Here is a 113281-nt window from a genome sequence, read left to right as displayed (position 1 = left end):
GCACTCACACCGACGGTGTTATCCAGCACCGCGCCAATGGTGTTCAGCTCCTGATCCTGCATACGCTGCTGGCTCATGACGCTGACCGACTGGGGAATATCACGCGGAACCAGCAGTAACTTGGTGCCGGTCGTGGTGGTTTTCACGCTGTAGTCCTTATCCTGCGCGCTATTCTGGTCTTGCGCGTTATCAGCCCCGTCAACGACAACGGTATCTTCTGGATTCGTTTCAGCGAAACTTGCGGTCGGCATCAATGCCATAGCAATACAGGCTGCCAGCAACGAAGGTGTTGCGACAGACTGACGTTGCCCATCCCTGGTGTGATTAATGAAAGACATTATCAAACCCTTTCTGAGTGAATGGTAATTTTTTGCCCCAGTCCCGATAACGGTCGGAGGTCATTTCTATGTTGAAAATGCGCATGAAAATGCAAATGCGAAATATACGCATTTGATTTAACCGTGTAAACAGATGTAACCATTGCCACTGAAATTATGTTTCAGTTCATTCCGGGGGGGGAATGGTCAATCAGCGACCATCCATTGGACGTTAAAGAAAGAAATAACGGGATAAGGTTGAAAGGACAGGAGAAACTCGCTCATACTCTTGTGTTGTGTCACGGGCAATTGCCGTATGTCTGCCTTTGCCGGTCACGCCACGCCAGATTAAACCAAAAAGGAAAACGTCATGGCTGAAGAAACCATTTTCAGTAAAATTATCCGCCGTGAAATCCCGTCGGATATCGTGTATCAGGATGAACTGGTCACTGCTTTCCGCGACATTTCGCCTCAGGCTCCGACACACATCCTTATTATCCCCAATATTCTGATTCCGACCGTTAATGACGTGAAAACTGAGCATGAAGTGGCATTAGGCCGTATGCTGACGGTAGCAGCGAAAATTGCTGAGCAGGAAGGGATTGCCGAAGACGGATACCGTCTGATCATGAACTGCAATCGTCATGGTGGGCAGGAAGTTTATCATATTCACATGCATCTGCTGGGCGGTCGTCCGCTGGGTCCGATGCTGGCGCATAAAGGTCTTTAACATGCAAAGAGGGCGTATCGCTGTTCTGCTCCTGGCGATGGTGATGGCGGGCTGTAGCTCGCGTCCCGCGATCCCGGTCAGCGACGAACAGACGCTGGTGATGGAGTCGTCGGTACTGGCGGCGGGCATCACCGCAGAAGCACCGTCGCTGACGGTCAGTGAAATTCAGCCGTCGGCGTCCTCTACGCTCTATAACGAACGACATGAGCCTGTCACCGTCCACTATCGGTTTTACTGGTATGACGTAAGAGGCCTCGAGATGCATCCACTTGAAGCGCCGCGCAGCGTCGTTATTCCGGCGAATTCGTCGGTCACGCTTTATGGCAGCGCTAATTATCTGGGTGCGCATAAGGTCAGACTTTATCTTTATTTGTAAGGGGTGAACCTTGATTAAAAATTTGGGCCGTTACGCGCTCGTTACCGCTTTTGCGCTCTTCCTGTCGGGATGTATCACCCGTACGGAACAGCAACCCGCGCCCGTTGATGAGGCCAAACCGGGCACTGAACAGCCAGTGACCCCGACGGAGCCGGTTCCAACGGTGCCGTCCGAGCCAACGATTCCTGAACAGCCAGGGCCGATTGAACATCCGGATCAAACCTCGCAGCCTGCGCCACGCGTTCGCCACTATGACTGGAATGGCGCGATGCAGCCGATGGTCGGCAAAATGCTGCAGGCACAGGGTGTTACCGCAGGCAGCGTGCTGCTGGTGGACAGCGTGAACAACCGCACCAACGGTTCGCTTAATGCCGGTGAAGCCACCGAAACCCTGCGCAATGCGCTGGCGAATAACGGCAAGTTTACGCTGGTCTCCGTGCAGCAACTGTCGGTTGCGAAGCAGCAACTGGGCCTTTCACCGCAGGACAGTCTGGGCTCGCGCAGCAAAGCGATTGGTATCGCCCGTAACGTTGGCGCGCAGTATGTGCTCTATTCCAACGCCACCGGCAACGTCAATACGCCAGCCCTGCAAATGCAGCTGATGCTGGTTCAAACGGGTGAGATTATCTGGTCAGGTAAAGGTGCCGTTACACAACAATAACGTCACGCGCGAAACAATCGTTTCGCGCTACTTCCCTCAGTATCGCCTTGTCGCGCCGCAAACCCACGCCGGGTTTAGCGGCGCGAGTTGCATTATTGAGCAGGGCGAGCACCGTCTGGTGTTGCGTCTGCGCCACGATGCGAGCGGGCCTGCTTTCTGTTTTCGCCGTCAGTACCACGCTTTATGCCGTCTGCCTGCCAATCTGGTGCCAAAGCCGCACTGCTTTCATCGCGACTGGATGGCGGTGGAGTATCTTATGGGCGAGATCAAAAGCGAGCTTCCGGATACCCAAACCCTCGCAGGCATGCTGTATTATCTGCATCGGCAATCCCGTCTGGGCTGGCGAATTACCCTGTTACCGCTGCTCGATGCCTACTGGCAAGGGGCCGATCCCGCCAGACGCACGCCGTTCTGGCTGGCTACGCTAAAACGTCTGCGTCAGCGCGGCGAACCGCAGCCCCTGCGGCTGGTGCCGTTGCATATGGACGTTCATGCCGGAAACATTGTGCATACTCCGGCAGGCGAGCGGCTGATCGACTGGGAATATGCCGGTGATGGCGACGTAGGGCTTGAGCTGGCGTCCATATGGATGCCGACGGAAAATGCCCGCCAGAAGTTTATCGATGTCTACGCCAAAACGGCGAACATCGATGCGCATCACCTGAAAAAGCAGGTGCAGCGCTGGCGGCCCTGGGTACTGATGATGATGGCCGGGTGGTTCGAATTACGCTTTCAGCAATCGGCTGACAAACAATTTATCGCGCTGGCAGATGACGTCTGGCGTCAGTTACAAACTAAAGGATAAGAGAGGTTCGTGTGGGTCCAGTAATGTTGGATGTCGAAGGGTATGAACTGGATGCGGAAGAGCGCGATATTCTGGCGCATCCGCTGGTGGGTGGGCTCATTCTGTTTACCCGCAACTATCACGATCCCGCGCAGCTGCGCGAGCTGGTGCGTCAGATCCGTGCGGCGTCCCGTAACCATCTGGTGGTGGCGGTCGATCAGGAAGGCGGACGCGTTCAGCGTTTTCGCGAGGGCTTTACCCGTCTGCCGGCGGCGCAATCTTTTGCTGCACTGCTGGGAACGGAGCAGGGCGGCAAGCTGGCGCAGGATGCAGGCTGGCTGATGGCGAGCGAAATGATCGCCATGGATATTGATATCAGCTTTGCGCCGGTGCTGGATGTCGGGCACATCAGCGCGGCGATTGGCGAGCGTTCTTACCATGAAGATCCGCAGATCGCCCTGGCGATGGCAACACGTTTTATCGACGGAATGCACGACGCCGGTATGAAAACCACCGGGAAACACTTCCCGGGGCATGGCGCTGTGACGGCGGATTCCCACAAAGAGACGCCGCGCGATCCGCGCCCTGAGGCGGAGATCCGCGCCAAAGATATGTCCGTTTTCCGTTCGCTCATTACTGACAACAAACTCGACGCCATCATGCCCGCGCACGTGATTTACAGCGACGTCGATCCGCGTCCGGCCAGCGGCTCTGCGCACTGGCTGAAAACCGTGTTACGTCAGGAGCTGGGCTTTAACGGCGTGATTTTCTCCGACGATCTGTCGATGGAAGGCGCTGCGATTATGGGCAGCTATGCCGAGCGCGGTCAGGCGTCGCTGGATGCGGGTTGCGATATGATCCTGGTCTGCAATAATCGTAAAGGGGCGGTTAGCGTGTTAGATAACCTGTCGCCGATCAATGCTGAACGTGTTACACAATTGTATCATAAAGGTTCATTTAGCCGTCAGGAGCTGATGAGCTCGGCTCGCTGGAAGACGGTGAACGCTGAGCTTGAAGCACTCAATGAGCGCTGGCAGGCACACAAAGCAGGTCAATAACCCCCTCCTGGAAGGCGTCGTGTGGTGAGGAAACAATGATCATTTATTTGCACGGTTTTGATTCGAACAGTCCTGGTAATCATGAGAAAGTGCTGCAACTGCAGTTCATCGACCCGGACGTGCGGCTGATTAGCTACAGCACGCGCCATCCGAAACACGATATGGCGCATCTGCTCAAAGAAGTGGATAAAATGCTGCAGCTCAACGTCGACGACCGCCCGCTGATATGCGGTGTGGGCCTCGGCGGCTACTGGGCAGAGCGGATCGGCTTTCTCTGCGATATTCGCCAGGTGGTGTTCAATCCGAATTTGTTCCCTAATGAGAACATGGAAGGCAAGATCGACCGCCCGGAAGAGTACGTGGATATCGCCACCAAATGCGTCAGTAACTTCCGCGAGAAGAACCGCGATCGCTGCATGGCGATCCTCTCTCGCAACGACGAGGCGCTGGATAATCAGCGCGCGGCGGAGCTGCTGCACCACTATTATGAAATTGTCTGGGACGAAGAGCAGACCCACAAATTCAAAAATATCTCCCCGCACCTTCAGCGCATCAAAGCCTTCAAGACCCTGGGCTAAACCCCTCTGATCGACTCCAGGCCCGGCCGCGCAAGCGAGCCGGGCTTTCTCTTTTGCTACAATTGTACAAATTTAAATCATCAAAACTTGATTCATATCAATTTTGGTATGACCAATGCGCCTGGCGTGTTATTCTCAATGCACCTGAATGGTTTCAGTGCTGTAACCTGTTGTTAATTAAGGGTTATTATCATAACTTTTAATTAACAATTGGTTAATAATTTGAGGGGGTCACATTGACTACGCCATTGAAAAAGATAGTAATTGTAGGCGGCGGCGCAGGTGGGCTGGAGCTGGCTACGCAACTCGGCAAAAAGCTGGGCCGTGGCAAAAAAGCCAAAATTACGCTGGTCGATCGTAACCACAGCCATCTGTGGAAACCGTTGCTGCATGAAGTGGCCACCGGTTCACTGGACGAAGGTGTTGATGCCCTGAGCTATCTGGCGCATGCGCGTAATCACGATTTCCAGTTCCAGCTGGGCTCCGTGATGGATATCAACCGCGAAAGCAAAACCATCACCCTGGCCGAGTTGCGTGACGAGAAAGGCGAGCTGCTGGTGCCTGAGCGCAAGCTGCCGTACGACACGCTGGTGATGGCGCTGGGAAGCACCTCGAACGACTTCAACACGCCAGGCGTGAAAGAAAACTGCATCTTCCTGGATAACCCGCATCAGGCACGTCGTTTCCATCAGGAAATGCTGAACCTGTTCCTGAAATACTCCAACAACCTCGGTGCGAGCGGCAAAGTGAACATCGCGATTGTCGGCGGCGGGGCGACGGGCGTTGAGCTTTCAGCGGAACTGCACAACGCGGTGAAACAGCTGCACAGCTACGGTTACAAAGGGCTGACCAACGACGCGCTGAACGTGACGCTGGTCGAAGCGGGCGAACGCATTCTGCCTGCGCTGCCACCGCGTATTTCTGGCGCGGCGCATAACGAGCTGACCAAAATGGGCGTGCGCGTTCTGACGCAAACCATGGTCACCAGCGCCGATACCGGCGGCCTGCACACCAAAGACGGCGAGTATATTCAGGCCGATCTGATGGTCTGGGCGGCGGGTATTAAAGCACCTGATTTCATGAAAGAGATTGGCGGGCTGGAAACCAACCGTATCAACCAGCTGGTAGTGGAGCCGACGCTTCAGACCACACGCGATCCGGACATCTTCGCCATCGGCGACTGCGCCTCCTGCGCACGTCCTGAGGGTGGATTTGTGCCTCCTCGCGCGCAGGCCGCGCACCAGATGGCAAGCCTGGCCCTGCACAACATTCTGGCGCAGACCAAAGGCAAAGCGATGAAGTCCTACGTCTATAAAGACCATGGCTCGCTGGTCTCCCTGTCGAACTTCTCCACCGTGGGCAGTCTGATGGGTAACCTGATGCGCGGCTCGATGATGGTCGAAGGGCGTATCGCACGCTTCGTTTACATCTCGCTGTACCGTATGCACCAGGTGGCGCTGCACGGTTACTTCAAAACCGGGCTGATGATGCTGGTGGGCAGTATCAACCGCGTGATCCGTCCTCGCCTCAAACTGCACTAATCTTTCAGTCCCTCCGGCTCCCGGAGGGACTTTTTAGCATTTCCTGCTGACAATCCTCGTCAGAGTGCTTAAGAGTTCTCTGAAACGCGTTCCTTTTTATTTGACCTCTCTCTTTTTGAGCGTTATTCCGATTGGCGAACACACTCTTCGATTGCAAAATTGTTACCAATAGCAACAAAGGAGGAAGCCCCGTGAATAAATCTATGTTGGCGGGTATAGGGATTGGCGTGGCTGCAGCGCTGGGCGTGGCAGCAGTGGCCAGTCTGAACGTGTTCGAACGCGGCCCGCAGTATGCTCAGGTTGTTTCTGCCACCCCGATTACCGAGTCGGTGAAAACCCCTCGTCAGGAGTGCCGCAACGTGGCGGTGACTCACCGTCGTCCGGTGCAGGATGAAAACCGTATTGCAGGCTCAGTGCTGGGTGCGGTTGCGGGTGGTGTGATTGGTCATCAGTTCGGTGGGGGACGCGGGAAAGATGTCGCGACCGTCGTCGGCGCACTGGGTGGCGGCTATGCCGGTCACCAGGTTCAGGGCGCGATGCAAGACAACGACACCTACACCACGACGCAGCAGCGTTGTAAAACGGTGTACGACAAATCAGAAAAAATGCTTGGCTACGATGTGACCTACAAGATTGGCGATCAGCAGGGGAAAATCCGCATGGATAAAGATCCTGGCACGCAGATCCCACTCGACAGTAACGGTCAGCTGGTTCTGAATAACAAGGTGTAAAAAAAGCGGTATTATTAATTTGGCTCCTCAAACGCTCAGGCTGAGGAGCCTTTTTTTGCCTGTCAGAAGGTCAGGGTGTAGCTCAGACCGAAGGTGCGTCCACGGCCTTTATACTCGTACAGCGCCGCATTCCCGTAGGTTGGGCTGTAGAGCAGTGGAGCGCGCTGTCCCCAGACGGTGGTGTACTCTTTATCCAGCAGGTTTTCGACGCTAAACGACAGTTTGCCGAGCGGAAGCTGGTAGCTGCCGATGAAATCAACGGTGTTATAACCGTTCAGCTTATTGCCCGCCGCATCGCTCAGATCAAAGGCCTGCTGCGTTTGCAGGCGCAGCGCCCACGGCTCCGGTGCCCAGCCGACGTAGGCCGTCGCTTTAGATGGCGACGCCTGAGTCACATCCCATTTTTCCCAGGAACCGTTGGTTTTAATCTCTGACTTCAGAACGTTAACATTCCCGCCGAGACTCCAGTCGCTCTCAGGAATGAAGTAATCCACTGCGCCTTCCACACCGTAGATGCGGCGCTTCTGTGGATTCACATCGATAGTCATGTCGGCGCGGTTGATATCAATGGATTTATCCGACAAGGAGTAATAGGCCGCAATCTGTGTGCGCAGCTGGTCGCCCGTAAAACGCCAGCCCAGCTCGTAGGAATCGACCTTAATCCCTTCAAGCTTCGCATCGTTCGGGTTGACGCTTTTCAGCAGCGCCAGATGGCCCTGGGCATCAGGTTTGCTATAGCTACCGTTACCGTAATATTTTCCCGGGTCCGGCAGTTCCACGCCCTGAGAGAAGTTAAACCAGACCTGCTGACGCTCGGTCAGGTGCGCCAGGATCCCGGCGTTAAACAGGAAATTATCGTAATCCGTTTTCCCGCCCGGAATAGCATCCGCAGAGAGTGCGCCGCCTTTGGCAATGGTCTGCTGCTGGGTATAGCCGATGAAATCATCGACGCGGTTTTCCGTCCACTGATAGCGCACGCCACCGCTGAGGGTAAACACCTCGTTAATGTCATAGCTGTTTTGCAGGAACGGAGCGAAATTGGTGATGCTGTAGCCTGGATAGCGCCCGGTGCTGTAGGCCGACTGATTATTCATCCCGCCGGAAGGGACGGAATCGGCGAGGTCGAAGAACATCTGGTTGGAATCGAAGGTTTCATGGTCGGCATCAATACCCCAGGTGAGCTGCCAGCCGTCGAGCGGAGTGCTGTTCAAGGTCAGCTTCGCACCGTACTGATCCGTGTTCTGCTCGGAGGCGGAGAAACTGGTGATGTCACCTTTGGCCACCGTCGGGAACGGGTAAAAACGCAGGGATTCGTCGCGATAATAGATCTGCCCGACCAGCTCCTGACCCCAGAAATCCGTATCGGAATATTGCAGGCTGACGAGATGACGCTCGGTGCCAGGAATACGATCTGAGCTAAAGCCTTTGGACGTGCGGGCCGTGCCGTTCCCGGTGACGGCGCTCATGTTCTTGTCCAGGTAAAGCCCGTAATCGTCGTCGCCCTGGCTTTTGTAATACTGGGTCACCAGCTGCAGCTGACGGGTCTCGTCAATTTCAATGGTGCCGGTTCCCATCACATCCAGACGATCGGAGTGCTGCAAACCCGTCTGGGTGTTGTCGAAGGTCAGCGCATCGCCATTGCCATCGTACCAGCCGCCGAAGCGCTGATACGCCACAGACAGACGGCCCGAGGCGTTATCATTGCCGCCGCTGACGGCCGCCGCCACGCGCTCGTCGCGATCGTCACTGTTGTTAAAGCCGCTTTTTCCGCCCAGTTCCAGATCGACCTGGGTTTCCGGCTGGCCTTTTTTGGTGACGATATTGATCAGCCCGCCGGTACTCCCGCCGCCGTAGAGTGACGTCGAGCCGGAAATAACTTCGATATGCTCGATATTGAACGGATCAATGGAATCGAGCTGGCGGCTGTCGGTACGCGAGGAGTTCAGCCGTACGCCGTCAATCAGCACGACGATCGCGCGACCGCGCATGTTCATGCCATAGTTGGTGCGCCCCTGGCTGCTGACGTCCATCCCCGGGATCAGCTGGCCGAGAATATCTTTAAACTCTTTCCCGCCCTGAACCTGCTGTTCAATCTCCTGACCTTCAATGATCCACGTGGTCTGCGCCATTTCGGCGACGGTGCGGTGGCTGCGGTTGGCGCTGACAACCAGATTTTCTTCGCTCTTTTGTTCTGCATACAGCGGCATCGCGATGGCCAGCAGGACAGGGTTGAGCACCCAGAGGTTCTTTTTCATCATCATTCCTTGTTGAGCTTTTGCTCTTTGTTATCGGCAGGTCAAATCACACAATGGAAACATTGTGAAACAAATGTAAACGCGAATTTTGCCGATAAAGAGTCTCATTATCAACCCGCTGAAATAAGAGGGTTTACAGGCGAGAACGTTAAAACGAGAGGGGAAATGGGGAAGGAAAAAGAAAAGGGCGGTTGCCCGCCCTGATAATCAGAGTTTCAGCAGTTCAGGCCACAGGCGCAGCGTGGTGCGAGAAATGCTTTGCAGCTTTTCAAGGCTTGCGCCTTCACGCGCGCTGATCGACATCCCCTGCAGGACGCAGCTTAAAAATTGCGTCAGTTCGACGGTATCGCAGTGCGCCGGAATTTCACCCCGCTTTTGGCGTTGGCTTAAAAACGCGCCCAGAGTCTCTTCCTGCATGGCGTGGCGCGATTTCACGGTATTCGCAATGTCTTTCGACGCGGCGGCAAGCGTGGCGGAGGTGTTAATCATAAAGCAGCCCGCAGGCGTGTCTTTGCTGGTAAAGCAGGCGGAGATAGCCGCGAAATAATCCTGCAAAGCCTGTTCAACGGTTTTCTCTTCGCAGAACAGCTGAGCTTCATGTTTGGCCGCAAAGCGCGCGATATAGCGATCCAGCACTGCGCGGAACAGGCCTTCTTTATTGGTGAATTCTGCATACAGCGTGGGGGCTTTCGCACCTGTCGCTTCGACCAGGTCGGAGAGCGAGGTGGCTTCATACCCATGCTGCCAGAAGAGTGTCATGGCCTTATCGAGCGCCGCATCCCTGTCGAACACTTTCGGTCGGCCACGGCTTTTTTTTGCGCAACTCGTGACGTCGGTTGTCATGTGCCGTTGTACCTTTGTTGGTTTGTTGAATGATCATTATAAAAATAATAGTCTGCGCCGACCAGCACTCATTTCACAAAAATAAATTAATCATATGGGTATGAAAAATAAGAGTTTTAAAATTAATTTAACGGTCGTTATAAAATTATGTTGACGTGTGACCTGGATCACATCTATCATTTACCTATCGATCGTTAATTAAATAACTAACGACCTCCCAAATTCATCTGTTAAAGGCTAATTATCATGAAAACCATCAATACCCTCATCGCTGCTGCTGTACTGAGTTCTCTGTCATTTGCCAGCTTCGCGGCTGTCGAAGTGCAATCCACCCCTGCTGACCAGCAGAAAGTGGGCACCATCTCTGCCAACGCAGGGACCAACCTGAGCTCACTGGAAGATCAGTTAGCGCAGAAAGCCGACGCCATGGGCGCGAAATCTTTCCGCATCACCTCTGTGACCGGTCCGAACACCCTGCACGGTACTGCGGTTATCTACAAATAAGCCTGGCTTAACCCTCATAAAGCCACTGCTAAAAAAAAGGCCCTGCGATTTCGCAGGGCCTTTTTTGTCTCTTGTGCTTTAAAGCGCTTGCTGAGCCACGTCGTGATGCGGCGTCACATCCACCGGCATACCCGAGCGCACGTCCATCGCTTTTTCCATCACCGCGCTGTCCGTGCGCGCTTTGAAGTTTTGCATCGCTGCGTTCAGAACAATCGGCAGCGTTTGCGGATCGTCACCAATGTTTTTTGACAGCGGCTGGTGGACCTCCACCAGACGTTTTCCGCCTGGCTCTTCCGACACTTTTATCGGCGTATTGATGATATTGACCTTCGTGCCTGGGGTAATCACGCGGAACAGCGTCTCGATATCGCCGTCGCGCAGGCGAATGCAGCCTGAGCTGACGCGCATGCCGATGCCAAAGTCCGCGTTGGTTCCATGAAGCAAATAGACGCCGCCGTAGGCCGCAAGGCGAATCGCGTGATGGCCCATTGGGTTATCCGGACCCGCCGGAACCACAGCGGGCAGATCAATGCCCTGGGCTTTATAACGTGCGCGGATATTGGCCGTCGGCGTCCAGGTCGGGTTGGCGCGTTTATCCGAAACGGTGGTCACCATGGTCGGCGTTAAGGTGTCGCCGCCCAACTGACCAATTCCGATAGGGTAGACTGTCACCTCATTTTTACCCGGCGGGTAATAGTAGAGGCGCAGTTCGGCGAGGTTAATCACCAAACCTTCGCGCGGTGCGTCAGGTAACAGGGTTTGCAGCGGGATAGTTAGCACGCTGCCAGGGCGTGGCACGTAGGGATCAACGCCCGGGTTAGCCTGCAGTAACGCCAGAAAACCGACGTTATATTTTTTGGCTATCGCCTCCAGCGAACCGCCGTCATTTTCTACGACGTGAAAACGGTTTTCGCCCACCAGACGACTACCGGCAGGGGGCAGCGGCCAGGTATTCGCACGCGCGGGCAGGGCGAGGGCGACGGTCGCCGCGAGGGCAATCAGGGTTATCCAGCGAGTAAAACGCAGAGTCATCATCACTCAATTCCATGGAAATACTAAGGTTATTGTTATTCAAAAGTTAATTGATGATTATGACCAGGGGGCGTGTCGGGAAATCAGGAGAAGTGCAAAGAGTTTGTAAATTAATGGCCGGGCGGTGATATTGCCGCCCGGCCACGAGGTTATGCCGCCGCGTTCTCTTCGAGCTGGCGCATAAAGTTACGGACCCATTCCATCCGCGTTTTGCGGTCGCTCAGTTCTTGCATGAACTTCAGACGCGTCGGCCCATCAAGGCGGAAGTGCTGCGGTTGCTTCTGCAGCAGGCCGATGAGCCACATTGGGTCGACGTGGTTCTTCTCGGCAAACTCAATCACACCGCCTTTATCATTGCCTTCCAGCTTGCGAATACCCAGTTTCTGAGCCAGCTGGCGCAGACGCGCGATATCCAGCAGATTGCGCGCTGCATCCGGCAGCAGGCCAAAGCGGTCGATCAGCTCGACTTTGATCTCCTCAAGCTCCGCCTCATTTTTAGCACTGGCGATGCGTTTGTAGAATGACAGCCGCGTGTTGACGTCCGGGATAAAATCGTCCGGCAGCAGGGATGGCATCCGCAGTTCCACTTCCGTTTGCTGGCTGGTGAGATCTTCCAGCGACGGTTCGCGTCCCTCTTTTAGCGCATCGACGGCGTTTTCCAGCAGCTCCATGTAGAGCGAGAAGCCGATGGTTTCCATCGATCCGCTCTGGTCTTCGCCGAGCAGCTCGCCTGCGCCGCGAATCTCCAGATCGTGGGTCGCCAGTGCAAAACCTGCACCGAGATCTTCTAGCGAAGCGATGGCTTCCAGACGCTTTTGCGCGTCAGTGGTCATCGCTTTCGGGTGTGGCGTCAGCAGCCAGGCGTAGGCCTGATGGTGAGAACGCCCTACACGACCGCGCAGCTGGTGGAGCTGCGCCAGACCAAAGTGATCGGCCCGTTCGATAATGATGGTATTCGCCGTCGGAATGTCGATCCCGGTTTCGATAATGGTGGTACAGACCAGCACGTTGAAACGCTGGTGATGGAAATCGTTCATCACCCGCTCCAGCTCGCGCTCGCGCATCTGGCCGTGGCCGATGGCAATGCGCGCCTCCGGCACCAGTTCCGCCAGCTTATCCGCCGCTTTCTGGATATTTTCCACGTCGTTATAGAGGTAGTACACCTGGCCGCCGCGCAGGACTTCACGCAGAATCGCCTCGCGCACCACCAGGCTGTCGTACTCGCGGACAAAAGTTTTCACCGCCAGACGACGGGCCGGTGGAGTGGCAATGATCGACAGATCGCGCATCCCGCTCATCGCCATATTCAGCGTACGCGGGATCGGGGTCGCGGTGAGGGTCAGGATATCGACATCCGCGCGCATCGCTTTGATCCGTTCTTTGTGACGCACGCCGAAGCGATGCTCTTCATCGACAATCAGCAGGCCCAAATCTTTCCACTTCACGTCGCTTTGTAGCAGTTTGTGGGTGCCGATCAGAATGTCGATTTTACCTTCGCTGGCCTGCTCCAGAATCTGCGTCTGCTCTTTGGGGCTGCGAAAACGCGACAGCATCTCAATACGCACCGGCCAGTTGGCAAAGCGGTCGCGGAAGTTGTCGTAGTGCTGTTGCGCCAGCAGCGTGGTGGGCACCAGCACAGCAACCTGTTTGTTGTTTTCGACGGCGAGGAAGGTCGCGCGCATCGCCACTTCGGTTTTGCCAAAGCCGACGTCGCCGCACACCAGACGGTCCATCGCCAGCGGCTGACACATATCGCTTAAGACAGCGTTGATGGCCTGAGCCTGATCCGGCGTGGTTTCAAACGGGAAGCTGTCGCAGAACAGCTGATACTGATCTTTATCGTGTTTGAAGGCGTAGCCGGATTTCGCTGCGCGCTGGGCGTAAATATCCAGCAGCTCGGCCGCCACATCACGCACTTTTTCGGCGGCTTTCTGCCGCGCGCGGGTCCAGGCATCGCTGCCCAGTTTATGCAGCGGAGCACTCTCTTCCGCGCCACCGGCGTAGCGGCTGATCAGATGCAGAGAGGAGACCGGAACATAAAGTTTTGCGTCACCGAGATAGGTGATCATCAGATATTCGGCAGTGATCCCGCCCGCTTCGAGGGTGGTCATTCCCGCGTAGCGCCCCACGCCGTGCTCCAGATGCACAATCGGCTGGCCGACGTGCAGCTCGGCCAGGTTGCGAATCAGCGTGTCCGGATTAATGGTGCGACGGTTGTCCTGTCGACGACGCGCCACGCGCTCGCCAAGGAGATCGCTTTCGCAGATCAGCGCCCGATTATTCAGGGTATCGATAAAACCGTGCTCGGCAGAGCCAATCATCAGATAGCGGCCGTTATCGGCGGCTTCGTCGAGACGCAGGATCCGTTTAGGCGACACTTTGATGCGCGCCAGCAGTTCGCCCAGCGCCTCGCGACGGCCTTCACTTTCGACCGAGAAAATCACCGGGCCGGTAAAGGATTCGAGGAACTTGCGCAGATTATCCAGCGGCGATTTTTGCTGCGCCTGAACGGACAGGTCCGGCAGCGTCTTAAACGCCAGGTTAGTGTTCGCAGCTTTATCCGGCAGACTCTCCGTTTTGAGCTGTACGCGCGGCCATTTTTTCAGCTCTGAAAACAGCTCGTCGGTGCGCAACCACAGCTGTTCTGGCGGCAACAGCGGGCGCATCGGGTCGACGCCACGGTTTTCAAAACGGGCGCGGGTTTCGCTCTCAAAGCGGGTGGCGCTGGCGTCGAGATCGCCGGTATTGACGATCAGGGTTTTGGCCGGGAAATAGCTGAACAGGGCCGGAAGCGGCTCGCTGAAGAACAGCGGCTGCCAGTATTCAATGCCTGCGGGCAGGGTGCCTTTGCTCACCTGCTGATAGATATGCTCGGCGTCACGCTTCACATCGAACTTATCGCGCCACTGGCTGCGGAACAGTTCGATGGCGGTTTTGTCCGTCGGGAATTCGTGGGCAGGCAGTAAATTGATCGCCTCAACCTCTTCCAGCGTGCGCTGGGTGTCCGGGTCGAATACCCGCAGACTGTCGATTTCATCATCAAAGAAATCCAGACGGTACGGCTGATCGCTGCCCATCGGGTAGAGATCCAGCAGTGCGCCGCGCGTGGCGTATTCGCCGTGCTCCATCACCTGATCGACGTGGCGATAGCCTGCGCTGTCGAGCTGCGCACGCAGGGCATCGCGCGACAGGCGCTGACCTTTTTTCATCACCAGCGCGTGGCCATGCAGGTAGCTGTGCGGACACACGCGCTGCATCAGGGTATTCACCGGCACGATCAAAACCCCGCGCTGCATCGACGGCAGCTGATAGAGGGTGGAGAGGCGCGAGGAGATAATCTCCTGATGGGGGGAAAAACTGTCGTAGGGCAGGGTTTCCCAGTCGGCCAGGTTAAACACCAGACTGTCGGTAAACTGGCGGATCTCGTCGTGCAGACGGAGCGCGTTTTGCATATCGGGGGCAACCAGCACCACCGGGCCCGCGTGGCGCTCAGCGATCTCTGCGACCAGCGTGGCGCAGGCGGCGCCCGTCAGTTCGCCTAGCTGGCGCTGGTCACCCGCTTTGCCGGGCAGGGAATAACGGTATTGTTCAGGCATGGCTTTGTCAGAATCTCTTATGGATATATACCCTAAACACAGTATTGGGGCATATCACTGATACGCAATGTCTTTATTATCCTTGATCGTTTTACATTAGCAAACCGGAACCGCACACAGGGTGAATTCGCCCTCGAATGAGGGCGAGGGGAAGCATTATCGGGTCGCCTCAACCGGTGCGAGACGGGCGGGAGGGGCAAAGAAAAGGTCGCCAAACAGCGCGCTGGAGACTTTTCGCGCGCCCAGTCCGAACAGCGTACAGACCAGCAGGCTGACGAACGGATAGACCAGAATCAGGGTCAGTTCCGCCCAGACCGGCCAGTTGCCGCCGTTAAGTTCGCCAATCAGGAACAGACTAAAACCTTCGATCAAAATGCGATGCGTGGTGTAGATCGCAATGGTGTTCGAGCCGACGATGTTCAGCAGATTATTCGGGTGGACGGCGTAACGTTGCTCGATGCTGTAAAACAGTTTCATAATCAGCAGAATCGACAGGAGCGACAGCAGCAGGGGAACGTTGGCAAACCATAGCACCACGGAGATCCCACCGAACGCCACTATCGGCAGCCAGTAGCGGCGTATCACCATGCCTTTCATCCACTCCATCAGCTGCGCGCCGTACCAGGCACCGAGACTGTAGTAAATCATGTTACGCACTACGCTGTTCATGCCCCACCAGGGCAGCGGCAGGAAGTTGATCGCCACGCTCGCCAGAGCCAGCACCGCGAGCACCGGCAGTTTCCAGCGGCTGAGCAATTTACAGAGGGTGAAATAGACGATCAGCGCATACAGATACCAGAGGCTGGTGCTGGCGGTGAGCATGCCGCGAATAAATTCGCTTATCGAACCGGCGTAGGCGGCGTTGGAAGAGGTGGCTAATTCACGCTCCGGCGCAAGCCAGGCGTTGATATGGCTCAGCGCCTGCCACTGCAACACGCCCCACAGCGCCAGTACCCAGACGATACTCCAGATCCGCTTATCGAAGCTGACCCGCCAGCCGACGTCATCAATGTAGCGACGAATCAAATAGCCCGAAATGAAGAAAAACACCGGCATGCGAAACGGTGCGAGATAGAGATTAAAATAGACCCAGCATTTGGCGAGCAGACCGGAAAGCGGATGCTGTAGCCCGCTTAGATGAGGATAAAAGGTGATCACCGAGTGGTAAATCACCACCAGGCAGATGCACAGCCCTTTTATCTGATTAATCCATAATGCTTTTTGTTTCATCGGTCTTTGATACCTGTTTTACCATAAAGAAGGCGTTAATCCTGGGCGAACCGGCGTTAGATGTAATCAGTAAGAGTCTGTATCAGGACGATTTTCAGAAAAGGTGGAGAAGGGCGCGGGCATAATGAGAGGCCGTTCGACAAGTAGCCTGATGATTTTTCTTGTTTTTTCGCCAAAATCATTACCAAAGCTTACGGTTTCAGTCATTTACGCTTAACGGATTCGCTTATATACTCGTGGGTCTGCTATCAGCAACCAGACGGATTTCATGTACCAACCTGTCGCACTCTTTATAGGCTTACGTTACATGCGTGGGCGCGCCGCGGACCGCTTCGGTCGCTTTGTCTCCTGGCTTTCCACTATTGGCATTACGCTTGGCGTGATGGCTTTAGTGACGGTTCTGTCCGTGATGAATGGCTTCGAGCGCGAGCTGCAAAACAACATCCTGGGACTGATGCCGCAGGCGGTTCTCTCTTCCTCTCAGGGCTCCATTAATCCGCAACAGCTGCCCGAAAGCGCCGTGAAGTTACAGGGCGTCAGCCGTATTGCGCCGCTGACAACGGGTGACGTGGTGCTACAAAGCGCGCGCAGCGTGTCGGTGGGGGTGATGCTGGGCATCGATCCGGCGCAGAAAGATCCCCTCACTCCGTATCTGGTTAACGTCAAACAGACCGATCTTGAGCCGGGCAAATACAACGTTATTCTCGGCGAGCAGCTCGCCGGACAGCTTGGCGTCAACCGTGGCGATCAGCTGCGCGTGATGGTGCCGTCAGCCAGCCAGTTCACCCCGATGGGGCGCTTGCCGAGCCAGCGCCTGTTCAACGTGATCGGCACCTTCGCCGCTAACAGCGAAGTCGACGGCTATCAAATGCTGGTGAATATTCAGGACGCCTCCCGCCTGATGCGTTACCCGTTGGGTAACATCAGCGGCTGGCGTTTGTGGCTCAACGAACCGCTGAAAGTGGACGTTCTGAGCGAGCAAAAACTTCCGGAAGGCACCAAATGGCAGGACTGGCGCGAGCGTAAAGGCGAGCTGTTCCAGGCCGTGCGCATGGAAAAGAACATGATGGGCCTGCTGCTAAGCCTGATCGTCGCCGTTGCCGCGTTTAACATCATCACGTCGCTTGGCCTGATGGTGATGGAAAAGCAGGGCGAAGTGGCGATCCTGCAAACCCAGGGGCTGACGCCGCGCCAGATTATGGCGGTGTTTATGGTTCAGGGGCGAGCGCCGGGATTATCGGGGCGCTGCTGGGTGCCGTACTGGGTGCGCTGCTCGCCAGCCAGCTCAATAATTTGATGCCGATTATCGGTATTCTGCTCGACGGTGCCGCGCTGCCGGTGGCGATCGAGCCGCTGCAGGTCGTGGGTATTGCGCTGGTCGCGATGGCCATTGCGCTGCTCTCTACGCTTTATCCTTCCTGGCGCGCCGCCGCCACTCAACCCGCTGAGGCTTTACGTTATGAATAAGATCCTGTTGCAATGCGACAACCTGTCCAAACGCTATCAGGAAGGCTCCGTGCAGACCGATGTCCTGCATGAGGTCAGTTTCAGCGTAGGCGAAGGCGAGATGATGGCGATTGTCGGTAGCTCCGGCTCGGGTAAAAGTACCTTGCTGCACCTGCTGGGCGGGCTGGATACGCCGACCTCCGGCGATGTGATCTTCTCCGGCCAGCCGATGAGCAAAATGACGTCGACGGCGAAAGCCGATCTGCGTAATCAGTCTCTTGGCTTTATCTACCAGTTCCACCACCTGCTGCCTGATTTCACCGCGCTGGAAAACGTCGCGATGCCGCTGCTAATTGGTAAAAAGAAACCGGCAGAGATCAACACCCGCGCCAGCGACATGCTGAAAGCTGTTGGCCTCGGCCATCGTGGGAACCATCGTCCGTCTGAACTTTCCGGTGGCGAACGCCAGCGTGTGGCGATTGCCCGTGCGCTGGTGAATAACCCGCGTCTGGTGCTGGCGGACGAACCGACCGGTAACCTTGATGCGCGCAACGCAGACAGCATTTTCCAGCTCCTCGGCGAACTGAACGCCTCCCAGGGAACGGCGTTCCTGGTGGTGACCCACGATCTGCAGCTGGCGCGACGCATGAGCCGTCAGCTGGAGATGCGTGACGGTCGTCTGACGGCGGAACTGACCCTGATGGGAGCCGAGTAATGGCGTCATCGTTATCCTTATTGATCGGTATGCGCTTTAGCCGTGGCCGTCGTCGCGGCGGCATGGTGTCGCTGATTTCCGTGATCTCTACCGTGGGTATCGCGCTCGGCGTGGCGGTGCTGATCGTCGGCTTAAGCGCGATGAACGGCTTTGAACGTGAGCTGAATAACCGCATTCTGGCGGTGGTTCCGCACGGCGAAATTGAACCGGTGAATCAGCCGTGGACCCACTGGAGCGAGGCGCTCACGAAAGTGGAAAAGGTGCCGGGCATTGTGGCCGCAGCACCTTACATCAACTTCACCGGCCTGGTGGAGAGCGGAGCGAATCTACGCGCCATTCAGGTAAAAGGGGTGAACCCGCAGCAGGAAGCGCGTTTGAGTGCGTTGCCACAGTTTGTGCAGAACGGCGCGTGGGCGAACTTTAAAGCGGGTGAGCAGCAGATTATCATCGGCAAAGGTGTCGCGGATGCGCTGAAGGTGAAGCAGGGCGACTGGGTGTCCATCATGATCCCGAACGCCAGTGCCGATCACAAACTCCAGCAGCCGAAGCGCGTGCGTCTGCACGTGACCGGGATTTTAGCCCTGAGCGGTCAGCTCGATCATAGCTTTGCGATGGTCCCGCTCGACGATGCGCGTCAATACCTGGATATGGCGGACAGCGTCACCGGTATCGCCATTAAGGTCAACGACGTCTTTAACGCGAATAAACTGGTGCGCGACGCCGGTGGCGTGACCAACAGCTACGTCTATATCAAAAGCTGGATTGGCACCTACGGCTATATGTATCGCGATATTCAGATGATCCGCGCCATTATGTATCTGGCGATGGTGCTGGTGATTGGCGTGGCCTGTTTTAACATCGTCTCGACGCTGGTGATGGCCGTTAAAGACAAGAGCAGCGACATTGCCGTTCTGCGCACGCTGGGCGCGAAAGACGGTCTTATTCGTGCCATTTTCGTCTGGTATGGTCTGCTGGCGGGTCTGTTTGGCAGCCTCTGCGGCGTGGTGATCGGCGTGGTGGTTTCCCTGCAGCTGACGCCGATTATCAACGGCATTGAAAAGCTGATTGGACATCAATTCCTGTCGGGTGACATCTATTTTATTGACTTCCTGCCGTCTGAATTGCACTGGCTGGACGTTATTTATGTGCTGGTTACAGCACTTTTACTGAGTCTGCTGGCAAGCTGGTATCCAGCGCGTCGCGCAAGCCGAATTGATCCGGCGAGGGTGCTAAGTGGCCAGTAATTACGTCATGATTTAGCGGTTTTCGGGCCGCCAAATCAGAAAGAGGAATGCGTTATGTATTATGGATTTGATATTGGCGGCACTAAAATTGCGCTCGGCGTATTTGATGAACAGCTCAAATTGCAGTGGGAAACCCGTGTTCCCACGCCGCGCGACAGTTACGACGACTTTCTGAACGCGATCGCCGCCCTGGTGACCGACGCAGACACCCGTTTTGGCGTGAAAGGCTCCGTGGGGATTGGTATTCCGGGGATGCCGGAAACCGACGACGGTACGCTCTACGCCGCCAACGTGCCTGCCGCCAGCGGCAAACCGTTGCGCGCCGATCTCTCTGCTCTCCTTGAACGCGATGTGCGTCTCGATAACGATGCCAACTGCTTTGCCCTCTCCGAAGCCTGGGACGATGAGTTCCGTCAGTACCCGTTAGTCATGGGGCTGATTCTGGGGACGGGCGTTGGCGGCGGGATTATCATTAACGGCAAGCCGATTACCGGTCGCAGTTATATTACCGGTGAGTTCGGCCATATCCGCCTGCCGGTGGATGCGCTGGAGGTGGTCGGGCGTGATTTTCCCCTGACCCGCTGTGGCTGTGGGCAGCACGGTTGCATTGAGAATTATCTTTCCGGTCGCGGGTTTGCATGGCTTTACGAACACTTCTATCATCAGAAACGTGAAGCGCCGGAAATCATCACCTTGTGGGAGCAGGGCGATGAACAGGCCCGCGAACACGTTGAGCGCTATCTTGATCTGCTGGCGGTGTGTCTGGGCAATATTCTGACCATTGTCGATCCCGATTTACTGGTGATCGGTGGCGGGTTATCCAACTTTTCGGTGATCACGGAGCATTTGTCCGGGCGACTGCCCCGACATTTGCTGCCGGTCGCCCGCGTACCGCGTATTGAACGTGCGCGTCATGGGGATGCCGGAGGCATGCGCGGTGCGGCATTCCTTCATCTCACCCGCTAGTTATACGAGGTTTTTATGCTGTCGCGTCGGTTAGGTCGACTGAGCCGTTTTCGCAAAAATAAACGCCGCCTGCGTGAGCGCTTACGCCAGCGGATTTTTTTCAGAGACAGGGTGATGCCAGAAGGTATGGAAAAGCCAAGAGTCGTGGTACTGACCGGGGCGGGGATATCCGCCGAGTCCGGGATCCGGACGTTTCGCGCCACGGATGGATTGTGGGAAGAACATCGCGTCGAAGACGTAGCAACGCCGGAAGGCTTTGCCCGTAATCCTGAGCTGGTGCAGACGTTCTATAATGACCGCCGCCGTCAGCTACAGTCGCCGGAGATTGCGCCCAATGCGGCGCATCTGGCGCTGGCGAAGCTGGAAGAGGCGCTGGGCGACCGCTTCCTGCTGGTGACGCAGAATATTGACAACCTGCATGAACGCGCCGGGAATCACAATATCATCCACATGCACGGCGAGCTGCTGAAAGTGCGCTGCGCGTGGAGCGGTCAGGTTCTCGACTGGACCGGTGATATCACGCTCGATGACAAGTGCCATTGTTGCCAGTTCCCGTCACCTCTGCGTCCACACGTGGTGTGGTTCGGCGAAATGCCGCTGGGTATGGACGAGATCTACAGCGCGCTGGCGATGGCAGATGTGTTTATTGCGATTGGCACGTCAGGGCATGTCTATCCGGCGGCGGGTTTTGTGCATGAAGCACGGCTGCACGGTGCGCACACGGTTGAGCTGAATCTGGAACCGAGCCAGGTCGGCAGCGAGTTTGAAGAGAAACAGTATGGTCTGGCGAGCGTTGTGGTGCCAGATTTTGTCGAAAAGCTCTTGAAGGGATTGTAATTTTCCCGGCCCTCTTCGTAGGGAAGAGGGCCGGTTAACGCTATCGGCCTGCTTTTAACTTCTGATAATACTCTTCATAAATGCGGCTCGCGTCGCCCACATCGTTTTGCCATTCGCCTTTCTTCACGGTTTCCGCATCCGGATACAGTGATTTATCGTTCGCCACCTCTGGGCTAAGCAGCTTGCGTGCCGCCAGATTTGGCGTCGGATAGCCAATGGTTTCCGCCACCTGTTTTGCCACTTCAGGGCGCAGCAGGAAGTTAATCAGCTTCATCGCACCGTCGACGTTTTTGGCGTTAGACGGAATCGAGAGGCTGTCCATCCAGAAGATCCCGCCTTCTTTCGGCCAGACGACCTGAAGCGGCGTACCGGCCTGACGCGCAACGTACGCAGAACCGTTCCACACCATCCCCAGATTCACTTCGCCTTCCATATACGGGTTAGCCGGGTTATCGGAGTTAAACGCTGCTACGTTTGGCATCAGCTTTTTCAGCTCGTTATAGGCCGCTTCGATCTCTTTCGGGTCGGTGCTGTTACCGGAATAGCCCAGTTTGCGCAGCGCCATCTGGAACACTTCGCGCGCATCGTCCGTCAGCAGCAGGCTGCCTTTATACTCCGGTTTCCACAGGTCGGCCCAGCTGGTGACGGTTTTCGGGTCGATCTCGTCGCTGTTTACACCGATGGCGGTTGCGCCCCAGATGTAGGGGATAGAGTAATCATTATTCGGGTCGAACGGCTTGTTCAGCATCTCCGGATCGAGGTTGCCGAAGTGGGTTAATTTCGTCTTGTCGATCTTCTGGATCATGCCCTCTTTGCGCATTTTGTCGACGAAATAGGTGGACGGCACTACTACATCATAGGCGCCGTCTTTGTAGGTTTTGAGCTTGGCGTACATGGTTTCATTCGACTCGTAGGTCGAATAGATCACCTTGATCCCCGTCTCTTTGGTGAACTGTTCAAGCAGGCCTGGCGGCACATACTCGGTCCAGTTGTAGAAGTAGAGCGTCTTACTGTCGTCCGCGTGCGCGGCGCTCATGCCGATTGCGAGAGCACCTGCCGCGAGCAGGTGGCGTGACCATTTTTTCATTTTAACGTCCCCTGAGATTTCGTTGTATCACGAGCAATAATCTGGCTGGCAATCACCATCACCAGCGATAACACCAACAGAATCGTCGCCAGCGCGTTCACCTCCGGTGACACACCGACTTTCACCATTGAGTAGATTTTCAATGGCAGAATTTCATAGCTCGGCCCGGTGACAAAGGATGAGACCACCACGTCGTCCATCGACAGCGTGAAGCTCAAAAGCCATCCGGCAGCGACCGCCGGCATTGCCAGCGGCAGAATGATTTTGCGCAGAATGGTCATCTCACTCGCCCCCAGATCCTTCGCCGCTTCGAGCATTCGCACGTCAAAGCCCTTCAGACGCGAGTAAACCGTCACCACCACGAAGGGCAGGCAGAAGGTGATGTGCGAAAAGAGCAGCGACCAGAAGCCAAGCTGCAGGCCGATGAGCATAAACAGCACCAGCAGTGAAATCGCCATCACGATATCCGGCGACATCATCACCACAAACAGCATCCCGCTAACGAAAGGTTTACCGCGAAAACGGTAGCGGTAGAGCGCCACGGCGGTCAGCGAGCCAATCAGCGTGGCGAAGGTCGCCGACGCTATCGCCATCGTCAGTGAGTGCTGTGCCGCTTGCAGCAGGCTGTCGTTGTTCATCAGCAGGCTGTACCAGTTGGTGGTAAAGCCTTGCCAGTTGATCCCGAAACGTGAACTGTTAAACGAGTTCACGATCAAAATGATAATCGGAATATAAAGATAGGCGTAAATGGCGGTCATAAAACCGCCACGCAGCAGACGACCGATCATTCGAGATCTCCCTGTTTATTCAGCCAGCGGGAGGCGCGCCAGTAGACGAGCAGCATCAGGCCCATCACCACCGTCAGCGTAATGCTGGTGGCAGAGCCGAACGGCCAGTCGCGAATGTTCAGGAACTGACTTTTTATCACGTTGCCGATCAGCAGATTTTTCGCACCGCCCATCAGATCGGAGACGTAAAATAGCCCCATCGCCGGGAGCATCACCAGCAGACAGCCGGCAATAATGCCCGGCATGGTCAGCGGAATGATGATCCTGAGGAAGGTTTGTAGTTTGCTGGCACCCAGATCGCGTGCCGCTTCGAGCAGCGGTTTGTCGAGCTTTTCGATACTGGAATAGAGCGGCATCACCATAAACGGCAGCAGAATATAGACCAGACCGATAATCACCGCGCTCGGAGTAAACATGATGCGGATCGGTGTATCAATCACTCCCAGCCACAGCAGAAACTCGTTCAGATAACCTTTGGTACTGAGGAAAATCTTCAGGCCGTAGATGCGAATCAGCGAATTGGTCCAGAAGGGAACTATCAGCAGAAACAGCAGCAGCGGACGGACTTTTTGCGGCAGCCGGGCCAGAAACCAGGCGAAGGGATAGCCCAGCACCAGGCAGGCGAGGGTCGCAATCAGCGCCATGTTGAGTGAATGTAGCAGGACCTCAAAGTAGAGCGGGTCCAGCAGGCGTGCGTAGTTATCCAGCGTAAAGACCAGCTTGACGAAACTGGCGTCGTCGCGGGTCAAAAAACTGGTGCCAATGATCATCAGGTTGGGGAGGAAAACAAACAACACAAGCCAACCCACGATCGTGGCGATCACCACATTCTGGAATTTACTGGTGTTCTTCATCGGCCAGCACAACCTCCCAGCTCTCTACCCAGTTAACGACCATTTTCTGATCGAGCGGATGGTCAAAGTCCGGATCGTCCTCGTTAAAGAACTCGCTGACCATCACCATTTTGCCGTTTTCCAGCTCAACCACCGACTCCAGCGTCATCCCTTTGTAGTTACGCTCGCGGATGTAGCCGATAAGGCCTTCCGCATCAGCGGTGTCGTGGATTTCATCGACGCGCAGATCTTCCGGGCGCAGCATCACGTTGAGTTTCTGGCCCTTTTCGACCGCAAAATTAACGTAAATATTGCACTCGCGGCCTTCGACACTGGCGCGCACGCGCTGTTCGTCAAGACGCTCAATGACCGTTGCGTCAAAGATATTGATCTCGCCAATGAAGCTGGCCACAAACAGGTTTTTCGGCTCCTCGTAGATTTCACGCGGCGTGCCATCCTGCTCAATCTTGCCGTCGCGCATCACCACGATACGGTCCGACATGGTCAGGGCCTCTTCCTGATCGTGGGTGACGAACACAAAGGTAATGCCGAGCTTACGCTGCAACGCTTTCAGCTCGTTCTGCATCTGTTTGCGCAGCTTGTAATCGAGTGCGGAGAGGGACTCATCCAGCAGCAGCAGGCGGGGTTTGTTGACCACAGCGCGCGCAATGGCGACGCGCTGTTGCTGCCCGCCGGAGAGCTGATGCGGTTTGCGCTGGGCGAACTCGTCGAGCTGAACCATCCGCAGGGCGTCGTTCACCCGTGGGGTAATCTGATCGGCAGGGGTTTTCTGCATGCGCAGGCCGAATGCCACGTTTTCAAACACGGTCATGTGCGGGAAAAGGGCGTAGCTCTGGAAGACGGTATTAACGTGACGATGTTCAGCGGGAACATCGGTGATGTTCTGATTTTCGAGATGAATATGGCCGTTGTCGACACTTTCCAGTCCGGCAATCAGGCGCAGAACGGTTGTCTTGCCGCAGCCCGAGGGGCCGAGCAGCGTGAGAAACTCACCGTTATTGATAGTCAGGTTAAGATCGTCAATGACGGTTTTACCATCGAAACTTTTGCTGATCCCCGACAGAAGAACCAGCGGTGACAGTGTTCCCGGTTGTGTATTCAATTTTTGGCGCTGTCCCATATAAACGCGTCGGTGGGTTTACCGACTGCGGGGTTTGTGTGTAACCACCTTGGTGACTCTTAATGAGGGCGGTCATTCTACGGCAAACCACTGAAATCACCAATCCTTGTGACTGATTGATAAGCTACATTTATTAACGAATCACGACAAAATCGAAAATATTCTCGTTTACGGGATAAAAGTGACCTGACGCAATATTTGGGTTTTGATGCTTACTGATAATGTTGTCACAAAAAGTGAGGGTGACTGCATGGAAAAATTACTTGAGCGTTTTTTACAGTACGTTTCGCTGGATACCCAATCTAAAGCGGGTGTCCGACAGGTGCCGAGCACCGAGGGCCAGTGGAAGCTTTTAAACCTGCTGAAGGATCAGCTGGAAGAGCTTGGTCTGGTCAATGTGACCTTAAGCGAAAAGGGCACTGTGATGGGGACGCTGCCGTCGAACGTTAAAGGTTCGGTTCCGGCGATTGGCTTTATTTCTCACGTCGATACGTCACCTGATTTTAGCGGAAAGAACGTTAATCCGCAGATTGTCGAAAACTACCGGGGCGGCGATATCGCACTCGGTATCGGCGATGAGGTGCTCTCGCCGGTGATGTTCCCGGTGCTCCATCAGCTGCTGGGCCAGACGCTGATCACCACCGACGGTAAAACGCTGTTGGGCGCCGACGATAAAGCCGGTGTCGCGGAGATCATGACGGCGCTGGCGGTGCTGAAAGGCAAAAACATTCCCCACGGTGATATCCGTGTGGCCTTCACGCCGGACGAAGAGGTGGGCAAAGGGGCGAAACATTTCGACGTTGAGGCTTTCAATGCGAAGTGGGCCTACACCGTTGATGGCGGCGGCGTCGGAGAGCTGGAGTTTGAAAACTTTAACGCGGCTTCGGTGACCATCAAAATTGTCGGCAACAACGTGCATCCGGGGTCGGCGAAAGGGGTGATGGTCAACGCGCTGTCGCTGGCCTCGCGGATTCATGCGGAAGTCCCCGCTGAGGAAAGCCCGGAGCAGACCGAAGGCTATGAAGGCTTCTATCATCTCACCAGCATCAAAGGCACGGTGGACAGTGCGCAGATGCACTACATCGTTCGCGATTTTGACCGTAAGGCGTTCGAAGCGCGTAAGCGTAAGATGATGGAGATCGCCAAAAAGGTCGGCAAAGGGCTGCACCCGGATTGCTACATTGAGCTGATCATCGAGGACAGCTACTACAATATGCGCGAGAAGGTAATGGAGCATCCGCACATCCTGGATATCGCCCAGCAGGCGATGCGCGATTGCGACATCGAACCGCAGCTCAAACCCATTCGCGGCGGCACCGACGGCTCGCAGCTCTCCTTCATGGGATTGCCGTGCCCGAACCTGTTTACCGGCGGCTATAACTACCACGGCAAGCACGAGTTTGTGACGCTGGAAGGGATGGAGAAAGCGGTAAAAGTGATTGTGCGAATTGCGGAGCTGACAGCGAAGCAGTGAGAAAAACAGTGCCCGGTAAGCAAAGTGCTACCGGGCACTTGTGCACTCAGTCCTCGAAGAACCAGTAGCCGCTGTTCACCAGCGCCGCCAGCATGGCGAGGAATGACGGATCTTCCAGCGCATCGCCGAAGGTCTCAGCATTCAGAACCATATGGCTCGCCAGCGCTTCCAGCGCAGGACGGTGCGGGGAATCGAGCTTCTCGCCATTGACGAAGATATCGTCGCCAATGCGCAGTACGCGCAACCCACCCAAACGGACCAGCGAATCACCCTGTTGCAGGGCATCATAAATCTCATCTGGCTGATAAGGCGGCTCGGCGGGAGCGACATCCAGCTCGTGACGCGACTGGCTGACAAACTCCCCAAACCACTGACGGAAATGCTCCGGCTCGTTAATCAGGCCCAGCATCATCTCGCGCAGTTTATCCAGCTCCTGCGGCAGAATGTCGGCAGGGTGCTCGCGCGCAGGAACATCCGGATCGCTGTAGCGATGGCTGCCCAGCTCGCGCTGCAGAACATAATCAGCAAAGCCGCTGATCATCTCGCGCCCGCTCGGCGCACGGAAACCCACTGAGTAGTTAAGGGAGTTTTCCAGGGAATACCCTTCGTGCGGGAATCCTGGCGGGATATAGAGGATATCGCCCGGCTCCATCTCTTCGTCGATGATACCTTCAAACGGGTCGACCTGGAGCAGGTCCGGGTGCGGGCAGTGCTGTTTCATCGGCACTTTCTCGCCCACGCGCCAGCGACGGCGGCCGGTTCCCTGAATGATAAACACATCGTACTGATCGAGGTGCGGGCCAACGCCACCACCCGGAACAGAGAAGGAGATCATCAGATCGTCCATACGCCAGTCGGGCAGGGCGCGGAACGGATGCATCAGGGCTGCGGTCGGCTCATGCCAGTGGTTCACGGCCTGCACCAGCAGTGACCAGTTGGTCTCGCCGAGGTGATCGAAGCTCTCAAAAGGACCGTGGCTGACCTGCCATTTTCCATCCTGGTGGCTCACCAGGCGGCTGTCGACTTCGTTTTCCATGGCCAGGCCGGCCAGTTCATCCGGGGAGATGGGGTCGACAAAATTGCTGATCCCGCGTTTAAGAACGACAGGGCGTTTTTGCCAGTAGCGTTCGATAAACTCGGGCCAGTTAAGTGTTAAGTGATAATCCATAATTATATTTCCGCAGGCTCTTACTGACTCGGATTATAACGGAAGCGTAAGAGCCTGCGCGCGAGAATCTCGCTTTTTTCACATTCAGTACTAACTATCGTCAGAGGAGGGGTGCTGACGCCCAAAAATCGCCACCATCCGCGCACCGCCCAGCAGGCTATCGCTGGTTTCGATGCGCCCGGCATACTGGTCGACAATCTCCTGCGCGACGGATAGCCCAACGCCCTGACCAGGACGCAGCGTGTCGGCACGTTGGCCACGATCAAAGACCACGTCACGTTTGTTTTGCGGAATGCCGGGGCCGTCATCCTCAACGATAATGTGCAGCTCGTCGTCGGTCTGATGCGCGGAAACCTCGACAAACTCCAGGCAATATTTGCAGGCGTTATCCAGCAGATTGCCCATTACTTCCATAAAGTCATTCTTCTCGCCGACAAAACTGATCTCAGGCGAAATATCGAGGCTAATGTTCACCCCTTTACGTTGATAGACCTTATTCAGCGCTGACGTCAGGCTGTCCAGCAGGGGGGCGACGGGGTGCAGTTCTCGGCTGAGCAACGGGCTGCCCGAGCGCATACTGGCGCGGTGCAGGTAATACCCAATCTGCTGGGAGATGCGGCTGATCTGTTCTAGCATCACCGGCTCGGCGTCGTCCACGCTGAGCTTTGAGCTGCGCATGGATCGCAGCGTGCTTTGCATCACCGCAAGGGGCGTTTTCAGACTGTGGGTGAGATCCGTAAGCGTGGTGCGGTATTTATCGTAACGCTCACGCTCACTTTTCAGCAGGCGGTTAAGGTTTCGCACCAGGCTTGTCAACTCGCGAGTGGTCTGTGGATTGAGCTTATCCCGGTTGTGCTCTTCGAGTTCGCGAACCTCTTTCGCCAGCGATTCAATAGGACGCAGGCTCCACCAGGCGGCGATCCACAGCAGCGGGATCACCAGCAGCAGGTTAGCTGCCAGAACGTACACGAACCAGCTCCAGACCATATAGGAGCGTTTCAGCTCAACGGGAATGGTGTCGATCACCACAATCGTGAGCTGCGGCATATCCATGGTCGCCGGATAGAGATTGATCGCCACCGAGTGCGTCATCTCCGTATCGTCGTCATCCGCGCGGATTTCGTCGAGCTGACGCTGCATGGAGGCATCATTGCCGAGCAGGGAGCTGGTGGAATTCAGGTCGGCCTCTATTTCGTGGAAGCCGTTGGTTTTTAGCCACTCCGGACGAATACTTTTCTCCAGCCACGGGACATGTCGTTGCGCCCACAGCAGTTTGCCTTTCTCGTCGTAGATCAGCGCCATCGTCGGGCTTTGCCGGTCCAGGTTTTCCGGCATCTCCACGCTGATGCGATTATTTTCCCATTTGGCCAGAGTGTAGAAGAGATTGCTCTCGCCGCGCAGCAGGCGGAAGGTGGTTTTATCAAAGCTGACGCTGTAGCCAACCAGCGCCACCATGCCGTAGGCGAGGGAGAGGATCAGCACCACCGCGGCGGTAGCCAGTAAAAAGCGGACCCGCAGCGACAGCGGCAGTAAATGGCGAAGGATTTTCTTCATTTAGCGTAGTTCAAACAGGTATCCCTGACCCCTGACCGTGGTGATGACATCCTGCGGATATTGCGCCTGGATTTTTTTACGTAAACGGCCCATCAGCACATCAATGGTGTGGCTCTCGCGCAGTTCGGCGTCAGGATAGAGCTGGAGCATTAAAGAATCTTTGCTCACTACTTTACCGCTGTTGCGGATCAGCGTTTCCATAATGGTGTATTCAAACGCTGTCAGCTTAATGACTTCGTCATTGATGGAGAATTCGCGACGCGAGAGATCGACCTGGAACGGAGGAAGAGAGATCACCTGCGACGCCAGACCGCTGTTACGGCGCATCAGGGCCTGCATACGGGCAGACACTTCTTCGATATGGAACGGTTTGGTCACGTAATCGTCGGCGCCCGCGCTGAGCACTTCGACTTTATCCTGCCAGCCTTCACGGGCGGTTAAGACCAGCACCGGGAGGGAGACATCATGGCTGCGCCAGCGGCGGATCAGCGACAGACCATCTTCGTCCGGCAGCCCCAGATCGACGATGGCAATATCGGGCAGGTGCTCATTGAGATAATAATCCGCCTCTTTTGCGTCTTCCGCGTCGTCGACCTGATGCCCCATTTCCTGAAGCTGAACTTTCAGGTGATGACGTAGCAATGCATTATCCTCAACAACCAATACGCGCATCATCTCTTCTCCCTAAAATTAATGGTATGAATAGTTTAACGCTGATTATGTTGTTGTGGGGATAAACATTGAGTAAACCGCAGAGGAAGGAACCCTCTTTCCGGGCGGAAAGAGGGTGAGGGGAATTACTTCAGCTCATCAACCATAGCAATGGCACGACCGATGTAGTTCGCCGGCGTCATTGCTTTCAGGCGCGTTTTCTCTTCTTCTGGCACATCCAGACCGTCGATAAACTGCTTCATGCCTTCGGCGTCAACGCGCTTGCCGCGGGTCAGCTCTTTCAGTTTTTCATAAGGTTTTTCAATGCCGTAACGACGCATCACGGTCTGAATCGGCTCTGCCAGCACTTCCCAGTTGTGATCCAGTTCGTCCAGCAGACGGTCACGGTTCACTTCCAGTTTGCTCACACCTTTCAGGGTGGACTGGTAAGCGATCAGCGCATAGCCGATGCCGACGCCGAGGTTACGCAGCACGGTGGAGTCCGTCAGGTCACGCTGCCAGCGGGAGACCGGCAGTTTGCTCGCCATGTGTTGCAGCAGGGCGTTCGCCAGACCCAGGTTGCCTTCGGAGTTTTCGAAGTCAATCGGGTTCACTTTATGCGGCATGGTAGAAGAGCCGATTTCGCCCGCGATGGTTTTCTGTTTGAAGTGGTTCAGCGCCACGTAGCCCCACACATCGCGATCAAAATCGATCAGGATGGTGTTGAAGCGCGCGATGCAGTCAAACAGCTCGGCGATATAGTCGTGCGGCTCGATCTGGGTGGTGTACGGGTTCCACTGAATGCCCAGAGAGGTCACGAACTCTTCGCTGAACTGGTGCCAGTCCACTTCAGGGTACGCGGCGATGTGGGCGTTGTAGTTCCCGACCGCGCCGTTGATTTTGCCGAGGATCTCAACCTGCTCCAGCTGACGATACTGGCGCTCCATGCGGTAGGCCACGTTTGCCATCTCTTTACCCATCGTCGACGGTGTGGCTGGCTGACCGTGGGTACGGGAGAGCAGTGGAATATCACGGTATTGCACGGCCAGGTCTTTCACCGCGTCGATGATTTTGCGCCAGTAAGGCAGCACCACGTCCTGACGCGCGGTAGAGAGCATCAGCGCGTGAGACAGGTTGTTGATATCTTCTGAGGTGCAGGCGAAGTGGATGAACTCAGACACCGCGTGCAGCGCTGGAACGCTTTCTACTTTCTCTTTCAGGAAGTATTCAACCGCTTTTACGTCGTGGTTGGTGGTGCGCTCGATAGTTTTAATACGCGCCGCGTCTTCTTCGCTGAACTCCGCGACGATTTTATCAAGGTAATCGTTTGCCTGGGCGTCAAAAGCAGGAACTTCCTTGATTGCTGCCTGGGTAGCTAACTTTTGCAGCCAGCGCACTTCAACCTGTACACGGAACTTCAGCAGACCATATTCGCTGAAGATCCCGCGCAGCGCGCTGACTTTATCGCCGTAACGTCCATCGACAGGGGAAACGGCGGTCAGTGAGGATAATTCCATAATTCGCAACTCCGGGAGGTTAACAATGAGCAAGAATTTGTTTTGCCTGAGTCGTCAGGCGATTACGAGAGAACATTAACTGCAGTCGGCCACCGCCAACCTGTTGCCACAGCACGGCGGCACGAATTCCTGCCAGCAGCGAGGCGCGAACTTTCGCCTGTACCTGTGGGCTTTGCAGCACGGCAGGGGAGCCGGTGACCTGGATGCGTGGCCCAAGCGGGCTGATGACATCGACATAAATCGCGGCCATCGCACTCAGGAGGGTTTCGGACTGCAAATCAAAATGGTCGAGCTGACGCTGCAGCCCGGCGATGCGGTTGCCGAGCGTATCCATCGCACCTTTCGCGCTGTTGAGCTTACGCTCCAGCACCATCAGGCTCAACGTGTAGCGGGTCAGTTCTGCATTCAGCCCCTGGCGGTTGCTGGCATTGAGCACGCCGAGCAGGGTTTCGAGACCGAGGCGAAGATTCGTTTCACTGCCACCGAACACACCGAGCGTAGAGCCGGGGTTAAGGTCGATAACGCTGTTGAGCGAAACGTGCAGCGCGTCAGCATCGCAATGACCCTGATGCGCCAGCTGTTGCACCAGACGGGCAGACTGGCAAATTCCTGCCAGTGCCAGGGTGATGTCATAATAATTCTTCGCCACACAGGCTCCTTTTGGTGTGCAATCGGTTTAAACAGCGGCCAGCGGTAGACGCTGTTCAATGATCCCGCCGCCGAGGCAGATTTCGCCGCTGTAGAAGACGGCGGACTGGCCAGGCGTAACGGCAGAGACAGGCTCGTCGAAACGCACTTCGATGCGTTCGTTATCAATAGCCGTTACGGTGCAGGGAATATCAGTCTGACGATAGCGGGTTTTCACCGTGCAGCGCAGGGTGCCGGTGAACGGTTCGCGATCGACCCAGTGCAGCTGCTGGGCAATAAGGCCGACGGACATCAGACGCGGATGTTCGTGCCCCTGAGCCACAACCAGAATATTGTTTTCAACGTCTTTATCGACCACGTACCACGGTTCTTCGCTGCCGTCTTTGGTGCCGCCGATGCCCAGCCCTTTACGCTGGCCGAGGGTGTGATACATCAGACCCTGATGCTCGCCGACGTCATCGCCGTCAACGGTGATAATTTTGCCCGGCTGCGCAGGCAGATAGCGGCCTAGGAATTCGCGGAATTTACGTTCGCCGATAAAGCAGATGCCGGTAGAGTCTTTTTTCTTCGCGGTAATAAGATCCAGATCTTCAGCGATTTTACGCACTTCCGGTTTTTCCAGTTCACCGACCGGGAACAGGCTTTGCGCAATCTGCTCGTGGCCCAGGGTGTAGAGGAAGTAGCTCTGATCTTTGTTACCGTCGAGACCGCGCAGCAGCTGGCTTTTGCCATCCACATCGGCGCGACGCACGTAATGGCCGGTCGCGATAAAATCCGCGCCCAGATCTTCGGCAGCGAATTCGAGGAACGCCTTGAATTTGATCTCTTTGTTGCAGAGGATATCCGGGTTCGGGGTGCGGCCCGCTTTGTACTCTTCGAGGAAGAGTTCGAACACGTTGTCCCAGTACTCTGCAGCAAAGTTTACGGTATGCAGCTCAATGCCGAGTTTGTCGCACACGGCCTGCGCATCCGCAAGATCCGCCGCAGCCGTGCAATATTCCTCGCCATCATCTTCCTCCCAGTTCTTCATGAACAGGCCTTCCACCTTATAACCCTGCTGTTGCAACAGGTAGGCGGAAACGGAGGAATCGACACCGCCGGACATGCCGACGATTACTTTTTTCTGGCTGTTATCTGACATGGAATACTCACGACATTGAACTTAAAGGCGGCGTATTCTATCACGCGCCCCCGGTGTTGGCACCCTCTGTAAACGGCCAGTTAAATTCCGCGATCACCTCAAGCGGCAAGCGGCTGCCGGACTGGTAGCAACGAATACTTTCGGCAACCAGCGGTGAGCGGAGGTTTGGGGCATTCAGGATCTCCTCAGCAGTGACCCACAGGCAGCGATCGATGTCGTCATCGTGCGGCTCAGTGGCGCACATTTCGTTAAGTTCGACGACGAACAAAAAGCGCAGGAAGGGGGTGCGATCGGGTGCGATCCACTGATGCAGACGAACAAAATGCTGCGGCTCGGCATGAATGCCGGTCTCTTCCCACAGCTCACGGCGGGCGGCCTGCACCAGGGTTTCGTCGGCTTCGAGATGGCCTGCAGGCTGGTTCCACAGCGCTTTGCCGTTGATGGTCTCTTCTACGACCAGAAATTTTCCTTCGGCGTGAACTACGCAGGCGACGGTAACGTGTGGTTTAAACATCTGTTCTCCTTAGATTGAATCGATCGGGATCTCTCGCCACTCACCGGACGCCAGCGTGTCCAGCGTCAGGGAACCCATCGCATAGCGTATCAGACGCAAGGTTGGGAAACCGACATGCGCCGTCATGCGTCGCACCTGTCGATTCCGTCCTTCGTATAAGGTGATTTTCAACCAGCTGGTGGGGATAGTTTTGCGCTCGCGAACGGGCGGATTGCGCGGCCACAACCACTGCGGTTCCTCGACCCGTTCGACGCCTGCGGGCAGGGTGGGGCCATCATTGAGCGTAACGCCATTACGCAGAGCCTCTATCGCATCCTGCGTCGGCTCGCCTTCTACCTGCACGTAGTAAATTTTGCCGGTACGTTTGCCTGGCTGAGTCAGCTGCGCCTGGAGCTGACCGTCATTGGTGAGCACCAGCAGCCCTTCGCTGTCGCGGTCCAGACGGCCTGCGGCATAAATTCCTTGTAACGGGATGTAATCTTTTAGCGTGCTGCGTCCCGCCTCGTCTGTGAACTGCGGCAGCACATCGTAGGGTTTATTGAAGATAACCAGCCGCTTCGGTCCAGTGTCAGGCTTTTTTTTGGCGTTGCGTCGGGTGCTGAATCGTTCAACTTGGTGATTTCTAAAAGAAGTTTTGTTCATAGTGTTTTCAGAATGAATGTATTCACGCATTATAACGGAAATTCATGAGTGATTGGCGCGAGCCAGATATTCGAGTAGTATGAGGTCGCATATTACAACTCATTAACAAAAAACCAGAAGCGCTCGAAGGAGAGGTTAATGGAAAGCAAAGTAGTCGTTCCGGCGGAAGGTAAGAAGATCACCCTACAAGATGGCAAACTGAACATCCCTCACAACCCAATCATTCCTTTCATTGAAGGTGATGGTATCGGTGTGGATGTGACGCCAGCCATGATTAAAGTGGTGGATGCCGCCGTGCAGAAAGCCTATAAGGGCGAGCGGAAAATTTCCTGGATGGAAATCTATACCGGCGAAAAATCTACCCAACTGTATGGCCAGGATGTCTGGCTGCCAGAAGAAACGCTGGACCTGATTCGTGATTACCGCGTTGCCATCAAAGGCCCGCTGACTACCCCGGTCGGTGGCGGTATTCGTTCCCTGAACGTGGCACTGCGTCAGCAGCTTGACCTGTACGTCTGTCTGCGCCCGGTGCGCTACTACGCAGGCACGCCAAGCCCGGTGAAACACCCTGAACTGACCAACATGGTTATCTTCCGTGAAAACTCCGAAGACATCTATGCGGGTATCGAGTGGAAAGCCGACAGCGCCGAAGCTGAAAAAGTGATCAAATTCCTGCGTGATGAGATGGGCGTGACGAAGATTCGTTTCCCTGAACATTGCGGTATCGGTATCAAGCCGTGCTCCGAAGAAGGCACTAAACGCCTGGTTCGTGCAGCCATCGAATACGCTATCACCAACGATCGTGATTCCGTGACCCTGGTTCACAAAGGCAACATCATGAAGTTCACCGAAGGCGCTTTCAAAGACTGGGGTTACCAGTTAGCGCGTGAAGAGTTCGGCGGTGAGCTGATCGACGGCGGCCCATGGGTGAAAATCAAAAACCCAAATACCGGCAAAGAGATCGTGGTCAAAGACGTGATCGCCGATGCGTTCCTGCAGCAGATCCTGCTGCGTCCAGCTGAATACGACGTGATCGCCTGTATGAACCTGAACGGTGACTACATCTCCGACGCCCTGGCAGCCCAGGTTGGCGGTATCGGTATCGCCCCAGGCGCAAACATCGGTGACGAGTGCGCACTGTTCGAAGCAACCCACGGTACAGCACCTAAGTATGCAGGCCAGGATAAAGTGAACCCAGGTTCCATCATCCTTTCCGCAGAAATGATGCTGCGTCATATGGAATGGTTCGAAGCCGCAGACCTGATCGTTAAAGGTATGGAAGGCGCGATCAACGCGAAAACCGTAACTTACGATTTCGAACGTCTGATGGAAGGCGCTAAGCTGCTGAAATGCTCAGAGTTTGGTGACGCGATTATCGCGAACATGTAATCCAGATTCTGGGTTAAAAGAAAGCGGGAGCCGATGGGCTCCCGTTTTTTTTCGAATTAACACGGTTACCAACATTCATTATCAAAAGAGATCATTTTTTTTCTTATAACGGCCAAGGCAGGGCGGGCAGCACCACTCCATGGTGCTGAGCGCAAAAACGCTTTCACGGGTGGACGAACGATCCGATGAGGGGCTGGTCTGTTATATGGAATCCAGCTTCATCATTCCCTCATGCAATGTAATCTGAGGGTTATAGCCCAGCTCCTTTCGGGCTTTGCTAATGTCGAGGGTCACTTCGACGGCAGAGGTGGCGTAGGTTTGCAGATTTAACGGGCTGGTAACACGGCCCCTGGTGAGGCGGAATAAGCCGTCCCCCAGATAGGCAAGTATCCTGACCAGACTGCGCGGAACGCGCTTATCCGGAGCCGTTATGCCCTGAGTGGCGAGCAGTTGGCTGACGAAATCACGAAAAGTATGAGGTTCACCGTCGGTGAGGAAATACACCTCTCCGCTTTTGCCGTATTCGGCTGTACGGCTGATGCCATCGCAGAGATTATCAATGTGGGTCGTTGAAGTCAGGTAGTTGCCGCCGTCAATCCAGGCAAATTTCCCGGAGGAAACCGCCGCGACAAGCTGTGGCAGGGCGGTAGTGTCGCCTTTTCCCCAGACAAATCGTGGGCGCACCACGCTGACGCAGAAATTTTCATTTGCCTGCGCAAAGGCTGCCTGCTCGGCGGCTGCTTTACTTCGGCTATACGCCCCAGCAAATTTTTGTGGCAGGGGATGTGTCTCAGAGGCCATTTGCAGCGGCGCACCTGTCAATAAAACCGACTCGGTACTGATGTGTACAGCTCGCGTAACGCCCGCCAGGCGTGCTGCCGTAAACAGCTTTTCGGTCCCTTCAACGTTGACCTGCCATTGTTCTGCCGATTCATATCCATGTGACGTATCGGCAGCCGCGTGAATGAGAAGGTCGCAACCCGTGAGGGCATCCACCAGGTCTGTTTCGCACAATGAACCGTAGACTGGCGCTCCATCCACGTGGCGAATGATTTCGGCTGCAGCCTTGCTTCTGGCTAGCGCCCGGACATCTGCCCCCGCTTCGCGATAATGGCGAATGATGTTTCTGCCGACAAAACCACTGCCGCCGGTGACGAATACTCGGCGTTGGGCCATGGCGGCCTTTAAATCGTGCGGATGTTTAGTCATCTGAAGTCTCCGGGTGTGGCGAAGAAGGTACATTTTGCTCCGCGAGCCAGCTGAGTTCCTCGAGGATTTGTGACCGTTCCACGTCGGTCCATTTATGGAAATCGAGAAAATCGAGAAACTTAAAACCTTCAAGCGCCAGATAGGCCAATAGTGCACCGCGAGGCTGGGCAGAGGTCGTAATGATGCGTTGAATAACGTCATCCTGATGCTGTTGCATGGTTTTTCGCAGTTCAGGATTCAGAATCAGCGCAGAACTGAGGTTTAACGCGACCGGGCGGAACTCCTCCGGTGGTGGCGTTTTAGCGACCTCAATACGGCCTTTTAGCGCTAAGCTGTCTACGTCCCCCAACTGCAACTCTGCGTCCTGATGAATGCTGTCATCACGCTTCATTGCGCGCGTCACCAGCGCCTCCAGCAGCGCCTGTTTGGTTTTATGCACGTACAGCACGCTGGCCTTGCTAATCCCTGCCTGATGCGCGACGGCGTCAATCGTCAGGTTAGCCACGCCGATTCGGGCCATTACCGCTTCCGCCGCATCGAGAATGCTGTCGGTGCTGATCTCTTTTCTGCGTCCCATCATTCACCTTATTTATTTAAACATCCGGTCGGATATTAATTGCATTACGTTTGCCGCGCAACAGATATCCTGAAGAGAACAGCAGGTTAGGGATCAGCAAAACATGAGAGTCTCAGGCGGTGAAAGCGATGCGGCGTCGTGCGCATATGTTTGATGCAGGAAGGTGATTAAGAGCATCCAGCCCTCTGTAAAAACGTGTTGCATTTTACTGATCAAAAACCCTGGTGAATCACTCCCGGCTAGCTACGCTTAAACAGGTAACCGATATCGGGAGGGGTTATGCTGACTCATTCTGAAGCCAAACGGTGGGCATCGATAATGCTGAAATCGGCATTATGCGATGGTATGAATACTGACGAGATTTCCCGACAGGTACACCTGGTCTGCGATCATCACGGGCGAGAGTGTCTTGAGGAGTTAATTGAGGAAATCTTAATTGAAGCAGGACGAATAGGGCCTAAGCACAGCAATGGCGAAATTCACCATCACTGAGCTTCAATATTCTGCTTATCGTATCATCCATCATGATGTCTCTTGCTGGATCCGGGAGCTTGCGCTCCCGGACAGCCCGTCTTAGTAAACCTCTTTCACTTTGAAAAGCGACACCGAGTGTGACAGCAAGTTTGCCTGTTCGTTGACCCCGACGCGGTGGTGGCCACTTCTTCCACTAACGCGGCGTTTTGCTGCGTGACGTGATCCATCTGGGTGATTGCGATGCGGATTTGCTCCACCCCACGGCTTTGCTCTTCCGACGCCAGCGCGATGTTTTCCATCATCACATTGACCTTACTGACGGCTCCGCTGATATCCAGCATGGTCTGGCTGGTTTTATTGGCCAGTTCAGCCCCTTCTTCAATATACAGGCGCGATTCGTTGATGAGCGTGGTGATCTCTTTTGCAGAGTCCGTACAGCGGCGGGCAAGGTTTCTGACTTCGCCTGCGACCACGGCAAAACCGCGCCCGGACTGGCCTGCACGCGCCGCTTCTACCGCGGCGTTCAGGGCCAGAATGTTGGTCTGGAAGGCAATGCTGTCGATAACGCTGATGATCTCAACCATCTTTTGAGCGCTCTGACTGATGGCGTCCATTTTTTTCATCATGCCCCGCATCTGCTCTTCGCCTTCGTTGGCAATTCCGGCGGCGTTTTGCACCATCTGTGCCGCCTCAAGGGCATTATCGGTATTCATTTTCACCGTGGAGGTGATCTGTTCCATGCTCGCCGCGGTTTCGACTACGGCTGCGGCCTGCTCTTCGGTACGACGAGAAAGATCGTTGTTGCCGGATGAAATCTCCTGCGTGCCAATATTGATGGACTCAACGCCCTGACGGATAGAGACCACCGTCGAGTTCAGTTCAGCCTGCATGGTTTGTAAGGAGGCGAACAGCAAGCCAATTTCATTATTGTTAGCGACGTGAATATCTCCGGTCAGATCGCCTTTACCGATAAATTCAAAATGCTCAGCCACTTCCTGCAGCGGCAGGATTAACATTTTCCGCATCCAGGCATTGATAACAAAGAACAACACGGCGGCAAGAATCAGCAAGGCGATCATCACGTACAGGGCAAATTGATAAGAACTGTTGCTGTAACTAATGACGCCATCCAGATTACGCTGCGTGGTATCAATATAAGAGTGATATTCATCATCCCAGGCCTGACGCACCTGCAGGGTCGTGTCGAGATATTTCGCGAGCGCCAGTTTCAGTTCCTGCGGATCATTAATATTAATCAGCAGGCCGGAGTTGTGAGCAATGACGGCTATTTGCTGGTCGTAACGGTCTTTCATCCTTGCACCCACTTCCGGATGAATGGTGGAAAGCCCCGGGATTTGCACAAACAGCTGGAATTGCTCAGCAGCGGTCTGCATCTCTTTGCGGATACTGGCCTGAATCGCCGGCTCATCAATATCGTCGCCGTGGGTTTTCGCTTGCGAGGCCGAGTCAATAATCACCCGCGCGCGCAATATGGCATTACGCACGTTGTTGAGCGCTTTTTGTTCTCCGGCGTTATAACTTAATGTCTGAATATCATTATTGCTGCGGTGGAGGAAATAGAGTCCCAACCCGCTGGAAAGAATGAGCATAAGCGTAAAAGTCGTCAGAACGATCAACAGCCCGACTCTGATTTTAATATTTTTCACAGTAAACCCCTTTATAACCTGTAACGAAATACCATCAATGTTGGAAGGGTTATCGGCAGGGGTAAAAGGGGCTTGATTGAGAGAAACATCAAAATCAGTCCAAAACCAAAATATGATGTTTACTGTTTTTTCTGAGGGGAAACGCGATATTTAAACTTGATGATCCGAATGCGTATCCCAGGTGAGCGGGGCAACGGCGCAAAAAAAAGCCCACTAAAAAGTGGGCAAGAAATACTGGAAGCAATGTGAGCAATGTCGTACTGAATACCTGAGTGATTTGCTCAACTATTCAGTGTTGAGAAAGATAATCTTTCTCAACTGAAGTTGCAACCCCATCTTTTGTGTGGTGCGTGATTTTTTTAAGTGCTGATAAAATGTGCAAACAGGCAGCGTGATCCCTATCACAAATATCATTTTGGTGATCCTGTGCTATCCTTTTCTGTGTCGTTGATTTAATGACAAAAAACCATACAGAGAGGAAAGCTATGGGAATTTTATCCTGGATTATCTTTGGGCTTATTGCGGGGATTCTGGCGAAGTGGATCATGCCGGGCAAAGATGGCGGTGGGTTCTTCGTGACAGTAATACTGGGGGTCGTGGGCGCCGTGGTCGGCGGCTGGATCAGCACCCTGTTCGGTTTTGGTAAAGTCGATGGCTTCAATATCGGCAGCTTTGCTGTTGCGGTAGTGGGTGCGCTGGTGGTTCTGTTTATCTACAGAAAAATCAAAAGCTAACAGCGTTCACCATCAAAAAAGGCTGCCAAAGGGCAGCCTTTTTAGTTTTCCGGGTTCACCACCAGCCAAGCTGGGTACCCGCCACCGCCACGACCGCGACGATCAACATAATGATGGTTGTCTTACGCATTTATGCCCCCGGCGCGGCGTAACCGCCGACAAAAAACCACGTTAAAAATACCACTGCCGTTATAAAAATAACGACCGGGAAAACAATTCCGATCCTCATCACATCACCTCTAAGGTTTCCTTGCCCGCAGAGTGTACGGGGTTACTCATCCGGGAGAAAGCGTGTTTTGCTTTTGCCTTTTTTATCCAGGTACATCGCCGTATCCGCCGCGCGCAACGCGCTGTCTGCATCGGTACTGGCAGGATCCACTGCCACCACGCCCAGGCTCGCGCCAGGGTAGACCAGGTGTACGTTTCCAAGCCAGTACTCTCCGGCAATCGACGCGCCAAGCTGCGTGCGCAGAATATTGATTTGCGCGTTATCGACCGCTTTTTCACCCTTACTCAGGCAGGCCACTAAAAACTCATCGCCGCCGAGCCGCCCGACGATGTCGTCTTCGGTTTGGCCGTCGATCAATCGTTTACCGACTTCAACCAAAAACTGATCGCCCGTTTCATGGCCGTAGCGATCGTTGATGAGCTTAAAATCATCAAGATCGATGTAGGCAATGATGGCATTGCGCTTGAGGTGGCGCGCCAGCGAGAACAGGGTATTAAGATTATCAAAAATCGCCCGGCGGTTGGGTAAACCGGTTAACGCATCCGTATAAGAATGCGCGATCAGCGCCGCGTTCGCCTCGCGCAGCTGGATTACCAGCGACTCTTTTTGAATGTACTGCGCAATCAGCCCGGCAAAAAGCTGCAGGACCTGCTCGGCCCGGTCGCTTAAGGTCTGTTTTTGCGTGCTGGCCGCACAAAGGGTGCCGTACAGCGAACCATCTGCCAGATGAATAGGAATACTCACGTAGGTCGTGATGCCCAGCGCTTTGGCGGCGTCGCAGTCGGCCCAGCGTTCCGCGACCTCATTACTGAAAAAAGAGTTGCTATCGATGGCGCGCTTACACAGCGTATCGCCCCAGGGCACGCTCAGCCCTTCTGGGATCTGCATCTGCTTACTGTTGCGGGCGTAAAGAATATGCTGCAAACGCGCATTGATATCGACTTTCGTCAGATAGGTCGACTCCATCTCGGTGACAATCTCCAGCATTTCCAGGAGCTGTCGAACTAGGCTTTCAAGGGATTGTTCTGTTGCAAGGGTTTCTGAAACACGGGCAAGAATAATATCCGACATGACGTGGGTAAACTCCCATGCAGAAGACGCCAGTATCTGCATGTTGTGCTGAATTTTTCGGCTGGGGCATAGTAAAACACGAATACAGGAAATTTTATATATTGTCGCGGTACGCATGGCAGGGCAGGCGAAAAAAAGCCCCGCACAGGCGTGCGGGGCAAAGACATCTTGATTACGGAATGATGTTCTCTGGTCATTGAGAACGCAGCCACTATAGGGTGAAAAAGTGCAGGTTTAATGGAGAAATCATGGAGAAAACGGCGAAGTCCCGGTACGCTTTAGACTTTGCAAACAGAAAGGACAACCCCATGCGATACCTGCTGCTGGCGATGGCTCTGCCATTGGCCGCCTGTTCGACCCCACCTGACGCGCCGAAACCTCCGCAAATCGGTATGGCTAATCCTGCTGCCGTGTACTGTGTGAAGAAGGGCGGAGAGCGCGTTCCGGTACAAAGTCCGCAGGGCGTGCGCACCGAGTGCAAACTGCCGGGCGGCGAAGTGATTGATGAGTGGGAGTTGTTCCGCCGCGATCACCCAACGCCTGCTGCGTGACAGGGCAGGAGCGACTGCGATACACTTCTCTTTAAGAATTATCTCAGTCCTTGTGGCTGATAACAGAGACCGCGAGAGAAGTATGTTTCAGTTAAAACCGGGCAGCCTGTGCATGGTCATCGGCGCCCGCACTGCCGCCGGGCGGCGCAATATCGGCAAATCCGTGGAGCTTTTTGCGCTCTGCAAGCCAGGCCTGCGTTTCCTGAACCCCGTTAACGGCGTGATGACCGAGCTGCCTGCCAGCGCCGATCGCGCCCTGTGGCTGGTGACCGGCGATGTTTATGCCGTAGATAATCAGCATGGTTTTGCCTTTGTGCGCCCGGAACATCTGCTGCCGCTGACGCCTGATGATGCGTCACACATCCTCGACGAATTAACCTTCAGCTAACTGGCGCAGCCAGTCGGCCAGGACCAGAGCGTGGTTCTGCCGGGTGTTCTTCGCGCCGTAGAGCAGCGTCAGAGTCTGGTTTTTCCCAAGGGCAGCCACGCGTTGCCCTTCGTCCTGATGCTGCGCCAGCTCCTGCAGATAGGCCTCGCGAAAAGCGGCGAAATCAATGGTTTCGCTGTGAAAGGCTTTGCGTAATTCGCCGGAGGGCGTCAGGGCTTTGCACCATTCATCAAAAGCCAGCGCCTCTTTCTTGATGCCGCGCGGCCAGAGCCGGTCGACCAGAATGCGATAGCCGTCGTTTTCGGCTGGTGCGTCATACACCCGTTTACACTGAATCATTGTCTCTCTCCTCAACCCAGGCGATCAGCTCAGCAAGCTGGTTATCGGAAAATACCTGAATACCGTGTTCACGTAACAACGCAGCGGCGACGCCCAACCCTGCGCGTTTTTGCCCGCGAAAGCTGCCGTCGTAAATCAGCTCGCTGCCGCAGGTAGGGCTGCCGTCGGTCAGCAGGGCGGCGCGGCAGTTCCCCTCCTGGGCTGCACGTAGCGCAAGCCAGGCGGCAAGCTGATAATGCGCAGTCACATCGCGACCGTCACTTTCCAGAATGCGCGCGCGGCCCGCCATCACCTCATTCCCGCCGCCTGCCACAATCTCTGCGGGTAAACGCGGGATCGACAATCCTGCTGCCAGCTCCGGGCAGTGCGTCACCAGTCGTTGTTCTTGCTGCCAGCGCCTGAGGGTGTCAGAAATAGCCGCTTTCTCGCTGCCGTTATAGCGAACCTTGTGGCCCATCAGACACGCGCTGACCAGAATTTTGGTTTTCATGAGGTTTCAGACTACCCGAAATAAGGGGGGATAATACGCTATCACTATACCACCTGAATTTTTGCCCCTCCAATTTAAGGTATTGTGAACCCTGCAAAAGATCGGTAGGCTGAGGTTCCTTATGTTATCTGATAATTCTTTGGCATATGGAACCTCTCATGGAACTCTCCCCGGTAAAAGACACACTTCGCATTGCACTTGTTGGTGACTACAACCCTGATGTCATTGCTCACCAGGCCATTCCGTTATCCATCGATGATGCGGCGGCCGTGCTGGATTTAACGGCGGATTACGACTGGATCGCCACCACCGAGCTGACCAGCCCGGAAGATTTAGTGGGCTACGACGCGATCTGGCTGGTACCGGCAAGTCCGTATAAAAATGTCGACGGGGCGTTTATTGCTGCGCGTTTTGCGCGTGAAAACAGTATTCCGTTTCTAGGAACCTGCGGCGGGTTCCAGCATGCGCTTATTGAATATGCGCGAAACGTGCTGGGCTGGAGCGATGCGGCGCATGCGGAAACCGATACCAACGGCAGAATGGTGATTGCGCCTCTGACCTGCTCGCTGGTGGAGAAAACCGATACCATCGAACTTCGTGCTAATACGATTATCGCCAAAGCCTATGGCCGGGAAGAGATCGAGGAAGGGTATCACTGCAACTATGGCGTCTCACCGGCGTTCGCAAAAGAGCTGGAAAGCGGCGATATGCGCGTAACGGGCTGGGATGAGCAAGGCGAGATCCGCGCGGTAGAACTGGTGACGCATCCGTTCTTCGTCGCCACGCTGTTCCAGCACGAGCGCGGTGCGCTGGCGGGGCGTCCTGTACCGCTGGTACAGGCCATGCTGCACGCCGCTCGTAGCTAAACGGGCAGGCCATTCGGCCTGCCGTGAAACTCAGTGGGGCGTGATCTCGCGGTCGCGCCCGGCAAGCACCCCGCAGACCGCCATCACCACGCCAGCCAGCGCACAGGCGATAAGCGGGATTCGCCAGTCACCGGCGGTGTCGTGAATTTTCCCCATCAGCGGTGGACCACAGGCCGCCAGCAGATACCCGACCGACTGCGCCATTCCGGAAAGTGCCGCCGCCTGGTGCGCCGAGCTGGCACGCAGTCCGATAAAGGTCAGGCCAAGAATCATCGTCGCGCCGGAACCAAATCCATAGACAATCGTCCAGAGCACGGCCTGATCCGGCACAAACCAGAACCCCGCGAGACTCACCGCGCACATCAGCGCCGATAACCCGGCGATACCGCGCTGGTCTTTCAGTTTATGCAGCAGCAGCGGTACGGCAAGCCCCGGCGCTGCGGTCGCCAGCTGCAGCAAACCGTGCATTGATCCGGCCTCGGTTTCGCTGTAGCCGTGGCTGAGCAGAATTGCCGGCAGCCAGCCGATAATCACATAGTAAATCAGCGAGTTAATGCCAAGAAACAGCGTCACCTGCCAGGCCAGGGCCGAGCGCCAGATCCCACGGTTGTGCAGCGCCCGCGCATTGCTCAAGGAAGCGGTATGTTTTTGTCGCCACTGGGGTAGCCACAGAAGTGTGGCTAACAGCGGGAACACCATCAGCATCAGCAGCGCGCCGTGCCAGCCCGCGCCGCTCAGGGCCAGCGGTACGATCATCGCTGAACCCAGCGCTGCCGCCGCGCCCATGGTCAGGGAGTAGGCACCGGTAAGCTTTGCCACCTGGCCTGGAAAATCACGCTTAATCAGGCCGGGGAGCAGAACGTTACCCAAGGCAATTCCGCAGCCGATCACCCCGGTGCCGATAAACAGCAGCGCAGCGGAGGGCAGCGAACGAAGGCCAATGCCCGCGCAGATGAGCAGCATGGCGAAAAACAGGCTGCGCTCCATGCCGATCTTCCGCGCCACACCGGCGGCGAGAGGGGAAATCAGCGCAAAGGCCAGCAGCGGCAGAGTGGTTAATAAGCCAGTCTGGGCAGTCGTCAGGCCGTAGTCGTGACGAATCATGTCCAGTAAAGGGGCCGCACCGGTAAAGGTGACGCGCAAAGTGGTGGCAATCATCAAAATACCGGCAATCAACAGCAGGCGATCTTTGCCGGAAGAGGGAATAGCAGTAGTCATGGTTTTCTCTGACAACGTAACGAGGGCACACAATACCCGTTTTCCACCCTGTTTAAATCAAGCTAAAATGACACTTTATCGCTAATATCGGACAACTTTATGCAAGGTCTCGGACTTGACGGCTACGATCCCGACAGCCAGCACGATGCGGCCGTGGCGTTTCGCATCCGCGTGGTGGAAGACGAACAGCGCATCCCGCGCCACCAGCACCGTAAAGGTCAGCTGATCCTTGCCCTGCGCGGGGCCATCACCTGCGAAGTGGAAAACGCCATGTGGATGGTGCCCCCGCAGTACGCGGTGTGGATCCCAGGCCAAATCCCTCACAGCAACAAAGCCACGCCCGGCGCCCAGCTCTGTTTTCTGTTTATTGAGCCGGGCGCGGTGACGCTTCCGGATCGCTGCTGTACGCTAAAAATCTCCCCGCTGGTGCGCGAGCTGATCCTGACGCTGGCGAGCAAAACCCGCGAGCAGCTGTTGCTCCCGTCCACCTCCCGGCTGGTTGATGTGCTGTTTGATGAAGTCCCGCAGCAGCCGCAGGAGCAGCTCCAGCTGCCGGTTTCACCGCACCCTAAAATTCGCATGATGAGCGAAACCATGGCTGAGCAACCCGCCGAGTGGCAGACGCTGGCCCAGTGGGCGAGCCACTTTGCCATGAGCGAGCGCAATCTGGCGCGGCTGGTGGTGAAGGAGACGGGCCTGAGCTTTCGCCGCTGGCGTCATCAGCTGCAGTTAATCGTCGCGCTACAGCTGTTGATCGGCGGCAAATCGGTCCAGCAGGCGGCACAGTCACTGGGATATGACTCCACCACCGCGTTTATTACGATGTTCAAAAAAGGGTTGGGGCAGACCCCCGCGCGCTATATCGCCAGCCTGTCTACGACTTCCCAATAAACAGGGATACCAGCCCGGCGGCGATCAGCGGGCCGACCGGCACGCCGCGGAACAGCGCCACGCCGAGCACCGTTCCGACCAGCAGACCGGCGACGAGAGAGGGTTGCGAACTCATCAGCGTTACCCCGCGCCCGCCGAGCCAGGAGACGAACACCCCCACGGCGATAGCCACCAGCGATTTCCAGTTCACAAAGGAGTGTAAAAGTGTCGAGGCCGGGAGCGTACCGCTGGCGATGGGAGCCATCACACCGATGGTCAGAATGATGATCCCGATGGTCAGGCCCTGTTTTTCTATCCACGGGAAAAAGGTGTTGAGCGGCGTTACGCGTACGATAATTAACACCAGGATTGAAATGGCCACCGTGGTGTTGTGGCTGACGAAGCCCAGCGCAGCCAGCGCCAGCAGGATCAGCAGGGTAGGGTCAAACATGAGGGATATCCTTGCCAGAAAAAAGTAAGCCTGCTTACTTTACCCGCAAAGGCGAGCGTAAACAGGCTTTTATCGACAAATCCCCCATTTTTGGGCAGCTGCCCGAGGCTAGCTCACTAACACCTTCACCAGCGGGCTACCGTCGCGAATAAACACCGGAATCGTCTCCAGCGCCGCGTCGACCGTCACGCGTTCGCCGCCGCGATATCGCTCACCGTTTAAAGCGATCCAGTGATTTCCAGCGGGAAGCCAGACGTCACGCTGACGCTGCCCGGCGTGCATCACAGGTGCAACCAGCAGATCTTCGCCGAATAGATACTGATCTTCCGTCTCCCAGCTCTGTTTTTCCTGCGGATAGTGCCAGAACAGGGGGCGCATCAGCGGGTCGCCGTGCTGATGGGCATTCTCATACAGAGCATCAATGTACGGGCGCAGTTTTTCACGCACTGACAGCCAGTGCTGCATGATAGCGAAGTTCGCTTCGCCGTAGCTCCACAGCTCGTTTGGCGAGCCGCTGTTGCACTGAGGAATGCCGTCGCGATAGCGCTCTGGCGGCTGGATTTGCGGCTCACGATAACCGTGCATGCGCAGTACCGGACAGAAGACCGCCCACTGGAACCAGCGAATCAGCAGCTCGTGGAATGCCGGATCGTTGACGTTTCCGCCCTGGAATCCGCCGATGTCCGTGGTCCACCACGGAATACCCGCCAGCCCCATATTCAGCCCGGCGGCCAGCTGGTTGCGAAACGCGTGGAAGGATGAATGCACATCGCCGGACCATGCCAGCACGCCGTAGCGCTGGCTGCCCGCCCAGGAACACCGCACCAGATTGACGATATCGCGCTCGCCGTTAGCGGTTAAGCCGTCGTAGAAGCCCTGCGCAAAATCGCGTGGATAGCGGTTGCCCACCTCCAGCACCGGGCCGGCGTGATAGCGGTAATTATCAAAATCGTAGGCGCGGTACTCCGGCTCGGCTTCATCCAGCCAGAACAGTTTGATGCCCAGATCGTAGTAGTTTTTCTTAACGGTCTCCCAGACAAATTCACGCGCCTGCGGATGGGTCGCGTCGAAAAAGGTGGTGTTGCCCATAAAGTCGAGATTCACCTGCACGCCGCGCTCGCTGCTGACCAGCCAGCCTTTGGCTTTCATCTGCGGGAACAGTGGGCTGCGCGCTTCAACGGTCGGCCAGACGGAGACCATCAGCTCGATGCCCATCTCAGTGAGTTCGTCCACCATCGCTTTGGGATCGGGCCAGTCGACCGGGTCGAAACACCAGGTGCCCTGATTCAGCCAGTGGAAGAAATCAATCACCATCACAGCGAGCGGCAGGTTGCGACGGCGATATTCGCGCGCCACTTCCAGTACCTCCTGCTGGGTGCGGTAGCGCAATTTGCACTGCCACAGGCCGCTGATAAAGGCCGGGGCAGGCGGCGGAGTGCCGGTGGCGGTGACATACTGGCGGGTGATCTCCGCAATGCTGTCGCCTGCGGTGATCCAGTAGTCCATCTCCCCCGTCACGCGGGCGCGCCATTCGGTCTGGTTTTTGGCGAAGCTGACTTCTCCAATCGCCGGATTATTCCACAGCACGCCGTAGCCCAGATTCGACTGCATAAAAGGCACGCTGGCCTGAGAGTTGCGCTGGGCCAGTTCGAGGGTACAGCCTTTAAGATCCAGCCAGGGCTGCTGATACTGACCCATACCGTAAATCCGCTCCTCAGGGCGCGATTCAAAGCGCACGGTGAGCTGATACTTGCCGCCCGCCAGCGGTTTGAATTCGCGACCGTCGAGTTTCAGGGCGCTGACATATTTATCCTGGCTCTTTTCGCTGGCACCGATCCCCACCGTTGAGCGCTGACGCCACATCTCCTCCAGCAGCAGCTCGCCGCGCTGGTTATAAAATGCCAGCTGGCCTTTCAGATTCAGGGTGGCGGTGATGTTGCCGTTGCGCAGCGTCAGGCTTTCGTTCTCCGCGGTGATCTCCGCGGTGCAGGGGGCCGCTGGCAGGAGTGCCTGTAACGCTTCGCTGAAGTCCGGTGAGCAGGTGGCTCTCACGCGCAGGCTGTTTTTACCCCACGGTTCGATGCGCAGGATCTGCCGCTCAAAGCGCCACTCGATACTGTTGGTATGTTGAATGAGTTCACTCATGGTTAATGCGTCCTTTTACGAAAGACTGTGTTTGGCAAGGTTGATGGATTGCATGGTGCGGTCGTCTAGCTTGTACCAGCGCAGGGTGGCAAATGCGCACAGGGAGAGAATGCCCGGCACCACGGTAAAGAGGGCGATGATGCAGTACATGGCGGTGGAGGTTTGCTCCGGCGCGTTAGCCACATAGCCGCTGAAGCCCAGCGTCCAGCCGACAATGGCACCGCTGATGGCCATTCCCAGTTTGAGCACGGCGAGGAAGGTCGAGAAGATCACGCCGTCCATGCGTTTGCCCTGTTTCCATTCGCCGTAATCGGCGACGTCAGCCATCATCACCCACATTAAGGTGGTGGTGGCCTGATAAAGGGTGGAGATAATGAAGGTGAGGGGCACCAGTACGACGACCATTTTCGGCGCAAAGAACAGGGCGATACTCAGCACGCCCGCCAGCACCGCGCAGTAGCCAAACATCTGTACTTTGCTGTAGTTGCGCGTCAGGCGTTTTGCCAGCGCGCTGCCCGCCGCTTTACCGAGAATATGCGCGCCGAGCATCCACATAAAATAGCTGGCGCTGCCGAGATAATAGGTGACGAAATACATCATCGCCCCTAGACGAATAACCCCAAAACCAATATTGGTTAATACCAGAACGGCAACCACGCGCCACTGATCGTTGCGCAATAAATCGCGTAATTCAGCCAGATAATTATTGTGCGTCGCGGGGGCGTTAATACGCTCGCGGGTATTAGCAAAACAGATCCAGAACATAATGACCGCAATCGTCGCCATTATTGCCATCGCCCAGCGATAGCCGAGTAATTTATCGTCGCCGCCGAGAAATTCAGCCAGGGGCATCATAAAGAAGGTGGATAACGCACCGCCGAGGGTGGCGAGGAAAAAGCGATACGATTGCAGGGAAATACGCGCTTCGTTATCCGGGGTAATCACCGCGCCCATCGAGCAATAGGGGATATTAATGGCGGTATACATCAGCATCATCACCGTGTAGCTGATGGTGGCAAAAATCATTTTGCCGTGCAGATCCAGCGACTCCGGGACGGCATAAGTGAGCAGACAGCTGGCACCAAACGGCAGGGCCAGCCACAGCATCCACGGGCGGAATTTACCCCAGCGGGTGCGGGTGCGATCGGCAATATAGCCCATCGCCGGATCGATAATCGCATCTGCCGTTCTTGCCAGCAGAAACATGGTTCCCACAAAGGCGGCGGGCAGACCGACGACGTCCGTATAATAAAAGGTCAGAAAGATAATAACGTTATCCAGCCCTATATGGCTCGCCATATCACCTAACCCATAACTGATTTTCTCTTTACGGGAAATTGTATTGCTCATGTTATTCACCTTGCCAGTGTAAGGTTTATTTGAGGGTGTTCTTGTATGCAGTGTTAAGCAGGCAGGTGGGGTTAACAATTACGAGATTTGGCAATGGACTTATGGAAATCCTTTTTCGTGATACCGGTAACAATTTATTGTGATGCGGGTTGTATTTATCGCGAGGGGATTATTTTCACCAGAATCGTTTCAGCTTAATCGTATTCATCGGGCTGACCTGAATCTGTCATATCATTGTCATCTGTGGGGATTAAAAAGGGACAAACGCAGCAAAAGGGGAATCAACATGAACGATCACATGTTTGTTGAAACGCTGATTATCTCGTCGTCGTTTTTTACCATTGCGATAATACTGGTGGCCTCAGTGATGTTTCTGGAAAAACGCGGCTGACAGAACTGCCAGCCGGGATGCTCAGACGCGGCGAAACGCCACCAGCTCAGGCTGGGCGATACGCAGGTAGTCATGGGTATTCATAATAACCGACTTTTCCAGCAGACCGGCGTTAAAGGCAATCTCATCGTAACGCTCGAACAGCAGGGGATCGGCAACCAGCGTCAGGTCCGGATGAAAGCTGAACGGGGGAATTGCCCCGAAGACACAGGCGGTTAAAACGTCCACTTCTGCCGGGCTTGCAAGCGAAGCTTTGCTCCCGCCAAAATGACTGGCTAATTGACTCAAATCGGCCTGCTGATCCGCCGCCAGAATCGCCAGCACATGTTTTTTCACCCCGTTACCCTTAACTTTACACACCAGCGCTTTCGCCCCCTGGCCCAGCGCCGTGCCGCGAATCTCGCTCACCGCTTCGCATTTTCCTACCGCCGCATGTTCCACCACGCGATATTGCGCGCCCTGGTCAGATAACAGTGCGATCAGCTGCTGGTGGGTGGCGGTGCCTTTTATCTCGTCTGACATGATCGTTATTTCCCTCGGGTTGTTAAGTCGTGCGACTACATTAGCACAGTGTATTTTAAGAGCATTAATTTCACGAAACCGATAATGCCCACGCGTGGGGCTATTTTTACGTCTGCTTGATATTTACCAGGGAAATGACAGATACGGACATTTAACAGGCTATGCATGAGTGGGAGGGCGGATAGGACGCTTATCTCGGGAATAATGGTGTGCATTATGCCGAGGGGTAAAACCCTCGACTGTATTAATGTGAGTCAGTAAATAAAACAGCCAGCATTTGGGCGCTGGCTGTTTGTTTATGCGTTACTGGTACTTTGCGTGTGGAACAATTCGCGGAAGACCGGATAAATATCATCCTGATCGCGGATATGCTGCATGGCAAAGTTATCGAACATCGCCTGCAGGTGTTCATATTCCCGCCAGAGCGTTTGATGTGCGCGACGGGTAATTTCGATGTAGCTGTAATACCGTACCACCGGCAAAATTTTCTTCGCCAGAATTTCGTGACAGAGCGGGGAGTCATCCGCCCAGTTATCTCCATCGGACGCCTGCGCGGCATAAATATTCCACTGCGCCGGGTCGTAGCGCTCTTTCACCACTTCATCCATCAGCTTCAGGGCGCTGGAGACAATGGTCCCGCCGGTTTCCTGAGAGTAGAAGAACTCGTGCTCATCCACCTCTTTGGCCTGCGTGTGGTGGCGAATATAGACGACATCCACGTTCTTATAGGTTCTACTCAGGAACAGGTAGAGCAGAATATAAAAGCGCTTCGCCATATCTTTGGTGGCTTGATCCATCGAGCCGGAGACGTCCATCAGGCAGAACATTACCGCCTGGCTGGAAGGTTCCGGACGTTTCTCGTAGTTCTTGTAACGCAAGTCAAAGGTGTCAATAAACGGCACACGCTCGATTTTTGCCCGTAGTTCGGCAATCTCTTTGCGCAGCCGTTCTTCCTCCAGCAGTTGCGCAGGCTCGCTGTTTTCGACGGTCTTAAGGCTGACCTCCAGCTCGCGCAGTTCACGACGTTTACCCGCCGTCATCGCGGTGCGTCGGGCCAGCGAGTTTTGCAGGGAACGCACTACGCTAATATTCGCTGGAACGCCGTTGGCGGTATAACCGGCGCGGTGGGTTTTGTACTCGTTAAGCTGACGGTGCTGATTTTTTTTCAGGTTTGGCAGCGCCAAATCCTCGAACAGCAGATCGAGATACTCATCTTTGGAAATCTGGAAGACGAACTCATCCTGGCCTTCACCGTCCTGACTTGCTTGCCCCTGACCGCTTCCTGAACCACCGCCGCCGCCCTGCGGGCGTTCAATGCGATCGTTCTGCACAAAATGGTCGTTACCTGGGTGTACGCGATGGCGCAAGCCGCCCCGTCCCTGATGGAACATCGGTTCGCTAATATCATCCGTCGGGATAGAGACGGACTCGCCGCTATCCACATCGGTCACCGAACGTTTGTTGATGGCCTCGGAGATCGACTGTTTAATTTGCGCTTTATAACGGCGCAAGAAGCGCTGGCGGTTCACCGTGCTCTTGTTTTTGCCGTTAAGACGCCGGTCAATAAACCAGGTCATATGCCCCCGTACTGCATTGCCAACTTTCGCACTCCCTGTTTGCCGGATGCGCTGCGCTTATTCGGCTAACGGAATGTTGTCGTTGTCGGCCCGATGGCGAGAAGCCACCGGGCACTTTTGTTAAGACGATTTACGTACGCGCAAATACCATTCGCACAGCAGACGAACCTGCTTGCGGGTATAGCCTTTCTCCATCATGCGATCGACAAAATCGTCGTGCTTTTTCTGCTCGTCGGTTGAGGTTTTGGCATTAAACGAAATGACCGGCAACAGCTCTTCGGTATTCGAGAACATTTTCTTCTCAATAACCGTGCGCAGTTTTTCGTAGCTGGTCCAGTTCGGGTTACGTCCGCTGTTATGCGCTCTGGCGCGCAGCACGAAGTTCACGATCTCGTTACGGAAGTCTTTCGGATTACTGATCCCGGCCGGCTTCTCAATTTTTTCCAGTTCCGCGTTCAGGGATTCACGGTCAAACAGCTGGCCGGTATCCGGGTCGCGGTATTCCTGATCCTGGATCCAGAAGTCCGCATAGGTGACATAACGGTCGAAAATGTTCTGCCCGTATTCGGAATAGGATTCCAGGTAGGCGGTCTGGATCTCTTTGCCGATAAACTCGGCGTATTTCGGAATCAGATAGCCTTTGAGGAACTCAAGATACCGTTCCGCCAGATCCTGCGGGAACTGCTCGCGCTCAATCTGCTGCTCCAGAACGTAGAACAGATGTACCGGGTTGGCCGCCACTTCGGCGTGGTCGAAGTTGAACACGCGGGAGAGGATTTTAAACGCGAAACGCGTGGACAAGCCGTTCATCCCTTCGTCGACACCGGCGTAATCGCGATATTCCTGATAGGACTTCGCTTTCGGATCGGTATCTTTCAGGCTTTCGCCATCGTAGACGCGCATCTTCGAATAGATGCTGGAGTTTTCTGGCTCTTTCAGACGCGAGAGAATCGAGAAGCGCGACAGCGTTTCCAGGGTTCCCGGCGCGCAAGGGGCATGCACCAGCTCACTGTTGTTAAGCAGTTTCTCGTAAATTTTGATCTCTTCGGAGATCCGCAGGCAATAAGGCACTTTGACGATGTACACACGGTCAAGGAACGCCTCGTTGTTTTTGTTATTACGGAAGGTGACCCACTCTGATTCGTTCGAGTGCGCCAGAATGATCCCGTTGAACGGCAGGGCGGAAATACCTTCCGTCCCGTTGTAGTTCCCTTCCTGGGTGGCGGTCAGCAGCGGATGCAGCACCTTGATGGGCGCTTTAAACATCTCGACGAACTCCATCACACCCTGGTTGGCACGGCACAGCGCGCCGGAATAGCCATAGGCATCCGGATCGTTTTGCGCGTGGTGTTCCAGTTTACGGATATCGACTTTACCGACCAGCGCGGAGATATCCTGATTGTTCTCATCGCCCGGCTCGGTCTTGGCAATCGCAATCTGCTGCAGAATGGATGGCCAGACTTTTACCACGCGGAATTTGGTGATGTCGCCGCCAAACTCATGCAGGCGCTTCGCCGCCCACGGCGACATGATCGTGCCGAGATAGCGGTTCGGGATGCCAAACTCTTTGTCCAGAATTTGGGCATCTTCCTGCGGATTGAACAGGCACAGCGGATGATCGTTAACCGGGCTGCGTTCTCCGTTGGCGCTAAGAACATAGATCGGCACGCGCTGCATCAGTGATTTCAGGCGCTCTGCCAGGGACGATTTACCGCCACCGACCGGGCCTAATAAGTAAAGGATCTGTTTCTTCTCTTCCAGACCCTGAGCCGCGTGTTTCAGGTACGAAACAATCTGCTCGATGGCGTCTTCCATGCCATAAAATTCTTCAAAAGCGGGGTATCGTGCAACCACACGATTCGAAAAGAGACGGGAGAGCCGTGGTTCGAGGGCAGTGTCGACCATGTTTGGCTCACCGATAGCCATCAATAGCCGTTCTGCCGCATTGGCATAGGCACTGCGATCTTGCTTACAGACAGCAAGAAACTCCTGCAGTGTGAACTCTTCGTCCTTGGCAGCTTCATAGCGCTGGCGATAGTGATCGAATATATTCATGGCATGCCGTCCTTTCGTTTTTTAGCACAGGAAAAGAGCCGTTCGTATGAATAGTGGAGGCTCCTGGAAGCGTCTTCACCCCCGCACCTCAGTACCAGAGCAGCAACCCGTGTGCCAGGTCTTGCGCTCTCAACCGCCGGGCGTACAGCAATTCATCTTCCTAAAATTAAGCGTAGATGGCATTTGCAAAACTTGCATGCCTCCAGAATCTAATTTCAATGACATATCAATAACTCATCCAAAAAATCTGCGGCGAGATTCAGGATAAAACGTCGACTTTCACTGCCTCGTCACATAAATGAAAGCCTCGCGTCATCTTAAATGATGAAAATAATCGGTTAATTAAACTCATTAGCGGGCAAAAAATTTTGGGATGTGTGGGCAGGGCGGTTACACTTCACTCGCTGATTATTTGACTACAGGAAAGAATGGATTGTGACCAAACTCAAACTTCTGGCATTGGGCGTACTTGTCGCCACGTCCGTTAGCACCGCTCACGCGGCCGATCAGTGGTCCGTTGGCGCAGGCGTCGGCGTTATCAACAGCCCGTATAAACAGTACGATCGCGACGTTTATCCGGTGCCAGTGATCACTTATGAAGGCGATAATTTCTGGTTCCGCGGCCTGGGTGGCGGTTACTACCTGTGGAATGACAACACAGATAAGCTCTCCATCATGGCGTACTACAACCCGATGCACTTCAAGCCGGGTGACAGTGACAGCCATGCGCTGCGTCAGCTCGATAAACGCAGAAGCACCGTAATGGCGGGGCTTTCCTATGTTCACAATACCCAGTATGGCTTCCTGCGCACTGCGCTTGCGGGCGATACGCTGGACAACAGCAACGGGTTTATCTGGGATCTGGCCTGGTTGTACCGCTACACCAACGGCGGCATCACGCTGACGCCGGGTATCGGTGTGGAGTACAGCAGCGAAAACTACAACGACTACTATTATGGGGTGTCCCATAAAGAGTCTAAACGTAGTGGCCTGAACAGCTATGACGCGGATGACGGCTGGAACCCGTACCTGGAACTGACCGCAAGCTACAAGTTTGCCAGCGACTGGAACCTGTACGCCTCTACCCGTTACACCCGTCTTAGCGATGAAGTGAAAGACAGCCCGATGGTTGATAAGTCCTGGGCCGGTCTGTTCTCTGCGGGCGTGACCTACAGCTTCTGATTGTGCACTTTTACGGTGCATTCTGTGCATGACAACGGGGCGCTTGCGCCCCGTTTGCTTTATGGTGGTGCGGAGAAAAACAGGAGAGAAAAATGTCAGATAAAACCGTGACTTTTGCTGACCGTTTTACCTTGCCGGCGATGGGGCAGGGAACCTGGTATATGGGTGAAAACGCCGGTCAGCGGCAAAACGAAGTGGCTGCACTGCGAGCGGGCATCGATATGGGGCTGACGCTCATCGACACCGCCGAAATGTATGCAGATGGCCGAGCCGAGGAGGTGGTGGGCGAGGCGATCAAAGGCCAGCGCGATCGCGTCTTTCTGGTCTCCAAGATTTATCCGTGGAATGCGGGCGGGAAAAAGGGGATAGCGTCCTGCGAGGCCAGCCTTCGTCGTCTCGGCACCGACTACATCGACCTTTACCTACTGCACTGGCGCGGAAACTACGGTCTGGATGAGACCGTTGAGCTGATGCAGACATTGCAACAGCAGGGCAAAATTGGCCGCTGGGGTGTGTCTAATTTCGACCATGACGATATGCAGGAGCTGTGGGGCGTCGAGGGCGGTGCGGAGTGTGCCACCAATCAGGTGCTTTATCATCTGGCCTCGCGTGGCATTGAATACGCTCTGCTTCCCTGGTGTCAGCAGCAGTCGATGCCGGTGATGGCCTATTGCCCGCTGGCGCAAGCCGGACGGTTACGCTCTGGCCTGCTCAATCATCCCGCCGTGAATGACATCGCGCAACATCATCACGCCAGCGCCGCACAGGTGCTTCTTGCGTGGGTAATTAGCCATCAGGGTGTTATCGCCATTCCAAAAGCGGCGTCGATTGAACATGTGAAAGAGAATGCAGGCGCGTTGGCGTTAACGCTTTCGGCTGAAGAACTTGCGCGGCTGGATGCGGCGTTTCCGGCGCCGGGACGTAAAACAGCACTGGAGGTGGTGTAACGAAATTTCCCCTCTCTGGGCAGAGAGGGGATACGGGATTAGCGTTTAACGATTTTGATGGTCTGACCCAGGCGGGATGGTTTATCCGCGCTGGTTTTCTGCGGTGCGGTGACGCACGCGGTTTCGACGCAGACAAAGGTTTTATACCCGTCGTCCGGTACATCAGCCATGCTCACAGAGAGCGCCGGGCCTGGGTTCCAGCCCACCACATTGCTGTGATGGTGGTGAACCACTTCAATACCACGGTTGAGCGCCGCATCGTGGATCACGCTGCAGGCTTCCGGGTTCAGATAGACGCGGTCGGTACGATCCGGGAAGGTCTGCACGCCGTCGCTCAGTTTACCTTCTTTCGCGTTATCCACTTTATCGATAAAGCGATCGCCAAAGCCGCTCACTTTTACATCCGCAATGTCACCGACGTTGAAATAGGTGTGCAGGGCAGAGGTGGTTTCAAACTCACCGTGCGCTTCCAGCTCAATTTCACAGGTTTGACCCAGTTTGAAGCGGGCATACAGCGTGAAGTCATGCGGCCACAGCGCGCGGGTTTCGTCATTGCTTTGCAGTTCGAAGGTCAGCACGGCGCCGTTATCATCTTCGTTGTGCGCTTTCAGCGTCCACTGTTGGTTACGGGCAAAACCGTGCGCTGGCAGGCCCGCTTCAGCGGCAGGGCCAAACCACGGCCAGCAGATAGGAACGCCACCGCGAATCGCCGCCCCTTTTTTGAAAGAGGTCGCTGCGCTCAGCCACAGGCCTTCTTCTTCGCCTTCTGGTTTCCAGGAGAGCAGGTGGGCGCCATTGAGGGCCACAGAGGCTTTCACGCGCGGGTGATCGACGACAATAATATCCGCGCCATCAATCTGGCGGCGGGAGAGTACAGGGGTAAGTTGATCGACTACTGGAAGTGCAAAAATTTTGTGAATCATTACGCAATCCTCTGTCTTTAAGCATAAAAAAAGGCGACCGAGGTGGCCTCTTATTATTCAATTAATTCAGTAAGTTACTGATATATCGTTAGGTTTTCTACATCATTCTACATCATCTAACATCATCTAACATCAGGGTTTTGGGCAATTTGTGGACACTCCTGAGAGTGCCCAAGCTCACCTATTCTTTAATCGGATTGAACCTGACGGCATCCTGCAGAAAATCAGGAGCCAAGTGTGCGTAGACCATTGTTTGTTGAATCTTTGCATGTCCGAGAATTTTCTGCAGGACTAGAATATTGCCTCCGTTCATCACAAAGTGAGATGCGAACGTATGGCGCAAAGCATGAACCGCCTGGCCTTTTGGTAGGTCAGCTGCAACTTTTTTGAGCGCAGCTCGCACTAGGTCATAATTGATTGCTGAAAAGATTAACCCTCGACCTCGAGCTTTTAGTTTCGCCTCTAGATTTACGCTGATGGGGACGGTGCGATCCTTACCGTTTTTAGTGTCTGTAAAAGTAACTCGGCCATGAGCTACACGGGTACTGGAAAGACGCTTCACTTCGCCCCAGCGGGCACCTGTTGATAGCGATAATTCAGCTGCTAGCCGCTCGTCTTCCGGCAGTTCCTCCAGGAGGGCATCTATCTCATTTAGCGACAAAAACCCCATTTCAGCCGTGGCCACCTTAAGTTTTTTTGTTCCAGAGAAAGGGTTATCGCCGTGATAATTACCCATCTCAATCAGGGAGGCGAATACCGCCGAAATGGCAGTAATATCTCTGTTAATCGTATTTGCCGTGACACCCGATTCAAATCGCCTAGCGCGATAGTCAGCAATCATTTTTTTGTTTATCTGATCCGCTCGAGGATAACCAAGTCGCTTATCAACGGCTTTAACCTTGTTATGCGTGCTCGCCGACGACTTCATCATCTGGCCTTTTAACTGGTACCAGAGTGCTATTAGCTCAGAGAGGCTGCGTCTGTCAGCGACCGGTCGCCGCTCCCACTCTTTATTGTGATAATGAGCTATTGCCCATCTTTCGTACTGCTGCGCTTCTGACTTAATTTTAAAGCGCTTTCTTATTCTCCCACCTTCGCGACCTTGTGGGCGCAAATCAACAAGGTATCTCCCGTCGGGAAGTTTAGATATGGTCATCTGGCAAGCCCCAAAAGTTAGTTAAGTTATTTATTCTGCAAAAGCAGCATTAAAATTCTCATTCCATCCATTTACTAACTGATTGTTTTGCATGGGTGTTTCATCCTCTAATAAGTCCATTTTGTAGAAGCAAATACCGCCAGTAGACCAAAAGTTCTTAATTTTCAAAGCGACTAGCCAGCCTTTTGGCCGTTTTGGCGGTTGGATATGTTCTTTTGCCCATCAGGGGAGAGAGCCGGACTAATCTGTCCGGCAGCCTCATTGGTTTCATCACTCATCAACCACATTGTGTATTTTTTGTACTCAGGGTGGGTGGTGACTTTAAGTAAAGTCCTGCTTCCAGGGTCTTTAACCCCTGTTTCATATTTTTTGATTGTACTTATCGAAATCCCTGTTATTTCAGAAAATTTTGACTGACTCAAACCTTCGGCCTCTCGGATAGCCTTCATTTTTTCAGCAAGTTCACTTGACATGGTTCACCTTGTTGTTCCAAACTCTCGTCACTGGTTCAACAAGTTGCACCAGATGACATCAACAAACACCCAAACTGCATCATGGTGCATCAGGGTGCATCAATTCGAGAGGATATCACCGATGCCTAATAAGTTGAAAAATTCGGTCAATGAGATGCCGGATATCGCTGATTTACCCAGAGATTATCCATTCGGTAATCGGGTATCAGAGTCGTTAGCTGAGCATGCAAAACGAATCGGTATATCGAGAGGGGCAATGCGGAATCGGGCTGATAGGGGAACAGTCCCAATCATCCAGTCAGGGCCGAAGAAAAAGCGTGAAGTAAATCTCTATGCAATTTACATGGACGCCCACCAAAAGGGAGTGCGTTACACCCTTGCTGCCAATAAGGAAGAGAGATGAGACAGCTAATTAATACGCACCCCAATCACTGGGTGTACGGTGATTTCACTATCCGAAAGGTGACCCGAGATAACCGAGTGACAACCCTGGATAAGTACGAAGTTCATGAAGCGGAAAGTGGTGGTCATTGCGGCAGCTATTTCGCACTGGCTGAAGCAGTAAACCACATCGACAAGCTGTATCTGAGCAAAGAGACATACAGCGCAAATACATGGCTCGCCAATAGACCCCTGCTTATGGCTGCTAACGCAGTGCTCTGCATGTACCAGATGCGCCAGGAGCTATCAAGTGAGAGCGTCCCACCTCACACCCCGGCGGAAATTGAATGGGCGTGTGACCAGTTATTTAAGCTTGCTGACGTCGCTGCATATGCGGGAAGCGATGAAACGACCGTCATCCGCTCTGCAGCTGAGCACTGGAAGAAGACCGGCAATAAACCCGGTGTATTCGTTGAATAAAAAAGACCGACTTAGCCGGTCTTTGAAATGATTTACAGATACCTTGAAGAGGGCGCGAGAATGTTAATCGCAACGTTCGCCACACAGCCAGATAAAGAATCGACCAAGCAGATTGGTTGCATCTCTGCCTTCCGAGTCCAGAGAGATAGCCGCAGCGTTCCAGGCGGGAGCCTTGAGGCTGGCCGGAGCATCGCTGTCGCTTTTCTCGATGATCTTGATTTTTTTTCTGACGGTGTCGGTATCAATAGCCTCGGCGATGTAATCATCAAGAAGCTCGCTGTAATGCCTCGCTTGTTGCTTGGCAGCTCCGGCGACCTCTCCAGGCTTAATCACGAACTGCAGACCAGCAATGACGGCTACGAGAACACCGTAAACAAACGACGGGCCTCGATCCGTAACGACGGCGCTACCCAGCACGAACTGAATAAAAAGAAGAAACTTATCAAACCGGCGCAAGAGCACCGACGTGAAATATTCAAGATGGTAGCTGTAGGCGAGTCGAAACTTAATATCAAAGCTCGTTTGTTCGGTCATTCTCTACTTCCTTTTTATTTGCCGTCTTTTGGCGGTGCCGGCGGAGCTGGTTTATTGGGGCGGTGAGCGCCAACGCTTCTTGACATAAAAAAATCCTTTTGTGGGTTGATAGTTATGCCGCTTGCATCTTGGTCGGATGGCGGCATAACGAATTTACCACAAAGCCATGCGCCGGGCATGGTTAATTCCCGGCACTAACTTACACAACTAAATAAGGATGTGAAAATGGGTATTAAGATTGTAGACAGTTGCATCATTGCTATTGCGGATGTGATTTTCGAAGAGTGCGGAAAAATCCCTGCGCATGTAACACCGGCGGAATGTAAGAATAAACGCAACTTAAGAAAGCAATTATATCGACTGGCAGAGATGGCTAGCCTAGTTGGCTGTTCTGAGGAATGCTCGTTCTGGCTCGGAAAGCGCATTACAGCATGGTTGGCGACGGGGGATATTTCCGAGGGTTTAACAAAGCGCTTTGCTTTCGCTGATTTTGCGCAAGAGCCAGGGTTGGAATATTTTGATTCATCTAATGTAGAGGTTGAAAGTGAAGTCGAAGCTACTCTTTTTCGTCGCCGTTATTATTACCAGGACGCTGAAGTAGCCTCTATTATTTACTCTATTGAATCTGATTATCATTCTGAGTTAATTGCCGCAGCCCTTGAAAAAATTCCCGCAGGAGAAAGTAAGGCGTTTGAATCACGAATCGAGGAAGAAAAAGCTATCTCCTTCAATGACCTTTATCAGGAATTTTCCCGCCAACTGAGGGAGAAACAAACAGGCAAGGTCGACTGGTCAGCAATCGATTTTGCTGTGAGTGTATTATTTGATGATTCTGAAAATATGCACGAGCGCTCCCTTGACAGAAAATTACCCATCAAAGAAGCGCTTGCTAAGCACGTCGCATACAGAATTAAGACACTTGTTTTAACCCGCGACCAAATTTAGTGATATCGCTGGCTCGCTTATTTGTAGTCATTTCTTTTGTGTGTTGATAGTTATGCCGCTCGCATCTTGCTACGGATGGCGGCATAGCGAACTTACCACAAAGACCATGCGCCGGGCATGGTTAAAACCCGGCACGCATTCACAGCATTAACAGCGGTTTAAGTTAGGGTTAGGTTGACGAGGAGCACCAAATGAAAGAGGTCTACGCTCGACAGGTTAATAACCTGCTCGAAGAGTTTCATTTTAATGTCGAGTTTGAAGGTAATAGCCGCGCACTCTCTTTCACGGTTCTACAGAACGGTATGCAGCATATATACGGCGCTGCGTTTTGTTCTGGTGATACCGAGTCAACACAGCAAATTAAACCTCTGCTGATGCAGGTAATTGACGGCGAAGTACCTCAACCATTTGATTTGGAGACCATGCAATGACATTTGCAATTATTGCCTCTGCCATTTTTTCATTATTTGTCGGGCTTCTGCCCGTCCTGCTTTGCATACGACGCTTGGAGTACAGCGAAAAATACTGGAGCTCAATTAAGGTTTGTCTTGCTTCTGCATCCTGGTGGGTTTCACTCATTACCATTTTTTGTTTGTGTGTATGCGCTTCTTTTTTTAGCGCAATGCATTTCTGGAAAACAATTCTTTAAGGTGGGTTTATGGCTAATGTAAAACGCTACAAAGTTGAATGGAATGATATTGCAGAGGCAGTGTTTGATATCGACCACGATATAATGACGGATGAAAAACTCAGAGAATTAAATGAGTTTTGGTCGAGCCCAAAATGGCGTGAGCAACATAAAGGCAGTCTGGTTAATGCAGTTCTGTGCATGTTGGGGCGCTGGTAATTCGGGAGCAATTTGAGCACGACTATTTTATTGAGGATTTAATTAAACAATTCGACTGGGACTCAGGGAAGGGAATGGAGGGTTGGCCTCCAATGGATGGCTCGCATGGGATCACAATCGTCGATTTTACTGATATCGAATACAGCTGGTACGAAATGGACGCGATGGAGATTCCGCATCCGGATAGCCCGGCAGACAAGGCCGGTAAGTGAGGACGGCAAAGCGATGGCGGCAACCCCCCCCACGCTCTCAGGGTGCCGGGCTCCGGCCCGGGTCTGGAAGCGCGCCAGTATTGAATTGAGCGCGTTTATGCGGGGGAGAAAAAACTACTCCCGCATAAAGCCAAAGCATTATCTCGTTATCCGCTTGGGCATACGCTGGCGGGTACTAAGCAAAGACAACGGCGTCCACTGGCAATTGATGACGCATGAGACGTATAACAAGGAGTCAAGAATATGACCGGAAACCCACTCACACCAATGGATCAGCAAGTTCGCGCTGAGGCTGTGCGGCGTCTGGTGCAGGATTTTGGCTTCAAAGAGCGCGAGAAGTATTTGCAGCAGGGCGTTTGCCCTGCATGCAACAAAAAAGAGATGTATGTCAGTATCGAACACCCTTACCTCCTCAAATGCGGTCGCGAGAATAAGTGCGGCCACGAAATTACGATCCGTAGCCTTTACCCGGATCTCTTTGAGAACTGGTCACGCCGTTTTAAGTCCACGCCTGAAAACCCACATGCTGCAGCAGATGCGTACCTGAGAGATGGGAGAGGGCTGGATATCACCCGTTTTAAAGGCAGCTATAAACAGGCTCATTTTGTAGATTCAGAAACCGGCATGGGCAGTGCCACCGTCAGGTTCACGCTGGCCAATGGCAAGCACTGGGAGCGCATCATTGATGAGCCGGAACGCTTTGGTCAGAAAGCAAATTTCATCGGGCCATACGCCGGCTACTGGTGGGAGCCGCCGGCAGCGGACCTTGTCAACGCGAACAATATTTTTATCACTGAAGGCATATTTGACGCCATGAGCTGGACTCAGGCCGGAAACTGCGCGGTCGCAACCCTAAGCTGTAAAAATTACCCCTCCATGCTTCTGGCCAAGCTGGCCGAGGCAATACCGGACATCAGTAAGCGGCCCCGGCTAATCTGGGCGTTTGATGATGATCGCGCTGGCCGTAGCAGCATCATCAAGTTCGCCAGCAGGGCCGCCGAAGAAGGCTGGAAAGTCAGCGCGGCTCTGCCTTCAGAAAATGGCGGCGTCCGTGACTGGAACGACCTTCTGCAGATGGGCAGACTCACGCCAGATAACATCATTAAATATCGCTATTACGGCAAGCTATTGCTCGCTGAATCCCCAAGCGCCAAGGCACTTCTGATGTACCAGCAAACCGAAGCTCACGCCTTTCCGTTTGAGTTCGACAATCGTACATACTGGTTCAAGCTGGATTTCAATAAATACATGGCAGCTTTTGAGCGCATACGTGATTTTGACCAGGAGTCATTCAGTGATGATGATGCGAAAAAACGCGCCCTGAAAGAGACGGGCGCCATTGAGCAAATCGCCAACTGCACACTGCGCCCGTTATACTTCCAGCGCTCCATTCCTACTGATGAATCCTGGTATTACATCAAAATAAACCTAACTCACTCACCATCCGTAAAAGGCACATTCACATCAACGCACGTCGCCTCTGCATCGAGCATTAAAGACCGGCTCCTGCACCTGGCAAAGGGCGCATCATTTTCTGGTGACACCAAGCAACTGGATCGCCTTATGCGCTCCCTGGAAACCATAAAAGAGGTAGAGACGCAGAGCTTCATTGGATACAACCGCGACTTTTCTGCCTGGGTAATGAATAGCGTTGCTGTGAGCAATGGCAAGGTCTTCAAGCTGAACGATGAGGATTACTTTGAGATCCACCGGCGCAACGTTAAAAGCCTGAGCCTTTCACCCCAGCTTTCAATAAATACCGAGCTCACAGAGTTTCAGCTTGATTGGCTGGATGACATTTGGACGGCGTTTGGCGTTAAAGGTTATGCCGCGCTGGCGTTCTGGTTCGGTTCATTATTTGCAGAGCAAATCCGCGATACCCACAAATCCTTCCCATTCCTGGAGATATCCGGCGAGCCCAACACCGGCAAAAGTACCCTCATTGAATTTCTGTGGAAACTGTGTGGCCGTGAAAATTATGAGGGGTTCGATCCCAGCAAATCTTCACCTGCAGCGCGAGGGAGAAACTTTGCCCAGGTCAGTAATTTGCCGGTCATTTTGATGGAAGGGGATCGCAATGGCACAGATAAGCCATCAAAGCTCAGAGCATTCGACTTTGATGAGCTTAAGTCACTTTATAACGGACGTGCATCACGCGCCCTGGGTATAAAAAATTCCGGTAACGAAACGCACGAACCGCCATTCCGGGGCTCGATTGTGATTGCACAAAACGCCGAGGTGGATGGTTCAGAGGCGCTCTTATCACGCATCATTCATATGTTCACCGATACATCAACCCACACCCATCTCACCCAGCGCGCAGCTGAGCGCCTTGAACAAACCCCCATAAAAAGCGTGTCGGGGTTCCTTTTGCTATCAGCCCAAAAAGAGGCAGAGGTACTGCAGGAATATCAACGCCACTACCAGATTGCTATGGATGAGATGGCTGGCCGGACCGACATCAAGCACAGGCGCATTATCAAAACCCACTCTCAACTCATCGGTATGCTGTGCGCCCTGGCGCTTGTGGTGCCGGTACACACTGACCGCCTGACAGCGACCAGAAATTATATTTTCTCGATAGCCGCCGAGCGCCAGAGCACCCTCAACCTCGACCACCCGATGGTGCAGGAATTTTGGGATCTGTTTGATTACCTGGATTCTCAGGAGCAGTTCGGCATCAACCACTCTGCGGAGCCCGGAGAAATTGCCGTCAATTTTAACCACCTTGAAGAGATAGCGAGCCATTACCGGCAGCGCATGCCCTTCTCGTTATCAGAAATCAAGAAATTACTAAAAGGTAGCCGCACCAGAGAATTTGTTAAGGCCGGACCGGTGAGGAGCATTGTGAGTAAGCAATACAACGCTGGAAAAGTTGCGGTACAGAGCAAGCCAGAAATTTACCACTGCTGGATTTTTAGACGCAAAACAATTGAGAGGAAGGCCTGAAAATGATGAGTAAACAAAAATCATTCCAAAAACTTTATGAAGCCGCAGCGAAGGCCACACCCGGCGAGTGGGTTGCTGAAAACGGCGCGATCTTTTCTGCCAGCGAAGGCACGGCGAACTATATGCTGGCCGAAATTTGTGGGGGCAGCGAGTTGACAGCCGAGCAAGACTGGCTAAACGCTGAGTTTATCGCCGCCGCTAATCCCCCCGTTGTTCTTGCGTTGCTGGGCGCACTGGAAGCCGCCGAGAAGCAGATTACCGAGTTGACGCTGGCTAACGCACTGAATGAAACAACGATAGCCATGCAGAAAGAGATTAAATAATCATCTGGACGGGGTGCGATACAGCACCCCTTTTTTTATAGGAGGGAGATTTGTCTAAACCAATTATTCCGTGGATGGGCGGTAAAAGCCGGCTGGCAAAAGCCATTTTGCCGGCATTCCCGGAGCACACTTGTTATGTCGAGCCGTTCTGTGGTGGAGCGGCTTTATTCTTTCGCAAGGAGCCCTCAAAAGTTGAGGTGCTAAACGATATCAATGGGGAGCTGGTGAACCTTTACAGGGTAGTTAAGCATCACCTTGAGGAGTTTGTCAGGCAGTTTAAATGGGCGCTCACCAGCCGGCAGATTTTTGAATGGAATAAGGCCACTGACCCCGAAACGTTAACCGACATCCAGCGAGCCGCGCGTTTTTATTACCAGCAGCGCCTCGAGTTCGGGGCGAAGGTCGGCGGTAATACGTTTGGCACGTCTGCCACTAAGTTCCACGGACTAAACCTGCTCAGGCTTGAAGAGACGCTATCAGAGGCCCACCTGCGCCTCTCTGATGCCGTCATTGAACATCTGGCATGGGATATCTGCCTGAAGCGTTACGACAGGCCAGAGACGTTGTTTTATCTCGATCCACCTTATTACGGCACAGCTGGCTATGGTGTTGATTTCCCACTGGGGGAGTACAGCAAAATGGCGACGCTCGCGAAGGAAGCAAAAGGGAAGGTGATTATCTCATTGGGGGATTCTGAGCTGATGCGCGAGACGTTCTCCGGGCTGCACATTACTGCGCTGAGTGCGGGGTACTCGCTCGGGAGTAATAAACAAAAAGCCAGGGAATTGCTGGTCAGTAATTTTGAAATTGAGTAATAAAAAGCCCCGCATCATGCGGGGCTTAGTTTATCCGGCTTGCAAAAAGTCGATGGCCATCTGCCTTTCTTCCTGGCTTAACCGTGAAAGCAGCTCTTTCACGATGTCATTTTTTTCGAGGCCGCTGCGGGTGACATCGTGATGATGATTCAGCGACCACACTGATGTCCGGCTGCATTCGACGTTTGTGCAGCTGTAATAGCAATCAGCGTAAACACCAGCTTTCTGCCAGTTCGTTTTGCGGTTGATCATGCGAGCGCCGCACACATCGCAGATAACTTTTATTGTTGCCAATTTCCAGCCCTCACATGCACACATCTGGCAGGATTTTAGCACTTTTCGCCGCCTTTTACTCATAATGCACCCGCTTCTCCGGGCTCAATTACCACCTCATTACGTGGTTTTTCCGTTCTGGGGAGTGCCGCAGCGTCCAGACCAGCAAAGCGAAGATGCAGCCATTCAGGCAGCTCAGGGTCCTGATTGACCGCGCTGGCAAACATTCGCTGGATGGGCAGCACTTCATCTTTGCGATACGTCTCACGCGCTGTCTCCGGGTTAGGGAAGCCGGCAGAGTTCTCCGGGATGACGCCGCCCAGCCCCGGCGGGAAGCGGTGCGCGGTCAGAACGTCCTGCGCACTGATGTTTTTTACGTTGGCAAACTCATCTTTTACGCCAGCATCCCCGATAGGGATGAATTGCACACCCTTCTCGTTACCGTCTGCGATGTTGATGTACATCATTTTAAAGTTGCCGACGCCTTTGGTGTCTTCAATCTTTTTGGCAATGTCCTCCTCCATCTCATCAGTGAGGTTCGGGTCGGTGGTGTAGACAATGCCGCCCGTATGGGCGCCGTTGTGGAAATAGCGCCGCCTGAAGATGGTCGCCTCAGTATTCAGCAACGCGCTATGGATGCCGCCGATATAATCCGGCAGACCATAGACCTGCTGCTGCGGATCGTAATTCTTCAGAAAAATGATATCCCGGGGCGGATAGATGAGCGCCGGCCCCTTCTGCAGAACGGCAAAATCACCGTCCTTGCGCCGGCGCAAATAGAGCATCGGAAGCGGAACGAGATCCACAACATCACCCCAGCCATTACGCACCTTGAGCAGTGCGACATCACCAAATGTCACCCAGTCATACGCCGCCTGCCCCATCTCGATGAGGCTGAGGCCACCCCCCATGTAATCGGCGGTAATCATATTGCGACGGGCGTACAGAATGCTGCCATGCGCGGCGCACATGTTGGCCAGCTGCGCAAGGGCGAGGCGGTCGATGGGTTGCCGCCAGTGATTTACCGCATCGTCGTACCAGATTTCGTGGTACTGCGTGCCCTGGGTGAGAACCGGCATAGGCACATCGGTTGTCACGATGCTGAATGAATGTTTGCGGTTTTGACGTGCAGCAGCCGGCGCCCTGCTGGCGGTTTTGTTGTAGTGCTTTTTCTTGCCCATCTGATTTGCCCGTAAGTCGTCGCGCCCAGCCTGATTTGCGTTTGCGCGTGTTGTTGATTGGCTCGCAGATTGCTGCGTGTGCAATCGCAAAGAATTTATCAGCATGGCCCGTTTCGGCGGTGCGGTCGGCAACGAACGTCATCGAGCCGCCTTTGCTGGTTGTGGTGTGGCGTATGGCCATAAAGCTCGCGGCAATGCCCCGGTCTTCGCGGTCCCATGTAATACGCTTCTGCTCTACGATGTCGATCATCTTAGAAACAAGCTGATTTTTGCTGTTCACGTTGTAGGTGATTGGCATCACCACGCGCCGCGCAAAGTCTTGCAGCAGCTCGCAGACCTGATTGCCGATGCCGGTGTTATCGATACCGAGGTGAGTAATACGGTACCGTCCGAAAAATTCTTTAATGCGCTCAACCTGCCAGCGCCAGTTAAAGCCCTGCCAGGACTCGATATGCAGCACCCGGAATGACTCCTCCGGGGTTGATGGTGGGGCAAGAATCACAAAGCAGGCCGTGTCTCCCGACCGCGCAGGATCGTACCCTGCCCAGACCTCCCGGTTGCCAAATGGGCGTGGTGCGTCCGGGTCGTGGTCCTGCCATTCCTCGACCGTGGCAAAACAGCGCTCCAGCTGGGCAAAGTTGAACACCGCATCGCCGGAATCAACGAACGCACACATATAGAGCTGATTAAACGCATCCCTGCCGTTCTCCTCCCGTATCTCCTCGAGGTTGATAAAGACGAGCGTCGGATCACCGGTCGCTTTTGCAACCTTCTCCATGTCTTTGACGGCATCGGTGATGGTGGTGATAAATCGCCAGTGGTTGTCCGGGCACATGACGCCGCGCTGCATTTCCTCGAATGTTGGGAATGCGATATTTGCGCGTTTGGTGCTGCCCTTGCGCCATTCATCACCCGTCCAGAAGGGATAGGCCTGGTGGGTCTTCGCGCTGGGCGTGGAGATGTAGGTGCGGCGCAGATAGGTGTGCGTGGCGATAGCGCCGGCAACCTTTTTCAGCTCCCTGAAATTACGCTGCCAGAAAATCTCATCAATGTAGACGTTTGCGCAGAAGCCCTGGGCGGTGTTGGAGTTGGTAGAGAGGAAGTGAAGCTCCGCGCCGTTGCTCAGGACTATCGGATCGCCGGTGAGCTCGAGGCCGAGCAGCTGGTGCGCGAACTTCAGAATATAGCGCCGGAAAATGAGCGACTGAGGGCGGGAGGCAGATAGAAATGCCTGATTATTCCCGGTCAGGATCGCGTCCTCGAGCGCCTCAAATGCTGCATACCACGTTGCACCAATCTGGCGGGATTTGAGCCAGATGCGGTTACGGTGGCATTTCGCCTCACGCAGCGTCAGCTGGTAGTCAAAAAGCCCCTCAACAAATTCAGCAAAATCACTTTCCGTCACACCATCGACATTATTTCGACGCTTGCGCCCGCGCTTCTGGCCATCGCCGCGCTGCGCAGAATCACTGCCCGATCCCTTGCTTGTTTCCTTTTGCTGGGCGCTGGCCGGCGCACCCGCACCGAGTTCGAGCGCGCGCATTTTTTCGACATGCTTATGGCGACTCATTACAAGCTTGACGTGCATATCAATATATTTATCAAGCTCGCGAAGCTCTGCATCTGTTTTATTGGTTTTAGTCACCAATATAGCCGCCTGGCGATTGATTATTGATTCAAGGTCTTCCTCGCTCAATAAATCACGCCATTTATATTTTGTTGCCCAGGCATAGACAACGCGCGCAGAGTTAAGATTTAACTCTTTCGCAATCTCTTTTGGCGTCCAGCGCTTGAGGAAAAGTTTGGCAGCAGCCTCACGAACCTCATCGGGGTATTTTGATTTCTTTTCCATTCATTCATTATCTCAGGCGGCGAGAGTATAAATGATGTAAATAATTCAATTGGTGTCGTAATTAATTAATATTACGAATAATGCGGAAATAGAATGAGTGAAATAAGGTGCCGCAATCGTAATACTTACCGTATCAGATTTACTACACGGATAAATATTAATGCCTCGCTCACATTTAATGACCGACTGGATTTGTATCGCGACGGAAGGCGAAACGGTTGACGGGCGCAGTCTTGATGCTCAGTGGCTGATTGATATGGCCGAATCCTATGACCCTGAAGGTATTTATACCGCGCTGATTTGGCCAGAGCATGAGCGCTGGTATGGCTCGCAGGGCGAGGTGCTCGATCTTAAGTGTGAGACGGTGGGTGACCTGGTTAAGCTCTATGCCCGCCTGTGCCCTGAGCGCGACCTGATTGACGCCAATCGCCGGGGCCAGCTTCTTTTCTGCAGCGTTGAGCCTACTCCGACACTCAATTTCCGGGGAACGGGCAAGCCTTACCTTGAGGGGCTGGGCGTGACATCGAGCCCGGCGAGTATCGGCACTGATCGCATGCGCTTTAGTGCTGAAAAAAATCATGCAATTTATGGCGCATTAGAGCCTCTGGTATTTAGCCAGGTTACAGAATTAAGCGAGGAAGAAATGAGTAACGGTAAATTAAGCGATAAAAAACGCCAGTTCCGCAACCTGTTTAATATTCAGGACAAAAAAGACAAGGGTGACGACAAGCCCGATCAGAAACCTAAAAAAAGCTTATTCAGTAAAGGGAAGTTTTCTGATGAGCAGGTGGAATCGCTTGTGGAGGTTGTCGAAGAATTACTGGAAGACAACGAAGAACAAGCGGAAGTCATCGAGGAAATTAAAGGGCAGCTCACCGAAATTAAAGAAGCGCTTGACGAAGTGAAAGAGGAAGTGGGCAATGAAGAGTTCAGTAAACTCAAAACTCAACTTGATGATGCTCAAAAGAAATTCGCCAAACTCGACAGCATTGCAACCCAATTGCCAGACAATAACCCCGGCGATAAAGATAAGCAGAACTACGCATTCTGATATTCAGCTAACCGACCAGCGAAAAAAAGGGCTGACGCCGGTTTGTGGTCGCCGCCTGGATAAATAGTGAGAAAATTATGAGCTTTAACCAAAACCGACTTAACCAGCTTATTCAGGCATACGCCCGCCGTATCGGCGGCGCATCAGGCGCGGATGAGCAGAGCCTCCCTTATCATTCCAGAGGTATTGGGCAGTTCTCTATTAGCCCACCACAGGAAACCGCCCTGCGCCTGGCGCTGATGGATAAAAACTGGTTTTTGCCGTTACTGACCAATAAAGAAGTATCGCAGATTCGCGGTCAGGTTGTTGATGTGGGTAATCCCGGGCTCTTTACCGGACGAGCGGATGGCAAGCGTTTTACCAAAAACATTGGCGTGAGCGGGAACAACTACGATCTGGTAGCAATGGACTCCTGCGCCCGTATGCCGTGGGATATGCTGGCCGACTGGATTCATTCCGGCACGACCGAGGATGAGTTTGTTAATACCGTTGCCGAGTTTATTCTCCGCAGCTTCTCCAATGACATTGTGCGCGTCGGCTTTAACGGTACGCATGCTGCAAAAGTTACGGACTCTGAAAAATACCCTAACGGGGAAGACGTCGCGCCTGGCTGGCATCAGATTGCCAAAAACTTCGACGCCCTGCATGAAGATGACAGCACTCCGGAAGAAGATCGCATCCCGGGCTTTACGCCTCGCGTACTGAATCCGGGTGAGGGTTCCATTGTTCTCGGCCCTAACGGCGACATTAAAACGCTGGATGCGCTCGCATCCTGGGTTATCAGCACCACCATTCCCGCACAGTTCCAGAACGAGCCCGATGTGGTTCTGCTGGTTGGCCATGAACTGGTTGCCGCTGAGCAGTTCCGCCTGTTCCAGGAAGCCGGCAAGCCAACGGAAAACATCGCCGCACAAATGCTGGCCAACACCGTTGCAGGCCGTCGCGTGCATGTAGCGCCATTCCTGCCGGGTAAACGCATTGCCGCTACCACGCTCAAAAATCTGCAGGTTCTGACGCAGCGCGGCACGCAGCAACGCCGTGCTGAGCACGTCCAGGACCGAATGGGCTATGAAAACGCCTGGTGGCGCATGAGTGGTTTTGCGCTTGGCCATCCGATGATGTACGGCGCCATCGATGACGATGTGATCGTTATTGAGGAGGAGGAGGCCATTAAAGATTTTGGCAACAACTCCGGTGATAACGGTGGTGGTAACGGTGGCGAAGAGCTGGACCAGACGCAGGTGTAACAAATGGCATTTAACCCGATTAGCTTTAGTCGCCAGATGCGTGACAAAGCGAAGAGAAAACCGGCGCAAAGCGCGCCGGCAGCGAATGACAGCGAAAGCCTGCACCTGCAGCTGCTGGCACTTGAGCGTGACCGTGATCGCCTCGCCTCGTTGCCGCTCATCCAGGAGCGTATTGAGCTCAAACGCACCGAGCTGCTGCCGAAGTGGATGCCTTATGTTGAGCGCTATTTTGCTGCCGGCAAGGTGTATGAATACCCCGTTTTAGGCTGGTGTGTCATCTGGTTGTTTGACGTGGGTGACATCGAGAAAGCGCTGGACTGGGCAGACATCGCCATCAGCCAGGAGCAGCCAACACCTGAGCGCATCAAATCGCGCTTCCCGGCGTTTGTGGCTGATCAGGTTCTGGAGTGGGCAGAGCGCCAGTCAGCCGCAGGAAACAGCATTGAGCCGTACTTCTCTCGCGTGTTTAAGCATGTGCGTGAGGGGTGGCGACTGCACGAGAAGCATGCAGCGAAGTGGTACAAGTTCGCTGGCGAGTTTCTTTTGCGTGATAACACCGGCAAGCCTGCACCTTCGACCATTTTCGACCCTGACGCACTTCGCCGGTCGCGGGAGCTGCTGCTTATTGCTGACGGTTTATGGCCGAGAATTGGCGTGAGTTCGCGTATTACGCGCATCGATGCCCGCCTGCGTCAGCTTGAGAAAGAAGCGGCAGGGCAGGCATAGCATTTAGCGGGCTGATTATCAGCTCGCTTTACCGACACCCGGCCAGCCGGGGCGGGCGCGGGTGGAGGCCGGAGCGCATGCGCTTAACGGGCCGAGGAAACCCGGACAGCCCGCACCTATTGAGAGTGGATCATGTTTCGACCAGGTAACGACGGATATCAGCAGGCAACGCTCACGAATGATGGCTTTTGGCCTGACCTCGAACTGGAGGACTTCCAGCGTGCGCGTAGCATCCCGCCGGATATCAGCCATCACACCGTCTCTCAGGCGATGCTGACGGCGGTGGGTGAAATCAATGAATCCCTTGAGGCGTTTGCCGCCTCGAAGCAGAGGGCGGGATATCAGACCGCTGCTGCCGTTCCCGGTCCGAGCATGAAAGGGGAGAGCGTGTTACTCGCGCGCTATAAAAAAGCCGTCTATGCGCGAGCAAAGGCAGATTTGATGGGGGAGTTCGCCGCCATTAGCCGGCGCGAAGAAAACACCAATCAGGACGCACCGCAGACAAAAGCCTCTTTGCTCGCTGAAGCTGCGGTGGCGCTGCGGGGCATCAAGGGGCTGGGGCGTGTTGGGGTGCATCTGATATGACGCAGCTGGACTCACTCTACTCATACATGAAGGAGAACGTCCCGGACAGGCTGATGGAGACAACCGGCGCGGATTGCTGGATGGATGACATCCAGCTCATACGAACCAGTAAAAGCCAGGGATTAGGGCAGCAGCTGATTGGCGAGCGTCGATACAACGGCGTGCTGGGGTGGGAGCGATGGCCATACCGGCAGCAGAATCCTGACCTGATATTTGCCCTGGTTAATGCATGGCTTGATGAGTTCAGTAACGAACGCCGGCACAGGCTCAGCCTGGGCGACCCGGATGTGGATTTGCAAATCCGGGATAACGAAACGGCAATCATTATTGTGACGGTGCCACTTGTCGACCAGATCGCAATGGTCCCGGATGAAAAAGGCCCGATCCCTTATTTCGGGAAGCGGTACAAGCTCGCTGAGCCGGTGGTTTACGTGGCGCAAGAGGCCTGGATTTATGGCATGGGCGCGCCGGCGGTGGTGACGGGTGGTGAGGATGAAAGCTGAGCTAACTCTCAACACGCGCCAGTTTGCGCTGATGCGTAAAGAGCTGGCGAAGCTCGATTTGCCACCTCAGAAGCGCAAGCGGCTGCTCTGGCGCATCCTGAAGCTCGGCGTAATGGTTTCGGCTAAACGCCATCAGCGCCGCCAGGAGAATGCCGAGGGCGAGAAGTGGCCCGGGCGCAGTGACGGACGGCGCACGAAGATGATGCAGCAGCTGCCGAAGATGATGGCCATACGTGAATTGCCGGCAAACGACTCAGCAAAAATTTATCTCCGGGGGCAAAAAAAGTCTCTCCGGGCGTGGTCGGTAACATCCAGCAGTCCGGGATGAAAACCACCATGACGGCTGATAAAGCCAGGAAAGCGAGCGCGGGTAGCGGCACGAAGATGGCCACGCTGCGGCAGGCTAAAAAACTGCATGAGCTGGGGTATATGTCGCACCCGGTATCGGCTCCCGGCGTGACCTCAATGGACGAGATCATGCGCACGCTTACCCAGGACAAGGCGGGAACCATTATCCGCTCAATGGAGGGGCGTGGAGCGCTGCGTTCCTGGACAGTTACGCTGCCAGCGCGAGAGTGGCTGGCGGTGAGTGATGAAGAGTTTGACAAAATTTTAGTGCGCCAGATGCGCGGCATTCAGTTCGGTGCCGGCGTTAAAGCGCAGGACATCAAGGGGAAAAATAAATGACCTGGCCTGGAGTCGTTATAAACCAACTCAACCAGCGAGCCGGTAGCGTCGCAGAAGTTGAGGGGTGTCTGCTGTTCGTCGGCATGGCGAGCGGGGCGCTGGATGATAAAAGCCCTCTGGCCGTTCTGAATGCACAGTCGGATGTGGATGAAGTGCTTGGTGGTGCTGACGCTGTTTTGCTGGAGCAGGTTCGGGCGGCGCAACTTAATGGCGGGCAAGGGTGGCAAGGATATGCCCTGATGCTGGAACCCGAGGAACCCGAGGAACCAAGGGAAGCTGATGCGCTCGGTAAGGATACCGGCAGCACCGGGTCCACGGCGGCTACGCCAGCATGGTTTGATGCCATTGAGCTGGTGATGGCCAATATCAGCGTGGAAGGGGTGCTGGTCTGCTCAGAGCTCGATGAGGTTTCTGCGGGGCGCACGTTCCTTGAAAAACTGCATGCGCTGCGCACGACCATCACGAACAAGCTGGGGCGCTGGGTCTGGTTTATTGCCACGGTTGCGGGACCGACGGCCCTGCAGAAGAAAAAAAGCTGGTCAGAGTATCTGGTGTTCGTGAGTGACCTGCAGAAAGGACTGGCGGCAAACAGCATTCAGCTGGTGCCGTCGCTTTGGGGGAACGAGGCAGGTGTGCTGGCAGGGCGGCTGGCTAATAGCGCCGTTACCGTGGCTGACTCCCCTTGTCGGGTTGAAACCGGGGAATTGCTGGGGCTGGGCATCGAGAGCAGCGATTTACCTGTGGATGGCGATGGCGTGGAGTTATCGCTTGCGAGTCTGCAGGCGTTTAACGGGCAGCGCCTGAGCGTGCCGATGTGGTACTCAGATTATGAGGGCATGTACTGGTCTGATGGTCTGATGCTCGAAGTCACCGGCGGCGATTATTCCGTTATCGAGCATGTTCGGGTGGTCGATAAAGTCTCACGCCGCGTTCGTGTCCAGGCAATCGGCAAAATCGGCAATCGCAGCCTCAACAGCACACCGCTGAGTACTGCGGTGCATGAGACGTACTTCGGGAAGGTGCTGCGCGAGATGTCGCGCTCGACGCAAATCAACGGGGTTGAGTTCCCGGGCGAAGTGCAGCCACCAAAGGATGGCGATGTGGCCATTACCTGGCTCACCGATACGAGAGTCTCTATCAGCATTGTGGTGCGCCCTTATGCGTCACCGAAGGAAATCACCGTAAATATCGCACTCGATACCGAGCTGGAGGCGTAAATGACAGCACGACTTGGCGGGATGGATTTTGACATCATGATCGGCACTACCGAGGTGCACGTCGAATCCATCACGCTCGACATTACCGACAACACCGCGGTCGCTCAGACGCGTGGCGTGCCTAATGGCAAGGTGAAGGGCGACGTCTCTGCTGAGGGGGAAATGGAGCTTGATGAGCAAAATTTCAAAAAGCTGAATGCGGCAGCGCGCGCAGCTGGCAGCTGGCGCGACCTGGATGAATTCGACATCCTGTTTTATGGCCAGGTGATTGGCGAAACCTCAAAAATTGAGGCGTTCGGCTGCGCGCTGACTATCAGCTCACTTTTCGGGGCTGACCCAAAGGGCGGGGAGAAATCGACCAAAACCGTGCCTTACAAAGTGACGTCGCCAGAATTTATCAGAATTGATGGTGTGCCATACCTCAGCAGCGCAGACCTGCGCGGCATTGTGGGGTGATGGGTGAGCAGCGCAACGTTGATCGCGCTGCTTGTCGCCATCGGCGTGGCCGGTGAACTTTACCGGTTACTTAACAGCGACGAAAAGCTAACCCCGCGCGTCCTTGTCAGCCGGTGCCTGCTGGGTGCGCTGGCATCGCTGGCCGTACTGGCGGCAAGGGCGCATAAGCCTGATGTGGAAGATGTCACTCTTGTGGGGCTCGCCTCACTGGTCGCTGTGCTGGGTTACTCCTTTCTGGAGGAGCCCATTAAAGCCGGCGTAAGGGGATTGTTTAAACGACTTTTTGACGGGAGCAAACGCGATGACACTGAGTGAAAAACAGCAAAAATTCACCGTGATGATCGGCCAGTTGATTGATTGGGCAGATAAGAACGGCTACGGCCTGACCCTTGGGGATGCCTACAGAACGCCGACTCAGGCACAGCTTAATGCTCAGGCCGGGAAAGGCATTGTCAACAGCTTGCATATTTTGCGCCTGGCCATTGATTTCAATCTTTTTATTGATGGGAAATACCAGGAGTCAACCGGGGCTTACAGGCCGCTGGGTGAATACTGGGAGTCTTTGGGCGGCGTTTGGGGCGGGCGTTTCAGCAAGCCTGACGGCAACCACTTCAGCCTTGAGCACAACGGGGTGAAATGATGATTAAGGGCTGGCTTTCGAATCTTCTGCCCTCCCTGCTCATCGGTCTGATGGTCGGCGGGGCGGCAACCTGGCAGGTTGAAAGCGCACTTGAGCGCCGTCTTGATGGGGCAATCCTGAGCTCGGAGAGCGAGCGCCAGCGCCTGATTAATGACATTTCCGATGCCTCAGCCAACAAGCTGGAGAAGCGCCTGCAGCAGCTGCATGCCAATGAATTACGGGGGAGCGTGTTTTTAGCCTGGAAATCAACAATCCGATTTTCGGTAGCGAGTGCGCTACTGATGATTATATGCGGCTGTTCAATGAAACCAGTGAGGCTGCCGAGCGCGCCTTATCAGGCGAACCTGACACAGGAATGCCCGGAAACGCTGCCGAGATTAAACGGTAAAACCGGGGCTGATTTTGATGGCGTGATGCGCCCGCTGCGCAGCATGTACACCGACTGCGCGGCGCGTCATAACCAGTTAGTACGTGAAATTAAACAAAGAGAGAAACTTGATGGGCACAAAAATTGAAACTATCACCCTCACCATTGCCGGCAACGATATTGTATTTGAGCCAACAATGGTGGCCTATAACCAGCTGCAGAATGAGGCAGCGACCGGAAAGAACGTTGCCGGGACGCTGCGCGACTACCTGATGAAAGTCGTCGCACCCGACAGTAAGGCGGCGCTGGTCGAGATTCTTGCCCGTCCTGGGGCGACCGTTCAGGTTGCTACAGCGCTGAATGGCGAATACGCACCAGAGCTCGAAATTGCCGTAAAGCGATAGAGCGGCTTGTTGAGTACATCCGGGGGAGCAATTACGAGCAAACGCTGGCTCTGAGGCGGCATTACCTGCCTCATCCCTCTGATGCTCATGAGCCGCCGGATGGCGCACTCAATCTGGCCAGAGCCATCTGGTTGTCAGAATATTTTCACAAGCGAAGCGTTAATTCCACCGCCGAAGGTGTGGCGCATGCTTTCTCCTAAAAGAGATGCCCATGAAAGAGCTGCAGTTTCTCCTGAGCCTCAAAAATAACCTTTCAAAGCCGCTGGGGCAGGCAAAGCAGTCTCTGGCGTCCTTCACTAAGCAATCACAAAAATCGCTCAAAGCCACAGGCATTGGTGCTGCGGGGTTGCTGGGTGCTGGCCTGGCACTGAAGGGCATTATCGGTCCTGCTAATGACCTGCAGAATGCGCTCGATGAGCTTGGCACGCGCAATGTCGGCGCTGACACGCTGAACGACATCAGCAAAGCAGCGGCTAAGTTCAGTACAGATTACGGCACATCAGCTCTGGATTTCGTTAATTCCACTATTGGTATTAAATCTGCGCTGCGTGATTTATCGGACAAAGACCTGCCCCGGGCAGCGGTCGCCGCAAACACTCTTGCCTATATCACGAAAAGCAGTGGCGCAGAGGCGGCGGGGTATATTGCCGAGCTTTCTAAACGTTTTATTGCTGAGTCAACCCGCATGGGGCAGGTGGATTTCGCTGAAAGTATCGCCTCGCGCACGGCATGGCTGGTCAAAAATACCGGCATGGACATGGGGAAGGTGCAGGCGCTGATTCAGGGCTCTAAGGGAACCGGCAGCAGCTATGGGGTCGGTATGGATGAGCAGCTTGCCGTTCTCTCCAGCCTCGGCGGCACAATCGGCAACGCCGCTGGCGGTGCGTATGATGCTTTCCTGAAAAATGCGCGAAATGGGGCTAAAGAGCTTGGGTTGAGTTTTACGGACGCGCAGGGGCATCTCCTCGCGTTCCCGGACATTCTTGAGAAGCTTCAGGCCAAATACGGCGATTCCGTAGCTGGCAACGTTGCGCTGCAGGAAAAGCTCAACAAGGCATTCGGAAAAGGCGCTGTGGCTCTGACGAAATCATGGGGATCGTCAGCGAAACTACGCAAGGACATCATTGAGCTTAGCGGGAGTAATGGGCTCGGCACGGCGGCACAGTTAGCAGCCGACACAGCGGACAGCTGGGAGCGCCTCGCTCAGCTCGGCACCAGAATCAGAATTGCAATCGGGAAGCCGCTTCTTAAAGCTATTCAGCCGGGTGTTGATAGCATTCTTCAGGGGGGCATTCAGTTCGCAAAATGGCTGGAGATGTTCCCGAATATATCCCGCCAGATTGGCTATTTAGCAACGGCCATTATTGCCCTGACAGCCGCAAATGCCGCCAGCATATTGGTTGCCGGCGTGGCAGGTCTGGTCTGGGGCTCGTTAAAGGCTGTATGGCGTTTAACGACCGGTGTGCTCAAGGCGCTGGTGTGGGTGCTCAATCTTAAAGCGCGCGCGTTGCAAATTGCGACTATCTGGACGGTGCTGCAGACGGCGGTAATGGGCAAATTACGCGCCGCCATCCTCATTACGTCTCTCGCCATGCGTGGCTTTGCCTTGTCCACGCTTTATTCAAATACCGTCATGCTGGCGCAACGTGCTGGCATGGTTATCGCCACCGTGGCGATGTGGGCTTACGGCGCGGCAACGGCATTCGCCGGTGTGGCCATGCAGTTACTGATGAGTCCGGTGACGCTGGTTATTGCCGGGATTGCATTACTTGCTGCCGGCGTCTGGTATGCCATTTCTCACTGGGATGATCTCAAGGCATCCATCATGGACAGCAGCGCGTTCACATTTATCAGTGGCGTGGTGTCCTCATTTGGCGCGCTTATCAGCTCGGCTATCGAGAAAATTAAAAACATGTTCGCCGGGTTGTGGGCGTGGGTGAAGAACTCCGCAATCAGCTCCCTCAACTGGATCATCAGCACAATGAATAAAATCCCGGGTATCGACATCGACCTCGTGAAAAGTGAAGTTGCGCCCGAAGTCCCCGGGATGATTTCGCCAGCAGGCATGACGGCCCCGGACATTGATCGCAGTGCTGTGGGTAAAAGCATCGCCGGCTCCAGCAAGGTGGATAACAGCCGAAGTTATAAAGAGTTCAACTTCTACCCGCCAAACGGCGCAACGTTCCAGTCCATTCTGGAGTCTGCGGAGCTTGCCGCACCATGAAGGAACTCTATTTTGATCTGCGCATTAAAGATAAAAACTTTGTGCTGGATTCCGGGGCAGAGCCGGAGCTTTGCAACAACCGTGACAGCATCGCGCAGGATGTGGTGCACATGATTATTGAGTCGGTCCTGGCAAAGAGCCTTGTGGGGGAGCGCAGCATTGTCAGGCGCTATGACGTACTGCAACAAATGGAGCTGCTGGTTGAGTCAGATGACCGGATTGTGCCGGGGACGGTGAACATTTCGGATTCAACAACAGGTAATCACACCATTACCGCAGATACATGGGATTTTGGCCCGATATCCAGGGAGACAGGCGATGAGTAATACACCTAAACCAGATTATGAGGGCATTCTGGCTGAGCACGGAATGCCTACGACCGAGGAGCAGGTACGCGATGAGTTTAACGGGATTGTCAGAGAGGCAGGCCTGATTACAAACACCTCGCGCATGAGTCCATTCTGGCGGCTTATCACGGCCATTGTTACCGCGCCGGTGATGTGGCTCAAGGATGCGCTGGTCAATATCGTTATGGCCAACATGTTTCTGGCCACGGCGGCGGGCATATTTCTGGACCTCTTCGCCTGGGCGGTGAATCTTTCGCGTAAGGATGCCTCGGCAGCGGCGGGTGTCATTCGTTTTACTAAATCCGATCCGGATCGTGAGATTACCGTGCCGGCAGGAACGGTCATTCAGACCGAGCGCATTAACGGCAGGGTTCACCAGCTCGAGACAAATGATGATTTTACGATTTCAGCCGGCGCCTCGAGCGCGCTTGTGCCGGTGGTAGCCATCACCGAGGGCGCGGCCAGCAATCTGGCGCCGGGATATTTCCGCATTCTGCCGGTGGCCATCGATGGGATCGCGAGCGTAGTCAATGAAGAAAACTGGCTCATTACCCCAGGCGCGGATGAGGAGAGCGACGACGAGCTGCGCGACCGCACCAAAAACCAGTTTAACCTGGTGGGGCAGTATCATATTGATGCCGTTTACCGTGGGATGATTAGCGGCATTGCCGGCATCACTACCGACCGCATTTATTTTCAGCATGACGCCCCGCGCGGTCCTGGTACCGCCAACGTGTTTTTGCTGCTCGATGCCGGCGTGTCGAGCGAACCCTTTATCGAAACGGTGAATGACTACGTGATGACGCAGGGCAATCATGGCCACGGCGATGACGTTCTCGCACTGCAGCTGCCTGAAACCGTCCACGACCTGAGCGCCACAATCTACCTCTACAGCTCGTCACTTCTCAAAGAGGAGGCGCTGGAGCGGCTGCGCCTCGATATTGCCGATCTCATTCGCTGCGCGTTCCGCGAAAATAATGATTACGAAGTGCAGAAAACCTGGCCTTTTGCGCGCTTCTCGATGTCGCGCCTGGGCGAAGAAATCCACCAGACGTTTAAAGACGTTGAATCGGTTGTGTTTGACGCCGGCGACATTCTCAGTGATTTGAACGTGCCGCGCCTCGGCGCGCTTGAGGTGGGTTATGGAGAATAAATTTCCTGATATCAATCTGCCGGTCTGGATGAATAAAGGCGAGCCGCTCACGCTCGCCCACGCCTCAAAAACGTGGTGGGAGCGCGTGCGCGACTGGCTGATGTTCCCCCTGGCGCAGATTGACGTTGATACCTGCGACGAGCAGCTGCTCGCCCTGCTGGCCTACCAGCGCGACGTTGAGCGCTTCCCGGGCGAATCGCTGAGCCTTTTCCGTCTGCGCGTGAAATACGCTTTTGTGAACGCCCAGGACGCCGGCTGCATGGCGGGATTTTCACGGATATTTGAGCGCCTTGAGATTGGCAAGATTGAGCAGCTCGAGCGCCAGCTGCAGGATGAATGGGATGTGATCCTGATACGCATTAACGACGAGCAGCTGAGCCGCGACAACACGCTCATGATGCGCCTGGTTCGGCAGTATGGCCGCACCTGCAGGCGTTATTTTTTCGACGTCATGAATGAGAACACGGATTACATTCACCCCGGGCATTTTGACTGCGTGACCTGGTTTGATTATTACAAGCTCACATTAAGGCCGAGCGCCATTGTGCCCGAGCTTGATGAGGTCTGGCTGCTGCCCGGGGAGGCGAAAACGATCCGTGTGGACGTGCTGCCCTCCGGGGTGGATGACGCCACGTTTACCGCCGACATTGATGAGCCGGGTTTCTGCTCTGCTGAGGTGGGCGACGGGTTTGTGACGCTCAGGGGGGGGGATTTCGGTACCGCGGCGGTCACGCTCAAAACCACTGAGGGCGGCAGAACGGCGACCATCACGGCCAGAGTGGTGGCTGGGGCAAAGGTCGACTTTATTCTCAGCTCTGCCACTTCACCAGTCTTTTACATGACCGCTTCTAACGGCGTGCTGGTTGACTGGGGTGATGGCGATATCGGCGAGCATTACTCAACGACGTCAATACAATCGGGGTACGCGCCAGATCCTGACAGGCTGACCACTGGCGAGACTCATACCCTGACAGTTTACAACAGCGAAACGGTAACCTTCAGCCGGCAAGCCACAATCAGCCATACCAACAGGGTAGAAAAAATTCACCATTTTTGCGGCACGCGATCCAGTGCCAGTTATGCCTTTTACAGGCAAAGCCTGCTCAGTGACATTTCCCCTGGTGCTTTTGTGCTGCCGAATGCAACCGATCTGAGTTATTTCCTTTCCGAATGTTCGAACGTCCGAGCCCTACCGGATGATTTCCTGACGGGTGACACCCCTGTAACCAACATGGAGGGGGCATTCAGGCAGACAAATCTGGCAAGCCTGCCGGTCGGGTTCCTGAGCGGAGCCAGGCGGCTAAGTAATGCCTATCGTCTTTTTGGATATTGCCCTCTCAGTGTCGTGGAAAAGGGGCTCATGGCTGCCTGCAGCGAAACGCTCACCAACCTTAACGCGTGTTTTATGAACTGCGACCAGCTGACCACTGACATTAACGATATTTTCAGCGCGGAGAGTTACCCCCGTATTACGAATGCAGGTCTTTTGTTTTACAGCTGCGTACTGGTCACCGGCTATGGGACGGAACTAATGAATAAAATGCCAGCCATTACCGTACACAACCAGATGTTTACCTGGTGCACCAGTCTGTCTGATTACAGTGAGATTCCATCCGGCTGGCGAATGTCACCCGCCGCTGACCAGGGAACAGGAGAATAATTAATGTCGAGTGTAATTACTGATGCGTTCCAGGAATGGAACGTAAACAAGATTCTGGCCAGTGAGCCAGCCGTGCCCGACCAGATGATTTTTGCTCTCATCCCCGGGCAGGACGCGAGCGATGAGATTGATCCGGGCGAAGGGATGCCCGCAGATGCGCACATATCCCACGCGCACACTATCACCCGAATGGGAAAGGTCAGTGAAAATGCCGTGGTGTACTCCGTTGTCCTCGATAGCTCAATTGGCAACTGGTCATATAACTGGGTGGGGCTGGCTGACAGCGCCACCGGCACGGTACTGATGATTGTGCACTGCGAGGAGCAGCAGAAAATCAAAACCAGCGGTGGCCAGCAGGGTAACAGCCTCATCCGTAACATGGTGATGGAGTTTGCCGGCGCGGCAGAGGCCACGCAAATCAGCGTCACACCGGAAACCTGGCAGATTGACTACAGTGAGCGTCACGCCGGCTCTGATGAGCGCGTGCGCGCAGAAAATATCGATGTTTACGGCGTGGCTGCGTTTGACGGTGACGGCTTTCTGGTGACAGCTGCAGACGGGAAATTTAACGTCGCGCCGGGGCTGGGCTACGTTCACGGCCTGCGGTGCCATGCCGCTGCAGTCACCTCACCGGGGCCGCTGGCGAACGCGACTAAAGTCTGGGTTGATGCAACCTGGCAGGGAACGCCGACCGGGGCCTGGTCCGTTACATATTCGCTGCGCGTCGCGCCTGAGCTTGAAAATTACGAAAAAGACGGCTTTCAGCATTATGTGTTTGCGATTGCTCAGACTGATGCTGCCGGCAACATTACCGACCTGCGCCCGCCGTTTCCCCTGCAGGCGCTTGAGCAGGTCGTTGATGAGCTCGACGTCTACAGCAAGGACGAATCGGATAAGCGATATCTGCACCGGGCGAATAACCTCTCGGATATTGATGACAAGCAGAAAGCGCGGGAAAACCTCGGTATTTATTCAGCCGAGGAAGTTGATAAGCGATGCCCGCATCGCGTGGGTGATGTATTCCTCACCAGTTCGGCTGTAAACCCTGCCGAGAGCTGGCCGGGCACCCAATGGTCAGATATGAGCGGCAATTATAGCGCCAGGACTATCATGATTGGCGCAGAGCCCCTGCAGACTGGCGGCAGTGACAACGTTACGCTGTCCGTTGACAATATCCCCTCACACGGTCACCCCCTCACTGGCTTGAAAACCAAAAAAGCCGGCGGGCATAAACACGGATACGATAAATATCAGAAGGGAGGCACGCAGGATTCCACCAGGGTTTCCGTGGACAACACGCGCCTCGGCATTGAGCAGGATGATACTCAGGAAGCAGGCGAGCATGACCATGAGCTTGAGGGGGAAATCGGCAAAACTGGCGGTGATAAACCTTTTTCCGTGGTGAGCAGCTTCGTCACGCTGCGCGGCTGGCTGAGAACGGCATAAGGGCGGCGTATGTGGCAATCAAAAAAACTAACCGTGACCGGCGACGCCGGGGCAATTATCTGCAGCGTGCTGGCCATAAGCCCGTGGACGTCAGGCGCGGGAAAAAAGGAAAGCTCTGGCGTGTACCTGAGCCCGGAGAACGCCGTGGCGTGGGCGACAAAAAAACTGGTCAGCGCGCCCAGCTCGCTTGATGTCACGGCTATTATGGTGAGCGCTCCCACATTGTCTGCTTTTGCCACGCAGCTGGCGGCATTTGAGGCAGCATTCCCGCTCGCATCTATTGCCGAGGTGAAGCGCAAAGCCGTCTCGGCGCTGTCCCTTGTCGAAAGCCGAATGCAGATACCTGCAGCTGCTGGCGGCTTGCCGGCGGCAGCTGTGCTTTCCGTGGCAACCCTGCGCAAAGCGGCGAGTGCTTCAGCAATGGGTGATGCTGCTGCCGGTGCCGGTGATGATATTGCGACAGCCCTGAGAGCGTTTAAGGCGAAACGAGCAGATATGCTGAAGCAGGCCCAGGAGGAGCTGACGACGATAACCGGCGGAAGCTTCGCCGTGAGTGCTGTGTCATCGGTCAAAAACACCACCGGCGCGATTTCAGAAATGCGCAAAGAAATTCCTCACCCGGATCACGTTTTTTCGCTTTGCATTGTGTTTGCCGGTGAGGACCTTGTCGAGTTACGGGGGATGCTTAAAGATGACCAGTGAGCGCATGACGTTCGCCCTGAGCGGGCAGGTGCTTCGCCTTAAAAATCTTGATGTGTCTGTGTCGATGAAAATTCAGGACAAAGACCAGAGTGGCCAGGCATCGAGTGCCGCCAAATCAGAGCAGGGCATTAAGGCCAAAGAGCTGAAGGTGACGGGCACGATCCCCTATGACGACGAAACGCAGCTGCAGCTCCTGTATTCACTGGCTGAGGCAACGATGGCGGGTGGTGGCGCGAAGCGCTATCGCGTGAACCATGAGCTGGCCAGAACGATAAAACTCAGGGAGGCGACCTTTTCCGGCAATGTTGATGCGTCAAAAGAGGATGGCCTGAGCGCCTGGCGCGTTAATTTCACACTAAAAGAATATTTCAGTGTTGCGGAGAAAAAAGCGCAGGCGGCAGGAGGCGCAGCCGCGCAGGTTCAGACAGCCCAGGGCACGACCGCAGCAACGGAAACCCCAGAGCAGTTAAATGGCTTTGAGCAGTTCCTGAAGGGGATTAATGACAAAATCGGGCCGGCGCTCGGCTCAGGCGGTGAGGCATGAAGACGACCACAGCGCTTTATCTGGGCGATCGGCTTTCAGCTGTGTCGGATTATCGCCTGGTGCTCGAGCTTAGCGGTTGCGGTCGAGGGCTTATCACTGCCGAATGCGACCGCGATTGCACTGGCGAACTGGTCCGGCTTGATTTGGGGATGGGCGATACTGTTTATCGGTGGTTTACCGGATTTGTGGAGCGCTGTGGGCCAGCAGATAACGGTTTTAAACGCCTTTATGTGCGTGAGTTTGTGGGGGCGCTGCGTATGCGCTGCCCAATATCCCTGCAGCACCCAACCCTGCGCGATGTGTGCGATACACTTCAGAGCATTACCGGTCTGGTTATTCATACCCCGGACAACGAATACACTCGCACGAAAATCCCACACTTTAAATGTAACGGCACAGGCTATCTGGCGGTCGAGCGCCTGGGGGCGGCATTTTCTGTACCAGATTTTTGCTGGTACCAGCTCCCGGATGGCACTGTGTATATCGGGGGGTATGCACACTCTCGCTTTGCCGGTTCCCCCGTCGATGTGCCTGAGTCATTTGCCAGTCGTGGGGATGCGGGTAACAGCCTGCAGATGGGACTTGTTCCGGCAATCCGCCCGGGGGTGATAGTGAACGGGCGGCGCATTACCCGCGTGGAGGCAAGCAACAGCGATATGCAGCTCAGCTGGACACCTCTTAACTCGGAGGGCAAGCCCGCCTTTGATCCACCGGAAAAACGCCAGATTGATAAGCACTATCCCGAGCTTTCAGCCCGTCTGCACGTTCCCCGCCTGGCAAGAGTAACCGGCGCACCAGATGTGGCGACGCTGGGGGATATTTCCGATCCGTTTCGACCCCGTTATGCCGTCAACCTGCAGTTGCTTGACGAAAGCGGCAATGATGACGCCAGCGCACCTGAGATGGTTTCCGTGCCGCTGCCGGTCCCAATGGCGGCAGGCGAGGGCGGGATGTTTAGCTTCCCCGGTGAGGGGGTGGTGGTTGAGGTGGGTTTTGTTGATGGCCAGCCAGATAAGCCCGTTGTGCGCCAGACTCTGCAGGATGGTCAATCCCTGCCGGCGATACAGCCCGGGGAGCAGCTGCAGCAGCAGCGCGCCGGGGTAAGTCAGCGCGTCACCCGGGAGGGGAGCTGGCAACGTGAAACGGATCAGGCCATTGAGGAGCGCAGTGCCAGCAGGGTGGTGGTGAGCGACAGTGAAACCCGGGAAACAACTCAGCGCCAGACGACCGTTAAAGCCAATGACACGACAATGGTCATCGGCACAATCACGCTGATGGCCGGTAAGGTTATGCAGATTGCCGATGGTGATTTTGCTATCGGTGCGGCAGGTGAGCTATCCGTGAAGTGCCAGGCATTAACTGAGCAGGTGGAGGGGTTGCGCAAAAGCACGGCTGCTATGCAGATGTTGCTGGCCCCGGGCATCATAATTGGGAGTGAGGAAGTCAACGTGCTTTCACTTATGACGGACACACTGGACGTGCTGCGCCAGGCGATTGCATTGATGGCAGTGCATTCTCACAGCAACAACGGCAGCAGTGTGCCAAACAACGCCGGCAGCATGACTGCCCTGGGGAACGGGATTCCCGCCCTCAACGATAAATATTCTCCTTTCATCAAGTAAATCCCCCTACCATGTAAAACCCCATCAGCGCCGCGCTAAGCGGTGCTGAGCTTAACGCAATCAAACTCCCGTATATCTTCCGAAAACGCCACTACGGCGTCGCACCTTCGCGCTGTGGCGAAATCTACCCGCGTAAAATTCTGCCGACGTAAAAAGCACACGCCCACCACGCCCGCAGAAAAAATATTTAGGTTTTTTTGCATGCAATCAGGATTGAGGTACAGCCAACCAGCGCCCGTCAGCCGCAGGGCCTGGCAATCTGGCAACAATGAAAGCGTTGTGATGTTTTGCAGTGCTTTTCATCCGAGAGCCTGTGATCACGCCATCCCTGAATCACCGAATCATTGAAAACAAAAAATAAATTTATTTTACGTGGGTTTGAGCTCCGCTGGCCATTTGCGGATTTTATGAGTAACTGACTGAAAAAAATGAGTTTTACAAATTTCTGCGAATGAAAAAAAATCCCTCACCGCAACCTTTGATCGCGGCGTGACCATAGCAAAACGCCGGAATGGGTGGGCAGGTAAAACGAAGCAGGGATGGGTTTGACGCCATGGATGAGCATGGGATTAAACCATCCCATACCGCGTGTACATAGATACAACACAACCATATACATAACACCCTACAAAACCGGCTAATCCTTGGCCACATAAGGAATCTCCAGAAATGCTGGGGGGCTTCGGAAAAGCATTACAAATCTTACAGACTTAAAAAAAGTATTATAACTAACTAATATATATAGATAATTTTATGAATTGAAAATCTTACAAAAGTCTTACAAGAGCATTACGGTGTAATATTATTTATCCTTACATCTCACTAACTGTAACCTAATGATATTTATGAATAATATTTTGTTTTATTACAGATGTAAGGTGTTGTAATGGTTTTGGTATTACAAGTATTTATTTGTTAAATCAGTGTGTTATGCATGGTTTTTAGGGGCTGTAATAGTTGTAATGGTTTTCCGGCGGCAGATCCAAAATAGCCAGGGGGTGGGGTCGAACACGTTCACAATTAAGATACAAAAAACCCCGCTATTGCGGGGTTTATAGTCACTCGAGTATTAACTGTTCTGGGCGGCAATCATAGAGCTTTGCGAGCCTCTCGAGGTTATCTTTTCGGGGCCGCTCTGACTTCTCAAACTCAGATACGGTTCCTTGTTTAATACCTAAAGCCTCAGCAACGTTCTTTTGAGTAAGGCCTCTGTATATGCGCCAGGCAGCCTGCATGGTGCAGTTACGTTCTGAAAGAATGTTGATTACATCATTTGGGTAACGAACATTATCAGAAGCACCTTTTTCATCTTGAACAGCGTCGTAAAGCTCATCCAGTTCGCTGTCACTGATTAGTTTTTCAAACAGGTCAATCGGCACTACAGCGGAGACTTTTCTGCCTCGGCTGTCGGTGATGAATTGAATAGCCATGTATGAATCCTTATTTATAATCACGGAATTGCTGTGTAGTAATAGTAGTCTTTGCCTTAACAATCATTTACAGAGGGATTCTGGCGGGTTTCCCCGCCGCCCTTAATAGGTAGACGAACTACGGCGTAAAACGCGCTGAATCTCAATGATTAGCGGCTCTCCATTTTGGAACTCGAAGAGAACGCGATAGCTTTTCACCCTTAAACGATACTGCCCATCGAGATCCGTCAGCTTCTTAACATCGAGATTGCCAAAGTCAGGATAAGATTCCATACCATTGACCTTCTCGCGTATGGCCTTTTGATCGTCCATAGGCAACTTACGTAGATCCTTAACGGCTCTACCAGTCCAGGATATCTGGGTCATAAAACATCCTCTGTAAAACGAATTGTTAAAGAACATCTCCCCAACCCGGGGCAATAGGGTAAATATAGGGTTTAATCCCTATATTGTCAATATATCCCTATATTATGATGTCATAGGTTTAAAAGTTGATGAGTGAAGGGCAGGAAATGAAGTGAAAGAAGGGGATTTGTGGGCAATATGTGGATCGTAGATAAATAAATTCAATAAAAACAACAAGTTAAGTCAATAAAAAAGGCGACCGAGGTCGCCTTTTTGGATCAGTATCTCATCTCAACTTATTTGGAGATGTGAGCGATCAGGTCCAGTACTTTGTTAGAGTAGCCAGTTTCGTTGTCGTACCAGGAAACCAGTTTCACGAAGTTGTCGTTCAGTGCGATACCTGCTTTAGCATCGAACACAGAAGTGCACACTTCGCCGTTGAAGTCGGTAGAAACAACGTCGTCTTCGGTGTAACCCAGAACGCCTTTCATTGCGCCTTCAGAAGCGGCTTTGATAGCTTTCTTGATTTCTTCGTAAGACGCTGCTTTTTCCAGACGAACGGTCAGGTCAACAACGGATACGTTTGGAGTAGGAACGCGGAACGCCATACCAGTCAGTTTGCCATTCAGTTCTGGCAGTACTTTACCTACTGCTTTAGCAGCACCGGTAGAGGATGGGATGATGTTCTGAGCTGCGCCGCGGCCGCCGCGCCAGTCTTTGTGAGACGGGCCATCAACGGTTTTCTGAGTTGCGGTGGTCGCGTGAACAGTGGTCATCAGACCTTCGATGATGCCGAAGTTGTCGTTGATAACTTTTGCCAGCGGAGCCAGGCAGTTGGTGGTGCAGGATGCGTTAGAAACGATGTCCTGGCCTTCGTATTTGTCAAAGTTAGCGCCTTTAACGAACATAGGCGTGTTGTCTTTGGAAGGACCAGTCAGAACAACTTTCTTCGCACCAGCGGTGATGTGTTTACGCGCAGTTTCGTCGGTCAGGAAGATACCCGTTGCTTCAGCAACAACATCAACACCGATTTCGTTCCACTTCAGGTTAGCTGGATCTTTTTCAGCAGTAACACGGATGGTTTTGCCGTTAACAACCAGGTGGCCGTCTTTCACTTCAACGGTGCCATTGAAACGACCGTGAGTTGAGTCGTACTTCAGCATGTACGCCATGTATTCAGCGTCCAACAGATCGTTGATACCAACGATTTCGATGTCAGAACGTTCCTGAGCAGCACGGAAAACAATACGGCCGATACGGCCAAAACCGTTGATACCTACTTTGATAGTCATATATTCCACCAGCTATTTGTTAGTGAATAAAAGGTTGCCTGTAAAATTACAAAAACCTTACGCAGCGTCAAGCGGAATCGTGTCAATCATTGCGACAAATCAATCCTGCGCATAACCTTTGTGCGACTGACAGCCTCACTTTCCCTTTGAGCTAGCAACCACATGGGGGCTGCGCCCGGGATTTTAAAGGGCTATCAGGATAAATATGTGAGCAAGATCACAATTGCCTGACTGCCGTACCGCAACGCATAAGTTTAGAACAAAAGTTCACACTTCAGTGTTAATGTTTTGTTAGAATTCGCGATGAAAGGTATCTGTTTCTACAGCGAGATCTGAGCATATGTCGAATCAACGTAATCCTGACGAACTCAAAAAAAATCTAACAGAAATGCAGTTCTACGTGACGCAGAACCACGGAACTGAACCCCCATTCACCGGGCGTTTGCTGCACAATAAGCGCGATGGCGTCTATCACTGTCTGGTGTGCGATGCACCGCTGTTTAATTCCCAGTCAAAATACGATTCTGGCTGCGGCTGGCCGAGCTTTTACGAGCCTGTCAGCGACGAGGCCATCCGCTATTTAACGGACTCTTCACACGGTATGCAGCGCACAGAAATCCGCTGCGGAAACTGCGATGCTCATCTCGGACACGTTTTCCCGGATGGCCCACAGCCCACGGGTGAGCGTTTCTGTGTAAATTCGGCGTCGATGAGCTTCTCTGATGACGAAAATGGCGACCAGACCAAAGGTTGAAAAACCGATTCAGCAAATTATTCCATCACAGCGGATTTCTCATGAATATTGATGACATGATTAACAGTATGACGCCGGACGTGTATCAGCGTCTGGTGACAGCCGTAGAACTGGGGAAATGGCCGGATGGCGTGGCGCTCACGGCAGAGCAAAAAGAGAACAGCCTGCAATTGGTGATGCTGTGGCAGGCGCGCAATAACAGCGACGCACAGCACATGACCATCGACACCAAAGGCCAGATGGTGATGAAGAGTAAGCGCGAGCTGAAGGAAGATTTTGGCATCACGCCAAAACCGATTGCGACGATGAAAATGCAGTGACCACAGGCCGGGCAAGCGCTAACGCTGCCCGGCAATGGAGTTAGTGCTTAATCCCTAACGACGTTGCTAACTGCTTCGCCAGCTGGTTGTGGTCGTCCGCGCCATACTCCCAGAACATCGCGCCACCCAGACCTTTCTCTTTGATGTACTGCGCCTTCAGGTCGACCGAACGCGGGTTTTCGTACGACAGAGCGAACAGTTCCTTGCCCTCCGCCGATTTCACCGACAGCCATGGCACTTTCGCCTGATCGTCCCAGTGCTCGGTAAAGCGTTTCTGCGGATCGTTAATCAGCTTGCTGACAATATCGTTGTACTTCACGTAGGTATCTTTGGTGAGGTCATAGCCCAACGCCTTGAACAATCCGATCTCCTGCGCACCGAAGTACGGCTGTGTCACCGGGTTTTTCTCAGCATCTGCTTTTGTCCAGTCGATGCCAGGCTCCACGCTGCGTTTTGGCACGCGCCCGTAAAAACCAATCCCTAAATTCATCTGCTCAGGTTTCAGCCCGGCAGCGAGGTAGTTGTTGACCACAAAATCAGCGCTGTATTTGTCCGCTGCGGCCACAGTCGGCCACTTAGTGGAGTCATACAGATTCGAGTTAAAATACTGCGTGCCGTAGGCCATGTCGTAGGTCATCAGATTGATGTAGTTCAGATACGGCGCGATCGCTTTGACGTCGACCCAGCTTTTTGGGCTTTCGGCATTCGCCCCCAGGGCGACAGTCACCAGCTTCTCTTTCGGCAGCGCTTCGCGGATCTCCTTCAGCAGGGCGGTGAAGTTGTCTTTATCGGCGGGCTGCTTATCCACCAGACCCCACGCACCGTTCACCGGGTACTCCCAGTCGAGGTCGATGCCATCAAGTCCGTAGGCCGTGACGATCTCTTGCACGGAGCGAATAAACACGGCGCGGCTCTCTTTGCTATCCGCGGCGCCGGAGAATCCGCGCGCGCCCCAGCCGCCAACAGAGAGCAGGACTTTAAGCTGTGGGTTTTGCTTACGCAGTTCAGGGATTTTATGCAGATCGGCGGTCACTTTCGGCGAGAGCCAGATTTGGTGCAGTTTACTGGCGTCTTTCAGCGCGGCGTTGGTTTCACCCGCTTCGTTGTTATAGATAAGACCAAACGAGTAGTTGAGGTGGGTAATCTGGCGAACATCCAGTTTATCGATGTCACCTCCCGGCCCGGCAGTCACATCGCCGCCACCGTTGAAGTAGCCGACGGACATCAGGTCAGCCGCAAAAAGGGCTGGAGCGCAGAGCAGGGGTAAGGCTGCCATCACAGGCAATAGCTTCATAACGTATCCTCTTTGACTAAAAAAAGTACGTCACATCAGGGATGTGACAAAAAATAGCCAAACGAGGATAGCAGTGCCGCTTCGCTGAAACTGCGAGAGAGGTTGAATTTTTGTTATACCGGAAACAAAAGGCTGTTAACGGCAGGAACCGCAGCGCGTAACTGTCCGGAAGCGGAAATGGCGAGCCCAAAGCTAGAGTGAGGCGTGGGAAACGATGAGGAGTCAAAAATTTGGCCGGGCAGCGTTGTCATGCCCGGCCATCAGTGCAGGATTACTTCTTATCAATCATCGCTTTCAGATTGGCAAACGGGTTGTATTTCGCTTCCCCGACGCTCTTCTGCGCATCTTCACCCGCGACGACGGTGGAACCGTACAGGTCGGCTTCCGTGTATTTGGAATGCTCATGATCGTGGCAGAACAGGCATAACATCTCCCAGTTGCTGCCGTCTTCCGGGTTATTGGAGTGATCGTGATCGATATGGTGAACCGTCAGCTCACGCAGGTTGGAATAGACAAATTCGCGGCTACAGCGACCGCATACCCACGGAAAAAGCTTCAATGCCTTTTCGCGGTACCCGACTTCAAGCCGGGCATAGTTTTTTGGGATAAAAGCCATACGAATGGCCCTCCTGAATAAGATAAAAAATGGGAACCGCGCTTACGCCTGCGTCTCTTGCCAGTCGGAAAGGGTGTACAGCGTCGCACCAGCCGTCGACATTTCCATAAACGCCAGCGGGCTATCCTGCGCCTGAATATTCACGCCGCGACAGCCATCGGTGATGACGCTGACGTTATACCCCAGTTTTAGCGCATCGAGGACGGTGAACTTCACACAGTAATCCGTCGCCAGCCCCATCACGATCAGCTCGCCGATCTCATGATGGCGCAGCCACTCATCGAGCGCAGTTTTCTGTCGATGGCCGTTGTCGAAAAAGGCGCTGTAACTGTCGATATTCGGATTTTCGCCTTTATGAAACACCGCGTCGATGGCCGCCTGATTCAGCAGCGGATGCAGTTCAGCCCCTTCGGTCTGCTGAATGCAGTGATCGGGCCAAAAGGTTTGCGCCAGACCGTCCAGCTCGCCCTGGGTGAACGGCTCGACATTGTGCTGGCTGGCAAAGCTGCCGTGATCCGCCGGATGCCAGTCCTGGCTTGCCACCACCGCCTCACCGCGCGCTTTACACCACGCAATCAGCGTATTGGCGACATCCACGGTGCTATCGCCACCGGCCACCGCCAGCGCGCCACCGGCGCAAAAATCATTTTGCAGATCGACCAGCAGCAGGGCACGTTGCTTCATAACCATCTCCTTATTCGTCCGGCGTCAGTTCGCCGCGCAGGTTTTGCATCATCGCGGTACGCATCGACTGCACGTCCAGATCCTGACTGAGTAAGTAATGAAGTTTAGTCAGGGTGGCCTCGACCGTCATATCGAACCCGCTGATCACCCCGGCATGCGCCAGCGCGTTGCCCGTGGCATATCCCCCCATATTCACTTTGCCGGACATGCACTGGGTGAGGTTAACCACCAGAATGCCGCGATCGCTCGCTTCCTGCAGCTCTTTCAGGAACTCGCCGTTCTGCGGCGCATTGCCCACGCCGTAGGAACGCAGGATCAGCGCTTTCACCGGCTGGCGCAGGAAGTTGCGCACCACGTCAGCAGAAATCCCCGGATAAATCGTCACCACGCCAATCGGCTGTGGGGTGATCGGGTGAACAATCAGCTCGCCCGCCGTGTGCGGTGCCGGTGGTGTGCCCAGACGACGAATATGGATACCCGCCTCCAGCAACGGCTGCAGGTTTGGCGACGCAAAGGCATCAAAACCGTCGGCGTGCGCTTTGGTGGTGCGGTTCCCGCGATAAAGTCGGTTGTTGAAGAACAGCGACACTTCATTGATCGGGTAATTGGCGGCGACATACAGGGAGTTGAGCAGGTTGATCTGCCCGTCGGAGCGCAGCTCCGCCAGCGGGATCTGCGAGCCGGTCACGATCACCGGCTTGCCGAGGTTCTCCAGCATGAAGGAGAGCGCAGAGGCGGTAAACGCCATGGTGTCGGTGCCGTGCAGGATCACAAAGCCATCGTACTCGTCGTAATGGGCTTTGATATCTTCTGCGATATGCTGCCAGTCTTCCGGCGTCATATCTGAGGAGTCCATCAGCGGATCGTACTCGTGAATGGTGAAGTCTGGCATCTCCTGGCGGTGGAACTCGGGCATCAGCGCGAGCTGGCGCTGGAGATGACCGGAGACAGGAATATAGCCATTTTCAGAGCGCTGCATACCGATGGTCCCGCCGGTATACGCCACATAAATCGATTTCTTCTGCATGATAGTGTGTTCTTGTGCTTCAAAGAAAAATCCCCCCTTCGCGAGAAGAGGGGACAGGGTTTTTAGCGAACGTTAGCGCAGGTGAGGCAGAACGCGTAACGGTTTTGCGGATCGTTAAAGGCGGCGAGCTTATCGCTCTCGGCTTTTACGACGCTTGCCGCGCTCGCCACTGGCGCAGGCAGATAGGCCTGAATTGCAGCAGGCAGCATCGCGCGCACTGAGCCGGACATGCTGTTCATCACCATATCCACAAACGTCGGCTCATCCTGATAATACGCAATATGCCACTGTTTCAGTTTTGCCAGTTCGGCGGCTTTCGCGACGGCGTCATCGAAGTCGCCCAGGCTGTCGACCAGCCCATTGTTCTTCGCGTCCTGGCCGGTCCACACATGGCCCTGCGCGATTTTATCCACCTGCTCCGGCGTGGATTTACGGGAATCCGCCACCAGTGTGATAAAGCGCTTATAACCGTTCTCAATGCTGAGCTGCATCATCTGCGACACTTCCGGTGGCAGGGATTTAGTCACGGCCACATCCGCCAGCGGTGACGTCGCAACGCCATCCGTATGCACACCCAGATAATCAAGGCTGTTTTCAACGGTATTAATGACGCCGAAGATACCGATAGAGCCGGTTAACGTACTCGGGTTCGCCACGATGTAGTTCGCTGGTGTGGAGATCCAGTAACCACCGGATGCCGCCATACCGCCCATCGACACCACCACCGGTTTGCCTGCAGCACGCGCGGCGGCCAGTTCCGCACGGATCACTTCCGAGGCGCTGACGCTGCCGCCAGGGCTGTTGACGCGCAGGACGATGGCTTTCACTTTCGGGTCCAGACGCGCATCGCGGATCTGCGACGCGGTCGTGTCACCGCCCACGTTCCCCGGCGTCTCTTCACCGTCCATGATCGCGCCGTTGGCAAAGACCACGGCCACGCTGTCACCCGTCTCGCTCGGTTTTTTCGGCGTGTAATCGTAGAGGCTGATGGCGCTGTAGTTCTTGTCTTCTTTGCTCCAGCCAAACTGCTTGGTCAGCGCTTTTTCGATCTCTGCGCTGGAGCCGAGGGTGTCGACCAGTTTGTTATCGAGCGCGTATTTCGCCGTATCGCCGCCAACTTTAGTCAGGCCATCCAGCATCGCCTGTGCACCTGGGAAGACCTGCTCAGGGGTGATCTGACGGTTCGCGGCCACGGTAGCAAGATAGTTCTGCCACAGCTCGCCGATCCAGCGGCTGTCCGCTTCACGGGCGGCAGGGGACATATCATCGCGAATAAACGGCTCAACCGCCGATTTATAGGTCCCGACGCGGAACACGTGCGTGGTCACTTTCAGCTTATCCAGCAGCGATTTGTAGTACAGCCCGTTGGTGGCAAAACCGTGCAGATCGACGGTACCCTGCGGGGAGAGCCAAATCTTGTTGGCAAAGCTCGCCAGATAATATTGCCCCTGGCTGTAGCTGTCGCCCACGGCAATCACCGGTTTACCGCTGTCGCGGAATTCGCGCAGCGCTTTACCGATGTACTGCATCGACGGCTGATCGCCCCCGGCGAAGTTTTTCAGGTCCAGCACGATGCCGGTAATGTTGCGATCGTCTTTCGCCTGACGAATTGCGTCGACGATATCAAACAGGGAGTTTTCCTGCATACGATCGGAGGTGGAGCCAAGCAGCTGGCGGCCAATCACGCCCAGACGATTGCTGGTGGACGGCTTATCGACAATCACACCGGTGATGTCGAGCAGCAGCGCGCCGCGCTCGGAATGCTGCGCCTGGTTACTGCTGCTGATGTGCATCCACAGGCCCACACACACCAGAATCAGGAAGATGAAGAAGATATTCATCACCAGTTCGCGGACAAAATTGAGCAACCGCCACGTCCATTTAAAGAAACCGGCAAAAATTCGCCAAAGGGTTCGCATGTATTCTCCCAAACCAGATAATGACCGTTTCCGTCGCGACTGGACGGCAATGTGGGGTTATCGTAATGACCCAACCGTCACTTGTCAGCAGGAATCGCCCACTGCGCTGTAACAAATTCTGCTGTCGTGTTAATTTTGTGAGCAAATTTGAAGACAGGAGTGAATCAATGGACGCACTTGAACTGCTTGTTAACCGTCGTAGCGCTTCTCGCCTGGCGGAACCTGCGCCTGCGGGCGAACAGCTGGAAAACATTCTGCGCGCCGGAATGCGCGCCCCGGATCACGGTACGCTCTCGCCGTGGCACTTCTTTATTATTGAAGGCGAAGGGCGCGACCGTTTCAGCACCTTGCTTGAGAATGGGGCGATGGCCGCCGAGCAGGATGAAAAAGCGATTGATAAAGCGCGTAATGCGCCGTTTCGCGCGCCGATGATCATTGCGGTGGTGGCGAAATGTCAGCCGGAACATAAAGTGCCGGTCTGGGAGCAGGAGATGTCTGCAGGCTGCGCGGTGATGGCGATGCAAATGGCGGCTGTGGCACAGGGCTTTAACGGCATCTGGCGCACCGGCCCGCTGACCGACAGCCCGGTGGTGCGCGAAGGGCTCTCCTGCACCGAGCACGATAAAATCGTTGGCTTCCTCTACTTAGGCACGCCGCAGCTGAAAGCCTCGACCACCATTACAGCACCCGATACCGCCCCGTTCGTCACCCGTTTCTGATAATCGCACTAAACTGTCTGGATTATGAGCAAGCGTCGCATAATTCAGACAGTCATACTTACCTCATCACGGAATGAGCGCTACCATAGCGCGATTGCAATGACAGGAGATGTCCATGAGCGAGCAAACCATTCGTTTAACGCAATACAGCCACGGAGCGGGTTGCGGTTGTAAAATTTCCCCCAAAGTGCTGGAAACCATTCTGCACAGCGAACAGGCGAAGTTTGTCGACCCGAACCTGCTTGTCGGCAACGAAACGCGTGACGATGCAGCGGTATACGATTTAGGTAACGGCACCAGCATTATCAGCACCACCGACTTCTTTATGCCGATTGTCGATAACCCGTTTGATTTCGGGCGCATCGCGGCGACCAACGCCATCAGCGACATCTTCGCGATGGGCGGTAAACCGATCATGGCGATTGCTATTCTCGGCTGGCCGATCAACACCCTGGCGCCGGAAATTGCCCGCGACGTCATCGAGGGCGGCCGCTTTGCCTGCCAGCAGGCGGGGATCGCTCTGGCGGGTGGGCACTCCATCGATGCGCCGGAACCGATCTTCGGCCTCGCCGTCACCGGTGTCGTACCGACCGAACGCGTGAAGCGCAACAGCACCGCGCAGGAAGGGTGCAAACTGTTCCTCACTAAGCCGTTGGGCATTGGCGTGCTCACCACCGCTGAGAAAAAATCCCTGCTCAAGCCCGAGCATATCGGTCTTGCCACCGACGTGATGTGTCAGATGAACCTGGCGGGTGCGGCGTTCGCGAATATCGACGGCGTAAAAGCGATGACCGACGTCACCGGTTTTGGCCTGCTCGGCCACCTGAGCGAAGTTTGCCAGGGCGCGGGCGTGCAGGCGCAGCTCTGGTATCAGGACATTCCAAAACTGCCGGGCGTGGAAGAGTACATCGCACAGGGGGCGGTGCCGGGCGGTACGCAGCGTAACTTTGCCAGCTACGGTCATCTGATGGGCGATATGCCGACGGAGTGGCGCGATCTGCTGTGCGATCCACAAACCTCCGGCGGCCTGCTGCTGGCAGTCACGCCTGAGGCGGAAGCCGAGGTCAAAGCCACCGCCGCAGAGTTTGGCATTACCCTGAGCGCCATCGGCGAGCTGGTCAGCGCGCGCGGCGGCCGTCCGATGATTGAGATCCGTTAATTCGATGCGTTTGTTTATTGCGGAAAAGCCGAGTCTCGCCCGAGCCATTGCCGATGTGCTGCCCAAGCCGCATCGCAAGGGCGACGGCTTTATCGAATGCGGTAACGGGCAGGTGGTCACCTGGTGTATCGGTCACCTGCTGGAACAAGCGCAGCCGGATGTCTATGACAGCCGCTATGCGCGCTGGAATCTCAACGATCTGCCGATCGTGCCGGAGAAGTGGAAACTGCAGCCACGTCCTTCGGTCACCAAACAGCTTAACGTCATCAAACGCTTTCTGCATGACGCACAAGAAGTGGTTCACGCGGGTGACCCGGACAGGGAAGGGCAACTGCTGGTGGACGAAGTGCTCGACTACCTTGAGCTGGCGCCGGAAAAACGTCAGCAGGTGCAGCGTTGTCTGATTAACGATCTTAACCCGCAGGCGGTGGAGCGCGCCATTACGCGTCTGCGCGCCAACAGCGAGTTCATCCCGCTGTGCGTGTCTGCCCTGGCGCGTGCCCGCGCCGACTGGCTGTATGGCATCAACATGACACGCGCCTACACCATTCTCGGGCGTAACGCCGGGTATCAGGGCGTGCTCTCAGTCGGGCGTGTTCAGACGCCAGTACTGGGCCTGGTGGTGCGTCGCGACGAAGAGATCGAAAACTTCGTCGCCAAAGATTTCTTCGAGGTTAAAGCGCATATCGTCACCCCGAAGGATGAACGTTTTACCGCGACCTGGCAGCCGAGCGATGCCTGTGAATCTTACCAGGACGAAGAGGGGCGGTTGCTGCATCGTCCGCTGGCGGATCACGTGGTCAACCGCATCAGCGGCCAGCCAGCGATGGTCACCAGCTATAACGATAAACGGGAATCAGAACCCGCGCCGCTGCCGTTTTCGCTGTCGTCGTTACAGATTGAAGCGGCTAAACGCTTTGGTATGAGCGCGCAGAACGTGCTCGATATCTGCCAGAAGCTGTACGAAACCCACAAGCTGATTACCTATCCGCGTTCAGACAGCCGCTACCTGCCGGAAGAGCATTTCGCCGGGCGACATGCGGTGCTGAATGCCATCGGCGTTCACGCCCCGGACCTGCTCCCGCAGCCCGCCGTGAACCCGGAAACGCGCAACCGCTGCTGGGACGATAAAAAAGTCGACGCGCACCACGCGATTATCCCGACGGCGCGCGCCAGCAATGTCAATCTGAGCGAGAACGAAGCGAAGGTGTATAACCTCGTGGCGCGCCAGTATCTGATGCAATTTTGCCCGGACGCGGTGTTCCGCAAGTGCGTGATCGAGCTGGAGATCGCCAAAGGTAAGTTCGTTGCCAAAGCGCGTTTTCTGGCGGAAGCGGGCTGGCGCACGCTCCTCGGCAACAAAGAGCGCGATGAAGAGAACGACGGCACGCCGTTGCCCGTGGTCGCAAAAGACGACGAACTGCTGTGCGAAAAGGGCGAAGTGATTGAGCGACAAACGCAGCCTCCGCGCCACTTTACGGACGCCACGCTGCTCTCTGCCATGACCGGGATTGCCCGCTTTGTGCAGGATAAAGATCTGAAAAAGATCCTGCGTGCGACCGACGGATTAGGCACAGAAGCGACGCGCGCAGGGATTATTGAGCTGCTGTTCAAGCGCTGTTTCCTGATCAAAAAAGGGCGCTATATCCACTCGACGGATCCGGGCCGGGCGCTGATTCACTCGCTGCCTGAGCTGGCTGCGCGACCGGATATGACGGCGCACTGGGAGTCTATCCTGACCCAAATCAGTGAGAAGCAGTGCCGCTATCAGGACTTTATGGAGCCGCTGGTCGGCACGCTGTTTGAGCTGATCAATCAGGCGCGCAATACGCCGGTGAAATCCTTCAGAGGAATGGTGGCGCCGGGCGGTGGGGACGCGAAGAAAAAGTTTAAGAAGAAGAGTGCGGCCTGACGCCCTCTCACAAGGCGCGGGCGAAGATATAAAAAACGGCAACTCTGTTGCCGTTTTGCTTTTATCATCAGGCCAGTAACGGCTTAAATCACCCCTTGCCCGATCATCGCATCGGCGACCTTCACAAACCCGGCGATATTCGCGCCGCGTACGTAGTTGGTCTGCTCCGCTTCTCCGCCATACTCCACGCACGCGTGGTGAATATCCAGCATGATGTGGTGCAGACGGGCGTCCACTTTTTCAGCTTTCCAGCCCATACGCGCGGCGTTCTGCGCCATCTCCAGGCCAGACGTCGCCACGCCACCGGCGTTGGCCGCTTTACCTGGCGCAAACAGCACACCGGCTTCCAGGAACAGATCGGTCGCTTCGATGGTCGTCGGCATATTCGCGCCTTCCGCCACGGCTTTCACGCCGTTTTTGATAAGTGTGCGGGCGGCGTCCACATCCAGCTCGTTCTGCGTGGCGCATGGCAGGGCGATGTCCACCGGCACCGACCACGGCTGCTTGCCTTCCAGATAGGTCAGGCCAAACTCGCGGGCGTAATCGGCGACGCGACCGTCGCGGCTGGCTTTAATTTCGCACAGACGCGCCAGTTTTTCCGCCGTGAAACCGGCCTCATCTACCACCGTGCCGCTGGAGTCGGAAGCCGTCACTACGCGCGCACCAAACTGCATCGCTTTTTCAATGGCATACTGCGCAACGTTACCGGAGCCGGACACTGCCACGCGCATCCCTTCAAAGCTCAGACCGTGGCGTTTGAGCATCGCTTCAGTGAAGTACACCAGCCCGTAACCCGTCGCTTCCGGGCGAATCAAACTCCCGCCAAAGGACAGCCCTTTGCCGGTAAACACGCAGGCGCTGTTGTTGGACAGTTTTTTCATCATCCCGGCCATAAAGCCCACTTCGCGCCCGCCCACGCCAATATCACCCGCAGGCACATCCGTATCAGGGCCGAGGTGACGATACAGTTCCGTCATCAGCGCCTGGCAGAAACGCATCACTTCGCCTTCGCTTTTGCCTTTCGGATCAAAGTCGCTGCCGCCTTTGCCCCCGCCCATCGGCAGGGTGGTGAGGGCGTTTTTGAAGGTCTGTTCAAAGCCGAGGAACTTCAGGATCGAGAGGTTCACGGAAGGGTGGAAACGCATTCCGCCTTTGAACGGGCCGATGGCGGAGTTGAACTGTACGCGCCACGCGCGGTTCACCTGCACCTGATTCTTATCATCGACCCAGACCACGCGAAACTGAATCACACGTTCAGGTTCAACCAGACGCTCAAGCAGAGACATCTGACGGTAACGCGGGTTTTCTTCGAGGAATGGCCACAGGGTGGTCATGACTTCACGAACGGCCTGTGCAAACTCGCTCTGATGCGGGTCGCGTTGTTGAACGTGGGTAAGAAATGATTCCAGAGAGCGTGTGTGTTCCATAGCGATAAGAGCCTCTTATGACGATTTTTTTAATTTTGTGTGTTGTGTGGGTGATTTGTGGTCGTTTTCGACTATACCACCCGTACCGCTTTGCGTGGCAAGGGAAAATTTACCGGGAAAGTGAAATTAATCAGCGGCCTTGTGTCATAACTAAAAACGATGATGCGTTAAAGATTCAGCGGCAAACAACCGTTATATACAGATCATCCTTCAGGCACCTACACGAGTCAGCCCCTGGGTATGCTCCGGTTTGCTGGCCTGATGCAACTTGAATGATTTTGTGTATAGTCATGATCAGCAGATAAAAGGAATCTTTATGAACCGCTACCTAGTAACCGCTCTGTTTGCTCTGTTATCCGCAGGGGCCCAGGCTGACCGTATTCGCCCGGACGTGGAGGTCAATGTGCCGCCAGAGGTGTTCAGCTCGGGCGGTCAGCGTGCGCAGCCCTGCAATCAGTGCTGCATCTATCAGGATCAAAACTATTCGGAAGGTGCGGTGGTGAAGGCCGACGGTGTGCTGCTGCAGTGTCAGCGCGATGAAAAAACCATCAGCACGAACCCGCTGGTGTGGCGGCGCGTAAAAGGATAAAGGCTTCCAGCAGGGGAATATCGGCGGGCGCTAACTCATAGGCGAACGCCTCCTGCGGCGTACACCACACCAGCCGGCTGTGATAGTGCGCGACCACGTCGCCGCTAAAGGACGGAACATGCCAGGCGTGGAGATGAATCAGCCGCCCGGACACTTCGCGCTGGTGGCTGGCGACATACAGCACAGGTAGTCGTGTCTCAATCCCCAGCTCTTCGCGCAGCTCGCGGATCAGCGCCTCGGGCTGCGTCTCACCGGCTTCGACTTTACCTCCGGCGAACTCCCACATTCCCGCTTGATCGGCCTGAGCGGGGCGTTGCGCGAGGAGAATTTTGCCATCCTTTTCAAGGATAGCGGCAACAACATCGAGAGTTTTCAGCATGGTCGTCAATAATTACAGTTGAAAAACGACATATTATCGTCGCCTTTCAAAGAGTCCAGCCATCAGGAGAGTCCGGTGAAAGAAACATCCGCCTGGGTCCAGCCCGTAGAATCCCTTCCCGCCAGTCTGAAACCCATCGCCGCCATGCAGAAAAAACATTTTGGCGTGGTGCTCAATCCCACGCGCTGGTGGGGAAGAATGCCGCGTCTTTTCTGGCTGGTCGCGCTGTTTGTCGGTTTTCTGGAGAGAAAAAAAGCGCGCCTGAACCCAGCCCTGCGCGCGCTGCTGATGACCCGCATTTCGCAGCTCTGCCACTGCGCATTTTGTATCGACGCTAACAGCCTGCGCCTCGCCGAGCGCTGCGGCGCGCTGGATAAAGTCCAGGCGGTCAGCGAGTGGCGTACATCCACGTTATTCACGGCAGAAGAGTGTGCCGCGCTGGACTATGCCGAGGCGACGACGGCCACGCCGCCGCAGGTGACGGAAGCGATCAAATCCGAACTAAAGCGCTTTTACAACGACGAAACCATTACCGAAATGACGGCCCTGATTGCGTTTCAGAATCTCTCGGCGCGTTTTAACGCTGCGCTGGAGATCCCGTCACAGGGGCTTTGTGACGCCTTCAAAGGTCAGCCTCATGCTTGACAGACATCTGCATCCGCGCGTTAAACCTGCGCTCAACCGCCTGGTGGCGGTCATCGATAAGCCATTCATCACGCCGGATGGCGTGACGCTTGCGGGCTTTGCCCTCGGCGTGCTGGCGTTGCCGTTTCTGGCCCTCGGCTGGTACCCGGCGGCGCTGGTCGCGATTGTGCTGAACCGCCTGTTCGACGGGCTGGATGGCGCACTGGCGCGGCGTCGCGGCCTGACGGACGCGGGCGGTTTTCTCGATATCGCCCTCGATTTTCTGTTCTATGCCCTGGTCCCTTTTGGCTTTGCGCTGGCGGCACCAATGGAAAACGCGCTTGCCGCCGCCTGGCTGCTGTTTGCGTTTATCGGCACCGGGAGCAGTTTTCTGGCGTTTGCGGCGCTGGCCGCGAAACACAATATCGACAACCCAGGCTATGCGCATAAGTCGTTTTATTACATCGGGGGATTAACGGAGGGGACGGAGACCATCGCGCTGTTTGTGCTCTGCTGCCTGTTCCCGGCGCACTTTGCGCTGTTCGCCTGGATCTTTGGCGCGTTGTGCTGGCTCACCACCACAACGCGCATCTGGAGCGGGTATCAGACGCTGAAAACCCTGAAATCTTAAAGCGTGCTTTCCGGCGTCAGCGGACCCGTGGTGATCGGATTTTGTGGATGGCTGCTCCACTCGTACCAGCCGCCGTCGTAAACCGAGACGTTTTTCCAGCCCATGGCGCGGGCGTACATAAAGGTTTCTGACGCGCGCCAGCCGGTGCCGCAGTAAAAGGCGACGTGCTGATCCGGCAGGATGTTCCAGGCTTTCCACATCGCAGCGATATCCTCGGCGCTGCGCATGGTGCCGTCCGGGTTGTGGAAATCTTCCATATGCGTCGCATCGCTGCCCGCATGGCCCCAGCGCGCGCCTGCGATTTCACCTTTTGGCTTGATGTAGCTGTAGCCGCTGGTTTCGCCGGTAAATTCCGGCCAGGAACGAATACTCACCAGCGAGGCATCCCGGCGATGCACCATCCCACGCGCCTGTTCCATATCCACCATCAGCTGCGGCTGCCCAGGGATCGGTGCGCCGAAATCATTCGCTGGCGTCACTTTCACAGGCAATCCGCGCTCGACCGGCAGACCGGCGTCGGACCAGGTTTTCCAGCCGCCATCCAGCAGACGCACATCTTTCACACCCGCGTAGAGCATGATCTGCGCGACGCGCGCCGCCGCATAGACGTCGCGACCGTAGAGGATCACGGTGGTGTCATGGCGAATGCCCTGTTTCGCCAGCAGCGCTTTCAGTTTGTCGTCGGAGACTTTATTCCACAGCGGCTCGCTTTCGACGTCGTTGGTATCGATATAACCCGCGCCCGGAATGTGATTCAGCAGATAAAATTTCGGTGCGCCCCAGGCGGCTTCGATAATTTTATAATCGCCCGCAGGCGCCGCCGCGACCTTTTTGCCCTGCATCAGCTGGTGCAGCCATTCGGGATAGACCAGTTGCTCGAAATGAGGAAGACGTTGCAGACGGTCGGCACTTTGCAGCGCATCGCCAAGCACTGAAATGTGCTGATAACCAGCTTTCGCAAGGCGCGCTTTCACGGCCTGGTTGTCGGTATCGCTGCCGTACAGGGCGATAGCGGATGTCGGGGTGAGGTTATGCTGTTTTGCCCAGTCGCTGAGCTGCTCATCGCTCATCACCTTCAGCCAGCTGGCTGACAGATTCAGCGCGGCGGGCTCATGCCCGGAGGTGCCTGACAGGGTTTGCGGCCAGCCGTTATAAAATGCGCTGGCGCGGGTATCGATCAACGCGCCGTGCTGCTGTTGCAGCTGTGCCAGCGTCAGAGAAGGGGCCATATTAGCGGCAAAAGTGGAAACACTGGCAAGACAGAGCGCCAGCGCGGTCAGTTGAGAAACACGTTTCATCGAAAAACCTGACATCATATAAAAGGTGCGTCATTTTCGTCTCCCCCAAAACAGAATTCCTTGCGTTAGCACAGGGTTTACTGCCAGTCGGACAGCTGAATCACACGTCCGCCCGCCGGAATGTCCTCTTCATCGTGCGTGACCAGCACCACCGGGATATTCAGGGCACGAACCTCAGCGAATACCCACTCACGAAACGTCACGCGCAGGGATTTATCCAGACGACTAAAAGGCTCGTCCAGCAACAGCGCGCGCGGCTGCGCCAGCAGGGCACGCAGCAAACTAACACGACTGCGTTCACCGCCCGACAGCGTGGCCGGATCGCTGGCATAAAACCCCGCCAGACCGGCGCTGGCAAGCGCCTGTTCAACCCGCTCACGGCGCGCCGTGCGGATCTGCGCGGGAAGCGCCAGCATCAGGTTCTGTCCGACGCTAAAGTGATCGAACAAGAGCGCATCCTGGAACAAAATGCCGATCCCGCGTTTTTCAACCGGGCGCGTATCGAGCCGCTGATCGTCAAGCCACAGCTCGCCATGAGCGTGAAAATCGGCGGAGAGGGCGCCCACCAGCCAGGCAAAAAGGGTCGATTTTCCGCTGCCGGAGGGGCCCATCAGCGTCAGAATTTCCCCGCGCGCAACGCTGAAACTGGCATTGCGCAGGAGCGGTTCGAGGGTGAGATTTTTGACCGTCAACATTAACGTAACCCCTGTCGATAGTAGCCAGCGAGACGCGATAACCCCCCGCCAGCCCAAACGCGGCGGCGGTAAGCGCCAATAGCCATAAGGCCTGGCTCGCCAGAATAGCGCTGCTGCCGCCGCTGCTAAGCGCCACCGCTTCGGTGGTCAGCGTGGCAAATCGCCCGGCGCCGAGCCACAGCGTCGGCAGATACTGCGCCATGCTCACGGAAAACCCGGTGGCAAAAGCAATCAGGATCGGGCGCACCAGCAGCGGGCATTTGATTTTAAAAAACAGCTGACTGCGCGACAGCCCGAGGGTTTTAGCGATCAGGATCAGGCGCGGATCGAGCCTGCGCCAGGCCGGCTGCAGCACCAGCAGCGTCCAGGGCAGTACCCACAGCAGATGCCCCCACAGCACCGCCAGAAAGCCGCCGTCAACGCCCAGCGCGAGCGCCAGACGGTATTGCCCGGCGACGAGGGGCAGGGCGGGCAATGCCAGCGGCAGCCACAGCCAGAGCGCTCCGCGCGACGGACCCCACTCCAGCCAGAGCAAAATAATCGCCAGTGCAGTCAGGGCGGAAAACAGAGCAAACGAGAGGCTGGCGTGAAACAGCGCGAAATAAAACTCGCGGTGCTGCGCCAGCAGGAGCAGCGCTCCGGCACACAGCAGCCCACAGAGCGGCAGCAGCCAGCCAAGCGCCGTTCCCGTTACGGGCGGCCCGGCGTTGTGGCGGTGACCGGACGTGGCGGGCAGCGTGCGTCGCCAGGCTTTCCAGAGCGCAAACCCCACCGCGGTAAACATCGTCAGCAGGAGCAGTAAAACCAGACACAGCAGCGTGCCTTTGATTTGTTGCTCCGCATCGCCCTGGCTCAGCCACTGCCAGGCCAGCACCGCCAGTGTCGGCGGATTACCCGGCCCGAGAATGATGGCGATATCCACCACCGACAGGGACCAGGCCACCACCGCCAGCATCACGGCGCCCAGTGCCGGGGCAATGGTCGGCAGAACCAGCCAGAACAGCCCCTGAATGCGGGAATAACCGAGGCTTTGCAGCACCACCATTTTCTGCGCCAGGATCTTTTCCGGCAGCACTGCGTAAATCGCCCACAGCACGAAGGCACTCTCTTTCACCGCCATTGTCGCGCCAAGGCCTATTCCATAGGGATCAAGCACTGGCGAACAGGCGCTGCAAAACGGATAAACGGCACCGCCTTCGGCAAAAAGCAGCAGCACGCTGGTGGCGAAGGCGACATGCGGCACGGCGAGTAACCATGGCAGGCGGCCATTCATCTGCTGCCAGCGTTTGCCGGGCCAGAGGGCAGACAGGATACAGAGCGCAATAAAAAGCGAACCGAGGGTGGCGAGGGTCGTTGAGACCAGGGTAGCGATCAGCGCCTGCGGCAGCTGCGGATCGCGAAACAGGGATTGCCACCCGGCGGCAGAAAATGCAGGGGACAGGAGCATGGCGGTGGCGGGAAACAGCGGCGCGTAAATGGCCGCCATTGCCAGCCACACCAGCCAGCCTAGCGGGTGCCGTAGCGACGCAGCCATTCCTGCTCCAGAGCATTCACCCACGCCGCGTGTGGCTCAGGCAGCATGGCGGGTAAACCGACCGGGATAAACTGGCGCAGGGCGTGAGCCTGCTCAGCGGGGAGTTTTTGCGGGTCCAGCACGCTCGGATCGCCCCAGATTTTCGGGTCGGCTTTGCGACGTTGTGCGGGTGGTGACAGCAGGAAATTCGCCACCACTTTTGCTCCGGCGCTGGCGCTGCTGTTGGCAGGAATCGCCACGAAATGGACATTGCCAATTGTTCCGTTGGCAAAGCCGAAGCTTATGCTGTCAGCAGGTAACTCGCCGCTGGCCACCTTCTGCCGGGCGTGCGCCGGGTTAAAGGTCAGGGAGAGATTCAGATTGCCGCTGGAGAGCAGGGCATCCATTCGTGCCGGTGACGGCGGGAAATCTTTCCCTTCACGCCAGAGCAGGGGATGAAGCTGGTCGAGATAGCGCCACAGAGGGGCGGTTACCGCATCAAATGTATGGGGATCGGGCGCGGTTTTTAGCGCGTCGGGTGTAGTCGTCAGGTTAAGTAACAGCTGTTCCAGAAACGCGGTACCAGTAAAATCAGGCGGGCGTGGATAGGTCACTTTACCGGGATGCTGTTTCGCGTATCCGAGCAGAGCGGAAGGATCGCGCAGTGGCTCAGGCAGCAAAGTCTGTCGCGAGATAAACGTCAGTTGTGCTGCGCCCCACGGAGATTCGGCGCCGTCGGTGGCGATGGCAAAATCCTCAGTCACCGTTTTGGTGGTATCGACATACCGCCAGTTGGGGAGCATTTGCGCCCAACCGCTTTGCAGCAGGTTCGCCTGCTTCAGCGTGCGGAAGTTCTCGCCGTTGACCCACAGTAAATCGACCGAACCTTGGGTGGTCCGCCCGGCGCGGGATTCCGTCTGGATACGTTTGACCGCATCGGCGGCATCCGCCAGATGCACGATGTTGAGGGTAATAGCGTAGTGAGTTTTCATCTCATCGCTTACCCAGTCGAGATATCGATTCACCGCCGGATCGCCACCCCAGGCGTTAAACCAGACGGTCTGCCCTTTGGCTTCCTGTTGAACGGTTTGCCAGTCGCTGGCGGCGAGCACCGGAGTTGCCAGCAGCAGCCCGGTCAGAAACACGCAATAACGCACACGGCGCATAATGCCTCCCTGTTAATGAGATGAAGGGGTGAAGCGAGAAAACAGCCAGCGAGCGATCAGCGGCAATAACCCTAACAGTGTAAAGGCGATCAGCACTCCCGGCGACAGAATATCGCGCAGAGAGGTCAGTTGCCCCAACTCGCGCCCGGCATTGAGGAAAACCACAGTCGCGGGCAGCATCGCCAGCTGGCTAACCCACCAGTAACGCGCCACGCCGAGAGAGGTCAGCCCGCAGAGCAGATTAACCAGAAAAAACGGGAACACCGGCATCAGGCGCAGGGCAAAAAGGTAAAACGCGCCATCGCGTTTCACCCCTTCATTCACCGTCTGCATCGGTTTCGCAAAGCGGCGCTGCACCCAGTCGCGCAGCACATAGCGGCTGGCGAGCATCGCCAGTGTCGCCCCCAGCGTCGAGGCAAAAGAGACCAGCACCATCCCCTCCCAGAAGCTGAATAACGCGCCGCCAAGCAGTGTTAACAGCGCCGCACCAGGAATCGAAAAGGTGGAAATCAGCACATACAGGGCGAAATAGAGCGCGGCACTTTGCACCGGGGCGCGGTCGACGTTATCCAGCAGCATCAGCCGATGGGCGCGGATCGCATCCAGGGAGAGAAATCCCGGCGGCAGTTGCGTGATGAGCAAAGCAAATGCGCCCAAAAGGGCGCACAGGAAGAGGATTTTTGACGCGTTCACCGGCACTTACAGCTTGAATTTCGCCCAGACCGGCGCGTGATCGGACGGCTTTTCCATGCTGCGAATATCGTAGTCGATCCCGGTTTCGATGCAGCGCTCGGCCAGAGGCTGGCTTGCCAGCAGCAGGTCGATGCGCAGGCCGCGGTTATCGTCGAAGCCTTTTGAGCGGTAATCAAACCATGAGAAGCGATCCTGTGTCTCCGGGTTGGCGGTGCGGAAGGTGTCTACCAGGCCCCAACTCATCAGGCGATCCATCCACTCGCGCTCTTCCGGCAGGAAGGAGCATTTACCGGTGCGCAGCCAGCGTTTGCGGCTGTCTTCGCCAATGCCAATATCCAGGTCCGTCGGGCTGATATTCACGTCGCCCATGATCAATACCGGATTTTCTTTGTTCAGCTCGGTGTTCAGGTAATCCTGCAGATCCTGATAGAACTTCGCTTTTGCCGGGAATTTGGTTGGGTGGTCGCGGCTTTCGCCCTGCGGGAAGTAGCCATTGATAACGGTGATATTACCCAGCGGGGACGGGATCTCGGCCATGATAATGCGGCGCTGTGCTTCACCGTCATCGCCAGGGAAGCCGCGGCGGACCGAGACAGGCGTCTCTTTGGTTAACAGCGCCACGCCGTAATGGCCTTTCTGACCGTGATAAAAGACGTTGTAACCCAGCTTCGCAACGTCTTCCAGCGGGAACATATCATCGTGAACTTTTGTCTCCTGCAGGCCGATCACGTCAGGTTGATGTTGTTCAACAATGGCTTCCAGTTGGTGAGGGCGGGCGCGCAGGCCGTTGATATTAAAAGAGACAAATTTCATAGTCGCTGCCAGTGCAAGGTGAATAGTGCATGGATGGTAGCAGAATTTGCGCCGCCTGTTACCGGGTTAGACCAATAACTGCAACAGATCCTGCCGACGGTGCAATTTTTGCACCATTTCGACGCGCCTTGCCCCCAAAAGGGGCGTAAACGGTCAATAAATTTCGCGAGCGATCACAATTCCAGAATTATATTTTGCTTGTGAATAATATTTCTCGTTTTCGTCCCGCGAACCGCCGCTTATCGTAAAAATATTCACTTAATATGCATTAACAGTGAATAACTCCATATTCTAACTCATTGATATTCTGTCCAGGCAACCCGTTTATGCATTTTTATCGCTGGCTGGCACGAACTCTGCAATCTACATTCACAGTGCAAACACTCAAATATTTAACATTTAAACAACTTATTATTTACCGGATGAGGTCGCTATGTCTCTGTCAATTACGCGTGAAAATTTTGATGAATGGATGATGCCGGTTTACGCTCCGGCGGCTTTTATTCCGGTACGCGGGGAAGGCTCACGCCTGTGGGATCAGCAGGGTAAAGAGTACATTGATTTTGCGGGCGGTATTGCCGTGAACGCGCTGGGGCACGCACACCCGGCGCTGCGTCAGACCCTCAACGATCAGGCGGCGAAGTTCTGGCATACCGGTAACGGCTACACAAACGAGCCTGCGCTGCGCCTGGCGAAAAAGCTGATCGACGCGACCTTTGCCGAGAAAATTTTCTTCTGTAACTCCGGTGCTGAGGCCAACGAAGCGGCCCTGAAGCTGGCACGCAAATATGCCCACGACCATTTCGGCGCACAGAAAAGCGGGATTGTGGCGTTCAAAAATGCCTTCCACGGTCGCACGCTGTTTACCGTCAGCGCCGGTGGGCAACCCGCCTACTCCCAGGATTTTGCCCCGTTACCGCCGGACATTCGTCACGCGGTGTTTAACGATCTGCAGTCTGCCAAAGCGCTGATTAATGACGACACCTGTGCGGTGATCGTCGAGCCGATGCAGGGCGAGGGCGGTGTGGTTCCGGCAGATAAAGCATTCCTGCAGGGGCTTCGCGAGCTGTGCGACCAGCACAACGCGCTGCTGATTTTTGATGAAGTGCAGACGGGCGTTGGCCGTACGGGCGAGCTTTACGCCTACATGCACTACGGCGTCACGCCGGATGTGCTGTCGACGGCGAAAGCGCTGGGCGGTGGCTTCCCGATTGGCGCGCTGCTCACCACCGATAAATGTGCCAGCGTGATGGTCGTCGGCACCCACGGCACCACTTACGGCGGTAACCCGCTGGCATCCGCAGTGGCGGGCCAGGTGCTGGATATCATCAATACGCCAGCGGTGTTAAACGGCGTGAAACAGCGTCACGACTGGTTTGTTGAGCGCCTGAATGCGATCAACAGCAAGGTCGGCATGTTCAAAGACATTCGTGGGCTGGGGCTGTTAATTGGCTGCGAACTGACCGCTGAATTTGCCGGAAAAGCTAAACTTATTTCACAGGAAGCAGCAAAAGCGGGCGTGATGGTGCTGATCGCAGGCGCGAACGTGGTGCGTTTTGCCCCGGCGCTGATTGTCAGTGAAGAAGAGATCACCACCGGCCTGGACCGCTTTGCGCTGGCCTGTGAACAGGTGAAATCCGGGGTGTCATCATGATGGTCATCCGTCCCGTTGAGCGCGGCGATCTCGCCGGGCTTATGCAGCTTGCCGGTAAGACGGGAGGCGGGCTGACCTCGCTTCCTGCCGACGAAAAAACGCTGTCGGC

General features: G+C 54.9%; 117 protein-coding genes and 3 pseudogenes (2 of these 120 only partly in view). 64 read left to right on the top strand and 56 right to left on the bottom strand.

The window, feature by feature from the left end; translation table 11 throughout:
* Window positions 1-338: the beginning of a ferric-rhodotorulic acid/ferric-coprogen receptor FhuE gene (gene fhuE / locus DAI21_RS18350; protein WP_107703872.1), read on the bottom strand. 1873 nt of this gene lie to the left of the window's left edge; the window shows 338 of its 2211 coding nt (coding positions 1-338); it begins with the start codon at window positions 336-338; its stop codon lies off the left edge, out of view.
* Window positions 339-687: 349 nt separating this feature from the next.
* Here fhuE and hinT point away from each other — a divergent pair, with 349 nt between their 5' ends.
* The 8 genes from hinT to DAI21_RS18310 all read left to right on the top strand — a co-directional run bounded on the left by hinT (window position 688) and on the right by DAI21_RS18310 (window position 6776).
* Window positions 688-1047, top strand: a complete 360-nt coding sequence (gene hinT / locus DAI21_RS18345; RefSeq protein ID WP_006809243.1) for a purine nucleoside phosphoramidase — start codon at window positions 688-690, stop codon at window positions 1045-1047.
* A gap of 1 nt (window position 1048) precedes the next feature.
* Window positions 1049-1423 carry a YcfL family protein gene (locus tag DAI21_RS18340; RefSeq protein WP_100780575.1) on the top strand — a complete coding sequence of 125 codons (375 nt, stop codon included), beginning with the start codon at window positions 1049-1051 and terminating at the stop codon, window positions 1421-1423.
* A 10-nt stretch (window positions 1424-1433) separates the two neighbouring features.
* Window positions 1434-2084: a penicillin-binding protein activator LpoB gene (gene lpoB, locus DAI21_RS18335; RefSeq protein ID WP_159075434.1), complete on the top strand. Its 651-nt coding sequence runs from the start codon at window positions 1434-1436 to the stop codon at window positions 2082-2084.
* Complete coding sequence (gene thiK, locus DAI21_RS18330) at window positions 2065-2889, top strand: thiamine kinase (RefSeq protein WP_107703871.1); 825 nt, start codon at window positions 2065-2067, stop codon at window positions 2887-2889. The genes lpoB and thiK overlap by 20 nt, the downstream gene beginning before the upstream one ends.
* 11 nt (window positions 2890-2900) lie before the next feature.
* Window positions 2901-3926, top strand: a complete 1026-nt coding sequence (nagZ, locus tag DAI21_RS18325) for a beta-N-acetylhexosaminidase (RefSeq protein ID WP_102103453.1) — start codon at window positions 2901-2903, stop codon at window positions 3924-3926.
* Between the two features lie 35 nt (window positions 3927-3961).
* Window positions 3962-4504, top strand: coding sequence for an alpha/beta hydrolase YcfP (ycfP, locus tag DAI21_RS18320; RefSeq protein ID WP_107703870.1), 543 nt, complete (start codon window positions 3962-3964; stop codon window positions 4502-4504).
* 236 nt (window positions 4505-4740) lie between these two features.
* On the top strand, window positions 4741-6045 hold the full coding sequence (locus tag DAI21_RS18315; protein ID WP_107703869.1) for an NAD(P)/FAD-dependent oxidoreductase: 1305 nt from the start codon (window positions 4741-4743) through the stop codon (window positions 6043-6045).
* 191 nt (window positions 6046-6236) lie between these two features.
* Window positions 6237-6776, top strand: a complete 540-nt coding sequence (locus DAI21_RS18310; RefSeq protein ID WP_100780569.1) for a glycine zipper 2TM domain-containing protein — start codon at window positions 6237-6239, stop codon at window positions 6774-6776.
* Between the two features lie 62 nt (window positions 6777-6838).
* On the opposite strand, the gene DAI21_RS18305 is transcribed toward DAI21_RS18310, so the two are convergent.
* Together DAI21_RS18305 and comR are read right to left on the bottom strand one after the other, a co-directional pair.
* Window positions 6839-9031, bottom strand: a complete 2193-nt coding sequence (locus DAI21_RS18305; protein ID WP_107703868.1) for a TonB-dependent siderophore receptor — start codon at window positions 9029-9031, stop codon at window positions 6839-6841.
* A 207-nt stretch (window positions 9032-9238) separates the two neighbouring features.
* Complete coding sequence (comR, locus tag DAI21_RS18300) at window positions 9239-9874, bottom strand: TetR family copper-responsive transcriptional repressor ComR (RefSeq protein WP_100780567.1); 636 nt, start codon at window positions 9872-9874, stop codon at window positions 9239-9241.
* A 246-nt stretch (window positions 9875-10120) separates the two neighbouring features.
* On the opposite strand from comR, the gene bhsA reads away from it, so the two are divergent.
* A complete protein-coding gene (gene bhsA, locus DAI21_RS18295; RefSeq protein ID WP_100780566.1) occupies window positions 10121-10378 on the top strand; it encodes a multiple stress resistance protein BhsA in 258 nt (85 codons plus the stop codon).
* 78 nt (window positions 10379-10456) lie between these two features.
* Here bhsA and DAI21_RS18290 read toward each other — a convergent pair whose 3' ends face one another.
* The 3 genes from DAI21_RS18290 to DAI21_RS18280 all read right to left on the bottom strand — a co-directional run bounded on the left by DAI21_RS18290 (window position 10457) and on the right by DAI21_RS18280 (window position 16236).
* On the bottom strand, window positions 10457-11416 hold the full coding sequence (locus DAI21_RS18290; protein ID WP_107703867.1) for a L,D-transpeptidase family protein: 960 nt from the start codon (window positions 11414-11416) through the stop codon (window positions 10457-10459).
* 143 nt (window positions 11417-11559) lie between these two features.
* Window positions 11560-15006 (bottom strand): transcription-repair coupling factor, encoded by a 3447-nt coding sequence (gene mfd / locus DAI21_RS18285; RefSeq protein ID WP_107703866.1) that lies wholly within the window; start codon window positions 15004-15006, stop codon window positions 11560-11562.
* Window positions 15007-15162: 156 nt separating this feature from the next.
* The gene (locus DAI21_RS18280) at window positions 15163-16236 is read right to left on the bottom strand and encodes an acyltransferase family protein (RefSeq protein ID WP_107703865.1); all 1074 of its coding nucleotides are present in this window, start codon (window positions 16234-16236) and stop codon (window positions 15163-15165) included.
* A 268-nt stretch (window positions 16237-16504) separates the two neighbouring features.
* Between DAI21_RS18280 and lolC the strand changes: the two are divergent.
* From lolC to cobB, 5 genes and pseudogenes are all read left to right on the top strand, one after another.
* Window positions 16505-17703 (top strand): annotated as a pseudogene (gene lolC / locus DAI21_RS18275) (lipoprotein-releasing ABC transporter permease subunit LolC).
* The gene (gene lolD / locus DAI21_RS18270; protein WP_107703864.1) at window positions 17696-18397 is read left to right on the top strand and encodes a lipoprotein-releasing ABC transporter ATP-binding protein LolD; all 702 of its coding nucleotides are present in this window, start codon (window positions 17696-17698) and stop codon (window positions 18395-18397) included. Before lolC ends, lolD begins: the two are co-directional and overlap by 8 nt.
* Window positions 18397-19641: a lipoprotein-releasing ABC transporter permease subunit LolE gene (gene lolE / locus DAI21_RS18265; protein WP_107703863.1), complete on the top strand. Its 1245-nt coding sequence runs from the start codon at window positions 18397-18399 to the stop codon at window positions 19639-19641. The genes lolD and lolE overlap by 1 nt, the downstream gene beginning before the upstream one ends.
* A 54-nt stretch (window positions 19642-19695) precedes the next feature.
* Window positions 19696-20607: an N-acetylglucosamine kinase gene (gene nagK, locus DAI21_RS18260; RefSeq protein WP_107703862.1), complete on the top strand. Its 912-nt coding sequence runs from the start codon at window positions 19696-19698 to the stop codon at window positions 20605-20607.
* Window positions 20608-20622: 15 nt separating this feature from the next.
* Window positions 20623-21444 (top strand): Sir2 family NAD+-dependent deacetylase, encoded by an 822-nt coding sequence (gene cobB, locus DAI21_RS18255; RefSeq protein WP_102103460.1) that lies wholly within the window; start codon window positions 20623-20625, stop codon window positions 21442-21444.
* A 40-nt stretch (window positions 21445-21484) separates the two neighbouring features.
* Here the strand turns inward: cobB and potD are convergent, their stop codons facing one another.
* Genes potD through potA form a run of 4 tightly spaced genes read right to left on the bottom strand, consistent with a single transcriptional unit; the run spans window position 21485 to window position 25293 of the window.
* The gene (potD, locus tag DAI21_RS18250; protein ID WP_102103461.1) at window positions 21485-22531 is read right to left on the bottom strand and encodes a spermidine/putrescine ABC transporter substrate-binding protein PotD; all 1047 of its coding nucleotides are present in this window, start codon (window positions 22529-22531) and stop codon (window positions 21485-21487) included.
* Complete coding sequence (gene potC, locus DAI21_RS18245; protein ID WP_100780556.1) at window positions 22528-23319, bottom strand: spermidine/putrescine ABC transporter permease PotC; 792 nt, start codon at window positions 23317-23319, stop codon at window positions 22528-22530. The genes potD and potC overlap by 4 nt, the downstream gene beginning before the upstream one ends.
* Window positions 23316-24173 (bottom strand): spermidine/putrescine ABC transporter permease PotB, encoded by an 858-nt coding sequence (gene potB / locus DAI21_RS18240; RefSeq protein WP_102103462.1) that lies wholly within the window; start codon window positions 24171-24173, stop codon window positions 23316-23318. Before potB ends, potC begins: the two co-directional genes overlap by 4 nt.
* Window positions 24157-25293, bottom strand: a complete 1137-nt coding sequence (gene potA, locus DAI21_RS18235) for a spermidine/putrescine ABC transporter ATP-binding protein PotA (RefSeq protein ID WP_107703861.1) — start codon at window positions 25291-25293, stop codon at window positions 24157-24159. The genes potB and potA overlap by 17 nt, the downstream gene beginning before the upstream one ends.
* Window positions 25294-25543: 250 nt before the next feature.
* Here potA and pepT point away from each other — a divergent pair, with 250 nt between their 5' ends.
* Window positions 25544-26767 carry a peptidase T gene (gene pepT, locus DAI21_RS18230; RefSeq protein WP_100780553.1) on the top strand — a complete coding sequence of 408 codons (1224 nt, stop codon included), beginning with the start codon at window positions 25544-25546 and terminating at the stop codon, window positions 26765-26767.
* 46 nt (window positions 26768-26813) lie between these two features.
* Here the strand turns inward: pepT and DAI21_RS18225 are convergent, their stop codons facing one another.
* The 8 genes from DAI21_RS18225 to rluE form a co-directional block, all read right to left on the bottom strand.
* Complete coding sequence (locus DAI21_RS18225) at window positions 26814-27935, bottom strand: cupin domain-containing protein (protein ID WP_107703860.1); 1122 nt, start codon at window positions 27933-27935, stop codon at window positions 26814-26816.
* 90 nt (window positions 27936-28025) lie between these two features.
* Window positions 28026-29489, bottom strand: a complete 1464-nt coding sequence (gene phoQ / locus DAI21_RS18220; RefSeq protein ID WP_102103464.1) for a two-component system sensor histidine kinase PhoQ — start codon at window positions 29487-29489, stop codon at window positions 28026-28028.
* Window positions 29490-30161 (bottom strand): two-component system response regulator PhoP, encoded by a 672-nt coding sequence (phoP, locus tag DAI21_RS18215; RefSeq protein ID WP_100780550.1) that lies wholly within the window; start codon window positions 30159-30161, stop codon window positions 29490-29492.
* 125 nt (window positions 30162-30286) lie between these two features.
* On the bottom strand, window positions 30287-31657 hold the full coding sequence (gene purB, locus DAI21_RS18210) for an adenylosuccinate lyase (RefSeq protein WP_102103465.1): 1371 nt from the start codon (window positions 31655-31657) through the stop codon (window positions 30287-30289).
* A 19-nt stretch (window positions 31658-31676) separates the two neighbouring features.
* Window positions 31677-32306: a high frequency lysogenization protein HflD gene (gene hflD, locus DAI21_RS18205; RefSeq protein ID WP_100780548.1), complete on the bottom strand. Its 630-nt coding sequence runs from the start codon at window positions 32304-32306 to the stop codon at window positions 31677-31679.
* 27 nt (window positions 32307-32333) lie between these two features.
* A complete protein-coding gene (gene mnmA / locus DAI21_RS18200) occupies window positions 32334-33446 on the bottom strand; it encodes a tRNA 2-thiouridine(34) synthase MnmA (RefSeq protein ID WP_107703859.1) in 1113 nt (370 codons plus the stop codon).
* Between the two features lie 40 nt (window positions 33447-33486).
* The gene (locus tag DAI21_RS18195; RefSeq protein WP_100780546.1) at window positions 33487-33960 is read right to left on the bottom strand and encodes an NUDIX hydrolase; all 474 of its coding nucleotides are present in this window, start codon (window positions 33958-33960) and stop codon (window positions 33487-33489) included.
* A gap of 9 nt (window positions 33961-33969) precedes the next feature.
* Window positions 33970-34632, bottom strand: a complete 663-nt coding sequence (gene rluE, locus DAI21_RS18190; RefSeq protein ID WP_107703858.1) for a 23S rRNA pseudouridine(2457) synthase RluE — start codon at window positions 34630-34632, stop codon at window positions 33970-33972.
* A gap of 108 nt (window positions 34633-34740) precedes the next feature.
* Here rluE and icd point away from each other — a divergent pair, with 108 nt between their 5' ends.
* Entirely contained in the window at window positions 34741-35991 is a 1251-nt protein-coding gene (gene icd / locus DAI21_RS18185) for an NADP-dependent isocitrate dehydrogenase (RefSeq protein ID WP_102103468.1), read from the top strand.
* 201 nt (window positions 35992-36192) lie between these two features.
* Here icd and DAI21_RS18180 read toward each other — a convergent pair whose 3' ends face one another.
* The 3 genes from DAI21_RS18180 to DAI21_RS18165 all read right to left on the bottom strand — a co-directional run bounded on the left by DAI21_RS18180 (window position 36193) and on the right by DAI21_RS18165 (window position 39918).
* Window positions 36193-37200: an NAD(P)-dependent oxidoreductase gene (locus DAI21_RS18180; protein ID WP_107703857.1), complete on the bottom strand. Its 1008-nt coding sequence runs from the start codon at window positions 37198-37200 to the stop codon at window positions 36193-36195.
* Window positions 37193-37780, bottom strand: coding sequence for a TetR/AcrR family transcriptional regulator (locus DAI21_RS18175; RefSeq protein WP_199908231.1), 588 nt, complete (start codon window positions 37778-37780; stop codon window positions 37193-37195). Before DAI21_RS18175 ends, DAI21_RS18180 begins: the two co-directional genes overlap by 8 nt.
* A 584-nt stretch (window positions 37781-38364) precedes the next feature.
* Entirely contained in the window at window positions 38365-39918 is a 1554-nt protein-coding gene (locus DAI21_RS18165; RefSeq protein ID WP_107703855.1) for a methyl-accepting chemotaxis protein, read from the bottom strand.
* A gap of 485 nt (window positions 39919-40403) precedes the next feature.
* Between DAI21_RS18165 and DAI21_RS18160 the strand changes: the two genes are divergently transcribed.
* Window positions 40404-40652: a GlsB/YeaQ/YmgE family stress response membrane protein gene (locus DAI21_RS18160; protein WP_100780542.1), complete on the top strand. Its 249-nt coding sequence runs from the start codon at window positions 40404-40406 to the stop codon at window positions 40650-40652.
* Between the two features lie 55 nt (window positions 40653-40707).
* On the opposite strand, the gene yoaJ is transcribed toward DAI21_RS18160, so the two are convergent.
* From yoaJ to DAI21_RS18145, 3 genes are read right to left on the bottom strand one after another with little or no spacing between them, the layout of a single operon-like run.
* Window positions 40708-40782, bottom strand: a complete 75-nt coding sequence (gene yoaJ / locus DAI21_RS23525) for a protein YoaJ (RefSeq protein WP_107704291.1) — start codon at window positions 40780-40782, stop codon at window positions 40708-40710.
* Window positions 40783-40881: a YoaK family small membrane protein gene (locus DAI21_RS18150; RefSeq protein WP_041689378.1), complete on the bottom strand. Its 99-nt coding sequence runs from the start codon at window positions 40879-40881 to the stop codon at window positions 40783-40785.
* A 42-nt stretch (window positions 40882-40923) separates the two neighbouring features.
* Window positions 40924-41952 carry a sensor domain-containing diguanylate cyclase gene (locus DAI21_RS18145; RefSeq protein WP_100780898.1) on the bottom strand — a complete coding sequence of 343 codons (1029 nt, stop codon included), beginning with the start codon at window positions 41950-41952 and terminating at the stop codon, window positions 40924-40926.
* Window positions 41953-42260: 308 nt separating this feature from the next.
* On the opposite strand from DAI21_RS18145, the gene DAI21_RS18140 reads away from it, so the two are divergent.
* Both DAI21_RS18140 and DAI21_RS18135 read left to right on the top strand, forming a co-directional pair.
* Complete coding sequence (locus DAI21_RS18140; RefSeq protein WP_100780541.1) at window positions 42261-42503, top strand: DUF333 domain-containing protein; 243 nt, start codon at window positions 42261-42263, stop codon at window positions 42501-42503.
* Between the two features lie 82 nt (window positions 42504-42585).
* Window positions 42586-42891 carry a hypothetical protein gene (locus tag DAI21_RS18135; RefSeq protein ID WP_100780540.1) on the top strand — a complete coding sequence of 102 codons (306 nt, stop codon included), beginning with the start codon at window positions 42586-42588 and terminating at the stop codon, window positions 42889-42891.
* On the opposite strand, the gene DAI21_RS18130 is transcribed toward DAI21_RS18135, so the two are convergent.
* Together DAI21_RS18130 and DAI21_RS18125 are read right to left on the bottom strand one after the other, a co-directional pair.
* Window positions 42877-43230, bottom strand: a complete 354-nt coding sequence (locus tag DAI21_RS18130) for a DUF488 domain-containing protein (protein WP_107703854.1) — start codon at window positions 43228-43230, stop codon at window positions 42877-42879. The two genes, DAI21_RS18135 and DAI21_RS18130, sit on opposite strands and share 15 nt — an antisense overlap.
* Window positions 43217-43720, bottom strand: a complete 504-nt coding sequence (locus DAI21_RS18125) for a DUF523 domain-containing protein (RefSeq protein WP_107703853.1) — start codon at window positions 43718-43720, stop codon at window positions 43217-43219. Before DAI21_RS18125 ends, DAI21_RS18130 begins: the two co-directional genes overlap by 14 nt.
* 158 nt (window positions 43721-43878) lie before the next feature.
* On the opposite strand from DAI21_RS18125, the gene DAI21_RS18120 reads away from it, so the two are divergent.
* Window positions 43879-44586 carry a CTP synthase gene (locus DAI21_RS18120; RefSeq protein ID WP_107703852.1) on the top strand — a complete coding sequence of 236 codons (708 nt, stop codon included), beginning with the start codon at window positions 43879-43881 and terminating at the stop codon, window positions 44584-44586.
* Between the two features lie 30 nt (window positions 44587-44616).
* Here the strand turns inward: DAI21_RS18120 and DAI21_RS18115 are convergent, their stop codons facing one another.
* A complete protein-coding gene (locus tag DAI21_RS18115) occupies window positions 44617-45804 on the bottom strand; it encodes a CynX/NimT family MFS transporter (RefSeq protein ID WP_100780536.1) in 1188 nt (395 codons plus the stop codon).
* Between the two features lie 99 nt (window positions 45805-45903).
* On the opposite strand from DAI21_RS18115, the gene DAI21_RS18110 reads away from it, so the two are divergent.
* Window positions 45904-46695 carry a helix-turn-helix transcriptional regulator gene (locus DAI21_RS18110; protein ID WP_102103475.1) on the top strand — a complete coding sequence of 264 codons (792 nt, stop codon included), beginning with the start codon at window positions 45904-45906 and terminating at the stop codon, window positions 46693-46695.
* On the opposite strand, the gene DAI21_RS18105 is transcribed toward DAI21_RS18110, so the two are convergent.
* The 3 genes from DAI21_RS18105 to DAI21_RS18095 all read right to left on the bottom strand — a co-directional run bounded on the left by DAI21_RS18105 (window position 46679) and on the right by DAI21_RS18095 (window position 50620).
* A complete protein-coding gene (locus tag DAI21_RS18105; protein ID WP_003857881.1) occupies window positions 46679-47125 on the bottom strand; it encodes a DUF441 domain-containing protein in 447 nt (148 codons plus the stop codon). The two genes, DAI21_RS18110 and DAI21_RS18105, sit on opposite strands and share 17 nt — an antisense overlap.
* A gap of 108 nt (window positions 47126-47233) precedes the next feature.
* Window positions 47234-49270 carry a TIM-barrel domain-containing protein gene (locus DAI21_RS18100; RefSeq protein ID WP_107703851.1) on the bottom strand — a complete coding sequence of 679 codons (2037 nt, stop codon included), beginning with the start codon at window positions 49268-49270 and terminating at the stop codon, window positions 47234-47236.
* Between the two features lie 15 nt (window positions 49271-49285).
* On the bottom strand, window positions 49286-50620 hold the full coding sequence (locus DAI21_RS18095; protein ID WP_107703850.1) for a glycoside-pentoside-hexuronide (GPH):cation symporter: 1335 nt from the start codon (window positions 50618-50620) through the stop codon (window positions 49286-49288).
* Between the two features lie 286 nt (window positions 50621-50906).
* Between DAI21_RS18095 and yoaI the strand changes: the two genes are divergently transcribed.
* On the top strand, window positions 50907-51011 hold the full coding sequence (gene yoaI / locus DAI21_RS23345; RefSeq protein WP_228483420.1) for a small membrane protein YoaI: 105 nt from the start codon (window positions 50907-50909) through the stop codon (window positions 51009-51011).
* 21 nt (window positions 51012-51032) lie between these two features.
* Here the strand turns inward: yoaI and DAI21_RS18090 are convergent, their stop codons facing one another.
* From DAI21_RS18090 to yeaG, 3 genes are all read right to left on the bottom strand, one after another.
* Window positions 51033-51533 (bottom strand): YbaK/prolyl-tRNA synthetase associated domain-containing protein, encoded by a 501-nt coding sequence (locus DAI21_RS18090; RefSeq protein WP_107703849.1) that lies wholly within the window; start codon window positions 51531-51533, stop codon window positions 51033-51035.
* A gap of 296 nt (window positions 51534-51829) precedes the next feature.
* Window positions 51830-53110 carry a YeaH/YhbH family protein gene (locus DAI21_RS18085; RefSeq protein WP_102103479.1) on the bottom strand — a complete coding sequence of 427 codons (1281 nt, stop codon included), beginning with the start codon at window positions 53108-53110 and terminating at the stop codon, window positions 51830-51832.
* A gap of 120 nt (window positions 53111-53230) precedes the next feature.
* A complete protein-coding gene (gene yeaG / locus DAI21_RS18080) occupies window positions 53231-55165 on the bottom strand; it encodes a protein kinase YeaG (protein ID WP_100780530.1) in 1935 nt (644 codons plus the stop codon).
* 435 nt (window positions 55166-55600) lie between these two features.
* Between yeaG and DAI21_RS18075 the strand changes: the two genes are divergently transcribed.
* Together DAI21_RS18075 and DAI21_RS18070 are read left to right on the top strand one after the other, a co-directional pair.
* Window positions 55601-56347, top strand: coding sequence for a MipA/OmpV family protein (locus tag DAI21_RS18075; RefSeq protein WP_107703848.1), 747 nt, complete (start codon window positions 55601-55603; stop codon window positions 56345-56347).
* 92 nt (window positions 56348-56439) lie between these two features.
* The gene (locus DAI21_RS18070; protein WP_107703847.1) at window positions 56440-57294 is read left to right on the top strand and encodes an aldo/keto reductase; all 855 of its coding nucleotides are present in this window, start codon (window positions 56440-56442) and stop codon (window positions 57292-57294) included.
* Between the two features lie 38 nt (window positions 57295-57332).
* Here DAI21_RS18070 and DAI21_RS18065 read toward each other — a convergent pair whose 3' ends face one another.
* The 3 genes from DAI21_RS18065 to DAI21_RS18055 form a co-directional block, all read right to left on the bottom strand.
* Window positions 57333-58217 (bottom strand): D-hexose-6-phosphate mutarotase, encoded by an 885-nt coding sequence (locus DAI21_RS18065; protein ID WP_107703846.1) that lies wholly within the window; start codon window positions 58215-58217, stop codon window positions 57333-57335.
* A gap of 181 nt (window positions 58218-58398) precedes the next feature.
* A complete protein-coding gene (locus tag DAI21_RS18060; RefSeq protein ID WP_199908254.1) occupies window positions 58399-59331 on the bottom strand; it encodes a tyrosine-type recombinase/integrase in 933 nt (310 codons plus the stop codon).
* 215 nt (window positions 59332-59546) lie between these two features.
* Entirely contained in the window at window positions 59547-59846 is a 300-nt protein-coding gene (locus DAI21_RS18055; RefSeq protein WP_107703844.1) for a DNA-binding transcriptional regulator, read from the bottom strand.
* 121 nt (window positions 59847-59967) lie between these two features.
* On the opposite strand from DAI21_RS18055, the gene DAI21_RS18050 reads away from it, so the two are divergent.
* Both DAI21_RS18050 and DAI21_RS18045 read left to right on the top strand, forming a co-directional pair.
* Window positions 59968-60249, top strand: coding sequence for a DNA-binding protein (locus tag DAI21_RS18050; protein WP_234419500.1), 282 nt, complete (start codon window positions 59968-59970; stop codon window positions 60247-60249).
* Window positions 60246-60707 (top strand): hypothetical protein, encoded by a 462-nt coding sequence (locus DAI21_RS18045; RefSeq protein ID WP_107703843.1) that lies wholly within the window; start codon window positions 60246-60248, stop codon window positions 60705-60707. The genes DAI21_RS18050 and DAI21_RS18045 overlap by 4 nt, the downstream gene beginning before the upstream one ends.
* A 63-nt stretch (window positions 60708-60770) precedes the next feature.
* Here the strand turns inward: DAI21_RS18045 and DAI21_RS18040 are convergent, their stop codons facing one another.
* Entirely contained in the window at window positions 60771-61241 is a 471-nt protein-coding gene (locus tag DAI21_RS18040) for a hypothetical protein (RefSeq protein WP_107703842.1), read from the bottom strand.
* Window positions 61242-61466: 225 nt separating this feature from the next.
* Between DAI21_RS18040 and DAI21_RS18035 the strand changes: the two genes are divergently transcribed.
* The 7 genes from DAI21_RS18035 to DAI21_RS18000 all read left to right on the top strand — a co-directional run bounded on the left by DAI21_RS18035 (window position 61467) and on the right by DAI21_RS18000 (window position 67332).
* Window positions 61467-62186, top strand: a complete 720-nt coding sequence (locus DAI21_RS18035) for a hypothetical protein (protein ID WP_107703841.1) — start codon at window positions 61467-61469, stop codon at window positions 62184-62186.
* A gap of 191 nt (window positions 62187-62377) precedes the next feature.
* On the top strand, window positions 62378-62617 hold the full coding sequence (locus tag DAI21_RS18030; RefSeq protein WP_107703840.1) for a hypothetical protein: 240 nt from the start codon (window positions 62378-62380) through the stop codon (window positions 62615-62617).
* 227 nt (window positions 62618-62844) lie between these two features.
* Entirely contained in the window at window positions 62845-63033 is a 189-nt protein-coding gene (locus DAI21_RS23405) for a DUF2528 family protein (RefSeq protein ID WP_107703839.1), read from the top strand.
* Window positions 63012-63245 (top strand): DUF2528 family protein, encoded by a 234-nt coding sequence (locus DAI21_RS23435; protein ID WP_304598448.1) that lies wholly within the window; start codon window positions 63012-63014, stop codon window positions 63243-63245. Before DAI21_RS23405 ends, DAI21_RS23435 begins: the two co-directional genes overlap by 22 nt.
* Before the next feature lie 243 nt (window positions 63246-63488).
* Window positions 63489-66194 (top strand): toprim domain-containing protein, encoded by a 2706-nt coding sequence (locus DAI21_RS18010; RefSeq protein ID WP_370447036.1) that lies wholly within the window; start codon window positions 63489-63491, stop codon window positions 66192-66194.
* Between the two features lie 2 nt (window positions 66195-66196).
* Window positions 66197-66517, top strand: coding sequence for an ead/Ea22-like family protein (locus DAI21_RS18005; protein ID WP_107703837.1), 321 nt, complete (start codon window positions 66197-66199; stop codon window positions 66515-66517).
* A 74-nt stretch (window positions 66518-66591) separates the two neighbouring features.
* Window positions 66592-67332, top strand: coding sequence for a DNA adenine methylase (locus DAI21_RS18000; protein WP_107703836.1), 741 nt, complete (start codon window positions 66592-66594; stop codon window positions 67330-67332).
* A gap of 30 nt (window positions 67333-67362) precedes the next feature.
* On the opposite strand, the gene DAI21_RS17995 is transcribed toward DAI21_RS18000, so the two are convergent.
* From DAI21_RS17995 to DAI21_RS17985, 3 genes and pseudogenes are all read right to left on the bottom strand, one after another.
* Complete coding sequence (locus tag DAI21_RS17995) at window positions 67363-67584, bottom strand: transcriptional regulator (RefSeq protein WP_234419499.1); 222 nt, start codon at window positions 67582-67584, stop codon at window positions 67363-67365.
* A 101-nt stretch (window positions 67585-67685) separates the two neighbouring features.
* Window positions 67686-68786 carry a phage portal protein gene (locus DAI21_RS17990; RefSeq protein ID WP_107703834.1) on the bottom strand — a complete coding sequence of 367 codons (1101 nt, stop codon included), beginning with the start codon at window positions 68784-68786 and terminating at the stop codon, window positions 67686-67688.
* Window positions 68787-68811: 25 nt separating this feature from the next.
* A pseudogene (locus DAI21_RS17985) lies at window positions 68812-70638 on the bottom strand (terminase large subunit domain-containing protein); the annotation flags it as partial.
* A 178-nt stretch (window positions 70639-70816) separates the two neighbouring features.
* Here DAI21_RS17985 and DAI21_RS17980 point away from each other — a divergent pair.
* The 21 genes from DAI21_RS17980 to DAI21_RS17885 all read left to right on the top strand — a co-directional run bounded on the left by DAI21_RS17980 (window position 70817) and on the right by DAI21_RS17885 (window position 88219).
* Entirely contained in the window at window positions 70817-71689 is an 873-nt protein-coding gene (locus DAI21_RS17980; RefSeq protein WP_234419497.1) for a GPO family capsid scaffolding protein, read from the top strand.
* Window positions 71690-71766: 77 nt separating this feature from the next.
* Entirely contained in the window at window positions 71767-72936 is a 1170-nt protein-coding gene (locus DAI21_RS17975; protein WP_107703832.1) for a phage major capsid protein, P2 family, read from the top strand.
* Between the two features lie 3 nt (window positions 72937-72939).
* Window positions 72940-73662 (top strand): phage terminase small subunit, encoded by a 723-nt coding sequence (gene gpM / locus DAI21_RS17970; RefSeq protein WP_107703831.1) that lies wholly within the window; start codon window positions 72940-72942, stop codon window positions 73660-73662.
* Window positions 73663-73794: 132 nt separating this feature from the next.
* The gene (locus DAI21_RS17965) at window positions 73795-74247 is read left to right on the top strand and encodes a head completion/stabilization protein (RefSeq protein WP_107703830.1); all 453 of its coding nucleotides are present in this window, start codon (window positions 73795-73797) and stop codon (window positions 74245-74247) included.
* Window positions 74244-74750, top strand: coding sequence for a phage tail protein (locus tag DAI21_RS17960; RefSeq protein WP_107703829.1), 507 nt, complete (start codon window positions 74244-74246; stop codon window positions 74748-74750). Before DAI21_RS17965 ends, DAI21_RS17960 begins: the two co-directional genes overlap by 4 nt.
* Complete coding sequence (locus DAI21_RS23335) at window positions 74740-75078, top strand: hypothetical protein (protein ID WP_234419496.1); 339 nt, start codon at window positions 74740-74742, stop codon at window positions 75076-75078. The genes DAI21_RS17960 and DAI21_RS23335 overlap by 11 nt, the downstream gene beginning before the upstream one ends.
* The gene (locus DAI21_RS23330) at window positions 75075-75437 is read left to right on the top strand and encodes a hypothetical protein (protein WP_234419495.1); all 363 of its coding nucleotides are present in this window, start codon (window positions 75075-75077) and stop codon (window positions 75435-75437) included. Before DAI21_RS23335 ends, DAI21_RS23330 begins: the two co-directional genes overlap by 4 nt.
* On the top strand, window positions 75434-76654 hold the full coding sequence (locus DAI21_RS17950) for a DUF2586 domain-containing protein (RefSeq protein WP_107703828.1): 1221 nt from the start codon (window positions 75434-75436) through the stop codon (window positions 76652-76654). Before DAI21_RS23330 ends, DAI21_RS17950 begins: the two co-directional genes overlap by 4 nt.
* Entirely contained in the window at window positions 76655-77110 is a 456-nt protein-coding gene (locus tag DAI21_RS17945; RefSeq protein ID WP_107703827.1) for a phage protein, read from the top strand.
* Window positions 77111-77113: 3 nt separating this feature from the next.
* Complete coding sequence (locus DAI21_RS17940; protein ID WP_107703072.1) at window positions 77114-77425, top strand: hypothetical protein; 312 nt, start codon at window positions 77114-77116, stop codon at window positions 77423-77425.
* Entirely contained in the window at window positions 77412-77750 is a 339-nt protein-coding gene (locus DAI21_RS17935) for a M15 family metallopeptidase (RefSeq protein WP_107703826.1), read from the top strand. Before DAI21_RS17940 ends, DAI21_RS17935 begins: the two co-directional genes overlap by 14 nt.
* On the top strand, window positions 77747-78265 hold the full coding sequence (locus DAI21_RS23325) for a hypothetical protein (protein ID WP_159075433.1): 519 nt from the start codon (window positions 77747-77749) through the stop codon (window positions 78263-78265). Before DAI21_RS17935 ends, DAI21_RS23325 begins: the two co-directional genes overlap by 4 nt.
* Window positions 78249-78521 carry a putative phage tail assembly chaperone gene (locus DAI21_RS17925; RefSeq protein ID WP_107703824.1) on the top strand — a complete coding sequence of 91 codons (273 nt, stop codon included), beginning with the start codon at window positions 78249-78251 and terminating at the stop codon, window positions 78519-78521. The genes DAI21_RS23325 and DAI21_RS17925 overlap by 17 nt, the downstream gene beginning before the upstream one ends.
* A gap of 211 nt (window positions 78522-78732) precedes the next feature.
* Window positions 78733-80745 carry a phage tail tape measure protein gene (locus DAI21_RS17920; RefSeq protein WP_159075432.1) on the top strand — a complete coding sequence of 671 codons (2013 nt, stop codon included), beginning with the start codon at window positions 78733-78735 and terminating at the stop codon, window positions 80743-80745.
* Window positions 80742-81071: a DUF2590 family protein gene (locus DAI21_RS17915; RefSeq protein ID WP_107703822.1), complete on the top strand. Its 330-nt coding sequence runs from the start codon at window positions 80742-80744 to the stop codon at window positions 81069-81071. The genes DAI21_RS17920 and DAI21_RS17915 overlap by 4 nt, the downstream gene beginning before the upstream one ends.
* A complete protein-coding gene (locus DAI21_RS17910; protein ID WP_107703821.1) occupies window positions 81064-82245 on the top strand; it encodes a baseplate J/gp47 family protein in 1182 nt (393 codons plus the stop codon). Before DAI21_RS17915 ends, DAI21_RS17910 begins: the two co-directional genes overlap by 8 nt.
* Window positions 82235-83905, top strand: a complete 1671-nt coding sequence (locus tag DAI21_RS17905) for a phage tail protein (protein WP_107703820.1) — start codon at window positions 82235-82237, stop codon at window positions 83903-83905. The genes DAI21_RS17910 and DAI21_RS17905 overlap by 11 nt, the downstream gene beginning before the upstream one ends.
* Before the next feature lie 3 nt (window positions 83906-83908).
* Window positions 83909-85351: a phage tail protein gene (locus DAI21_RS17900; protein WP_107703819.1), complete on the top strand. Its 1443-nt coding sequence runs from the start codon at window positions 83909-83911 to the stop codon at window positions 85349-85351.
* A 9-nt stretch (window positions 85352-85360) separates the two neighbouring features.
* Window positions 85361-86053: a hypothetical protein gene (locus DAI21_RS17895; RefSeq protein ID WP_107703818.1), complete on the top strand. Its 693-nt coding sequence runs from the start codon at window positions 85361-85363 to the stop codon at window positions 86051-86053.
* Window positions 86043-86597: a hypothetical protein gene (locus tag DAI21_RS17890; RefSeq protein ID WP_107703817.1), complete on the top strand. Its 555-nt coding sequence runs from the start codon at window positions 86043-86045 to the stop codon at window positions 86595-86597. The genes DAI21_RS17895 and DAI21_RS17890 overlap by 11 nt, the downstream gene beginning before the upstream one ends.
* Window positions 86594-88219: a hypothetical protein gene (locus DAI21_RS17885; protein WP_107703816.1), complete on the top strand. Its 1626-nt coding sequence runs from the start codon at window positions 86594-86596 to the stop codon at window positions 88217-88219. Before DAI21_RS17890 ends, DAI21_RS17885 begins: the two co-directional genes overlap by 4 nt.
* Before the next feature lie 1058 nt (window positions 88220-89277).
* Here the strand turns inward: DAI21_RS17885 and DAI21_RS17880 are convergent.
* The 3 genes from DAI21_RS17880 to gapA form a co-directional block, all read right to left on the bottom strand.
* Window positions 89278-89649, bottom strand: a complete 372-nt coding sequence (locus DAI21_RS17880) for a helix-turn-helix domain-containing protein (protein WP_107703815.1) — start codon at window positions 89647-89649, stop codon at window positions 89278-89280.
* A gap of 102 nt (window positions 89650-89751) precedes the next feature.
* Window positions 89752-90015: a type II toxin-antitoxin system RelE/ParE family toxin gene (locus DAI21_RS17875; RefSeq protein ID WP_107703814.1), complete on the bottom strand. Its 264-nt coding sequence runs from the start codon at window positions 90013-90015 to the stop codon at window positions 89752-89754.
* Window positions 90016-90290: 275 nt separating this feature from the next.
* Window positions 90291-91286 (bottom strand): glyceraldehyde-3-phosphate dehydrogenase, encoded by a 996-nt coding sequence (gene gapA / locus DAI21_RS17870; RefSeq protein ID WP_100780526.1) that lies wholly within the window; start codon window positions 91284-91286, stop codon window positions 90291-90293.
* Window positions 91287-91626: 340 nt separating this feature from the next.
* Here gapA and msrB point away from each other — a divergent pair, with 340 nt between their 5' ends.
* Window positions 91627-92040, top strand: coding sequence for a peptide-methionine (R)-S-oxide reductase MsrB (msrB, locus tag DAI21_RS17865; RefSeq protein WP_100780525.1), 414 nt, complete (start codon window positions 91627-91629; stop codon window positions 92038-92040).
* A gap of 41 nt (window positions 92041-92081) precedes the next feature.
* On the top strand, window positions 92082-92360 hold the full coding sequence (locus DAI21_RS17860; RefSeq protein ID WP_100780524.1) for a YeaC family protein: 279 nt from the start codon (window positions 92082-92084) through the stop codon (window positions 92358-92360).
* 40 nt (window positions 92361-92400) lie between these two features.
* Here the strand turns inward: DAI21_RS17860 and DAI21_RS17855 are convergent, their stop codons facing one another.
* The 5 genes from DAI21_RS17855 to sppA all read right to left on the bottom strand — a co-directional run bounded on the left by DAI21_RS17855 (window position 92401) and on the right by sppA (window position 97900).
* Entirely contained in the window at window positions 92401-93654 is a 1254-nt protein-coding gene (locus DAI21_RS17855) for a glycoside hydrolase family 18 protein (RefSeq protein ID WP_107703813.1), read from the bottom strand.
* Between the two features lie 271 nt (window positions 93655-93925).
* Window positions 93926-94270, bottom strand: a complete 345-nt coding sequence (gene yajD / locus DAI21_RS17850) for an HNH nuclease YajD (RefSeq protein ID WP_100780522.1) — start codon at window positions 94268-94270, stop codon at window positions 93926-93928.
* Between the two features lie 42 nt (window positions 94271-94312).
* Window positions 94313-94954 carry a bifunctional nicotinamidase/pyrazinamidase gene (pncA, locus tag DAI21_RS17845; RefSeq protein ID WP_107703812.1) on the bottom strand — a complete coding sequence of 214 codons (642 nt, stop codon included), beginning with the start codon at window positions 94952-94954 and terminating at the stop codon, window positions 94313-94315.
* Between the two features lie 10 nt (window positions 94955-94964).
* Window positions 94965-95981, bottom strand: a complete 1017-nt coding sequence (gene ansA / locus DAI21_RS17840; protein ID WP_100780520.1) for an asparaginase — start codon at window positions 95979-95981, stop codon at window positions 94965-94967.
* A gap of 62 nt (window positions 95982-96043) precedes the next feature.
* Complete coding sequence (gene sppA, locus DAI21_RS17835; protein ID WP_102103485.1) at window positions 96044-97900, bottom strand: signal peptide peptidase SppA; 1857 nt, start codon at window positions 97898-97900, stop codon at window positions 96044-96046.
* Between the two features lie 167 nt (window positions 97901-98067).
* Between sppA and DAI21_RS17825 the strand changes: the two genes are divergently transcribed.
* From DAI21_RS17825 to DAI21_RS17815, 3 genes are all read left to right on the top strand, one after another.
* Complete coding sequence (locus tag DAI21_RS17825) at window positions 98068-98619, top strand: NAD(P)H nitroreductase (RefSeq protein WP_107703811.1); 552 nt, start codon at window positions 98068-98070, stop codon at window positions 98617-98619.
* 115 nt (window positions 98620-98734) lie between these two features.
* Window positions 98735-99778 carry a selenide, water dikinase SelD gene (selD, locus tag DAI21_RS17820; protein ID WP_100780517.1) on the top strand — a complete coding sequence of 348 codons (1044 nt, stop codon included), beginning with the start codon at window positions 98735-98737 and terminating at the stop codon, window positions 99776-99778.
* Window positions 99779-99782: 4 nt separating this feature from the next.
* On the top strand, window positions 99783-101690 hold the full coding sequence (locus tag DAI21_RS17815; RefSeq protein ID WP_107703810.1) for a DNA topoisomerase III: 1908 nt from the start codon (window positions 99783-99785) through the stop codon (window positions 101688-101690).
* A gap of 83 nt (window positions 101691-101773) precedes the next feature.
* On the opposite strand, the gene gdhA is transcribed toward DAI21_RS17815, so the two are convergent.
* Window positions 101774-103117, bottom strand: a complete 1344-nt coding sequence (gene gdhA / locus DAI21_RS17810; RefSeq protein ID WP_107703809.1) for an NADP-specific glutamate dehydrogenase — start codon at window positions 103115-103117, stop codon at window positions 101774-101776.
* Window positions 103118-103433: 316 nt separating this feature from the next.
* Here gdhA and DAI21_RS17805 point away from each other — a divergent pair, with 316 nt between their 5' ends.
* Entirely contained in the window at window positions 103434-103706 is a 273-nt protein-coding gene (locus DAI21_RS17805) for a YnjH family protein (RefSeq protein WP_102103489.1), read from the top strand.
* Here the strand turns inward: DAI21_RS17805 and DAI21_RS17800 are convergent.
* Entirely contained in the window at window positions 103666-104085 is a 420-nt protein-coding gene (locus DAI21_RS17800; protein WP_107704287.1) for a pyrimidine (deoxy)nucleoside triphosphate diphosphatase, read from the bottom strand. The two genes, DAI21_RS17805 and DAI21_RS17800, sit on opposite strands and share 41 nt — an antisense overlap.
* A 75-nt stretch (window positions 104086-104160) precedes the next feature.
* Here DAI21_RS17800 and DAI21_RS17795 point away from each other — a divergent pair, with 75 nt between their 5' ends.
* Both DAI21_RS17795 and DAI21_RS17790 read left to right on the top strand, forming a co-directional pair.
* A complete protein-coding gene (locus tag DAI21_RS17795; RefSeq protein WP_107703808.1) occupies window positions 104161-104730 on the top strand; it encodes a carboxymuconolactone decarboxylase family protein in 570 nt (189 codons plus the stop codon).
* Window positions 104723-105340 (top strand): CDP-alcohol phosphatidyltransferase family protein, encoded by a 618-nt coding sequence (locus DAI21_RS17790; RefSeq protein WP_107703807.1) that lies wholly within the window; start codon window positions 104723-104725, stop codon window positions 105338-105340. The genes DAI21_RS17795 and DAI21_RS17790 overlap by 8 nt, the downstream gene beginning before the upstream one ends.
* Here DAI21_RS17790 and DAI21_RS17785 read toward each other — a convergent pair.
* From DAI21_RS17785 to xthA, 6 genes and pseudogenes are all read right to left on the bottom strand, one after another.
* Complete coding sequence (locus DAI21_RS17785) at window positions 105337-106638, bottom strand: sulfurtransferase (RefSeq protein ID WP_107703806.1); 1302 nt, start codon at window positions 106636-106638, stop codon at window positions 105337-105339. The genes DAI21_RS17790 and DAI21_RS17785 overlap by 4 nt on opposite strands.
* Before the next feature lie 77 nt (window positions 106639-106715).
* Window positions 106716-107333, bottom strand: coding sequence for an ATP-binding cassette domain-containing protein (locus DAI21_RS17780; RefSeq protein WP_100780510.1), 618 nt, complete (start codon window positions 107331-107333; stop codon window positions 106716-106718).
* A pseudogene (locus tag DAI21_RS17775) lies at window positions 107333-108867 on the bottom strand (thiamine ABC transporter permease). Before DAI21_RS17775 ends, DAI21_RS17780 begins: the two are co-directional and overlap by 1 nt.
* A complete protein-coding gene (locus DAI21_RS17770; protein ID WP_234419533.1) occupies window positions 108840-110003 on the bottom strand; it encodes an ABC transporter substrate-binding protein in 1164 nt (387 codons plus the stop codon). Before DAI21_RS17770 ends, DAI21_RS17775 begins: the two are co-directional and overlap by 28 nt.
* A 21-nt stretch (window positions 110004-110024) precedes the next feature.
* Window positions 110025-110705, bottom strand: a complete 681-nt coding sequence (locus DAI21_RS17765) for a TVP38/TMEM64 family protein (protein ID WP_107704286.1) — start codon at window positions 110703-110705, stop codon at window positions 110025-110027.
* Between the two features lie 6 nt (window positions 110706-110711).
* Entirely contained in the window at window positions 110712-111518 is an 807-nt protein-coding gene (xthA, locus tag DAI21_RS17760; protein WP_102103494.1) for an exodeoxyribonuclease III, read from the bottom strand.
* 433 nt (window positions 111519-111951) lie between these two features.
* Here xthA and DAI21_RS17755 point away from each other — a divergent pair, with 433 nt between their 5' ends.
* Window positions 111952-113172: an aspartate aminotransferase family protein gene (locus tag DAI21_RS17755; RefSeq protein WP_107703804.1), complete on the top strand. Its 1221-nt coding sequence runs from the start codon at window positions 111952-111954 to the stop codon at window positions 113170-113172.
* Window positions 113169-113281 carry the start of an arginine N-succinyltransferase gene (astA, locus tag DAI21_RS17750; protein WP_100780505.1) on the top strand. The gene runs 922 nt beyond the window's last position, so only the first 113 of its 1035 coding nucleotides appear in the window; its start codon is at window positions 113169-113171; its stop codon lies beyond the right edge, outside the window. Before DAI21_RS17755 ends, astA begins: the two co-directional genes overlap by 4 nt.

Origin of the sequence: Lelliottia sp. WB101 (assembly GCF_003051885.1) — a bacterium.
GTDB classification, from domain to species: Bacteria; Pseudomonadota; Gammaproteobacteria; order Enterobacterales; family Enterobacteriaceae; genus Enterobacter; species Enterobacter nimipressuralis.
The sequence above is the reverse complement of the archived record's forward strand: the minus strand, read 5'-3'. Positions and strand labels throughout refer to the sequence as shown.

Bases quoted from the DNA above. Each gene is read 5' to 3' on its own strand.
- hinT (WP_006809243.1), top strand. From the start codon at position 688: ATGGCTGAAGAAACCATTTTCAGTAAAATTATCCGCCGTGAAATCCCG.
- DAI21_RS18340 (WP_100780575.1), top strand. From the start codon at position 1,049: ATGCAAAGAGGGCGTATCGCTGTTCTGCTCCTGGCGATGGTGATGGCG.
- ycfP (WP_107703870.1), top strand. From the start codon at position 3,962: ATGATCATTTATTTGCACGGTTTTGATTCGAACAGTCCTGGTAATCAT.
- DAI21_RS18305 (WP_107703868.1), bottom strand. From the start codon at position 9,031: ATGAAAAAGAACCTCTGGGTGCTCAACCCTGTCCTGCTGGCCATCGCG.
- comR (WP_100780567.1), bottom strand. From the start codon at position 9,874: ATGACAACCGACGTCACGAGTTGCGCAAAAAAAAGCCGTGGCCGACCG.
- bhsA (WP_100780566.1), top strand. From the start codon at position 10,121: ATGAAAACCATCAATACCCTCATCGCTGCTGCTGTACTGAGTTCTCTG.
- mfd (WP_107703866.1), bottom strand. From the start codon at position 15,006: ATGCCTGAACAATACCGTTATTCCCTGCCCGGCAAAGCGGGTGACCAG.
- DAI21_RS18280 (WP_107703865.1), bottom strand. From the start codon at position 16,236: ATGAAACAAAAAGCATTATGGATTAATCAGATAAAAGGGCTGTGCATC.
- lolD (WP_107703864.1), top strand. From the start codon at position 17,696: ATGAATAAGATCCTGTTGCAATGCGACAACCTGTCCAAACGCTATCAG.
- lolE (WP_107703863.1), top strand. From the start codon at position 18,397: ATGGCGTCATCGTTATCCTTATTGATCGGTATGCGCTTTAGCCGTGGC.
- nagK (WP_107703862.1), top strand. From the start codon at position 19,696: ATGTATTATGGATTTGATATTGGCGGCACTAAAATTGCGCTCGGCGTA.
- cobB (WP_102103460.1), top strand. From the start codon at position 20,623: ATGCTGTCGCGTCGGTTAGGTCGACTGAGCCGTTTTCGCAAAAATAAA.
- potD (WP_102103461.1), bottom strand. From the start codon at position 22,531: ATGAAAAAATGGTCACGCCACCTGCTCGCGGCAGGTGCTCTCGCAATC.
- potC (WP_100780556.1), bottom strand. From the start codon at position 23,319: ATGATCGGTCGTCTGCTGCGTGGCGGTTTTATGACCGCCATTTACGCC.
- potB (WP_102103462.1), bottom strand. From the start codon at position 24,173: ATGAAGAACACCAGTAAATTCCAGAATGTGGTGATCGCCACGATCGTG.
- potA (WP_107703861.1), bottom strand. From the start codon at position 25,293: ATGGGACAGCGCCAAAAATTGAATACACAACCGGGAACACTGTCACCG.
- pepT (WP_100780553.1), top strand. From the start codon at position 25,544: ATGGAAAAATTACTTGAGCGTTTTTTACAGTACGTTTCGCTGGATACC.
- DAI21_RS18225 (WP_107703860.1), bottom strand. From the start codon at position 27,935: ATGGATTATCACTTAACACTTAACTGGCCCGAGTTTATCGAACGCTAC.
- phoQ (WP_102103464.1), bottom strand. From the start codon at position 29,489: ATGAAGAAAATCCTTCGCCATTTACTGCCGCTGTCGCTGCGGGTCCGC.
- phoP (WP_100780550.1), bottom strand. From the start codon at position 30,161: ATGCGCGTATTGGTTGTTGAGGATAATGCATTGCTACGTCATCACCTG.
- purB (WP_102103465.1), bottom strand. From the start codon at position 31,657: ATGGAATTATCCTCACTGACCGCCGTTTCCCCTGTCGATGGACGTTAC.
- mnmA (WP_107703859.1), bottom strand. From the start codon at position 33,446: ATGTCAGATAACAGCCAGAAAAAAGTAATCGTCGGCATGTCCGGCGGT.
- DAI21_RS18195 (WP_100780546.1), bottom strand. From the start codon at position 33,960: ATGTTTAAACCACACGTTACCGTCGCCTGCGTAGTTCACGCCGAAGGA.
- rluE (WP_107703858.1), bottom strand. From the start codon at position 34,632: ATGCGTGAATACATTCATTCTGAAAACACTATGAACAAAACTTCTTTT.
- icd (WP_102103468.1), top strand. From the start codon at position 34,741: ATGGAAAGCAAAGTAGTCGTTCCGGCGGAAGGTAAGAAGATCACCCTA.
- DAI21_RS18180 (WP_107703857.1), bottom strand. From the start codon at position 37,200: ATGACTAAACATCCGCACGATTTAAAGGCCGCCATGGCCCAACGCCGA.
- DAI21_RS18175 (WP_199908231.1), bottom strand. From the start codon at position 37,780: ATGATGGGACGCAGAAAAGAGATCAGCACCGACAGCATTCTCGATGCG.
- DAI21_RS18160 (WP_100780542.1), top strand. From the start codon at position 40,404: ATGGGAATTTTATCCTGGATTATCTTTGGGCTTATTGCGGGGATTCTG.
- DAI21_RS18150 (WP_041689378.1), bottom strand. From the start codon at position 40,881: ATGAGGATCGGAATTGTTTTCCCGGTCGTTATTTTTATAACGGCAGTG.
- DAI21_RS18145 (WP_100780898.1), bottom strand. From the start codon at position 41,952: ATGTCGGATATTATTCTTGCCCGTGTTTCAGAAACCCTTGCAACAGAA.
- DAI21_RS18140 (WP_100780541.1), top strand. From the start codon at position 42,261: ATGCGATACCTGCTGCTGGCGATGGCTCTGCCATTGGCCGCCTGTTCG.
- DAI21_RS18135 (WP_100780540.1), top strand. From the start codon at position 42,586: ATGTTTCAGTTAAAACCGGGCAGCCTGTGCATGGTCATCGGCGCCCGC.
- DAI21_RS18130 (WP_107703854.1), bottom strand. From the start codon at position 43,230: ATGATTCAGTGTAAACGGGTGTATGACGCACCAGCCGAAAACGACGGC.
- DAI21_RS18125 (WP_107703853.1), bottom strand. From the start codon at position 43,720: ATGAAAACCAAAATTCTGGTCAGCGCGTGTCTGATGGGCCACAAGGTT.
- DAI21_RS18120 (WP_107703852.1), top strand. From the start codon at position 43,879: ATGGAACTCTCCCCGGTAAAAGACACACTTCGCATTGCACTTGTTGGT.
- DAI21_RS18115 (WP_100780536.1), bottom strand. From the start codon at position 45,804: ATGACTACTGCTATTCCCTCTTCCGGCAAAGATCGCCTGCTGTTGATT.
- DAI21_RS18110 (WP_102103475.1), top strand. From the start codon at position 45,904: ATGCAAGGTCTCGGACTTGACGGCTACGATCCCGACAGCCAGCACGAT.
- DAI21_RS18105 (WP_003857881.1), bottom strand. From the start codon at position 47,125: ATGTTTGACCCTACCCTGCTGATCCTGCTGGCGCTGGCTGCGCTGGGC.
- DAI21_RS18100 (WP_107703851.1), bottom strand. From the start codon at position 49,270: ATGAGTGAACTCATTCAACATACCAACAGTATCGAGTGGCGCTTTGAG.
- DAI21_RS18095 (WP_107703850.1), bottom strand. From the start codon at position 50,620: ATGAGCAATACAATTTCCCGTAAAGAGAAAATCAGTTATGGGTTAGGT.
- yoaI (WP_228483420.1), top strand. From the start codon at position 50,907: ATGAACGATCACATGTTTGTTGAAACGCTGATTATCTCGTCGTCGTTT.
- DAI21_RS18090 (WP_107703849.1), bottom strand. From the start codon at position 51,533: ATGTCAGACGAGATAAAAGGCACCGCCACCCACCAGCAGCTGATCGCA.
- DAI21_RS18085 (WP_102103479.1), bottom strand. From the start codon at position 53,110: ATGACCTGGTTTATTGACCGGCGTCTTAACGGCAAAAACAAGAGCACG.
- yeaG (WP_100780530.1), bottom strand. From the start codon at position 55,165: ATGAATATATTCGATCACTATCGCCAGCGCTATGAAGCTGCCAAGGAC.
- DAI21_RS18070 (WP_107703847.1), top strand. From the start codon at position 56,440: ATGTCAGATAAAACCGTGACTTTTGCTGACCGTTTTACCTTGCCGGCG.
- DAI21_RS18065 (WP_107703846.1), bottom strand. From the start codon at position 58,217: ATGATTCACAAAATTTTTGCACTTCCAGTAGTCGATCAACTTACCCCT.
- DAI21_RS18055 (WP_107703844.1), bottom strand. From the start codon at position 59,846: ATGTCAAGTGAACTTGCTGAAAAAATGAAGGCTATCCGAGAGGCCGAA.
- DAI21_RS18050 (WP_234419500.1), top strand. From the start codon at position 59,968: ATGCCTAATAAGTTGAAAAATTCGGTCAATGAGATGCCGGATATCGCT.
- DAI21_RS18045 (WP_107703843.1), top strand. From the start codon at position 60,246: ATGAGACAGCTAATTAATACGCACCCCAATCACTGGGTGTACGGTGAT.
- DAI21_RS18040 (WP_107703842.1), bottom strand. From the start codon at position 61,241: ATGACCGAACAAACGAGCTTTGATATTAAGTTTCGACTCGCCTACAGC.
- DAI21_RS18035 (WP_107703841.1), top strand. From the start codon at position 61,467: ATGGGTATTAAGATTGTAGACAGTTGCATCATTGCTATTGCGGATGTG.
- DAI21_RS18030 (WP_107703840.1), top strand. From the start codon at position 62,378: ATGAAAGAGGTCTACGCTCGACAGGTTAATAACCTGCTCGAAGAGTTT.
- DAI21_RS23405 (WP_107703839.1), top strand. From the start codon at position 62,845: ATGGCTAATGTAAAACGCTACAAAGTTGAATGGAATGATATTGCAGAG.
- DAI21_RS18010 (WP_370447036.1), top strand. From the start codon at position 63,489: ATGACCGGAAACCCACTCACACCAATGGATCAGCAAGTTCGCGCTGAG.
- DAI21_RS18005 (WP_107703837.1), top strand. From the start codon at position 66,197: ATGATGAGTAAACAAAAATCATTCCAAAAACTTTATGAAGCCGCAGCG.
- DAI21_RS18000 (WP_107703836.1), top strand. From the start codon at position 66,592: ATGGGCGGTAAAAGCCGGCTGGCAAAAGCCATTTTGCCGGCATTCCCG.
- DAI21_RS17995 (WP_234419499.1), bottom strand. From the start codon at position 67,584: ATGATCAACCGCAAAACGAACTGGCAGAAAGCTGGTGTTTACGCTGAT.
- DAI21_RS17990 (WP_107703834.1), bottom strand. From the start codon at position 68,786: ATGGGCAAGAAAAAGCACTACAACAAAACCGCCAGCAGGGCGCCGGCT.
- DAI21_RS17980 (WP_234419497.1), top strand. From the start codon at position 70,817: ATGACCGACTGGATTTGTATCGCGACGGAAGGCGAAACGGTTGACGGG.
- DAI21_RS17975 (WP_107703832.1), top strand. From the start codon at position 71,767: ATGAGCTTTAACCAAAACCGACTTAACCAGCTTATTCAGGCATACGCC.
- gpM (WP_107703831.1), top strand. From the start codon at position 72,940: ATGGCATTTAACCCGATTAGCTTTAGTCGCCAGATGCGTGACAAAGCG.
- DAI21_RS17965 (WP_107703830.1), top strand. From the start codon at position 73,795: ATGTTTCGACCAGGTAACGACGGATATCAGCAGGCAACGCTCACGAAT.
- DAI21_RS17960 (WP_107703829.1), top strand. From the start codon at position 74,244: ATGACGCAGCTGGACTCACTCTACTCATACATGAAGGAGAACGTCCCG.
- DAI21_RS23335 (WP_234419496.1), top strand. From the start codon at position 74,740: ATGAAAGCTGAGCTAACTCTCAACACGCGCCAGTTTGCGCTGATGCGT.
- DAI21_RS23330 (WP_234419495.1), top strand. From the start codon at position 75,075: ATGAAAACCACCATGACGGCTGATAAAGCCAGGAAAGCGAGCGCGGGT.
- DAI21_RS17950 (WP_107703828.1), top strand. From the start codon at position 75,434: ATGACCTGGCCTGGAGTCGTTATAAACCAACTCAACCAGCGAGCCGGT.
- DAI21_RS17945 (WP_107703827.1), top strand. From the start codon at position 76,655: ATGACAGCACGACTTGGCGGGATGGATTTTGACATCATGATCGGCACT.
- DAI21_RS17935 (WP_107703826.1), top strand. From the start codon at position 77,412: ATGACACTGAGTGAAAAACAGCAAAAATTCACCGTGATGATCGGCCAG.
- DAI21_RS23325 (WP_159075433.1), top strand. From the start codon at position 77,747: ATGATGATTAAGGGCTGGCTTTCGAATCTTCTGCCCTCCCTGCTCATC.
- DAI21_RS17925 (WP_107703824.1), top strand. From the start codon at position 78,249: ATGGGCACAAAAATTGAAACTATCACCCTCACCATTGCCGGCAACGAT.
- DAI21_RS17920 (WP_159075432.1), top strand. From the start codon at position 78,733: ATGAAAGAGCTGCAGTTTCTCCTGAGCCTCAAAAATAACCTTTCAAAG.
- DAI21_RS17915 (WP_107703822.1), top strand. From the start codon at position 80,742: ATGAAGGAACTCTATTTTGATCTGCGCATTAAAGATAAAAACTTTGTG.
- DAI21_RS17910 (WP_107703821.1), top strand. From the start codon at position 81,064: ATGAGTAATACACCTAAACCAGATTATGAGGGCATTCTGGCTGAGCAC.
- DAI21_RS17905 (WP_107703820.1), top strand. From the start codon at position 82,235: ATGGAGAATAAATTTCCTGATATCAATCTGCCGGTCTGGATGAATAAA.
- DAI21_RS17900 (WP_107703819.1), top strand. From the start codon at position 83,909: ATGTCGAGTGTAATTACTGATGCGTTCCAGGAATGGAACGTAAACAAG.
- DAI21_RS17895 (WP_107703818.1), top strand. From the start codon at position 85,361: ATGTGGCAATCAAAAAAACTAACCGTGACCGGCGACGCCGGGGCAATT.
- DAI21_RS17890 (WP_107703817.1), top strand. From the start codon at position 86,043: ATGACCAGTGAGCGCATGACGTTCGCCCTGAGCGGGCAGGTGCTTCGC.
- DAI21_RS17885 (WP_107703816.1), top strand. From the start codon at position 86,594: ATGAAGACGACCACAGCGCTTTATCTGGGCGATCGGCTTTCAGCTGTG.
- DAI21_RS17880 (WP_107703815.1), bottom strand. From the start codon at position 89,649: ATGGCTATTCAATTCATCACCGACAGCCGAGGCAGAAAAGTCTCCGCT.
- DAI21_RS17875 (WP_107703814.1), bottom strand. From the start codon at position 90,015: ATGACCCAGATATCCTGGACTGGTAGAGCCGTTAAGGATCTACGTAAG.
- gapA (WP_100780526.1), bottom strand. From the start codon at position 91,286: ATGACTATCAAAGTAGGTATCAACGGTTTTGGCCGTATCGGCCGTATT.
- msrB (WP_100780525.1), top strand. From the start codon at position 91,627: ATGTCGAATCAACGTAATCCTGACGAACTCAAAAAAAATCTAACAGAA.
- DAI21_RS17860 (WP_100780524.1), top strand. From the start codon at position 92,082: ATGAATATTGATGACATGATTAACAGTATGACGCCGGACGTGTATCAG.
- DAI21_RS17855 (WP_107703813.1), bottom strand. From the start codon at position 93,654: ATGAAGCTATTGCCTGTGATGGCAGCCTTACCCCTGCTCTGCGCTCCA.
- yajD (WP_100780522.1), bottom strand. From the start codon at position 94,270: ATGGCTTTTATCCCAAAAAACTATGCCCGGCTTGAAGTCGGGTACCGC.
- pncA (WP_107703812.1), bottom strand. From the start codon at position 94,954: ATGAAGCAACGTGCCCTGCTGCTGGTCGATCTGCAAAATGATTTTTGC.
- ansA (WP_100780520.1), bottom strand. From the start codon at position 95,981: ATGCAGAAGAAATCGATTTATGTGGCGTATACCGGCGGGACCATCGGT.
- sppA (WP_102103485.1), bottom strand. From the start codon at position 97,900: ATGCGAACCCTTTGGCGAATTTTTGCCGGTTTCTTTAAATGGACGTGG.
- DAI21_RS17825 (WP_107703811.1), top strand. From the start codon at position 98,068: ATGGACGCACTTGAACTGCTTGTTAACCGTCGTAGCGCTTCTCGCCTG.
- selD (WP_100780517.1), top strand. From the start codon at position 98,735: ATGAGCGAGCAAACCATTCGTTTAACGCAATACAGCCACGGAGCGGGT.
- DAI21_RS17815 (WP_107703810.1), top strand. From the start codon at position 99,783: ATGCGTTTGTTTATTGCGGAAAAGCCGAGTCTCGCCCGAGCCATTGCC.
- gdhA (WP_107703809.1), bottom strand. From the start codon at position 103,117: ATGGAACACACACGCTCTCTGGAATCATTTCTTACCCACGTTCAACAA.
- DAI21_RS17805 (WP_102103489.1), top strand. From the start codon at position 103,434: ATGAACCGCTACCTAGTAACCGCTCTGTTTGCTCTGTTATCCGCAGGG.
- DAI21_RS17800 (WP_107704287.1), bottom strand. From the start codon at position 104,085: ATGCTGAAAACTCTCGATGTTGTTGCCGCTATCCTTGAAAAGGATGGC.
- DAI21_RS17790 (WP_107703807.1), top strand. From the start codon at position 104,723: ATGCTTGACAGACATCTGCATCCGCGCGTTAAACCTGCGCTCAACCGC.
- DAI21_RS17785 (WP_107703806.1), bottom strand. From the start codon at position 106,638: ATGAAACGTGTTTCTCAACTGACCGCGCTGGCGCTCTGTCTTGCCAGT.
- DAI21_RS17780 (WP_100780510.1), bottom strand. From the start codon at position 107,333: ATGTTGACGGTCAAAAATCTCACCCTCGAACCGCTCCTGCGCAATGCC.
- xthA (WP_102103494.1), bottom strand. From the start codon at position 111,518: ATGAAATTTGTCTCTTTTAATATCAACGGCCTGCGCGCCCGCCCTCAC.
- DAI21_RS17755 (WP_107703804.1), top strand. From the start codon at position 111,952: ATGTCTCTGTCAATTACGCGTGAAAATTTTGATGAATGGATGATGCCG.